General features: G+C 72.6%; 90 protein-coding genes, 2 pseudogenes and 1 riboswitch (1 of these 93 only partly in view). Of the genes and pseudogenes, 38 read left to right on the plus strand and 54 right to left on the minus strand.

From position 1 onward, the window contains the following. Positions 1-1,071, minus strand: the 5' portion of a protein-coding gene (locus DN069_RS09835) for an APC family permease (RefSeq protein ID WP_111500499.1). Its footprint begins 468 nt before the window's first position; only the first 1,071 of its 1,539 coding nucleotides appear in the window; the start codon lies at positions 1,069-1,071; its stop codon lies beyond the left edge, outside the window. Positions 1,072-1,096: 25 nt separating this feature from the next. Then, positions 1,097-2,593: an aldehyde dehydrogenase family protein gene (locus DN069_RS09840; RefSeq protein ID WP_111500500.1), complete on the minus strand. Its 1,497-nt coding sequence runs from the start codon at positions 2,591-2,593 to the stop codon at positions 1,097-1,099. 235 nt (positions 2,594-2,828) lie between these two features. Between DN069_RS09840 and DN069_RS09845 the strand changes: the two genes are divergently transcribed. Genes DN069_RS09845 through DN069_RS09860 form a run of 4 tightly spaced genes read left to right on the plus strand, consistent with a single transcriptional unit; the run spans position 2,829 to position 8,199 of the window. Further along, positions 2,829-5,282 carry a GcvT family protein gene (locus DN069_RS09845; protein WP_111500501.1) on the plus strand — a complete coding sequence of 818 codons (2,454 nt, stop codon included), beginning with the start codon at positions 2,829-2,831 and terminating at the stop codon, positions 5,280-5,282. Positions 5,283-5,294: 12 nt separating this feature from the next. Further along, entirely contained in the window at positions 5,295-6,416 is a 1,122-nt protein-coding gene (locus DN069_RS09850; RefSeq protein ID WP_111500502.1) for an aromatic ring-hydroxylating oxygenase subunit alpha, read from the plus strand. A gap of 59 nt (positions 6,417-6,475) precedes the next feature. Continuing rightward, positions 6,476-7,570 (plus strand): S-(hydroxymethyl)mycothiol dehydrogenase, encoded by a 1,095-nt coding sequence (locus tag DN069_RS09855; RefSeq protein WP_111500503.1) that lies wholly within the window; start codon positions 6,476-6,478, stop codon positions 7,568-7,570. Beyond that, the gene (locus tag DN069_RS09860; protein ID WP_111500504.1) at positions 7,570-8,199 is read left to right on the plus strand and encodes an MBL fold metallo-hydrolase; all 630 of its coding nucleotides are present in this window, start codon (positions 7,570-7,572) and stop codon (positions 8,197-8,199) included. Before DN069_RS09855 ends, DN069_RS09860 begins: the two co-directional genes overlap by 1 nt. 20 nt (positions 8,200-8,219) lie before the next feature. Here DN069_RS09860 and DN069_RS42350 read toward each other — a convergent pair whose 3' ends face one another. The 4 genes from DN069_RS42350 to DN069_RS09880 form a co-directional block, all read right to left on the minus strand. Then, positions 8,220-9,125, minus strand: a complete 906-nt coding sequence (locus DN069_RS42350) for a DUF4189 domain-containing protein (protein ID WP_111500505.1) — start codon at positions 9,123-9,125, stop codon at positions 8,220-8,222. A gap of 197 nt (positions 9,126-9,322) precedes the next feature. Next, positions 9,323-10,471, minus strand: a complete 1,149-nt coding sequence (locus tag DN069_RS39360) for a WXG100 family type VII secretion target (protein WP_207892110.1) — start codon at positions 10,469-10,471, stop codon at positions 9,323-9,325. Then, positions 10,468-10,785: a hypothetical protein gene (locus DN069_RS09875; protein WP_111500507.1), complete on the minus strand. Its 318-nt coding sequence runs from the start codon at positions 10,783-10,785 to the stop codon at positions 10,468-10,470. The genes DN069_RS39360 and DN069_RS09875 overlap by 4 nt, the downstream gene beginning before the upstream one ends. A 156-nt stretch (positions 10,786-10,941) precedes the next feature. Then, positions 10,942-11,178 carry a hypothetical protein gene (locus DN069_RS09880; protein ID WP_111500508.1) on the minus strand — a complete coding sequence of 79 codons (237 nt, stop codon included), beginning with the start codon at positions 11,176-11,178 and terminating at the stop codon, positions 10,942-10,944. A gap of 139 nt (positions 11,179-11,317) precedes the next feature. Here DN069_RS09880 and DN069_RS09885 point away from each other — a divergent pair, with 139 nt between their 5' ends. Continuing rightward, positions 11,318-13,681: a helix-turn-helix domain-containing protein gene (locus DN069_RS09885; RefSeq protein ID WP_341538459.1), complete on the plus strand. Its 2,364-nt coding sequence runs from the start codon at positions 11,318-11,320 to the stop codon at positions 13,679-13,681. A gap of 19 nt (positions 13,682-13,700) precedes the next feature. Here DN069_RS09885 and DN069_RS09890 read toward each other — a convergent pair whose 3' ends face one another. The 3 genes from DN069_RS09890 to DN069_RS09900 form a co-directional block, all read right to left on the minus strand. Beyond that, on the minus strand, positions 13,701-14,627 hold the full coding sequence (locus tag DN069_RS09890; protein ID WP_243639050.1) for a haloalkane dehalogenase: 927 nt from the start codon (positions 14,625-14,627) through the stop codon (positions 13,701-13,703). 62 nt (positions 14,628-14,689) lie between these two features. Further along, positions 14,690-15,103: a hypothetical protein gene (locus tag DN069_RS09895; RefSeq protein WP_133259875.1), complete on the minus strand. Its 414-nt coding sequence runs from the start codon at positions 15,101-15,103 to the stop codon at positions 14,690-14,692. A gap of 158 nt (positions 15,104-15,261) precedes the next feature. Beyond that, the gene (locus tag DN069_RS09900) at positions 15,262-16,092 is read right to left on the minus strand and encodes a barstar family protein (protein ID WP_243639052.1); all 831 of its coding nucleotides are present in this window, start codon (positions 16,090-16,092) and stop codon (positions 15,262-15,264) included. 53 nt (positions 16,093-16,145) lie between these two features. On the opposite strand from DN069_RS09900, the pseudogene DN069_RS42825 reads away from it, so the two are divergent. Together DN069_RS42825 and DN069_RS09915 are read left to right on the plus strand one after the other, a co-directional pair. Then, positions 16,146-16,390: pseudogene (locus tag DN069_RS42825) on the plus strand (SDR family oxidoreductase); the annotation flags it as partial. Positions 16,391-16,512: 122 nt separating this feature from the next. After that, a complete protein-coding gene (locus DN069_RS09915) occupies positions 16,513-17,691 on the plus strand; it encodes an NAD(P)/FAD-dependent oxidoreductase (protein WP_207892117.1) in 1,179 nt (392 codons plus the stop codon). Positions 17,692-17,784: 93 nt separating this feature from the next. Here the strand turns inward: DN069_RS09915 and DN069_RS09920 are convergent, their stop codons facing one another. The 3 genes from DN069_RS09920 to DN069_RS09930 form a co-directional block, all read right to left on the minus strand. After that, a complete protein-coding gene (locus tag DN069_RS09920) occupies positions 17,785-21,384 on the minus strand; it encodes a DUF4132 domain-containing protein (protein WP_111500513.1) in 3,600 nt (1,199 codons plus the stop codon). A 108-nt stretch (positions 21,385-21,492) separates the two neighbouring features. After that, complete coding sequence (locus DN069_RS09925; RefSeq protein WP_111500514.1) at positions 21,493-22,404, minus strand: SDR family oxidoreductase; 912 nt, start codon at positions 22,402-22,404, stop codon at positions 21,493-21,495. Then, positions 22,401-23,195, minus strand: coding sequence for an SDR family oxidoreductase (locus DN069_RS09930; RefSeq protein WP_111500515.1), 795 nt, complete (start codon positions 23,193-23,195; stop codon positions 22,401-22,403). The genes DN069_RS09925 and DN069_RS09930 overlap by 4 nt, the downstream gene beginning before the upstream one ends. A 61-nt stretch (positions 23,196-23,256) precedes the next feature. Here DN069_RS09930 and DN069_RS09935 point away from each other — a divergent pair, with 61 nt between their 5' ends. The 5 genes from DN069_RS09935 (at position 23,257) to DN069_RS09955 (ending at position 27,487) form a co-directional block, all read left to right on the plus strand. Then, positions 23,257-24,030 carry an enoyl-CoA hydratase family protein gene (locus DN069_RS09935; protein ID WP_111500516.1) on the plus strand — a complete coding sequence of 258 codons (774 nt, stop codon included), beginning with the start codon at positions 23,257-23,259 and terminating at the stop codon, positions 24,028-24,030. Then, positions 24,027-24,893, plus strand: coding sequence for a CoA transferase subunit A (locus tag DN069_RS09940; RefSeq protein ID WP_243639056.1), 867 nt, complete (start codon positions 24,027-24,029; stop codon positions 24,891-24,893). The genes DN069_RS09935 and DN069_RS09940 overlap by 4 nt, the downstream gene beginning before the upstream one ends. Then, positions 24,890-25,642, plus strand: coding sequence for a CoA-transferase subunit beta (locus DN069_RS09945; protein ID WP_111500517.1), 753 nt, complete (start codon positions 24,890-24,892; stop codon positions 25,640-25,642). Before DN069_RS09940 ends, DN069_RS09945 begins: the two co-directional genes overlap by 4 nt. After that, on the plus strand, positions 25,639-26,706 hold the full coding sequence (locus DN069_RS09950) for an NAD(P)H-dependent flavin oxidoreductase (RefSeq protein ID WP_111500518.1): 1,068 nt from the start codon (positions 25,639-25,641) through the stop codon (positions 26,704-26,706). The genes DN069_RS09945 and DN069_RS09950 overlap by 4 nt, the downstream gene beginning before the upstream one ends. A gap of 79 nt (positions 26,707-26,785) precedes the next feature. Then, entirely contained in the window at positions 26,786-27,487 is a 702-nt protein-coding gene (locus DN069_RS09955; RefSeq protein ID WP_111500519.1) for a Clp protease N-terminal domain-containing protein, read from the plus strand. 21 nt (positions 27,488-27,508) lie between these two features. Here the strand turns inward: DN069_RS09955 and DN069_RS09960 are convergent, their stop codons facing one another. From DN069_RS09960 to DN069_RS09970, 3 genes are read right to left on the minus strand one after another with little or no spacing between them, the layout of a single operon-like run. Next, complete coding sequence (locus DN069_RS09960) at positions 27,509-28,666, minus strand: acetyl-CoA C-acetyltransferase (protein ID WP_111500520.1); 1,158 nt, start codon at positions 28,664-28,666, stop codon at positions 27,509-27,511. Between the two features lie 31 nt (positions 28,667-28,697). Further along, on the minus strand, positions 28,698-29,291 hold the full coding sequence (locus DN069_RS09965) for a TetR/AcrR family transcriptional regulator (RefSeq protein WP_111500521.1): 594 nt from the start codon (positions 29,289-29,291) through the stop codon (positions 28,698-28,700). A gap of 13 nt (positions 29,292-29,304) precedes the next feature. Beyond that, the gene (locus DN069_RS09970) at positions 29,305-30,084 is read right to left on the minus strand and encodes an SDR family oxidoreductase (protein WP_111500522.1); all 780 of its coding nucleotides are present in this window, start codon (positions 30,082-30,084) and stop codon (positions 29,305-29,307) included. Positions 30,085-30,284: 200 nt separating this feature from the next. Between DN069_RS09970 and DN069_RS09975 the strand changes: the two genes are divergently transcribed. The 5 genes from DN069_RS09975 to DN069_RS09995 all read left to right on the plus strand — a co-directional run bounded on the left by DN069_RS09975 (position 30,285) and on the right by DN069_RS09995 (position 36,720). Continuing rightward, a complete protein-coding gene (locus DN069_RS09975; RefSeq protein ID WP_111500523.1) occupies positions 30,285-31,130 on the plus strand; it encodes an enoyl-CoA hydratase in 846 nt (281 codons plus the stop codon). Further along, on the plus strand, positions 31,130-32,299 hold the full coding sequence (locus DN069_RS09980) for an acyl-CoA dehydrogenase family protein (RefSeq protein ID WP_111500524.1): 1,170 nt from the start codon (positions 31,130-31,132) through the stop codon (positions 32,297-32,299). The genes DN069_RS09975 and DN069_RS09980 overlap by 1 nt, the downstream gene beginning before the upstream one ends. Beyond that, positions 32,299-33,285: an acyl-CoA dehydrogenase family protein gene (locus DN069_RS09985; RefSeq protein WP_111500525.1), complete on the plus strand. Its 987-nt coding sequence runs from the start codon at positions 32,299-32,301 to the stop codon at positions 33,283-33,285. The genes DN069_RS09980 and DN069_RS09985 overlap by 1 nt, the downstream gene beginning before the upstream one ends. Positions 33,286-33,514: 229 nt before the next feature. Further along, positions 33,515-35,698, plus strand: a complete 2,184-nt coding sequence (locus DN069_RS09990) for a hypothetical protein (protein ID WP_133259876.1) — start codon at positions 33,515-33,517, stop codon at positions 35,696-35,698. Then, a complete protein-coding gene (locus tag DN069_RS09995; protein WP_111500527.1) occupies positions 35,692-36,720 on the plus strand; it encodes a hypothetical protein in 1,029 nt (342 codons plus the stop codon). Before DN069_RS09990 ends, DN069_RS09995 begins: the two co-directional genes overlap by 7 nt. Positions 36,721-36,725: 5 nt before the next feature. Here DN069_RS09995 and DN069_RS10000 read toward each other — a convergent pair whose 3' ends face one another. From DN069_RS10000 to DN069_RS10015, 4 genes are all read right to left on the minus strand, one after another. Continuing rightward, positions 36,726-36,920, minus strand: coding sequence for a hypothetical protein (locus DN069_RS10000; protein WP_111500528.1), 195 nt, complete (start codon positions 36,918-36,920; stop codon positions 36,726-36,728). A gap of 140 nt (positions 36,921-37,060) precedes the next feature. Continuing rightward, positions 37,061-38,080 carry an alcohol dehydrogenase gene (locus DN069_RS10005; RefSeq protein WP_111500529.1) on the minus strand — a complete coding sequence of 340 codons (1,020 nt, stop codon included), beginning with the start codon at positions 38,078-38,080 and terminating at the stop codon, positions 37,061-37,063. Between the two features lie 79 nt (positions 38,081-38,159). Further along, positions 38,160-40,733 carry a pullulanase X25 domain-containing protein gene (locus DN069_RS10010; protein WP_111500530.1) on the minus strand — a complete coding sequence of 858 codons (2,574 nt, stop codon included), beginning with the start codon at positions 40,731-40,733 and terminating at the stop codon, positions 38,160-38,162. Positions 40,734-40,877: 144 nt separating this feature from the next. Then, positions 40,878-41,393, minus strand: coding sequence for a putative immunity protein (locus DN069_RS10015; RefSeq protein ID WP_111500531.1), 516 nt, complete (start codon positions 41,391-41,393; stop codon positions 40,878-40,880). Positions 41,394-41,831: 438 nt separating this feature from the next. On the opposite strand from DN069_RS10015, the gene DN069_RS10025 reads away from it, so the two are divergent. Further along, complete coding sequence (locus DN069_RS10025; RefSeq protein WP_111500533.1) at positions 41,832-42,182, plus strand: VOC family protein; 351 nt, start codon at positions 41,832-41,834, stop codon at positions 42,180-42,182. 17 nt (positions 42,183-42,199) lie between these two features. On the opposite strand, the gene DN069_RS10030 is transcribed toward DN069_RS10025, so the two are convergent. The 10 genes from DN069_RS10030 to DN069_RS10075 form a co-directional block, all read right to left on the minus strand. Further along, the gene (locus tag DN069_RS10030) at positions 42,200-43,282 is read right to left on the minus strand and encodes an LLM class flavin-dependent oxidoreductase (RefSeq protein ID WP_111500534.1); all 1,083 of its coding nucleotides are present in this window, start codon (positions 43,280-43,282) and stop codon (positions 42,200-42,202) included. Position 43,283: 1 nt separating this feature from the next. Next, on the minus strand, positions 43,284-44,075 hold the full coding sequence (locus tag DN069_RS10035; protein WP_111500535.1) for an ABC transporter ATP-binding protein: 792 nt from the start codon (positions 44,073-44,075) through the stop codon (positions 43,284-43,286). Then, on the minus strand, positions 44,051-44,896 hold the full coding sequence (locus tag DN069_RS10040; RefSeq protein WP_111500589.1) for an ABC transporter permease: 846 nt from the start codon (positions 44,894-44,896) through the stop codon (positions 44,051-44,053). Before DN069_RS10040 ends, DN069_RS10035 begins: the two co-directional genes overlap by 25 nt. Before the next feature lie 62 nt (positions 44,897-44,958). Then, positions 44,959-46,032 (minus strand): ABC transporter substrate-binding protein, encoded by a 1,074-nt coding sequence (locus tag DN069_RS10045; protein ID WP_111500536.1) that lies wholly within the window; start codon positions 46,030-46,032, stop codon positions 44,959-44,961. A gap of 89 nt (positions 46,033-46,121) precedes the next feature. Beyond that, positions 46,122-47,072: a TauD/TfdA dioxygenase family protein gene (locus tag DN069_RS10050; protein ID WP_111500537.1), complete on the minus strand. Its 951-nt coding sequence runs from the start codon at positions 47,070-47,072 to the stop codon at positions 46,122-46,124. A 431-nt stretch (positions 47,073-47,503) separates the two neighbouring features. Continuing rightward, positions 47,504-48,757, minus strand: coding sequence for an ROK family transcriptional regulator (locus DN069_RS10055; protein WP_111500538.1), 1,254 nt, complete (start codon positions 48,755-48,757; stop codon positions 47,504-47,506). A 13-nt stretch (positions 48,758-48,770) separates the two neighbouring features. After that, positions 48,771-49,511: a GNAT family N-acetyltransferase gene (locus DN069_RS10060; RefSeq protein ID WP_111500539.1), complete on the minus strand. Its 741-nt coding sequence runs from the start codon at positions 49,509-49,511 to the stop codon at positions 48,771-48,773. 64 nt (positions 49,512-49,575) lie between these two features. Continuing rightward, a complete protein-coding gene (locus DN069_RS10065) occupies positions 49,576-50,601 on the minus strand; it encodes an ABC transporter substrate-binding protein (RefSeq protein ID WP_111500540.1) in 1,026 nt (341 codons plus the stop codon). A gap of 68 nt (positions 50,602-50,669) precedes the next feature. Continuing rightward, on the minus strand, positions 50,670-51,494 hold the full coding sequence (locus DN069_RS10070; RefSeq protein ID WP_111500541.1) for an amino acid ABC transporter ATP-binding protein: 825 nt from the start codon (positions 51,492-51,494) through the stop codon (positions 50,670-50,672). Beyond that, positions 51,491-52,507 carry an amino acid ABC transporter permease gene (locus tag DN069_RS10075; RefSeq protein WP_111500542.1) on the minus strand — a complete coding sequence of 339 codons (1,017 nt, stop codon included), beginning with the start codon at positions 52,505-52,507 and terminating at the stop codon, positions 51,491-51,493. The genes DN069_RS10070 and DN069_RS10075 overlap by 4 nt, the downstream gene beginning before the upstream one ends. Before the next feature lie 429 nt (positions 52,508-52,936). On the opposite strand from DN069_RS10075, the gene DN069_RS10080 reads away from it, so the two are divergent. From DN069_RS10080 to DN069_RS10105, 5 genes are all read left to right on the plus strand, one after another. Next, positions 52,937-53,125, plus strand: coding sequence for a hypothetical protein (locus DN069_RS10080; RefSeq protein WP_111500543.1), 189 nt, complete (start codon positions 52,937-52,939; stop codon positions 53,123-53,125). 146 nt (positions 53,126-53,271) lie between these two features. Continuing rightward, a complete protein-coding gene (locus tag DN069_RS10090) occupies positions 53,272-54,537 on the plus strand; it encodes an LLM class flavin-dependent oxidoreductase (RefSeq protein WP_111500544.1) in 1,266 nt (421 codons plus the stop codon). Between the two features lie 21 nt (positions 54,538-54,558). Next, positions 54,559-55,926, plus strand: coding sequence for an NtaA/DmoA family FMN-dependent monooxygenase (locus tag DN069_RS10095; protein ID WP_111500545.1), 1,368 nt, complete (start codon positions 54,559-54,561; stop codon positions 55,924-55,926). A 13-nt stretch (positions 55,927-55,939) separates the two neighbouring features. Then, entirely contained in the window at positions 55,940-57,112 is a 1,173-nt protein-coding gene (locus tag DN069_RS10100) for an LLM class flavin-dependent oxidoreductase (RefSeq protein WP_111500546.1), read from the plus strand. Next, a complete protein-coding gene (locus DN069_RS10105; protein WP_207892111.1) occupies positions 57,109-57,633 on the plus strand; it encodes a flavin reductase family protein in 525 nt (174 codons plus the stop codon). Before DN069_RS10100 ends, DN069_RS10105 begins: the two co-directional genes overlap by 4 nt. Before the next feature lie 49 nt (positions 57,634-57,682). Here DN069_RS10105 and DN069_RS10110 read toward each other — a convergent pair whose 3' ends face one another. The 8 genes from DN069_RS10110 to DN069_RS10140 form a co-directional block, all read right to left on the minus strand. Then, positions 57,683-58,471, minus strand: coding sequence for a DUF1684 domain-containing protein (locus DN069_RS10110; RefSeq protein WP_111500548.1), 789 nt, complete (start codon positions 58,469-58,471; stop codon positions 57,683-57,685). Positions 58,472-58,525: 54 nt separating this feature from the next. Continuing rightward, the gene (locus DN069_RS10115; protein WP_165845458.1) at positions 58,526-59,515 is read right to left on the minus strand and encodes an ABC transporter substrate-binding protein; all 990 of its coding nucleotides are present in this window, start codon (positions 59,513-59,515) and stop codon (positions 58,526-58,528) included. A gap of 53 nt (positions 59,516-59,568) precedes the next feature. Then, positions 59,569-60,357, minus strand: a complete 789-nt coding sequence (locus DN069_RS10120) for an amino acid ABC transporter ATP-binding protein (protein ID WP_111500549.1) — start codon at positions 60,355-60,357, stop codon at positions 59,569-59,571. Next, entirely contained in the window at positions 60,354-61,334 is a 981-nt protein-coding gene (locus tag DN069_RS10125; protein WP_111500550.1) for an amino acid ABC transporter permease, read from the minus strand. The genes DN069_RS10120 and DN069_RS10125 overlap by 4 nt, the downstream gene beginning before the upstream one ends. A gap of 103 nt (positions 61,335-61,437) precedes the next feature. Next, a complete protein-coding gene (locus DN069_RS39990) occupies positions 61,438-61,584 on the minus strand; it encodes a putative leader peptide (protein WP_165845459.1) in 147 nt (48 codons plus the stop codon). Positions 61,585-61,618: 34 nt separating this feature from the next. Continuing rightward, positions 61,619-61,729: riboswitch (SAM riboswitch) on the minus strand. Positions 61,730-61,789: 60 nt separating this feature from the next. Further along, entirely contained in the window at positions 61,790-63,076 is a 1,287-nt protein-coding gene (locus DN069_RS10130; RefSeq protein WP_133259877.1) for an MFS transporter, read from the minus strand. 212 nt (positions 63,077-63,288) lie between these two features. After that, on the minus strand, positions 63,289-64,086 hold the full coding sequence (locus tag DN069_RS10135; protein WP_111500552.1) for an alpha/beta hydrolase family protein: 798 nt from the start codon (positions 64,084-64,086) through the stop codon (positions 63,289-63,291). 140 nt (positions 64,087-64,226) lie between these two features. Next, positions 64,227-65,750 (minus strand): FMN-binding glutamate synthase family protein, encoded by a 1,524-nt coding sequence (locus tag DN069_RS10140; protein ID WP_111500553.1) that lies wholly within the window; start codon positions 65,748-65,750, stop codon positions 64,227-64,229. A gap of 220 nt (positions 65,751-65,970) precedes the next feature. On the opposite strand from DN069_RS10140, the gene DN069_RS10145 reads away from it, so the two are divergent. After that, positions 65,971-66,192 carry a hypothetical protein gene (locus DN069_RS10145; RefSeq protein ID WP_111500554.1) on the plus strand — a complete coding sequence of 74 codons (222 nt, stop codon included), beginning with the start codon at positions 65,971-65,973 and terminating at the stop codon, positions 66,190-66,192. A gap of 70 nt (positions 66,193-66,262) precedes the next feature. Here the strand turns inward: DN069_RS10145 and DN069_RS10150 are convergent, their stop codons facing one another. Beyond that, on the minus strand, positions 66,263-66,946 hold the full coding sequence (locus DN069_RS10150) for a hypothetical protein (protein ID WP_133259878.1): 684 nt from the start codon (positions 66,944-66,946) through the stop codon (positions 66,263-66,265). A 192-nt stretch (positions 66,947-67,138) separates the two neighbouring features. On the opposite strand from DN069_RS10150, the gene DN069_RS10155 reads away from it, so the two are divergent. Together DN069_RS10155 and DN069_RS10160 are read left to right on the plus strand one after the other, a co-directional pair. Next, positions 67,139-67,645 carry a GNAT family N-acetyltransferase gene (locus DN069_RS10155; protein WP_111500556.1) on the plus strand — a complete coding sequence of 169 codons (507 nt, stop codon included), beginning with the start codon at positions 67,139-67,141 and terminating at the stop codon, positions 67,643-67,645. An 80-nt stretch (positions 67,646-67,725) separates the two neighbouring features. Then, positions 67,726-68,064, plus strand: coding sequence for a hypothetical protein (locus DN069_RS10160; RefSeq protein WP_111500557.1), 339 nt, complete (start codon positions 67,726-67,728; stop codon positions 68,062-68,064). Here the strand turns inward: DN069_RS10160 and DN069_RS10165 are convergent. Then, a complete protein-coding gene (locus DN069_RS10165) occupies positions 68,054-68,893 on the minus strand; it encodes an SAM-dependent methyltransferase (RefSeq protein WP_111500558.1) in 840 nt (279 codons plus the stop codon). The genes DN069_RS10160 and DN069_RS10165 overlap by 11 nt on opposite strands. Before the next feature lie 324 nt (positions 68,894-69,217). Between DN069_RS10165 and DN069_RS10170 the strand changes: the two genes are divergently transcribed. After that, entirely contained in the window at positions 69,218-69,646 is a 429-nt protein-coding gene (locus DN069_RS10170) for a VOC family protein (protein ID WP_207892112.1), read from the plus strand. Positions 69,647-69,718: 72 nt separating this feature from the next. Here the strand turns inward: DN069_RS10170 and DN069_RS10175 are convergent, their stop codons facing one another. Further along, on the minus strand, positions 69,719-72,733 hold the full coding sequence (locus DN069_RS10175) for a glycine--tRNA ligase (protein WP_207892113.1): 3,015 nt from the start codon (positions 72,731-72,733) through the stop codon (positions 69,719-69,721). A 167-nt stretch (positions 72,734-72,900) separates the two neighbouring features. Between DN069_RS10175 and DN069_RS10180 the strand changes: the two genes are divergently transcribed. After that, positions 72,901-73,431, plus strand: coding sequence for a hypothetical protein (locus DN069_RS10180; RefSeq protein ID WP_133259879.1), 531 nt, complete (start codon positions 72,901-72,903; stop codon positions 73,429-73,431). A gap of 78 nt (positions 73,432-73,509) precedes the next feature. On the opposite strand, the gene DN069_RS10185 is transcribed toward DN069_RS10180, so the two are convergent. From DN069_RS10185 to DN069_RS10195, 3 genes are all read right to left on the minus strand, one after another. Beyond that, complete coding sequence (locus DN069_RS10185) at positions 73,510-73,944, minus strand: VOC family protein (protein ID WP_111500593.1); 435 nt, start codon at positions 73,942-73,944, stop codon at positions 73,510-73,512. A 56-nt stretch (positions 73,945-74,000) separates the two neighbouring features. Further along, positions 74,001-74,273, minus strand: coding sequence for a hypothetical protein (locus DN069_RS10190; RefSeq protein WP_133259880.1), 273 nt, complete (start codon positions 74,271-74,273; stop codon positions 74,001-74,003). 733 nt (positions 74,274-75,006) lie between these two features. Beyond that, on the minus strand, positions 75,007-75,813 hold the full coding sequence (locus tag DN069_RS10195; protein ID WP_111500561.1) for an SGNH/GDSL hydrolase family protein: 807 nt from the start codon (positions 75,811-75,813) through the stop codon (positions 75,007-75,009). A gap of 236 nt (positions 75,814-76,049) precedes the next feature. Here DN069_RS10195 and DN069_RS10200 point away from each other — a divergent pair, with 236 nt between their 5' ends. From DN069_RS10200 to DN069_RS10215, 4 genes are all read left to right on the plus strand, one after another. Further along, positions 76,050-76,364, plus strand: coding sequence for a hypothetical protein (locus DN069_RS10200; protein WP_111500562.1), 315 nt, complete (start codon positions 76,050-76,052; stop codon positions 76,362-76,364). Positions 76,365-76,493: 129 nt separating this feature from the next. Next, positions 76,494-77,021, plus strand: a complete 528-nt coding sequence (locus tag DN069_RS10205) for a hypothetical protein (RefSeq protein WP_111500563.1) — start codon at positions 76,494-76,496, stop codon at positions 77,019-77,021. 603 nt (positions 77,022-77,624) lie between these two features. Further along, positions 77,625-78,026 (plus strand): SHOCT domain-containing protein, encoded by a 402-nt coding sequence (locus DN069_RS10210; RefSeq protein WP_111500564.1) that lies wholly within the window; start codon positions 77,625-77,627, stop codon positions 78,024-78,026. 61 nt (positions 78,027-78,087) lie between these two features. After that, positions 78,088-78,318 carry a hypothetical protein gene (locus DN069_RS10215; RefSeq protein ID WP_111500565.1) on the plus strand — a complete coding sequence of 77 codons (231 nt, stop codon included), beginning with the start codon at positions 78,088-78,090 and terminating at the stop codon, positions 78,316-78,318. Between the two features lie 47 nt (positions 78,319-78,365). On the opposite strand, the gene DN069_RS10220 is transcribed toward DN069_RS10215, so the two are convergent. From DN069_RS10220 to DN069_RS10235, 4 genes are all read right to left on the minus strand, one after another. After that, on the minus strand, positions 78,366-78,773 hold the full coding sequence (locus tag DN069_RS10220; protein WP_111500566.1) for a hypothetical protein: 408 nt from the start codon (positions 78,771-78,773) through the stop codon (positions 78,366-78,368). 147 nt (positions 78,774-78,920) lie between these two features. After that, positions 78,921-79,748 carry an SAM-dependent methyltransferase gene (locus DN069_RS10225; protein WP_111500567.1) on the minus strand — a complete coding sequence of 276 codons (828 nt, stop codon included), beginning with the start codon at positions 79,746-79,748 and terminating at the stop codon, positions 78,921-78,923. Between the two features lie 69 nt (positions 79,749-79,817). Next, positions 79,818-80,087, minus strand: a complete 270-nt coding sequence (locus DN069_RS10230) for a DUF397 domain-containing protein (RefSeq protein ID WP_111500568.1) — start codon at positions 80,085-80,087, stop codon at positions 79,818-79,820. Beyond that, positions 80,084-80,905, minus strand: a complete 822-nt coding sequence (locus tag DN069_RS10235; protein ID WP_424556270.1) for a helix-turn-helix domain-containing protein — start codon at positions 80,903-80,905, stop codon at positions 80,084-80,086. The genes DN069_RS10230 and DN069_RS10235 overlap by 4 nt, the downstream gene beginning before the upstream one ends. A gap of 192 nt (positions 80,906-81,097) precedes the next feature. On the opposite strand from DN069_RS10235, the gene DN069_RS10240 reads away from it, so the two are divergent. After that, positions 81,098-81,562: an ATP-binding protein gene (locus DN069_RS10240; protein ID WP_243639058.1), complete on the plus strand. Its 465-nt coding sequence runs from the start codon at positions 81,098-81,100 to the stop codon at positions 81,560-81,562. A 39-nt stretch (positions 81,563-81,601) separates the two neighbouring features. Here the strand turns inward: DN069_RS10240 and DN069_RS10245 are convergent, their stop codons facing one another. Next, on the minus strand, positions 81,602-81,919 hold the full coding sequence (locus DN069_RS10245; protein ID WP_111500570.1) for a hypothetical protein: 318 nt from the start codon (positions 81,917-81,919) through the stop codon (positions 81,602-81,604). 215 nt (positions 81,920-82,134) lie between these two features. After that, a complete protein-coding gene (locus DN069_RS10250; protein ID WP_111500571.1) occupies positions 82,135-82,407 on the minus strand; it encodes a hypothetical protein in 273 nt (90 codons plus the stop codon). A gap of 212 nt (positions 82,408-82,619) precedes the next feature. Between DN069_RS10250 and DN069_RS10255 the strand changes: the two genes are divergently transcribed. Together DN069_RS10255 and DN069_RS10260 are read left to right on the plus strand one after the other, a co-directional pair. Continuing rightward, entirely contained in the window at positions 82,620-83,270 is a 651-nt protein-coding gene (locus tag DN069_RS10255) for a Bax inhibitor-1/YccA family protein (RefSeq protein ID WP_111500572.1), read from the plus strand. Between the two features lie 31 nt (positions 83,271-83,301). Next, positions 83,302-83,904: a TetR/AcrR family transcriptional regulator gene (locus DN069_RS10260; protein ID WP_111500573.1), complete on the plus strand. Its 603-nt coding sequence runs from the start codon at positions 83,302-83,304 to the stop codon at positions 83,902-83,904. A 3-nt stretch (positions 83,905-83,907) separates the two neighbouring features. On the opposite strand, the gene DN069_RS10265 is transcribed toward DN069_RS10260, so the two are convergent. Continuing rightward, positions 83,908-84,135 (minus strand): hypothetical protein, encoded by a 228-nt coding sequence (locus DN069_RS10265; protein WP_111500574.1) that lies wholly within the window; start codon positions 84,133-84,135, stop codon positions 83,908-83,910. Between the two features lie 142 nt (positions 84,136-84,277). Here DN069_RS10265 and DN069_RS10270 point away from each other — a divergent pair, with 142 nt between their 5' ends. Both DN069_RS10270 and DN069_RS10275 read left to right on the plus strand, forming a co-directional pair. Beyond that, positions 84,278-84,892: a hypothetical protein gene (locus DN069_RS10270; protein WP_111500575.1), complete on the plus strand. Its 615-nt coding sequence runs from the start codon at positions 84,278-84,280 to the stop codon at positions 84,890-84,892. 128 nt (positions 84,893-85,020) lie between these two features. Further along, positions 85,021-86,133, plus strand: a complete 1,113-nt coding sequence (locus tag DN069_RS10275; RefSeq protein ID WP_243639059.1) for an AI-2E family transporter — start codon at positions 85,021-85,023, stop codon at positions 86,131-86,133. Positions 86,134-86,142: 9 nt separating this feature from the next. On the opposite strand, the gene DN069_RS10280 is transcribed toward DN069_RS10275, so the two are convergent. Then, complete coding sequence (locus tag DN069_RS10280; RefSeq protein ID WP_111500596.1) at positions 86,143-86,757, minus strand: MerR family transcriptional regulator; 615 nt, start codon at positions 86,755-86,757, stop codon at positions 86,143-86,145. Between the two features lie 116 nt (positions 86,758-86,873). On the opposite strand from DN069_RS10280, the gene DN069_RS10285 reads away from it, so the two are divergent. Then, positions 86,874-87,278 carry a DUF3291 domain-containing protein gene (locus DN069_RS10285; RefSeq protein ID WP_111500576.1) on the plus strand — a complete coding sequence of 135 codons (405 nt, stop codon included), beginning with the start codon at positions 86,874-86,876 and terminating at the stop codon, positions 87,276-87,278. Between the two features lie 76 nt (positions 87,279-87,354). Here DN069_RS10285 and DN069_RS10290 read toward each other — a convergent pair whose 3' ends face one another. From DN069_RS10290 to DN069_RS10300, 3 genes and pseudogenes are all read right to left on the minus strand, one after another. Next, complete coding sequence (locus DN069_RS10290) at positions 87,355-90,123, minus strand: bifunctional YncE family protein/alkaline phosphatase family protein (protein WP_111500577.1); 2,769 nt, start codon at positions 90,121-90,123, stop codon at positions 87,355-87,357. 4 nt (positions 90,124-90,127) lie between these two features. Continuing rightward, positions 90,128-91,513, minus strand: a complete 1,386-nt coding sequence (locus DN069_RS10295; RefSeq protein WP_111500578.1) for an ABC transporter permease — start codon at positions 91,511-91,513, stop codon at positions 90,128-90,130. After that, positions 91,510-92,419, minus strand: a pseudogene (locus DN069_RS10300) (ABC transporter ATP-binding protein). Before DN069_RS10300 ends, DN069_RS10295 begins: the two are co-directional and overlap by 4 nt. Between the last annotated feature and the right edge of the window lie 304 nt (positions 92,420-92,723).

Genomic DNA, 92,723 nt, shown 5'->3' on the forward strand with positions numbered 1-92,723 from the left:
GGCCATGGCGAACAGCAGCCGGATCGCGGCCGTCTGGACGGCGAGGCAGCAGACCGTGATGGCGATGGCCGAGCAGACCAGGAAGGCGTCGCCGAGCCCCGTGCCGAGGGTGGACTTGATCAGGTACGGCATCCCGAGCGTGCCCAGCTCCTGGGCGTTGATGTTGCCGACGGCCATCATCCCGATCAGCATCAGCAGTCCGCCGGCGAGGAACGCCGCGCTCAGCGCGCGGATGATGGCGCGGGGGGCGTGCCGGCGCGGTTCCCTGGTCTCCTCGGCGAGGGAGCCTGCCGTGTCGAAGCCGTAGAAGACGTAGGCGCTCATGATGGAGGCGACCAGGAAGGCGCCGAGGTAACCCCAGGAGTGCCCCGCCCCGGTGCCGGCCGTCTTCAGCACGACCTGGGGGCCGCGGTGGATGTGGACGGCGAGCATGACGATCAGCAGGGTGACGCCGATGAGCTCGACCGCCACCCCGAAGTTGTTGATCTTCGCCATCAGCCGGACACCGACCATGTTGACGATCGTGGTGAACACCACCAGACCCAGCGCCAGCAGGATTGCGTTCTTCGCGCCGTTCGGCGTCGCGGTCTGCCCGGCGTCGGCCGATCCGCCCACGATCTCGAAGGCGAGCGACACCTGGGGCAGGATCACCTGGTAGGCGACGGCCACGGCCGCGGCGGTGACGACCGCGCCGATGGCCATGATCCAGCCGGACATCCACGAGGTGACCGGGCGGGCGATCTGCTTGGACCATTGGTAGACGCCGCCGGCCAGCGGGAACTGACCAGCCATCTCGGCGAAGCAGAGGGCGACGGCGAGCTGGCCGAGGAAGACCAGCGGCCAGGACCAGATGAAGGCCGGGCCGCCCGCGCCGAAGCCGAAGCCGAAGAGCTGGAAGACGCCGGTCATGATGGAGATGTAGCTGAAGCCGGCGGCGAAGCTGGAGAAGGACCCGAGGGAGCGCTCCAGTTCCTGCCGGTAGCCGAAGCGGGCCAGGTCGTGGGTGTCCGGGGCCGGTGGTCCGCCGTCGCCCGGTTGTCTGGGGCCGGCGGTCTTTCCTGAGATGCTCATGGGCGCTCCCGGGGCGGCGAGTGGGTCAGTCGGCGAACCAGTGTTGAGGTGCGGGGTCGAGCGTGCGCCAGACGTGCTTGGTCTCCTGGTACTCGCGCAGACCGGAGGGGCCGAGTTCGCGGCCGGTGCCGGACTGCTTGAAACCGCCCCACTCGGCCTGCGGCACATAGGGGTGGTAGTCGTTGATCCAGACGGTGCCCAGCCGCAGTCGCTGCGCGACGCGTTCCGCGCGCGCGGCGTCCTGCGTCCACACGGCGCCGGCCAGGCCGTAGGGAGTGTCGTTGGCGAGGGCGACGGCCTCGTCCTCCTCGTCGAAGAGCTCGACGGTCAGCACGGGGCCGAAGACCTCCTCGCGGACCACGGCCATGCCGGGGTGGCAGCCGGAAAGGACCGTGGGGCGCAGGAAGTACCCGGCCTGGAGCTCGGGTTCAGCCGGACGGGCCCCGCCCGCCCGCACCACGGCGCCCTCCGCGAGCGCGCCCTCGAGGTGGCGCTCCACCTTGGCCCGGTGCTCGGCGGAGACCAGGGGGCCGCACTCGGTGCCCTTCGCCAGGCCGTCGCCGAGGCGGATCCGGTCGGCGCGGCGGGCCAGCTCCGCGACGAACTCCTCGTGACGGCCCCGCTGCAGCAGCAGCCGGGAGCCGGCGGAGCAGACCTGGCCGGAGTGGAGGAAGGCGGCGGTGAGCGCGTAGTCGACGGCCGTGTCGAGGTCCGTGTCCGCGAAGACGATGTTGGGGTTCTTGCCGCCGAGTTCCAGCGCGACCTTCTTGACGGTCTCGGCGGCCGCGCGCATGACGGACCGTCCGGTGGCCAGGCCGCCGGTGAAGGAGACCAGGTCGACAGCCGGGTGCTCGGCCAGCGCCGCGCCGACCGCGCCCCCGCCGAGGACGAGGTTGGCCGTGCCGGCCGGCGCGCCCGCCGCGTCCAACGGCCCCTGCAGCAGTTCGAAGAGGCGGACGGTGGTGAGCGGGGTGACCTCGCTCGGCTTGGCGACGACGGTGTTGCCGGCCGCCAGCGCCGGGGCGAGTTTCCAGGTGATCTGGAGCAGCGGGTAGTTCCACGGGGTGATCAACGCGCAGACCCCGACGGGCTCGTGGACGACGCGGCTGACGGCGTCCGGGCGGCCGGTGTCGACGGTGCGGCCGGCCTCGGTGGCGACCAGGGCGGCGTAGTAGCGCAGCACGGCGGTGGAGTCGTCGATGTCGTAGCGGCTCTCGGCCAGGGTCTTGCCCGTGTCGAGGGTCTCCAGCCGGGCCAGTTCCTCGCGGTGCTGCTGCAGCGCGTCGGCGGTGGCGGTCAGCACGGTGGCGCGGCGGGCGGCCGGTGCCTGAGCCCAGGTGCCGGCGTCGAACGCGGCGCGGGCGGCACGGACCGCGCGGTCCACGTCGTCGGCCGACGCCTCCGCGACGGTGGCCAGATCGCTCGCGTCGTACGGGTTGGTGACGGTCCGTCGGCTCCCGTCCGCCGCCGCGGTCCAGGTGCCGTCGATGAACAGGGAAGTGGGGCGAACCACGGGCTGCATGAACAGCCGCCTCCTCGCATGGTGCGCGATGTTGCGTGATGTGAAACATCAACCTTCATTCGCAACGTGCCGCCGAGTATGGAAGTGGCGCAAAGAGGGTGTCAAGGGGGCTGACCGGGCCCCGGAGTCTTGACAGCCACACCCCGGGAACCGACTCTGTTTCACATCGCGCATCTCATTGCGTCATAGGCAACAGTCAGGGTGGATCTCCCAACTCCCCGAGGGGACGGATCACTTGACCGCTCATCCGAAAGTCGTGATCGTCGGCGCCGGGATCGTGGGCTGCGCCTTGGCGGAGGAACTCACCGCTCGCGGCTGGACCGACGTCACCGTGCTCGACCAGGGACCGCTGTTCGCCACCGGCGGCTCCAGCTCCCACGCGCCCGGTCTCGTCTTCCAGACCAACGCCTCGAAGACGATGACCGAGTTCGCCCACTACACCGTCGACAAGTACACGGCGCTGACCCTCGACGGCCGGTGGTGCTTCCGCCAGGTCGGCGGCCTGGAGGTGGCGACCACCCCGGAGCGCGTCGAGGAGCTGAAGCGCAAGCACGGCTACGCCGCCGCCTGGGGCGTGCGCGCCGAACTCGTCGACGCGGACCGCTGCGTGGAACTGCACCCACTGCTGGAGCGCGGGCAGGTTCTCGCGGGCCTGCACACGCCCGACGACGGGTTGGCCAAGTCGCTGCGCGCGGCCGAGGCCCAGGCCCGTCTGGCGATCGGGCGCGGCGCCCGCTTCCTCGGCCACCACGCGGTGACCGGGATCGAGTCGAGCGGCGGACGGGTCACCGCGGTGAGCACCGAGCACGGTTCCTTCCCCGCCGACATCGTGGTCTCCTGCGCCGGGTTCTGGGGGCCGAAGCTGGGTGCACTGGCCGGGCTGACCGTGCCGCTGGTGCCGATGGCGCACCAGTACGCGCGGACCACGCCCCTCGCGGCCCTGGCCGGGCACAACTCCGAGCTCTCCGAGGCCTCCAAGCCGATCCTGCGGCACCAGGACCGCGACCTCTACTTCCGCGAGCACGTGGACCGGATCGGCATCGGCTCCTACGCGCACCGCCCGCTGCCCGTCGACCTGGCCGAGGTCGCCGCGCCCGGCGGCCCGGCGATGCCGTCGATGCTGCCCTTCACCGAGCAGGACTTCGAGCCGTCCTGGCTCGACGCCCGCACCCTGCTGCCCTCGCTGTCCGCCACCAAGGTCGAGGAGGGCTTCAACGGCGTCTTCTCCTTCACCGCCGACGGGTTCCCGCTGCTGGGCGAGGCGCCCGAGCTGCGCGGCTTCTGGGTCGCGGAGGCGGTCTGGGTGACCCACTCGGCCGGCGTGGCACGGGCGATGGCGCAGTGGCTGGTCGACGGACGCGCCGCGACCGACCTGCACGAGTGCGACCTGAACCGCTTCGAGCAGGTCCAGCTCGCGCCGGACTACGTGCACACGCGCAGCTGCCGGAACTTCGTCGAGGTCTACGACATCGTCCACCCGCTGCAACCGATGGAGGAGCCGCGCCGGCTACGGGTCAGCCCCTTCCACACCCGGCAGCGGGAGTTGGGCGCGGTCTTCCTGGAGGCCACCGGCTGGGAACGGCCGCACTGGTTCGAGGCCAACGCGGCACTGCTCGCGGAGACGGCGGAGATCCCCGGCCGGGGCGCCTGGGCGTCGCGGTACTGGTCCCCGATCGCCGGGGCCGAGGCGCTGGCGACCCGCGCGCGGGTCGCGCTGTACGACATGACGCCGCTCAAGCGGCTGGAGGTCTCCGGCCCGGGTTCCCTGCACTTCCTGCAGTTCCTGACCACCAACCAGCTCGACAAGCCGGTGGGCGCCGTCACCTACACGCTGCTCCTGGACGAGTCGGGCGGGGTGCGCAGCGACCTGACGGTGGCGCGGCTCGGCCCGGACCGCTTCCAGGTCGGCGCCAACGGCAACCTCGACCGGGACTGGCTGATCCGCCATCTGCCGGCCGGCTCCCCCGTCCAGATCCGTGACGTCACCGGCGGCACCTGCTGCGTCGGCGTCTGGGGCCCGCTCGCCCGCGAGCTGGTGCAGCCGCTGACGGACGCCGACTTCTCGCACCGCGGCTTCGGCTACTTCAAGGCCAAGCAGGCGTACGTCGGCAACGTGCCGGTCACCGCGATGCGGCTGTCCTACGTCGGCGAGCTGGGCTGGGAGCTGTACACCACGGCCGACGCCGGGCAGCGCCTGTGGGACACCCTGTGGCAGGCCGGGCAGCGGCTGGGCGTGGTGGCCGCCGGGCGCAGCGCGTTCAACAGCCTGCGGCTGGAGAAGGGCTACCGCTCCTGGGGCACCGACCTGACGGCGGAGCACAACCCGTACGAGGCCGGGCTGGGCTTCGCGGTCCGGATGGACAAGGGCGACTTCCTCGGCCGCGACGCACTCGTCGGCCTGAGCGAGGCGACGGCCGCGCGGCGGCTCGTCCCACTGCTGCTGGACGACCCGCACGCGGTGGTGATGGGCAAGGAACCGGTGCGCGCCGAGGACGGCGCGTCCGTCGGGTACGTCACCAGCGCGGCCTTCGGCTACACGATCGGCCGGTCCATCGCCTACGCCTGGCTCCCGGCGCCACTGACCGCGCCCGGCACGCGGGTGGGCGTCGAGTACTTCGGCGAGCTGCTCCCGGCGGTCGTCGCGCAGGAACCGCTGTTCGATCCGGGCATGGCCCGCATCCGCGCCTAGAAGGGACCCGCGTTGACCGCGACCGAACTGCCCGCCAGTCTGATTCCTACGCTCCCCGGCTCCGCGTACACCGATCCGCAGGTCTTCGCACGGGAGCAGGAGCGGATCTTCGAGACGATGTGGTTCTGCGCCGTGCGCGCCTCCGAGCTGGACGCGCCGGGGAAGTTCCGGACCGTGCAGGTCGGCCGGGAGAGCGTGCTGGTGACGCGCTCCCGGGAGGGCGCGGTGAGGGCCTTCCTCAACATCTGCCGGCACCGCGGCGCCCGGCTGTGCACGCAGGAGGAGGGCGAGGTGAAGCGCGCCTTCCAGTGCTCCTACCACGCCTGGACCTACGGGCTGGACGGCAAGCTCGTGGCCGCGCCCAACCTCACCAGCATGCCCGACGTCGACCGGACCACCTACGGCCTGGTGAACGTCCACGTCCGCGAGTGGCTGGGCTACGTCTGGGTCTGCCTGGCCGAGGAGCCGCCGTCCTTCGAGGAGGACGTCATCGGGGCCGCGACCGAGCGGCTCGGCGACCCGAAGGCGATCGACCACTACCAGGCCGACGAGCTCGCGGTGGGCCGGCGGATCCGCTACGACGTGCGCGCCAACTGGAAGCTCATCGTCGAGAACTTCATGGAGTGCTACCACTGCGCCACCATCCACCCGGAACTGACGGACATGCTGCCGGAGTTCAAGAGCGGCTTCGCGGCGCAGTACTACGTGGGCCACGGGGCCGAGTTCGCCGAGGAGGCGGAGGGGTTCACCGTGGACGGCAGCGCGGGCGTGGCGCGGATCCCGGGCGTGACGCAGGAGCAGGACCGCCGCTACTACGCCATCACCGTCAAGCCGCAGGTGTTCGTCAACCTCGTGCCGGACCAGGTGATCGTGCTGCGGATGATCCCGCTCGCCGCGGACCACACGATCGTCGAGTGCGACTGGCTGTTCCTGCGCGACGTGGTGGACTCCGGCGCCGACCTGGACCGCTCCGTGGAGCTGTTCCACCGGGTGAACACCCAGGACTTCGAGGCCTGCGAGCGCTGCCAGCCCGCGATGGACTCGCGCGCCTACGCGCGCGGTGGTGTGTTGGTGCCCAGTGAGCACCACATCGGGGCGTTCCATGATTGGGTGGCGGCAAGGCTCAGCAACTGACCCATCCGTCGTCGCCACAACGCTGTAGTCCCCCAACGAGGTACGAAAGGTGTCGCGTCATGCCGCAGCAGGTCCGAGGAGTCATCGCCCCCGGCAAGGGAGAGCCGGTGCGCGTCGAGACGATCGTCGTGCCCGACCCCGGGCCCGGCGAGGCCGTGGTCGCCGTGCAGGCCTGCGGGGTGTGCCACACCGACCTGCACTACCGCGAGGGCGGCATCAACGACGACTTCCCCTTCCTGCTCGGCCACGAGGCCGCCGGAATCGTGGAGTCGGTCGGCGCGGGCGTCACCGAGGTCGCGCCGGGCGACTTCGTCATCCTCAACTGGCGTGCGGTCTGCGGGCAGTGCCGCGCATGTCTGCGGGGCCGCCCCTGGTACTGCTTCAACACGCACAACGCGCGGCAGAAGATGACGCTGGCCGAGACCGGGCAGGAGCTCTCCCCCGCGCTCGGGATCGGGGCCTTCGCCGAGAAGACCCTCGTGGCGGCCGGGCAGTGCACCAAGGTCGACCCGGCGGCCTCCCCGGCCGTCGCCGGCCTGCTGGGGTGTGGCGTGATGGCCGGGCTCGGCGCGGCGCTGAACACCGGCAACGTCTCGCGCGGCGACACCGTCGCCGTGATCGGCTGCGGCGGCGTCGGCGGTGCGGCGATCATGGGCTCCCGGCTGGCGGGCGCGTCGAAGATCATCGCCGTGGACGTCGACGAGCGAAAGCTGGCGACCGCGGAGCGGCTCGGTGCCACCCACACCGTCCTGTCCGGCGCGGGCCGGGGCGACGTCGTCGAGGCGATCCAGTCGCTGACCGGCGGCTTCGGCGCGGACGTCGTCGTCGACGCGGTCGGCCGGCCCGAGACGTACCGTCAGGCCTTCTACGCCCGCGACCTCGCCGGGACGGTCGTGCTGGTCGGCGTGCCGACGCCGGAGATGCGGCTGGAGTTGCCGCTGCTGGACGTCTTCGGGCGCGGCGGCGCGCTCAAGTCGTCCTGGTACGGGGACTGCCTGCCCTCGCGCGACTTCCCGATGCTGATCGACCTGTATCTGCAGGGCCGGCTGGACCTGGACGCGTTCGTCACCGAGACCATCGCGCTGGACCGGGTCGAGCAGGCCTTCGCGCGGATGCACGACGGGGACGTGCTGCGCTCGGTGGTGGTCTTCTGATGGCGGCCCGCGTCGACCACCTGGTGACCTCCGGTGTCTTCACCCTGGACGGCGGCAGTTGGGAGGTGGACAACAACGTCTGGCTGGTCGGGGACGACCACTCCGTGGTGGTCGTCGACCCGGCCCACGACGCCGAGGCGATCCTGCGCGCCGTGGGCCGCCGCGAGGTCACCGCGGTGGTGTGCACGCACGCGCACAACGACCACGTCAACGCGGCGCCGGAGCTGGCCGACCGCACCGACGCGCCGATCCTGCTCCACCCGGACGACCTGCCGCTGTGGCGGCAGACCCATCCGGACCGGAAGCCCGATCGCGACCTCGCCGACGGCCAGGTGCTCACCGTCGCGGGCACCGAGCTCCACATCCTGCACACGCCGGGACACGCGCCGGGCGCCGTCTGCCTCTACGCGCCGGGGCTGGCCACCGTGCTGACGGGCGACACCCTCTTCGCGGGCGGCCCGGGCGCCACGGGGCGGTCCTTCTCGGACTTCCCCACCATCGTCCGCTCCATCGCCGACCGTCTGCTGACCCTCCCCCCGGACACCCTGGTCCGCACCGGGCACGGCGCCGACACGACGATCGGCGCGGAGGCGCCGCACCTGCAGGAGTGGATCGCCCGGGGACACTGACCGCAGGAACACGGCGTCCGTCAGTGCGTGGTGCACGCCCAGACGACCCAGTGGCCGCCGCCCGCGTTGGAGACGGCGTCGTCCTTGGCCGCCTGCTCGCTGTCGCCGTTCCCGCCCCAGTACAGATTGGTCGAGGGGTTGTACGCCACCGCTCCACAGCCGTTGACGAAGCGCGTGAGGATCTTGCAGTTGGAGCGCGGGCACTCGTCCAGCGCCTTCTGGTCGGCGGCGTCCTGGGTACTCGCGTCCCAGGATCTGCCGTCGCTGCCGTCCTGCGACACGGCGATCGCCCCGTAGTAGTACGTCGGCGGCGGAGGCGGAGCCACGTAGGTGGGCTCTGCGGTGGTGGGGTCCGGCGTGGGCGTGTCGGTCTGGGTCGGCACGGGGTCCGTCGGCGTGGAGGTGTCCGTGGTGGAGGTGTCCGTGGGCTCCGGGCTGCTGGTGTCGGTGTACGAGGCGACCGGTGCGGGCGCCGCGCTCGCGGCGAGGGAGTGCAGCGGGTACGCGGCGAGCAGGGTGATCACCAGCACGGCCCCGATGATCCCGGCGAGGACACCGGCCAGCCTGCCTCCGGCGGACGTCGACGCCGGTTGCGGCGGGCCGGGCGGCGTCGCCGGTCCCCAAGGACCGCCGGCGCCGGGCCCGCCGGGCGGTTCGGTGGGACCGCCGGGCGGACCCGGCGGTCCGGGCGGCGGCATGGCGGGGCCGAACCCGCCGGGCGGTCCGGCAGGGCCGAATCCGCCGGGCGGCGTGGAGCCGCCTGGGCTGTGCGGAGCACCGGCGGGCTCGGTCGGGGTGTACGGCGCACCGGCGGGCTCCGTCGGCGTGTACGGCGCACCAGCGGGCTCGGTGGGCGTGTACGGCACACCGGCGGGCTCGGGAGGGACGGCGTCCCTCGGGGTTGCGCGCGGGTCGTCGTCCGTCATCGCGTGTCCGCCTCCTCTTTCGTCCGTGCGATGCTGCCTCGTTCTGCCACCGAGCCTGCCGCCGTGCGTCGTGCCGTCACCAGAGCAGCAACCGGCCATTTATGACCTGTCGTCCGACCGGGCACGATGCGCGCGATGGCGGGCAGACCGATCCCCGAGAGCGTAGTGCAACAGCCCGGGCCGGACGGCGGGCCGTGTCAGCCCTCGATCACCGCTGGATTCGCGGGTGGCGCGTCCCAGTCGTCGGTGTTCGCGACGAACGGGTAGCGGGTGCGGGTGCGGCGGTTTCGGGAGGAGCCCCCGCCCGGTGCGCCCGAGGGTCGCAGCCCCTCCCCCGCCGCTGCGCCCGGCTCGGGTTCGGTCTCGGCGGAGCCGGTCCGGCGGGTCTCGGGCGCGGACGCGCGGGCCGTGGGTGAGACCTCGGGCGGCGGGGCGCCCACCCAGCCGGTCGTGGTGGTCGGCGCCGCCGTGGCGCCGGGCCCCAGGCCGGCGCCGGGCAGGCCGGCCCCGACGGCGCCTGTCCCGGCGCGCAGTCGGCCCTCGCCGTCCAGGCCGGCCTGGACGGCCCCGGGCGCCGTCGCGGGCGCGGAAGGCCACGCGCCGTGGGTGTGCGCGGTCGTCGGGGGCTTGGGCGGGTGGTTCAGCCGCGCCGTCGCGTCGTTGTAGGCGACCCCCAGCCGCTCCATCACCACGACGGCCTGCTGCCGGGCCTGCTCGGGCGCGGACAGCTGTGCGCCGTCAGCGGCCAGGGCGTGCGCGAGCCCGTGCCGGGCGGCGTCGGTCTTGAACTGCCAGTCCGTGGTCTGGGAGGTGACGGCGCGCAGGACCGTGCCGAGCAGGCCCGGGTCCGCCGGCATGTCGGCCCGCGCGCGGGTGAGCGCGGTCGCGACGCCTCCGGTCGCGGTCGCGGCGTTCGCGGCGTGGGCGGCTCCGTTGGTCAGGCTCGTGTGCAGGGTCGCGGTCTGGCGGCGGAACGCGTCGGCGGCGGGGCCGTTCCAGTGGTCGAGCAGGTTGCCGGCGTGGATGGTGAGTTGGGCCGCGGTCTCCTGCAGTTCGTCGTGCAGGTGCTGCCAGTGGTCGGCGACGCCCTGGACGGCGGCGGGGTCGGCGGTCTCGATCATGGCGCTCAGCGCCTCGACGGTCGGCACCGCCTCGAAGTCGGTGGTGAAGGTGCCGGCGTGGTGGTTGCCGCCCCGGTTGGCCCGCAGCACCTTGTTCCACAGCGTGTCGGCCAACTGTTGCGCGTCGACGACCTGGAGGACGGCGCCGACCACACCGGACAGCGCGCCCTCGACCGCGCCGACGACCTCGCCGGCCGCGTCGGCCTGGGGGGAGAAGTCGCTCACGCCGTCCTCCCGAAGCCCGCGGTGGTCCCCTGCTCCTGCTCGAGGTAGCGCCGGTGGACCTGCTCGGTCCGGTCGGTGACCTCCTGCAGCATGCCGCCGAGGATCTCCACCATGGCCTTGAGCGAGGTCTGCATCTCGACATGGGCGCCGTGCAGGCTGTCGGCCTCCAGGAAGTCCGGAGAGCCGAGCTGCGCCCGGCTCAGGCCGGTCTGGTAGTCGGCGATCTGGCGCTTGCCCTCCATGGCGTCGGTGATGCCCTGGAGCTTGAGCACCGTCTCCCTCAGGAAGTCGACGTCGACCTGGTACCCGCTCACTCTTCCCCCCCGCTCTCTCTGTCGGTTCGCCCTCGGTCCGGTCCGGTGATCCGCTGCCTCCACCGTGACCGGGCGGGGCCGGACAGGAACAGGTCAGCCGACCGGTCACATACGTCCGGTCACCGATGAACACCGCTGACCTGGGCATTGCCGGGCTCAGTGCCCGCTCAGCCAGGCCAGGACGAGCGCCGCGAGCAGCAGGAGGGCCAGGCAGAGGAGCACCAGGCACCCCTGGCCGACGTCGCTCCACCGGTGCCGTCTCTCCCGGTGACCGCCCGGGACGACGCCGGCGTGCCACCGCGCGTAGTGCCGCAGTTGGGCCAGGCGGCCCGCCGGCTCGTCGGCCCAAGGCGTCTTGTATCCGCACTCCCCGCACCAGTAGCGGTACTTCAAGGCGACCTCCTGCCGCGGCCGAACTGCGCAGATCCTCGTGGGGCGGCTCGTATGACGCCAGGTCAGAGGACCGGCCATGGATGGCCGGTGGGCGCGCTAGGGTTCACGCGAACGATCTACTGGTGCGTAAGGAGCCGTGGTGACGGAGCTGGGCACTGCTCTACGGGGGTTGCGGGCGGCCGCTGGGCTGACGCAGGAGCAGTTGGCGGAGCGCTCGGGGGTGAGCGTGCGCACCATCCGCCGACTGGAGACCGGTGCTCTGCCTGATCCCCGGCTGACGACGCTCAACCAGCTGGCAGCCGCGCTCGGGGTGCCGCCGCAGGCGCTGCAGCCGTCCCCCGGCGACGGCACCGGGGGCGGCAACACCGACGCGGAGAGGCCTGCCGCGCCGAGGCCCGCGCCCGCTTTCCCGTTCCAGGTGCACGGCGCTCTCGAGGAGGCGGCCGGGGAACTGGCGCGGGAGGTGCGGCGCCGCTGGCGCCGCGAGGAGGAGCAGCAGCGCGTCCGGGACCCGTTCGTCCTCCCGGTGCGGTGGCGTCCGGCGACCTCGGACCTGGTGGACCGGTGGGACAACATCCAGCGGCTGGGCCCCGGGGAGGCCGCCGAACCGCTGGACCTGTCGGGCGAGCTGCCGGACGTGGCCCAGGCGTACCGGCGCATCCCCTCGGAACGCCTGCTGATCCTGGGCCGGGCGGGAGCCGGCAAGTCCGTGCTGGCGGTCCGGCTCGTGCTGGACCTCCTGGAGACCGGCCACACGCGGGTGCCGGTGATCTTCAGCCTGGGGGCCTGGGACCCGTCCACGGCGTCCCTGCCGGACTGGCTGGTCGGCCAGCTGCTGCGCGACCACCCGCATCTGGCCCGCCGCACCCCGGGCGGCACGCGCTCCCTGGCCGAGGCGCTGGTCCACAGCGACGTCGTGCTGCCCGTGCTCGACGGCTTCGACGAGATCGCCGAGGGACTACGGCCGGCGGCGCTGCGGGAACTGACCACGACCTCCACGGCGCTCGTGCTGACCAGCAGGCGGGCCGAGTTCGCGGACGCGGTCCGCGTCACCGGGACCCCGCTCGCCTGGGCCGCGGGCATCGAACTGGGTGACATCACGCCCGACGACCTGGCGCACTACCTGCCGCGAACGGCCCTCAACGACGGCCCCGGGGGCTGGGACGCGGTCCTGACGGTGGCTCAGGAACCGGCCGGTGCCGACGGGTCGCGCGTCACCGAGGCGCTCAGCACCCCGCTCATGGTCGCCCTGGCCCGCGTCCTGTACAGCGACACGACCCACCAGGAGTCGGCCGACCTCCTGGACACCACCCGGTTCCCCGACGCCCGCGCCCTCGAGGAGCACCTCGTGGCGGGTTTCGTGCCCACCCTCTACCGCGGTCGCGCCCCCGAGCAGCCCGCCGCGCCTCGCGCTCGGCGGACCCGGTCCTGGACCTCGGAGCAGGCCGGACGCTGGCTCAGCCACCTCGCCCACGGCCTGGCCGTCCCCGAGGCCAACCGGCAGGATCTGGCCTGGTGGCAGATAGGCGACACCCTGCGTCGTTCGTCCCGCATCCTCGCGGTCGTCCTGTCGACCGCCGTCTGCCTGACCGTCGCCACCTGGCTGATGGGGACGTTGACGCCGCTCTCCGCGGTCCAGGACGTCCTCCTCGGCCTCCTGGTGGGGCCGGCGGCCGGCCTGGCCTTCGGCTGCACCTACGCCCTCACGATCAGACCCGGCGGCCGGCCCGGCATCGAACCCTCCCGCACCCGGCTCCGCCTGCGCGGCCACCAGTCGATGGCCCGCCGCTCCCGCCGGACACTGACCACCCAGCTCGGGGCGGTGCTGCTCGGGGGGTTCGTCATGGGGGCCGGCACGGCGGTGGCCATCACCCTGGAGCGCAGCCTGTTCTACGGCTTCTCGCTCACCGCCCCAGGAGTCCGGGAGTTCACCCTCGTCAACATCGTCGTCTTCGGACTCGTCTTCGGGATCGCGGCGACCCTGGTCTTCGGCCTGCTCGCCACCTTCGAGACGCCGCTGGACACCCGTTCCGCCGCGACCCCGTCCGCGTTCCTCGCCGCGAACCGGGCCGAGGCGGGCCGACAACTCCTCATCCTGGGCCCGCTGCTGACCCTGTCGATCTTCGTCGTGGGCCAGGCGGTCATCACCACCTTCCAGGGCACCCTCGGCCCCCTGGTCTGGGGCGCGGGCGGCCTCGAGGTCGGCGCGATCGGCGGGGTGGGCGGCGCCACCGCCTACGTGCTCACCTTCACCGCCTGGGGCCAGTGGCTGGTCCTGGTCCGGTTCTGGCTTCCGCTGACCGGCCGACTCCCCTGGGACACCGCCGCCTTCCTCGACGACGCCTACCGACGCGGCGCGCTGCGCCGCTGCGGCGCGGTCTACCAGTTCCGCCACATCCGCCTCCAGCACCACCTCGCCCGCGCGCACCGCGAGCGCGAGGGCCACTTCACCGACGCCGACCTCGCCGATCCGCCGTCCCTCGTGGGCGAGCGGCAGCCCTGAGCCGGGAGGGTGCGAGCGGTCACGGCGGAAACCGGTTCGCAATCGCCGTGACGATCGCTTCCGGCGCGTGCTCCTGGACGAAGTGCCGCACGTGCGGCAGCTCGACCACCTCGAGATCCGCGAAGGCGGCCCGCATGCGCGGGAGGCAGGCGTGCGGGCGGAACACCATGTCCCGCATGCCCCACACCACCAGCGCGGGCTTGTCGCCGAGCTGGGCGGGCACGTCCCGGGCGAGCCGGGCCAGCAGCGGTCGCGCGGCGCGGATCTCCCTCGGCATGACGGCGAGTCCGCGACGGGCCTCGGGGCTGGGCTGCACCGCGCGGTAGTGGTCGGCCTCGGCCGCGCTGAGCCCGGACCCAAGCTCCGCGAGCAGGACGCGCTCGACCAGGAAGTTCCGTTCGAGGATGCGCCGTTGCATCGGACGGCTGCTCATGACGGAGCTGAACGCCCGGTTCGCCATCGCGTCGATCGGCCAGAACGCGGTGTTGCCCAGCGCGATCCCCCGCACCCGCTCGGCCCGGTCTGTGACCGCGCCCAAACCGATGGGGCCACCCCAGTCCTGCCCCATCAGGACGAAGTCCTCGAGCTGCAGGTGATCGATCAACTCACCCAGGACTGCGGTGTGTTCGGCGACGGTGTAGCCGAAGCCCACAGGACGCTCGGACAGTCCGAAACCCAGGTGGTCGACGGCGACGCACCGGTACCGGCCGCGCAGGCCCTTGATGATGTGCCGGTAGAGGAAGCTCCACGTCGGCGCGCCGTGACAGAACAGGAGCGTGGCCGGTCCGGTCCCCTCGTCGACGTAGTGGACCCGTCCGGCGGACGAGTCGAACCAGCGCGAACCGAACGGGTAGAGAGCCCTGTCGGGAACGAAGTCGATCAGCATGTGCACCCCTCCCTCGCCCACCACACTACAGGCGTAGTGGCCGCGGGGCCGGTCGGGCAAGGAAACGCGAAGTCCCCCGTCGCTGGCGCGACGGGGGACCACGTGGGTGTGCGCGTCTGCGTTCAGCGCACGATGGTGACGGTGACCGGGGCGGACTCCGTCTCCACCCAGGTCTTGCCGCCCCACGAGTGCTGCACGCCCTCCAGGACGCCACGCACCTGCAGTACCCCCTGGTGCCCGGCGCGCACCTTGCCGAACGAGGACGCGTCCTGGCGCGACGCGTCGACGGTGCGGCCGCAGAAGACGTTCTGCCAGGCGCCGCGGGTGCCGTAGCGCTCCTGGACGCAGAAGCGCTGCCAGCCGACGGAGTCGGAGATGCCGCTGCCGCTCACGTTGAACCACTGGCCGACGTGCTGGGTGTGCGGGCTGACGTGGAAGTCGATGCTGCTCTTGGCCGACGCGGTGCCGATCCCGGCGACCGCGACGGTGCCGGCCGTGACGCCGACGGCGAGCATTCGGGCAATGGACTGGAACACTGTGAACCCCCTAGGTGATCCGTTCACCAACAACTGCCCACACGCGACCCACAGGCCGCCGGTTGCCACACCCCGGCGAATCCGGCCGGTCGGCGGGGGTCCCCCGCCAACCGGCCCCCCGCCGCCCGGACTTCAGGGGGGTGAGGGGCCTGCGGGCCTCAGGGGCGGCGTCGGGAACGGAGCCACTCGGCCGGGTTCCACTCGACGCCCGTCGCCCCGACCGGCTCGAAGGTGATCTCCGGGTCGTCGCTCTGGACCAGGCCGAGCACGCGCTGCCGACGCACCGCCGCTGCTCGTCCGTGGTCGGCCAGGATGTCGAGGACGATCTGCGCCTCACGCGGGCAGCCCCGCGCGAAGCGGTCGTAGTGGGTGAACGCGAGGACGAAGCCGACGGAGTCCGCCGGGACCCCGTACTCGCCGGCGACGACGTCGCGCAGGCAGTCGTTCAGCGCGTCGAGGTTGTGGCCGTAGTAGTCGGGGAAGTCCAGGGCCACCGCGAGGTCCTGGTGCATGGCGTCCACGGTGGTCCAGCCGGAGGCATCCACTTCGACGACGGCGAAGTGCTGCTCACGAAGCCGCTCGACCGTCCGGTCGAAGACCTCCTGACGCCAGTACAGCGTCACGAAGGTGTTGCCGGCCAACTCCCGATAGAGACCCTCGGCCAGAGGGATGGCCGAGCCGGTCCAGGACCCCGGTTCGGTGAGCCTGGCCTTCACCTGGTGGTTGTGGTCGGCATGATCGATGACTTCTCCGGACACCCGCTCTCCGAGCTCGGGCAGGATCGCGTCGACGGGCATCGTGGTGATCTCGGCCAGGCCGACCACGTCAGGGTGATGGTCGAAACGGAGGAAAACCCCGAAAGGCCGTCGCCCGACGACCTCGCCCGTGAACGCCGTGCCGACAGGGAACACGTGACGGACAGTCGGCCAGGCAGCGCGGATGCGAGCCGCCTGCTCGGCGTCGCCGGCGGGCCAGGAGAACTCACTCATGGGCCGATCATCGCATTCTCCCCCACTCCCGTGGCCGTGCTGGGAGGTGACCGTTCCTCGGCATCAAGGCGGTCGTCCCGGCGATGCGCGAGGCGGGCGGTGGATCGATCGTCAACATCTCCCCGTCGCTCCGGTGCTCGGCGCGGACGCCGGGGCACGGGAGTGGCCGAACGTGCCGCTGCGCCGAATGGGCCGGCCCGAGGAGGTGGCCTCGATGGTGCTGTATCGGGCGTCTGACGCCTCGTCCTACGTGACCGGCGCGGAATTCGTCGTCGACGGCGGACTGACCACCCGATGAGCGCGCACGATCCGCTCAGGTGTGACGTGGTTCACATCCAAGCCCTGTCACGCGCGACCCGGGTCGTCTGTCCCATGGGCGTCACCGGCAGCGAGGTCGGTGCGCGACCCTGGGAGATCGAGATGGGCAACGGCCACCGCATCGTCATCGTCGGCGCCGGCTACACGGGCCTGTTCACCGCCGTCCGACTGGCGCACCGCACGCGCGGGACGGGCACGGAGATCACCCTGGTGAACCCGTCGAGCCGGTTCGTCGAGCGGCTGCGGATGCACCAGTTGGCCGCCGGGCAGCAGCTGGCGGACCACCGGATCCCCGACCTGCTGGCCGGCACGGGCGTCCGGTTCGTGCCGGGCACGGTCACCGCCATCGACCCGGAGCGCCGGACCGCCACCGTCGACGGAGCCGGGGCACTGCCCTACGACACGCTCGTCTACGCGCTCGGGAGCTCGACCGACACCAGCAACGTCCCCGGCGCCGACACCCACGCGTTCACGCTCAACAGCCCCGAGGTCGCCGGCCGGTTCGCCGCGCGGCTGACCGAGGTGGCGGCGGCCGGCGGCAGCGTGAGCGTCTGCGGCGGCGGCCTGACCGGGATCGAGGCCGCCGCCGAGATCGCCGAGAGCCACCCCGGCCTGCATGTCACGCTGATCAGCGCCGACGAGCCCGGCGCCATGATGGGCGCCACGGCCCGCGCCTACCTGCTCCGCGCGCTGGACCGTCTCGGGGTCACCCTGGAGACCGGCGCCCGGATCGGCAAGGTGCTGCCCGACGCCGTCGAGCTGGCCGACGGCCGGCTCGTCCAGAGCGACGTCTGTCTGTGGACGGCCGGCGTCAGGGTGTCGCCGCTGGCCGCCGAGGCGGGGATCACCACGGACGAGCGCGGCCTGATCCAGGTCGACGCCACGCTGCGGTCGGTCTCCCACCCGGAGATCCTCGCGATCGGCGACGCGGCCGCGGTCCGCCTGGCCTGGGGGCCGCTCCACGGCACCTGCCAGAGCGGACTGCCCACCGCGCAGCACGCCGCCGACACCATCGCCCGGCTGCTGCGCGGCAAGGCCGCGAAGCCCTTCCGCTTCGGCTACTTCCACCAGCCGGTCAGTCTCGGCCGCCGGGACGCGGTGATCCAGTTCACCAAGGCCGACGAGACCCCGCGTCGCCTGCACCTCACCGGCCGCTTCGCCGTGGCGTACAAGGAGACGGTCAGCGGCAGTCCGCTGCTGACCTACCGGCTCAGCAAGCGCGTGAACGTCACCACGGCCGTCTCCAAGGGCGGCCGTGCCACCCGCACGCCCGCGGCGTGAAGCCCCGGCGACGGGAGCGAACGGCTGACGTCCGCTCAGGCCTGTCCGGCCGTCAGCTGGGCGACGGTCGGGTGGTCCGGATCTCGACGGCGGTCACGGGGCCGTCACCGCCTCGAGGTCGGCGAGCAGCTCGGACGCGGCGATCGGGTCGAGGTCGCCGAACAGGTGGGTGTAGTCCCACCGCGGCATGTGGTCCCCGGGTGAGGCGGCCAGCCACACGGTTTCGAAGGTCTGGTCCGGGAACTCGTTGACCATGCCGACGGCGATCCCCATGCTCAGCTCGATGACCAGGTAGCAGCCGTCAGCGAGCTTCTTGGAGAACCAGCGTTCGACGCCCGCGTCCTGCGGCTCCCCGCGCTCCCAGCCGCGCTTGGTCAGGCCGAGCAGCCGCCCGACCGGCACGGTGCAGCCCTCGAACCGCTCAAGGCGGTTGGCGTTCGCCTCCTTCGGCGTCAGGTGCCGGACGGCGCGGCCGAGCTGGTTGAACGGCTGCAGGATCTCGTAGCCGGCGAAGAGCTCCGACCAGGGCGCGAGGGCGTCGCCCAGGTGCAGCGGATGAGCCAGCCGGACGGTCGCGTCCTCGGCGAGCACGAACTCGTCGTCGTTCACGTCGGCGAAGCCGCGGTCCTCGGCCACGCGGAACGCCGTGGGCGCCCCGCCTTCGGCGGCGTCGGCGAGCCAGACCAGGCGCCGCACCAGGTGCCAGACCAGCGGGTGCCGCACGAACAGCTCACGGAACTCGCCGGCCGTCCAGGTCCGCTGCGCCACCATCGCCGCCTCCAGGCGGCGGATCTGGTCGGAGGCGATGGTGCGGACGTCCTTCTTCAGCCCCATGAAGCGCTTGCGCTCCGCCGGGGCGAGCTCCTGGTCGTCCTTGACCCCGGGGGCAGGCAGATCCTTGCGGCGCTTGCCGTCCGCGTCCAGTACGAAGGGACGCAGCTGCTCGTCGAAGCCCACCGTGAACCGGCGCGGGCCGTAGTCGATGACGGTGGTGCCGTCCGACTCCAGGCCGAGATCGGGGACCAGGCGGTCCGACAGCTGGTCGCCGGTCAGCCCGAGGCCCTCGGCCACCTCGGCGATCTTCTCCTGGGCGCGCACCTTGAGCGCCTTGAACTTCACCCGCTGGGCTATGCCGTGCAGGTGCAGCAGGGCCACGTCCGTGCCGATCCCGGCCAGGACGTCCAGACCCTCGACCGCGCGGTGGTGGGCGCCCTGCCCGGGCCAGTCACGCAGGATCGGCGTGAGCCGGCGCACCGTCCCGTCGTCGCCAAGGGTGCCTTGCGCGTGCAGGACCCAGCTCTCCTTGGCCGGCATCGCGGCCTGGCGCCACTCCTCGAACAGTGCCCAGACGAACGCGGCGAGCGAGTCGGCACGACAGCTGTCGGTGACGACCGCGAGGCCGGCGTACGGCTCGCCCGGCTTGGACAGCGCGAGCATCGTCAGCACGTGGAAGACGGCGGCCTCGGGCAGCGCCTCGCCCGAGTGGAGCAGGATCTGCGGCAGCACGGCCGGCTGCACCCAGGCGGGAAGCTCCGGCATCCGCGCCGGCAGCGCGTTCTCCAGCGGGTCGGCGCTGAGCGCCGCGGCAACGATCTGTGCCGCCTCGTCACCGTAGCGGGCGGCCACGGCGGCCAGGACCGTCTCGGCGCCCTGCTCGGCCGCCACGGTGCGCAGCGCCTGCTCCGCCGCCCGGCGCGGGGCTCCCGCCCGGCCGACCGCGTCGGGAACCATCAGCAGCCCGGCGGCGATCCCGTGCCGGGCGAACCAGGAACGGGCTGTGACCTGCATCGACTTGAGCCGGACCAGGGCGCTCGCCATCACCCGAGCCGCCCTGACGTCGAGGACCGGCATCAGCAGCCGCCCGAGGTTCGCCGGCTGACGCTCCGCCACCCAGACCGCCATCGTGACGGCCGCCGACTCGTACTTGGCCACCACGGCGGGAAGCCAGTCGCTGCCACCCCACAGCTCCTCGGGCCGCCACTGCTCCACCCACGGCGCCAGTACGTCGACGGGCCCCTGGTGGAGCAGGATGGCCGCCTGCCAGAGGCTGCCGCTCGGCCCGAGGCGCTGGGCCGCCTCCTGGGCCCAGTCCGTCGACTGCGGGGGGTACCTCCAGCCCGCCGCGTAGTCGAGCACCGACCACCGCTCGCGCTCACCCTCCCGCCAGGTCACGGTCGAGGTGCTGTCGGGTTCGAGCCCGGCCAGCACCCGCGCCTTGGCCGGCGCTCGCTTGCGGGTCCAGGGCGGCGTCACCAGCAGCGGGGGCAGCGCCTCGGGGGCTGCTTCGGCCACCCGCTCACGGGCCCCGTCGAGCGAACGGACCAGCTCCGCCTCGGCCGCGTCGAGCTGCTGCAGCAGCTCCGGCAGGTGCGCGCTGTGGAGCATCACGTGGGTGTTGAGGAGCTGACGTGCCGCCGGCGCGTTCTTCCCGTCCTTGAGCACCGTTTCGGCGAGCAGCCGCGTGGCCCTGCGGGGATAGCGCAGCATGGCCTCCTGGACCGCCGGCCGGACCAGCTTGTCGTCCAGCCGGTCCAGCAGCAGCCGGAACGCCTCGTCCGTGGGGAAGCGGGTGACCGCCGTGATCAGGCTGCGGCGGTGATCGGCGTCCCCGGCGCGGTCGACGGCCACGTCCAGAAGCCCCGCACAGGCCGTGCCCACACCGTCGGCGAGGGTGGCGATCAGTCCGGTGGTCCAGGCGCGCCAGCCGAGTTGGGGAGCGGGCCCGAGCCGATCCAGCTGCGCCGGGTCGTCGAGAGCGGACAGGAGCAGCAGGCGCAGGTCGACTCCGGCCGCGCCGTAACCGGGCTCGTCCGCGAGGCACGCGTCCATCCACCCCGGCGTGCCGGGTGCGAGATAGGCCGCCACCGCGCGCCGCCGGGGCGTGGTGCGGCACTCCTCCAGGGCGAGGACGGCCTCGCGGTAGGCCTCCTCGTCGGCGGTGGCCAGCAGCGCGCGCAGCCGGTCCGCCAGGGGCAGCACGATGTGCGTGGAGAACCTGTCGGTCTCGCCCCGCAGCAGCAGCGGAGGCAGGTGGCGCTGCCCGTACCCTCGCCACCCGCAGTTGACGTCGAAGGCCGCGACGACGGCGCGGGCGGCGAACGGGAGCCCGTGCAGGGCCGTCCAGCCGTCGACGCACTGGACGGCGAGGGCGTCCTCGGCTCCGTGCTGGGTGATGACGCACGGCACGACGGCGGCCCCGAGCGGGTCGGCCTCCCCCGCCAGGAAGGCCCGGCCCGCGCGCACCAGCGTCGGATGGGCCTCGCTGCTGCTGAACACCTGCTCGATCCAGGCCAGTTCGCCGTCGGTCCGCTCCTGGAGCCGGGCCGCCGCGTCGGCCGCCGGGGCGGCGACGGTCCGCAGCGCCCCGCCGCGCCGCGGCAGGACCAGGCGGCGCCACGAACTCGGCATCACGAACGTGTCCTCGTCGGGCAGCCCTGCCTCCGGGCCATCCTGATCGACCGGCTCCGGGCCGGAGGGTGACGCCGCCGCGGCGGCCTCGGTGTAGCCCTTCTGCTCCTTCTCGGCGACCAGCTTGGCGAAGTGCGCCTCCGCCGCCTCGGCGGAGGCGAGTTCCCTCGCCTGGGTGCGCCCCTCCGTGCCGATGCGTCCATAACGCACCGTCACGTTCACGCCCTCGACCGCCGCCTCCCAGAACTTCGACGACCCGCCACCGACCAGCTCCCAGCGCCGCACCGCTCCTCCTCCACGCCATGGCGAACACCGGGTGCAGGACCCAACCGGTGATCAGTCGGCGTCACCCTAACGGCGGGCTCTGACAGACGATCCCCCCGGAGCACCTGATCAGCGCGCGCCGTAGACGGGCTGGGGTGGTTCGGACTTGGCGAGGAGGGTGCGGGCGGCCTCACCGGCCTCGGCGGGGGTCCAGCGGGCGGCCTTGTCGGCGGTGGGGCCGGGGCGCCAGCCCTCCATGACGGTGATCCGGCCGCCCTCGGCCTCGAAGACACGGCCGGTGACCCCGGCCGAGGCGTCCGAGCCGAGCCAGACCACGAGTGGGGAGACGTTCTCGGGCGCCATCGCGTCGAAGGCCCCAGCGGTGGGCGCGGCCATGGCGTCGGCGAAGGCCTGCTCGGTCATGCGGGTGCGCGCGGCCGGGGCGATCGCGTTGACCTGTACCCCGTAGCGGCCCATCTCGGCGGCGGCGACCAGGGTGAGTCCGATGATCCCGGCCTTGGCGGCGGAGTAGTTGCCCTGGCCGACGCTGCCCAGCAGGCCCGCGCCGGAGCTGGTGTTGACGACGCGGGCGGCCGGGGTGCGCCCCTCGCGGGCCTCGGCGCGCCAGTGGGCGGCGGCGTACTTGAGCGGCAGGAAGTGGCCCTTGAGGTGGACCCGCATGACGGCGTCCCAGTCGTCCTCGTCGAGGTTGACGAGCATCCGGTCGCGCAGGAAGCCGGCGTTGTTGACCAGCGTGTCGAGGCGGCCGAAGGCGTCGAGCGCGGTGGCGACCAGTGCCTGGGCGCCGTCGGCGGTGGCGATGTCGGAACCGTCGGCCACCGCCTTGCCGCCCAGCGCGCGGATCTCCTCGACGACGTGCTGCGCGGGCGTCTCCTCCCCGCGGGTGCCGTCCAGGCCGACGCCGAGGTCGTTGACCACGACCTTGGCGCCCTCGGCGGCGAACGCGAGCGCGTGGGCGCGGCCGAGGCCGCGGCCCGCTCCGGTGACGACGACGACGCGGCCGGCGCTGAGCTCGGTCATGTCTGCTCTCCTTCGTGCGGGTTGTTGACGGTGGCGGCGTCCAGGAACGCGGGGCGCTCGCCGCCGCCGTGGACGTGGAGGCTCGCGCCGCTGATGTAGCGGGCGCGGTCGGAGGCGAGGAAGACGCAGGCGTCGCCGACCTCGGCGGGCTCGGCGAGCCGGCCGAGCGGGACGGTGCGGCCGACGGCGGCGATGCCGGCCTCGTCCCCGTAGTGCAGGTGGGACAGTTCGGTGCGGACCATGCCGAGCACGACGGTGTTGACCCGCACCTCCGGCGCCCACTCCACGGCCATCGAGCGGGCGAGGTTGTCCAGGCCCGCCTTGGCGGCGCCGTAGGCGGCGGTGCCGGGGGACGGACGGGTGCCGCTGACGCTCCCGATCATGCTGATGCTGCCGCCGCCCTTCTGCCGGCGCATCACCTGGTACGCGGCGAGCGACGCGCTCAGCGGGGCGACGAGGTTGAGCTCGACGATCCGCGCCTGGCGGACCGGGTCGGCGTCGCCGAGCAGGCCGAAGGGCGTGCCGCCGGCGTTGTTGACCAGCGCGTCGAGGCGTCCGTACTCCTGCGCGACCTGGTCGAAGCCCTCCCGGACGGCCGAAGGGTCGCGCAGGTCGAGCCGGAGGAACCGGGCCGTCCTGCCGTCGACTTCGACCGGTGCGTCCGGTGGCCGCCGGGCGCAGACGACGACCTGTGCGCCCGCCGCGAGGAAGGCGCGGGCGATGCCGGCGCCCACGCCTCGCGTGCCGCCGGTGACGAGCGCGACCTGTTCGGACAGATCCGTTGCGGGCATCCGTCTCCTCCCGTACCTTCACACCTAACAAATGTTTGGTTGAAAGGTAGCTGATCCCGCCATGGCTGTCTCCACCTCGGCGCCCGAAAAGGGCGTGGCCGTTGTCACCGTCGCCTTCCCACCCGTCAACGCCCTTCCGGTGCAGGGCTGGTACGACCTCGCCAGCGCCGTCCGGGCCGCGGGCGCCGACCCGCAGGTGCGCTGCGTCGTCCTGGCCGCCGCCGGGCGCGGTTTCAACGCGGGCGTCGACATCAAGGAGATGCAGCGCTCCGCCGGTCACGACGCGCTGATCGGCGCCAACCGCGGCTGCTACGAGGCGTTCGCCGCCGTCTACGAGTGCGAGGTGCCGGTGGTGGCCGCCGTGCAGGGCTTCTGCCTGGGCGGCGGCATCGGCCTGGTGGGCAACGCGGACGCGATCGTGGCGAGCGAGGACGCCGCCTTCGGCCTGCCGGAGCTGGACCGGGGCGCACTCGGCGCGGCGACCCACCTCGCCCGGCTGGTCCCGCAGCACCTGATGCGCACCCTGTACTACACCTCACGCACCGTCAGCGCCCAGGAGCTGCACCGGCACGGCTCGGTCTGGCAGGTCGTGCCGCGCGAGGAGCTGGCGGACGCCGCACTGGAGCTGGCGCGGGAGATCGCGACCAAGGACGGCTACCTGATCCGGCTCGCCAAGGCCGCGATCAACGGCATCGATCCGGTGGACGTCCGCCGCAGCTACCGCTTCGAGCAGGGGTTCACCTTCGAGGCCAACCTCAGTGGCGTGGCCGACCGCCACCGGGAAGCCTTCGTGACCGGCAGCGCCGCCGGTGCCGGCAAGGAGGAAGAGCGTTGAGCGACAAGATCATGACGCCGGATCAGGTCGTCTCCCGCCTGGAGAGCGGGATGACGCTCGGCATCGGTGGCTGGGGTTCGCGTCGCAAGCCGATGGCCCTGGTCCGCGCCCTGCTCCGGTCCGAGGTCACCGATCTGACGGTGGTCTCCTACGGCGGCCCCGACGTCGGCCTGCTCGCCGCCGCCGGGAAGATCCGCAAGCTGGTGACCGCCTTCGTCACCCTGGACTCGATCCCGCTGGAACCGCACTTCCGCGCGGCCCGCGAGCGCGGCGCCTTCGACCTCGTCGAGCTGGACGAGTCGATGTTCATGTGGGGGCTGACCGCCGCCGCCCACCGCCTGCCCTTCCTGCCCACCCGGGCCGGTCTCGGCTCCGATGTCCTGCGGGTCAACCCACAGCTGCGGACCGTCACTTCGCCGTACGCGGACGGGGAGGAGCTGGTCGCCGTGCCGGCGCTGGAGCTGGACGCGGCCCTGGTCCACGTCAACGCCGCCGACGCCCGCGGCAACGGCCAGTACCTCGGCCCGGACCCGTACTTCGACGACCTGTTCTGCGCGGCCGCGCAGCAGGCCTACCTGTCCTGCGAGCGCATCGTCGACACCGCCGACCTGCTCAAGGCGGGCGCGCCGCAGACGCTGCTGATCAAGCGCGCCGACGTGACGGGGGTCGTGGAGACGCCGAACGGCGCCCACTTCACCTCCTGCGCGCCCGACTACGACCGCGACGAGGCCTTCCAACGCGCCTACGCGCAGGCCGCCGCCGATCCGGAGGCGTGGGCCGCCTTCGAGCGGCGCTTCCTCTCCGGGGACGAGGACGCCTACCAGGCCGCCGTGACGAACTTCCGCCAGGAGGCGCAGCGATGACCACCACCCGCGCCGAGTACTGCGTCGTGGCCTGCGCCGAGGCATGGCGCGGCGACGGCGAGATCCTGGCCACCCCGATGGGCACCGTGCCCACCATCGGCGCCCGGCTCGCCCGGCTGACCTTCTCCCCCGACCTGCTGCTGACCGACGGGGAGGCGATGTTCATCGGCGACGTCCCCGCGGTCGGCGCCAAGGCCGAGGTGGTCGAGGGCTGGCTGCCCTACCGGCAGCACCTGTCCATGGTGGCGGGCGGACGGCGGCACGTCATGATGGGCGCGAGCCAGATCGACCGGCACGGCAACCAGAACATCTCCTGCATCGGCGACTGGCCCCGGCCCACCCGCCAGCTGCTCGGCGTGCGCGGGGCACCGGTCAACACCGTCAACAACCCGACCAGCTACTGGATCCCCAAGCACTCGCCGCGGGTCTTCGTGGCGGCGGTGGACATGGTGTGCGGGGTCGGCTTCGACCGGGCGGCGGCCGCCGGGCCGGCCGCGAGCCGCTTCCACGGGCTGCGCGTCGTCGTCAGCGATCTCGGCGTCTTCGACTTCGAGACCCCGGACCGGACCATGCGGGTCCGCTCGCTGCACCCGGGCGTCGACGTCGAGCAGGTGCAGGCCGCGACCGGCTTCCCGCTGGCCGTGCCGGAGCAGGTGCCGACGACCCGGGAGCCCAGCGAGTCGGAGCTGCGCCTGATCCGTGAGGTGATCGATCCGAAGGGGCTGCGCGAGCGCGAGGTGCGCGCGTGAACTCCGCCGGGGGCTTCGAGACCGCCCTCACCAGGCTCGTCGGCGTCCGCCATCCGCTCGTGCAGACCGGCATGGGCTGGGTCGCCGGCCCGCGCCTGGTCTCGGCCACCGCGAACGCCGGCGCGCTCGGCATCCTCGCCTCGGCCACCATGACGACCGATCACCTGCGCGCGGCGGTGCGCGAGGTCAAGGAACGCACCGACGCGCCGTTCGGCGTCAATCTGCGGGCGGACGCGAGCGACGCCCGGGACCGGGTGCGGATCATCATCGAGGAGGGGGTGCGGGTCGCCTCCTTCGCCCTGGCCCCCTCCCGCGAGCTGATCGCCGAGCTCAAGGACGCCGGGGTCGTCGTCATCCCGTCCATCGGCGCCCGGCGGCACGCCGAGAAGGTCGCCGCGTGGGGCGCGGACGCCGTGGTGGTCCAGGGCGGTGAGGGCGGCGGACACACCGGCGCCGTCGCCACCACCGTGCTGCTGCCGCAGGTCGTCGACGCGGTCGACATCCCGGTGATCGCGGCGGGCGGCTTCCAGGACGGGCGCGGGCTGGTCGCCGCGCTGGCGTACGGCGCGGCCGGGGTCGCCATGGGCACCCGCTTCCTGCTCACCTCGGACTCCACAGTCCCGGACGTCGTCAAGGCCCGCTACCTCGCCGCGACCGTCCAGGACGTCACCGTCACGACCAAGGTGGACGGCCTCCCGCACCGGATGCTGCGCACGGAACTGGTCGACGGCCTGGAACGCTCCGGCCGCGCCGCCGCGCTGCTCCGCGCGGTGCGGCACGCCGCGGCGTTCCGCCGGATCTCCGGCATGACCTGGTCCGGCATGGTCCGCGACGGCCTGGCGATGAAACACGGCAAGGAGCTGACCTGGAGCCAGATCCTGCTGGCCGCCAACACCCCGATGATGCTCAAGGCCGCGATGGTCGACGGCCGCCCGGACCTGGGCGTGATGGCCGCCGGCCAGGTGGCGGGCCTGATCGAGGACCTGCCGTCGTGCAAGGAGCTGGTGGAACGGATCATGACCCAGGCCGCCGACACCCTGGCCGCCCTGCCGGGCCGGGGTTGAGGGTCCACCGGAGTGACCGCTCCACGCCATCGTCAATTTCATCTTGACGGGCGGGCCAGCGTCAACTTACTCTTGACGCATGAGCCCTCTCGACATCAATCTCGCTGACCTGATCACACGTCTCGACGAGGAACTCCGGGACGCCAACGACCTGAGCCGCATCAGTGAGGCGCGGCTTCGCGCCCAGACCCTGTCCGACCTCGGCGACCAGCTCATCGACCACTACGTCAGCAAGGCCAAGCAGAACGGCGCGTCCTGGACCGAGATCGGCGACGCCATCGGCGTGTCCAAGCAGGCCGCGCAGCAGCGCCACACGCCCTCCGCGTTCGAGGGGTTCACCAACCTGAACCGGCACGGCATCGTGCTGGCGCAGGAGGCCGCCCGCACGCACCGGCACGACTTCATCGGCACCGAACACCTGCTGCTCGGCCTGCTCGGCGAACCCCGGGGCCTCGCCTACGAGATGCTGGTGGCCAAGGCCGGCTCGGAGCAGCGCGTGCGCGAGGCGATCGAGGAGGCGATGGCGCCGGCCGGGGAGAAGGCGCTGCGGGGTCACATCCCGTTCCGGCCGGAGAGCAAGGAGGCCATCGACCAGGCGCGCCGCGCCTCGGCCGACCTCGGCCACGACTGGGTCGGCACCGAGCACACCCTGCTGGGCCTGATCCGCGGCGAGGGGAGCCCGGCCGCGCGGATCCTGCGCGGCCTGGGCTTCACCTCGGACGGGCTCCACGAGACGGTCAGGACCGAGGTCGCCGACCGGCGGGCCGCACGCGGCCGTTGACCGCGGCCTGCGCCCCGTGCGTCAGAGCCGCTCGATGACGGTGACGTTGGCCTGGCCGCCGCCCTCGCACATGGTCTGCAGGCCGTAGCGGCCGCCGGTGCGCTCCAGTTCATGGAGCAGCGTGGTCATCAGCTTGGTGCCGGTGGCGCCCAGCGGGTGGCCGAGGGCGATGGCGCCGCCGTTGACGTTGACCTTCTCCGGGTCCGCGCCGGTCTCCTTGAGCCACGCGAGGACGACGGAGGCGAAGGCCTCGTTGATCTCGACCAGGTCGATCTCGTCGAGGGTGAGGCCGGTCTTCTTCAGCGCGTGGGCGGTGGCCGGGATCGGCGCGGAGAGCATCCGGATCGGGTCCTCGCCGCGGACGGAGAGGTGGTGGATCCGGGCGCGCGGGGTCAACCCGTGCTCGCGCACCGCGCGTTCGGAGGCGAGCAGCAGCGCCGACGCGCCGTCGGAGACCTGCGAGGAGACCGCGGCCGTCAGCCGGCCGCCGTCGACGAGCGGCTTCAGGCCGGCCATCTTCTCCAGGGTGGTGTCGCGGCGCGGGCCCTCGTCGTGCCGGACGTCGCCGAAGGGGACGACCTCGCGGTCGAAGCGGCCCTCGTCGATCGCCCGGATCGCCCGCTGGTGGGAGCGGAGCGCGAACTCCTCCATCGCCTCGCGGGTGACACCCCACTTGGCGGCGATCAGCTCGGCGCCGTTGAACTGGTTGACGGGCTGGTCGCCGTAGCGGGCACGCCATCTCTCGCTGCCCGCGAACGGGCCGTCGGTCAGGCCGAGCGGTGTCGCGGCCTGACGGCTGGCGTAGGCGATGGGGATCAGGGACATGTTCTGCACGCCGCCCGCGACCACCAGGTCGCTGGTGCGGGACATGACGGCCTGGGCGGCGAAGTGGACGGCCTGCTGGGAGGAGCCGCACTGGCGGTCGACGGTGACGCCGGGCACCTCCTCGGGCAGACCGGCCGCGAGCCAGGCGGTGCGGGCGATGTCGCCGGCCTGCGGGCCGACGGTGTCCAGGCAGCCGAAGACCACGTCCTCGACGGCGGCCGGGTCGGCCCCGGAGCGCTCCATCAGGGCCTTGAGGATGTGGGCGCCGAGGTCGGCGGGGTGCACGGCGGACAGTCCGCCGCCGCGCCGGCCGACGGGGGTGCGGACGGCTTCGACGATATAGGCCTCGGGCATCGGTGCTGCTCCTTGTCGTGGGCGTCGTACATCAGGAGGGACGCGGGGTGATGCCGTCGAGCACCATGGAAAGGTACTGACGGGCGATCACCTCGGGGCTGTGCTGTCCGTCGGGCCGGTACCAGGAGGCGGCGACCCAGACGGTGTCGCGGATGAACCGGTAGGTGAGGCGCACGTCGAGGTCGGCGCGGAACGAGCCGCCGGCCAGGCCGCGTTCGAGGGTGCCGAGCCAGGCGCGCTCGAACTGCCGCTGCGACTCGGCGAGATAGCCGAAGCGCGGCTGAACGGCCAGGTTCCTGGCCTCGCGCTGGTAGATCGCCACCGCCGACCGGTGCCGGTCGATCTCCCGGAACGAGGCGGTGACGAGCGCCTCGATGGTCTCGCGCGGGCCGAGGCCCGCCGCGAGGACGCCGTCGTAGCCGGCCCAGAGTTCGTCGAGGAACCCGGCGAGGATCTCGTCGAGCATCGACTCCTTGGAGTCGAAGTGGTAGTAGAGGCTGCCCGCCAACATCCCGGCGGCGTCCGCGATCTCGCGGACGGTGGTCGCGTTGTAGCCCTGCTCGGCGAAGACCTCCGCGGCGATCCCGAGCAGTTCGCCGCGGCGGGCGGGAGAAGGGGGGCTCATGGGTGGCGCTGCCTCAGGGGTGCTGGCTGCTGACGGACACGGTCTCCCCCGTCATGTACGACGAGTAGCCGCTGGCCAGGAAGACGATGACGTTGGCGATCTCCCACGGCTCGGCGTAGCGGCCGAAGGCCTCGCGGGCGGTGAGCTCCTCCAGCAGTTCCGGGGTGGTGACCTTGACCAGGTGCGGGTGCATGGCCAGGCTCGGCGACACGGCGTTGACGCGCACCCCGTAGGCGGCCGCCTCCATGGCCGCGCACCGGGTCAGCGCCATGACGCCCGCCTTGGCGGCGGCGTAGTGGGCCTGACCGGCCTGGGCGCGCCAGCCGATCACCGACGCGTTGTTGACGATCACTCCGCCACTGCCGCCAGTCTTCATCCGGCGCAGCGCGGCGCGGGTGCAGCGGAAGGTGCCGTTGAGGGTGACGTCGATGACGCGGTCCCACTGCTCGTCGGTCATGTCGACGAGTTCGGCAGTGCCACCCAGGCCGGCGTTGTTGACCACGATGTCGAGCCGCCCGTGGCGGGCCTCGGCGAGGTCGTAGAGGGCGGCGACCTGCTCCTCGTCCGTGACGTCGCAGGCGCGGCCGGCCACCCGGTCCGCGCCGAACCCCGCGGCGAGCTCGTCGACGGTCTCCTTCGTCCTTCGGGCGTGGGCGTCGCCGATGACGACGCGCGCGCCCTCCTCCAGCAGCCGGCGGGCGGTCGCGCCGCCGATGCCGGCTCCGGCGGCGGCGGTCACCACGGCGGTGCGGCCGACCAGCAGTCCGTGGGCGGGGACGTAAGGCGGGGTCATGGGCGGGGCTCCCTGGGCAGGCCGAGCACCCGCTCGGCAATGAGCTTGCGCTGGATCTCGTTGCTGCCGGCGTAGACGGTGTCCGAGCGGGAGACGCCGTCGCTGGTCATCTCAGCTCCTTACCTCTCGGCCTTGGCTCTCGACGACCGACTGGGCGTACGTTAACCTACCAAACACTTGTTAGGGAAGGGAGCCGCAGGATGGCCCAGGAGCAGGAGACGGTCCAGTACACCCGGCAAGGGCCTGTCGCCGTGGTGACCATGAACCGCCCGGACTACCGCAACGCCCAGAACTCCGCGATGACCTATGCCCTGGACCGGGCCTTCTACCGGGCCGCGGAGGACAACGAGGTCAAAGTCGTCGTCCTCGCGGGCGCGGGCAAGCACTTCAGCGCCGGACACGACATCGGCACGCCCGGACGGGACGCCCATCTGCCCTTCGAGAGGCGGGCCGGCCTGTGGTGGGACCACTCCGACAAGTCCGGCGCGGAGAGCCGCTACGCGCGCGAGTCCGAGGTCTACCTCGGCATGTGCCGGCGCTGGCGTGAGCTGCCCAAGCCGGTGATCGCCTCGGTGCAGGGTGCCTGCGTGGCCGGCGGGCTGATGCTGGCCTGGGTGTGCGACCTGATCGTCGCCTCCGACGACGCCTTCTTCGCCGATCCGGTGGTGCGGATGGGCATCCCCGGCGTGGAGTACTTCGCCCACCCGTGGGTGATGCCGCCGCGCGTCGCCAAGGAGTTCCTGTTCACCGGCGAGCGCATGAGCGCGCAGCGCGCCCACGAGCTGGGCATGGTCAACCGGGTCGTGCCGCGCGAGGAACTGACGGCGCGAACGCTGGAGTTGGCCGAGAAGATCGCCGAGATGCCGCGCCTCGGCCTGGCGTTGACCAAGCGGGCCGTCAACCAGGCCGAGGACCTCCAGGGTCTGCACAGCGGCATGGACTCCGTCTTCGGCCTGCACCACCTCGCCCACGCCCACAACGCCGAGACCGCCACCGACTCGCTCGGCGGCATGGACATCGCGGCGATGAAGAAGGCGGCTCAGTGATGGACCTCGCCTTCACCGCCGAGGAGGACGCCTTTCGGCTCGATGCGCGGGCCTGGCTCGCCGCCCACCTGCCCGCCGCTCCGCTGCCCTCGCTGGAGACCGCCGAGGGCTTCGCGGCCCACCGTGCCTGGGAGCGCGAACTGGCGGCCGACCGCTGGTCGGTGGTCTCCTGGCCCGAGCCCTACGGCGGGCGCGGCGCCTCGGTCGTGCAGTGGCTGGTCTTCGAGGAGGAGTACTTCGCCGCGGGCGCGCCGGGGCGGGTCAACCAGAACGGCATCAACCTCCTCGCCCCCACCCTGTTCGAGCACGGCACCGAGGAGCAGCGGGCCCGGATCCTGCCCGCGATGGCGAGCGGCGAGGTGATCTGGGCCCAGGCCTGGTCCGAGCCCGGCTCCGGCTCCGACCTGGCCTCGCTGCGCTCCACCGCCACCCGGGTGGACGGCGGTTGGCTGCTGAACGGGCAGAAGACCTGGTCCTCGCGGGCCGCCTTCGCCGACCGCGCCTTCGGCCTGTTCCGCAGCGATCCGGGCGCCGACCGGCCGCACCGGGGCCTGACCTACCTGATGTTCCCGCTCGACGCGGCGGGCGTGACCGTCCGGCCGATCGGACGACTGGACGGCAAGCCGGCCTTCGCCGAACTCTTCCTCGACGACGTCTTCGTGCCCGACCAGGACGTGATCGGCGAGCCCGGCCAGGGCTGGGCGGTGGCGATGAGCACGGCGGGCAACGAGCGCGGGTTGACCCTGCGCAGCCCCGGCCGCTTCACCGCGGCCGCCGACCGACTGGTGACGCTCTGGCGCGAGCAGGCCGACCCGGCCGACACCGCGCTGCGCGACCGGGTCGCGGACGCGGTGATCGGCGCCCGCGCCTACCGGCTGTTCACCTACGCCCATGCGTCAAAGCTGGCTCAGGGGGCGGACATCGGCGCCGAGTCCAGCCTCAACAAGGTCTACTGGTCCGAGCTCGACATCGCCCTGCACGAGACCGCGCTCGATCTCCTCGGTCCGCTGGGCGAGCTGTCGGACGCGGCGTCGGACGCCCCCGCTCACGGCGGTTGGGCGGAGGGCTGGACGTTCTCGCTGGCCGGCCCCATCTACGCGGGCACCAACGAGATCCAGCGCGACATCATCGCCGAGCGGCTGCTCGGCCTGCCGAAGGGACGCCGCTGATGCAGTTTCTGCTCGACGCCGAGCAACGGGAGTTCGCCCGGACGCTGGACCGACTGCTCGCGGCGGGCGACACCCCGGCGGTCGTGCGCGCCTGGTCGACCGGTGACCACGGCCCGGGGCGGCTGCTGTGGGGCCGGCTGGCCGAGGCCGGGGTCTTCGCCCTGGCCGTCCCGGAGAAGTACGAAGGACTCGGCCTGCTCCCGGTGGAACTCGCCGCCGCCTTCGTCGAACTGGGCCGGCACGCCGTGCCCGGACCGCTGGTGGAGACCGTGGCCGCCGCCGCACTGCTCGACCGGCTCGGCGTCGCCGCGGCGGCCGAGGAGTGGTTGCCGCACATCGCCGCCGGGGAGGCCCGGCTGTCCCTCTGCCTGCCTGCCGCGGGCCCCTACGCGCTCGACGCGGACGCGGCCGACGCCGTGTTCGTGGTCGACAGCGAGGGCGAGGGCGACCGGCTGCTGCTGACCCGGGAGTCGGGACCGGTCCAACCCTCGGTCGACCCGGCCCGCCGCCTGTCCCGACCGGTCGGCGGCAGCGTCGTGGCGCGCGGCCCGGAGGTGACCGAGGCGGCCGCGCACGCCGCCGGCCTGGCGGCCTTCGCCACCGCCGCGCAGGCCCTGGGGGTGGGCCAGGCCTTGGTGGAGCGCACGACCGCGTACGTGAAGCAACGGGCCCAGTTCGGGGTGCCGATCGGCTCGTTCCAGACGGTGAAACACCAACTCGCGGACGCGCTCCTGCGGTTGGAGTTCGCCCGTCCGCTGCTGTTCGGCGCGGCGCTGACCCTGGAGCCCGCCGACGTCGCCGCCGCCAAGGTGGCCTGCGGCGAGGCCGTCTACGCCGTCGCGCGCACGGCACTGCAGCTGCACGGCGCGATCGGCTACACCGCCGAGTACGACCTCTCGCTGTGGCTCACCAAGGCCCGGGCGCTGCGCTCCGCCTGGGGCACCCCGTCCGCCTGCCGCGCCCGCGTCCTGGCGGACCTGGGCTGATTCCTCGGTCTTCTGCCCCGCGCACAGCTCCAGCACCTGGCCGCGGATCCCCCATGCGCGCCGCTTCGCCGTCGACATCCTCGGCGCGGAGCAGGAACCGCTCTGCCCACGCCGGAAGTCTTCGGGCGTGAGGGCCAGTCACAAATGACCGACGGAAGATCTGGCCTCGTCACGGGCCTTCCCGCATCCTCGTCCCATCAGCTTGGACGCTTACGAGGGGGAGTAGGCAGTGACCGACCATCTGACGCCCGAGGACGAGGGAGCCCAGCGGCCACCGGCGCCGCCCGCCGCACCGCCCGCCGCACCGCCCGGATTCGGCCCGCCGCCACTCATGACTCCCGGACCCGTGCCGCCGCCGCGGCAGCCCGTTCCGCCGTTCGGTCCGGCCATCGGACCCGCACTCGGTCCCGCCGCGGGACCGGCACCCGCGCGCCGGCCGCGCCGGACGTGGGTGGTCGCCGGTCTCACGGCCTTCCTGCTGGTCGTCGGCGGCGTCGGCTGGTGGGTGTGGCCCGGCGGCTCCGACCCGCGCGCGGACGGGCGGGCGGCCGCGCAGACCCTGGCCGCGTTGCCGGCCGTGCAGCTCTCCACCACCTTCGAGGGCACGGACGGGGCGGTGACACGGTCCCAGCTGACGGTCACGGCCGCCGGTCTGGCCACGGGCACCGTCCACGGCCCGCTGGACTCGACGGCCGACCTGGCCTCGACCAGTAGCCGGACGCTGCTGCGCGGCGACGACTCCTACTGGGGCACGCACACCCCGAACGACGTCGGGTCCGCGGTCGGACACTGGGTCACGTCCACCCAGCCCGCCACCGATCTGGGTCTGGACGTCTCCCAGCTGACCCCGGCCGCGCTGGCCCGGCTGGTCACCCGGGTCGTCAACGACCCGACCGCCACCCCGCAGGACGCCGGCACCGTCCACGGGCAGGCGGCCACGAGCTTCACGGCCGGCGGCTGGACCGTGCTGATCAGCACCGGATCGCCGCACCAGGTGCTCGGGCTGGGCGGGAGCGTCGGCAGCGGCGGCTCCGCGGGCGTTCCGACGTCCCCGGGACCCTCGGCGTCGGATTCCACCGGCACGCCCGGGGTCTCGTCCGCCGCGCTGCTGACGGCGGGCAGCGGTCCGGTCGCGGTGCCCGTCGACGACTCCAGCTACTCGCCCTACGTCTTCATCCAGCCACAGCCCGCCGCTCCCGCTCAGGCCGCCGCCGTGCCCTCAGCCGTCGCGACGGCCACCAGCTCGCCGAGCGGCAGCCCCACGGGTGGCGGTGACGGCCGGGTCACGCAGCCGCCGCCCGCCGCGTTCTCCGCGCAGCTGCCGCCCGAGCCCCTGTGCACCAGTCCCACCTGCAGCGCCGATATCCAGGTCACCAACACCGGCGGTCGCGCGGCCCAGGCCACCGCGTTCGTCTCGGTCTCCCCCGGCCTGGCGCAGACGGCCCTCACGCTGGGGACGGTGCAGCCGGGCGCGACGGTCACCCGGCAGTTCAGCTACCCGAACCAGGCCCAGCCGGGAGGTCCGCAGGTCACCGTCTACGTGAAGGCGTGGCTCTTCTCCCCCAGCCAGGACGGTCCCGATCCGGCGGCCGCCGAGCGACTGCAGAAGCGCCAACTCGACCCGTCGAAGGAGTTGCAGGTCACCTCCCTGGATCCGATCTACCAGCCCACGGCCGTGCGGATGCTGGACCTGCTCACCGACCAGGCGGGAGCCACCAACCAGCAGGCCCTGGAGGTGCTCGACATGGCCACCACCCGGGGATTCCTGCCCGAGCTGTCCGTGCTCTCGTCCTCCGACGGCCTGCAGAACCCCAAGGACCTCTACCGGCTCCTGAGCACCGACATCGGCCAGGAGACCCTGCCCTCCGGGCAGACCCCGGCGCCGACGCCCGGCGGCGTCGAGCAGATCGGCAACCGGCGGGTCCTGGAGCAGGTGACGCAGCTGTTCCTGACGGATCCGAAGGCGAAGATCTGGTACGACGGGGTCTACGAGCAGAATGGAGCGAAGGCGAAGACCGACATCATCTTCGAGGGCACTGTGGGCGGCCGGCCGGTGCAGCGCGCCTACCAGATCAAGACCGTCACCTCCGACAGCATGCTGGGAAAGCGGCTGGGTGAGGCCGGCAAGCAGCTGAACGGCCTCGGCGGCGTCGAGGTCGCGACGGGCATCCCCGAGCAGGCCCCGCCCGGCTTCCAGCGAATCATCCAGATCTACCTGGAGCCGACCGTGGACCCGCGCATCTACACCGCCGACCAGGCGGGCCTGGAACGCCAGCTGTCCAAGCGCCTGCAGCAGGCGATGCGGAACCTGTGCGGCGCCGACGGCAAGCCGCTCGCCGACCTGCTCGTCGTCGTCAACGGCACCGGCGTCCACGAGTGGACCGATCTGAAGGCCGTGGGAGTGCCGTGCTGAACCCCTGGTTCACCTACGAGAACGAGTCGCTGTGCTGGGCCCTGGAGTTCCCGGACGGGCACCCGGTGGACGCGCTGCGCGCGTGGCAGCGCCGGGTGCTGGAGTCCGGCGAGCGGCACCGGGTCTACCGGGTGCGCGCCGTCCGGGCGCTCGACTACCGCGCCGAGCGGGACGGCTTCCTCGCCGACTTCCTCGACGACCACCCCGACCGGCTGAAGCGGGCCCTGCCCTACCAGGAGCTGATCCCCGGCGTGGTCTTCAACGAGGGCCTGTGGCTGGACGTCTCCGCCGTCCTCGCGGTCGACCTGGCCGAGGGCCGGGTGGGCGAGGTCGAGGCGGAGACGATGTCGCCGCTCACCGCGCTGCCCTCGGTGTTCACCCACCGCTACGACACCACCGTCGTCCCGCTGGAGCTGCGCGGGCGTCAGCTCCTGGACGACGAGGGGCGGTCCGGCCCGTACCGGTGCGAGGTCGTGCCCGGCGGCAACATCTGGTTCCCGTGGAACCCGGCGCCCTACGACCTGCTGGGCGCCGACGGGGACTTCCTGGACAACCGCCGCCTGGCCTCGCGGAACTCGGCCCGGCTCAACGCGTTCCTGCGGGAGGTCACCGCCGCGACGGCCGAGGCGGGCGGAGCCTGGCTCGGGGCGGTCGACGTCTCTCCTTCGGTGGCGTTCCAGGTCGACGACGACGGCGTGCTGCTGGACGCCGAGCACCGGCTCGACGTCGTCTGGGACGCGCCACCGGCGGCCGACCCGGCCGACGCCGTGGGCGCGGGCCTCGCCTGGTTCGCCGCGCATCCGCCGCCGGCGGGGCGTCAGGCGGTGATCCGGGTGGCGCTCACAGCGGACAGCCGCTGGCACGCCGCCACCACGGAGGCGCTGACGGCGGCCGTGGCCACCGCCGCGGGGCTGGCCGGCTACGCGTGGTCGGCGCCGGACGCCGTGGCGAAGGTGCAGATCACCAATGACCGTGGCGAGCACCTGCTGGGCAGGCGCCGCCTCGCCGCGGCCCGCGGCTGATCCGCTCAGCCGAGGATATCGACACGCCGCGCGGCTGACGCCGGCTGCGCGGGTTCACCCGCCGGGGTCCGGGCCTCGGCTGCCGGGTGCGCCTGCCGCGCGGGCTGCCTGCGCGGCAGGCGCACCCGGCTCTCGAAGGCCAACCCGACCAGCAGCAGGAAGAGCGGGGTGAGCAGGACGGTGAGGACGACGGTCATCATGGGACAACTCCAGGACGGCTCCTGAAAGGTTTCCCCCCGCCCCTTCAGCCTTCCGCACCAGGCGGGCTGACGCACTGTTTCACCACCGACTTCCACCCCGATGGCCCAGTTCTCCCCAGGGCCTTCACATCGAGGGCCTCTCACATCGTCAGCACCATGCGGAAGCGGGCCGCCCCGGCGAGCATCTTCTGGAACGCCTCGCCGGCCTGGGCGAGCGGCACGGTCTCGCTGATGGGACGGATGCCGTGCAGGGCGCTGAAGGCCATGGTGTCCTCGACGTCCTGGGCGGTGCCGGAGGGGTGGCCGCTGACGACCTTGGCGGACCCGATGAGCTGGCCCGGAGTGATCTGCAGGGGTTCCGCGTCGACGCCGACCAGCACCAGTTCGCCGCGGGGCACGAGTCCGTCGACCGTCGCGCTGATCGCCGCGGAGTTGGCGGCGGTGGCGAGCACGACCCGGGCTCCGCCGAGCGCCTGCAGGGCCTGGGCGACGCCGGTCGACGCCGTGCTGTCGACATAGTGGTGGGCGCCCAGCTGCTTGGCGAAGTCGGCCTTCTCGGCGCCGCGGGCGATCGCGACGGTCTCGAACCCCATCGCGACGGCGTAGCGGACGGCGAGGTGGCCGAGTCCGCCCAGCCCGAGGACGGCGACCCGGTCGCCGGGCCGGGCGGCGCTGCGGCGCAGCCCGTTGAACGTGGTCACGCCCGCGCAGCCGAGCGGCGCCGCGTCGGCGGCGGCGAGCCCGTCGGGGATCCGCGCGAGGGCGTCGACGGGCGCGGTCACGGACTCGGCGTAGCCGCCGTCGTAGGCCCAGCCGGGGACCTTCAGGTTCCGGCAGACGATGAAGTCGCCCTGGCGGCACTGGGGGCAGACCCCGCAGCTGCCGCCGAACCAGCCCACCGCCACCCGGTCGCCCACCTGCCACACGTCGGGGACCCCGTCCCCGAGCTCGGCGATGCGGCCGGCGATCTCGTGGCCGGGCACCAGCGGGAAGCGCAGGCCCGGCAGCACGCCGCCGACGAAGTACGCGTCGCTGTGGCAGATGCCGCAGGCCTCCACGGCGATCCGCACCTGGCCCCGGCCGGGCGGGACGAGCTCCCGTTCGACCGCCGCGAACGGCTGGCCCGCCGCCGCCACCTGCTGGACTCGATAGCTGCCCATCCGGATGCCTCCCACGCTGTCGGCCCCCGGGCCAGTAGACGCCCGGTCCCGGCTCGCCGCATGTCGGAGACCCGGCGGGTCAACCCGTGGTGAAGACGGTCACCGCCTGGGGGGCGCAGGAGGTGCCGGTGGCGGAGGTGGCCCCGCCGCCGTCCAGTACCTTGGTCCAGCTCCCGGCCGCCGGCAGGGTGACGTTGTAGGTGCTGGTGGTGGGGTTCACCACGACGACGGTGTCGTACGTGGTCGGCGCCGCCGGGTTCGAGCTGATCTCGGCGATGACGACCGAGCCGTCGACCCGGGTGGCGATCTGGTTCTTGACCGCGGCCCAGGTCGTGAGCCGCAGCGAGGCGGTGGCCTTGCGCAGGGCGATGGCGTCCCGGTAGTAGCCGGCGATGTTCGCGTTGGTGACCAGGTCGCCCCAGTGGATCGCGTTGACCGCGTCGGGGGCGTTGTAGGAGTTCATCGCCGTGGTGTAGTCGCCGTTCACCACCTTGGACCGGAGGAACTCGTCGCCCTCGGCGATGACCGGGACGCCCTGCGAGGTGAGGATCGTGCCGACGGCCAGCTTGTCGATCGCCCCGGCGGTGCCGGTGGCTCCGCCGGTCCCGCCGGAGTAGGTGATCTTGTCGTAGAGGTTCAGGTTGTCGTGGATCGAGACGTAGTTCATGGTCTGTTCGGGGTTGACCGCGAAGGCCGGGGTCCACAGGTTGGAGACCGTCGCCGTGCTGTCCGCGTCGGTCGGCGAGCCGGTCATGCCGAAGGCGATGGCGGAGGGGTTGCCGTTGTCGCCCATGTAGCCGAAGACGTTGTCGTTCGTGCCGCCGCGGATCGCGTCACGGTAGACGCCGTTGAAGGCGCCGAAGTGCACCGGCGACAGCGCGGGCATGGTGCCGTAGCGGACCTTCTGCGGCTCGTTCGGGTCGCTCGCCCCGCCGTTCCACGGTTCGCCGTACATCATCAGGTCGCGGTCGGCGTAGCTGGTCTGGAGGTAGTTCGCCCAGGCGTAGACGTTGTTGTAGTAGTGCACGCCCGCCAGGTCGAAGCGGAAGCCGTCGACGTTGTAGTCGCGGACCCAGTGCTCCAGGGAGTCCTGGATCATCTGGCTGACCATCGGGTTGCCGTCGTCGATCGAGTCGCCCGTGCCGGACAGGTCGGTCGCCGTGTAGTACTTGCCGCTGATGTTGCCGAACACGCTCTTGGTGTAGGTGTGGTTGTAGACCACGTCCATGATCACGCGGATGCCGTTCTTGTGGAACGCGTTGACCATGTCCTTGAACTCGCGGATCCGGTCCTCCGGCGCGGTGAACTGGGAGTACTGCTCCTCGGGCACGTTGTAGTTCACCGGGTCGTAGCCCCAGTTGGGCACGGTGCTGCCGAAGTCGAACGAGGGCATGATCTGGACGGCCGTCACGCCCAGCTGCTTGAGGTGGTCGATGCCGGTGCTGACCCCGTCGTAGGTGGTGCCGTTCTCCACCAGCCCGAGGAACGTGCCGCGCTTGGCCGCGTCCACGCCGGAGCTCGGGTCGACGGTGTAGTCGTGGACGCTCAGCTCGTAGACCACCGCGTCCGTGCGGTCGACCAGGGCCGGGCGCGGGTCCCAGCCGCCGTCGGTGGGGGTGACGGCGGCCGTGTCGACGACGACACCCTCCGTGGTGTTCGGCACCACCATCTGCGCGTACGGGTCCGGCACGGCCACGCCGTTGACGTAGAACTGGTAGTCCTGGTCCAGCAGGTTGCCGCTGACGACCGCCTGGTAGACGTTCGAGTAGCCGCTGAGCGCGGTCGGACTCAGCGGGTGACTGGTGCCGCCGATGCTGACGGTGACGTTGGAGCTGTCCGGGGACCAGAGCCGGAAGGTGGTGGCGGAGGCGGTGTACAGCGCCCCCAGCGTGTTGAGCGGAGCGGTCGGGCCGTTGCTGCTGACGACCGTCTCCAGGTGGGTGGCCTCGTTGTAGGAGAAGGTCGTGGTGGCCCCGTTGTCGGGCACCGTGAACGGGATGTTGGCGCCGTTCGCTACCCCGCCCGCCCCGTAGTTGGTGTTCCAGGACTGGCCGAGAGTGACCTTGGTGTTCCAACTGCCCGCAGGGATGGCGGTGGTTGACCAGGTGGAGACTCCGGTTCCGGACGGGTCCGTCATGGTCGTACCCGCACAGGTGGCGGACCAGGTGGCGCCGCAACCGACCGCGGTCTGCCAGTCGCCGGTGGCGGTGACGACCGGCATCGCGGAGTCGTCGGTGACGACGTGGGTGTCCGGGTCGTAGACGAAGGCCACGGTTTCGCCACCGGCGGGCACGGTGATGTCGATGTTCGCGCCGCCAGGCGCGCCGCCCGCGCCGTAGTTCTCCGTCCACGCGCCGTCGATGGCGACCTTGTAGGAGTAGCTGCCGGCGGGCAGGTTCAGTGACGCCTTCCAGCGCCCGTCGGACGCGAGGGTCATCTGGTCCTGCGCACAGGCCGGCTGCCAGGTGCCGGAGCAGCCGAGGGCGGTGTCGAAGGTCCCCGGCAGCCCGACCGAGGTCGGCGCGTCCGCCCGGGCGGGCACCGGCCGGGAGACGGCGCCGCCACCGAGCAGCGCGACGACCGCGAGGAGCGCCCCGGCTCGCCCGATCCAGCGTCGTCCCGGTCTCGGAGGTCTGACGAGGTGGTGGTTCATGCGTGCACTCCTGAGGGGCCGTCGGGGACGCGTCGGCGAGTCCCCTCGTCGCGCGCTCACGACAGTCGCACCGGCGGAGCCCCAGGACAAGAAGTCTGCAAAGATTTTCTGCAAGTTTCTGGACTGAGGAGCGGCAAGCCGCATTCAGCACTCGAAGACCGACCAGCAGATCTCGTTGCGCAGGCGCTGGTCGTCCAGGACAAGCTCACGAATCGCGTCCGGGAGTTGTTCGCGCTGCCAGCGACACTCGATCCGTCCGGCGGTCTCCGCCTCGCTCGCGGGCACCGCCGCACGGACAGCCTTGATCGCGTAGGCCGCAGCACCCAGCTCGTGTGCGGCGACATGCGCCACCACCGCGGCTTGGCCGGCAGCGAACGCTGCGTGACGAGCCGCGCCGCTCAACACTCGGGCCGCAGCCATGGCATGGCCACCCGCCGCGCGCGATTCAGACATCCTGATCTCGCCGCGAGCCCACGCGCGAATCTGCTCGATCGCCTCACGAGGCCGGAGGTCTGCGGGCTGCGCCGCCTCGAAGTGGTGCAGCACGTGCTCCGCACACGCAGCCGCCCACACAGCCAGGAGCCGATGATCGGCGTCTGTGAGGCTTCCGCCACGGCGGATGGTGATGAACCGAGGGTCGCGCTCCTTGGGCAAGATCACAGTTCAACCCCTCCGGCTCGTTCGCCGGAGCAGGACTGGCGCTCGGCGTAGCGCGACTGCTGATCAGCCGGGAGAACCCGACCCTACGAGGATATCGACGACGAAGTTGGCGCGCGGGCGTCTACCTCTGGCCGCGCCCCACATTGATCCACTCGAAGGTCACACGACCGATCAGAAGCCCAATCGGCGCCTCAGCCCACGGCGCCGGAATACCGACCAACCACAACACCACCGTGAACACCACAGCGACGCCAACGGTCACAACCCACTTCAACCCACGCTTCGATCTCGGCACGACGAGCAGCGTACGGGTCACCGATCAGCCCGCCCCCCTCCGTCCGCCATCGAGCAGGAACGGAGAAGCTGCCAGGTCCGGCCCGCCCTAGCGTGAGAACGCGGCCGGAACTCCCGGCTGCAGGGAACTCAGGAGCGTGTGCCATGGCTGACAACTTCAAGGCGATCATCTACCCCACCAAGGACCTGGAGCAGGCAAAGGCCCTGTTCACGACCCTGCTGGGTGAGCCGCCGGCCCAGGACACGCCGTACTACGTCGGCTGGACCGTCGACGGCCAGAACATCGGGCTGAACCCGCACGGCTTCGAGCAGGGCATGACGGGGCCGGTCCCCTACGTGGACGTCGACGACATCCGGGCGCGGTTCGACGCGCTGGTCGCGGCTGGCGCCGGCGTGCTGCAGGAGCCGACCGACGTAGGCGGCGGCGCGCAGATCGCCACGGTCAAGGACGCCGACGGCAACGTGATCGGTCTGCGCGGCGCGCCGAGCGCCTGAGCAGGCGCGCCCGAAGGTCAAGGGATGGTGCGGGACGGGGTCTGCCGCAGCAGCGGGAGGAGTTGGTCACCGATCCGGGCGATCTCCTCCTTGTAGGGCGTGTCGGACAGCACGAAGTGCGTCACGCCGAGGGCGCGGTAGCGGTGCAGCGCGGCCGCGACGTCGCTCGCCGAGCCGACCAGCCACGTCGTCCCCGCACCCGCGCCCCCGTACCGGCCGGGCGCGGTGTAGAGGCAGCTGTCCAGGACCTCGCCGCGCTCCGTCAGGTCGAGCAGGCGGCGCTGGCCGACGGCCGTCCGGCGCTGGAGCGCCTCGGGATCCTGCCCGCCCTCCCGTGCCATCCGGGCGACCTTCCGCTCGGCGTCGTGCCAGGCCTGCTCGGTGGTGTCGCGGACCACGGTGGTGACGCGGAGCCCGAACTCCAGTGGCGGGTGTGTCCGGCCGACCGCCTCGCTGAGCGTACGCAGCCGGTCGATCCGCCCGGCGACGCCGTCCAGCGGCTCGCCCCAGAACAGCTGGACGTCGGCCTCGCGCGCCGCGACCTGCTCGGCGGCGGCGCTGGCGCCGCCGAAGTAGAGCCGCGGCTGGCGTCCCTCCTCCGCGCCCCACGGGCGGGGCCGCAGCGTGGAGTCGTCCACGCGGTAGTGCTCGCCGTGGAAGGTGACCTGCTCCTCGCGCCACAGGCGCCGCACGAGCCGCAGGAACTCCAGGGTGCGGGCGTAGCGCTGGGCCGGGTCGAACGCGCCGTCGCCGTAGGCGGCGGGGGTGTCCAGGCCGCTGACGATGTTGACCAGCACCCGGCCCCGGCTGAGCTGGTCGAGCGTGGCGGCGGCCGCGGCGAAGTTGGCCGGGTGCCAGTAGCCGGGGCGGACCGCGATCAGCGGCTTGAAGGTCGTGGTGCGGGCGGCCAGGGCGGCGGCCACGGTGAAGGTGTCCGGCCGGCCCCAACCGGTGCCGAGCAGCGCCCCGGCCCAGCCGTGCTCCTCGGCCGCGAGGGCGAGCTCGGTGGAGTGGTCGAGCGTGCCCCAGCCGTCCCGGGTGTCGTCGCCGCGGTGGCCGGGCTCGACGGTGTTGGGGATGTACCAGAGATGCTCCCCCACGTCAGTTCCCTCCGGCCGGTTCGCCGTCGGGGCGGACGCCGAGGGCGGCCAGCAGCCGCTCGCGGTACTCGCCCAGCCGCGGGTCGCGATAGGACCGGGGGTGCGGCAGGTCGACCGTCAGGTCGACGGCGATCCGCCCGTGGTCGAGGACCAGGACCCGGTCGGCGAGCACGGCGGCCTCGTCGACGTCGTGGGTGACCAGCAGCACCGAGGGGTGGTGGCGCTGCCACAGCTCGCGCAGCAGGGTGTGCATGCGGATCCGGGTCAGCGCGTCGAGGGCGCCGAACGGCTCGTCGGCGAGCAGGAGTTCGGGCTCGCGGACCAAGGAGCGGGCCAGCGCGGCGCGCTGCTGCTCACCGCCTGACAGCTGCCCCGGCCAGGCGTTCTCCCGTCCCGCCAGGCCGACCTCGGCGAGCGCCGCCCGGCCGCGCCCGGCCGCGTCGCGCCCCTCGGCGTCCCGCTTGGGCGTGCCGAGCAGGACGTTGTCGAGCACCCGCCGCCAGGGCAGCAGGCGGGAGTCCTGGAAGACCACCGAGACCCGTTCCGGGGTGCTGAGTTCGCCACTGCCCGCGGTGTCGTGGTCGAGGCCCGCGACGGCGCGCAGCAGGGTGCTCTTGCCGGAGCCGGAGTGGCCGAGCAGGGCGACGAACTGCCCGGCCGGGATGTCCAGGTCGACGCCGTCGAGGACGGTCCGGGCACCGAAGGAGCGGGTGAGCCCCGTGAGCCGGACGGCGGGGCGGGACGGGGTCGGGGTCGGCTGCGGGGCCTTCAACTGCTCAGTGAGCGGCGCCATGCCAGCACCCTCCTCTCCAGAAGACGGACGGCTGAGTCGGAGGCGAAGCCGAAGACTCCGTAGATCAGCAGTCCGAGGACGATGACGTCGGTCTGGCCGTAGTTCTGCGCCTGGAACATCAGGTAGCCGAGGCCGTTGGTGGCGTTGATCTGCTCCAGGACGACCAGGGAGAGCCAGGAGCCGGTGACGGCCAGGCGCAGCCCGACGAAGAATCCGGGCAGGGCTCCGGGAATGACGACCTGTCGGACGAACTGCCATCGGCTCAGTCTCAGCACCTCGGCGAGTTCGACATAGCGTGCGTCGATACCGGCGAGGGCGGCGTGCAGGTTGAGGTAGACGGGGATGTACACGACGATCGCGATGATGACGACCTTGAAGGTCTCACCGATGCCGAGCCAGAGGATGAACAGCGGGATCAGGCCCAGGGTGGGCACGGCGCGGTTGACCTGGACGGTGCCGTCGATCAGTGCCTCGCCGGTCCGGCTCAGCCCGGCGGCCAGCGCCAGCACCACCCCGGCCGCCAGGCCGATGGCGAATCCCTGCGCGGCCCGCCACAGCGAGGTGGCCAGATCGGTGCGCAGCGTTCCCCCCGTCCACAGGTGCGCGCCGGTGTGCAGCACGGTCCAGGGGGCCGGCAGCACGCGCGGGTCCAGCAGCCCGGCGCCGCTGGCTCCGGCCCACACGGCGAGCAGCAGCAGCGGGCCGAGCAGCCGGGCGTAGGGCCGGCGCGGCCCGGGCGCGAGCCGGCGGGTGCGGGGACGGCCGGTCGGCCCGCCGCGCGCGACGGACACCGGCGTCGTGGCCGGCGCCGGAGCCGGCATGGACGCGGGATGGACCGGCTGGGGCGCGGTCACGACCGCCGTCGATACGTGTTCGGCCATGGTCAGCTCCGGTACTCGACGGGGACGGCGGCGGCCGCGAGATGCTCGAAGCGGCGATCGAAGAGGGTCTCGGCTCGGAAGGACTTCACATAGCCGCCCTGGGCGAGGAGGTCGATCGTCTGCTGCTCCCAGGCGATGGCCTCGTCCCAACTCGGCGGCAGCAGCGGCTTGTTGCTCAGCGCTGTCACCTGCTGCGCCTGGGCGAGGCTGATGTTCTGGGTCTTGACGTAGTACTCCTGCTCCCACACCGACGGGTTCTCGTAGACCCAGACCAGGCCCTTGGCCCAGATCGGGACGAAGGCCGCGACGGCCGCGGCCTTGTCCGCGTCCGCGAGCACCTCGGCCGGCGCCCACAGCAGGTTCAGCAGGTCGACCACGGCGGTGTCGATGGTGTGGGCGCCGTCCGCGGCGTAGCGGTTGAGGTAGGCCAGGGCCTGCGAGATCGCCAGCGGCGCGATGTCCACCTGGCCCGCCTCCAGCGCGGTGAGGAACTGGTCGCTGGTCAGCGGCACCAGCTGCACGTCCGAGTCCTTGAGCCCGGCGGCGTGCAGGGCCCGCAGCAGCACCACGCCCTGGGCCTGCCCCTGGGAGAACGCCAGCCGCCGGCCCGCGAACTGCGCCACCGTCCGGATGTCGCTGTGCGGCTTGGTGGCGAACAGGTAGGACGGCTTGCGGGTCAGGTCGAGGGCGACGATGCGGGCGTCGTAGCCCTGGTAGTGCGCCTGGATCGGCGGGATGCCGGCGTTGTTCGCCAGGTCGAGCGAGTGGGCGCGGAAGGCGTTGATCACGTCCGGTCCGGCCGCGATGTTCGGCCAGGAGGAGACGGTGAACGGGATCTGCCGGATCAGCCCGGAGAGCTGGAGTTGGAGCTGTTGGGCGCCGAGCGCCGAGGCGACGCTCAGGCTGGTGCCGGTGGGCAGGCTGCTCGGCAGCGGGGCGCTCGACGACAGAGCGGGGCCGCTGGCGGCGGCCGCCGTGCAGGCGCTGAGGCCGAGCGCGGCGCCGGCGCCGAGCAGGGTCTGCAGGAAGACGCGTCGGTTCGGGGCGGGGGCGGAGTGGCCCTGGAGCGCGGACACGGGGGGAACGGTCCTTTCGGGTGGGAGGCGGCCCCCGCTGGAGGGGCCGCCTTCCGGTCGGGGACGGGGGGACGCCGGGTGAGCCGTCGTCAGGAGGCGACGGCGACCCGGTGGTCGGCGGTGAAGGGGCGTCCGGCGAGCAGCTCCGACTCGCGTCCTTCCGGCCCGACAGGCGTCTCGCCGATCAGCGTGACGCGGTGCAGGCGCCGCTCGACGTCCAGGTGCTCCAGGTCGCGCGGGGCCAGGTGGGCGGTGGCGCGGTTGTCCCAGAAGGCGACGTGCCCGGCCTCCCAGCGCAGTCGCACCGTGTACTCGGGCCGGGTGATCTCCGCGTAGAGCAGGTCGAGGATCCGCTTGCTCTCGGCCGGGGTGACGTCGACGATGTGGCTGGTGAACACCGGGTTCACGAACAGCGCGCGCTCCCCCGTCTCCGGGTGCACGCGCACCACGGGGTGGACGGCCACGAGCAGGTTGTCGTTGATCCGGCGGGCGTACTCGCTGTCGCTCTCCACCGGTCGGCTGCCGCCGTAGCGGTGCTCGGCGCGCAGGGTGTCCACGAAGGCGCGGACCGGCGCGGACAGTCCCTCGTAGGCTGCCACGAGGCTCGTCCACTGCGTGTCGCCGCCGAACTCCGGGACGGTCTCGGCGCGCAGGATGGAGCCGGCCGGCGGGTTCACCGCGGCGGTGACGTCGGTGTGCCAGCCCTCGACGTAGCTGTACTGGCGCTTGCGGTACTCGTCGCGGAAGTCCTTGCCGTAGCGCTCCTCGAAGCGGCGCGGGTCGACGGTGAAGATCTCCGGGTGGTCCTGCGGCGGGGCGTCGTCGTGCGGGTGGGCGTAGGTCAGCTCGCCGAACTGGCGGGCGAAGGCGATCTGGGCCGCGTGGTCCAGGGTCTGGCCCCGGAAGAAGACGACCTTGTGGCGGTGCAGGGCCTGCCGGACGGCGTCGACGTCCTCGGCGGACAACGGCCGGGCGAGGTCGACGCCGTCGATGTCGGCGCCGATGTGACCGGCGACGGGACGGACGGAGAGCGTGCTCATGGGGAGTTTCCCTTCGGAAATGGGATGGCTGACGGTGTGTCGGTGATCGTGCGTCGGTGACGGTGGCTCGCTCGGGGCGCCTCGGGGCATGAGGCGCCGGGGCATGACGGCATCGCGTGCCGACGAGAACACGCAGGGCGGCGAAGCCGCCGGCCCGCGCGTCAGCGCGGGGCGAGCGGGGAGGTGGCGCGGACGGCGGCGCTCGGCGCCGCGGGCCGGACGCGGCGGAGCGCGTCGGCGAGGGGCCGGTCAGCCGGCGTGACAGCCCAGCCCGGCGAAGTGGTGCGCGCGGAAGGCGTTCACGGGGATCCGCTGTGCGGCTCCCCGGATCGTGGCCTTGCGCTGCGCGTCCATGGCCTCAGTCTGGCGCCCGGCCCCGGAGCCGGACAACGGTTTGTGGCGGCGCGGAAGAAACTCCGCGCGGGAGCGCGTCATCGGGCGCCGCCGACCGTGCGCAGGCCCAGCGGGTCCTGGTAGACGGCGGCGAGCACCGGCGCGGCCGCCGCCACCGCGAGCGTGTCCGCTCCGAAGGAACCGGCCCGCACGAGGCCGCGGGCGCCGCCGAGCGCATGGCTCACCTCCGGGAGCAGGTACGGGAGATGGAGCACGGCCGCCTCGGTCAGGACGACGGAGTCCGGGCTGATCACGTCCAGCATCGGCCGGACGGCCTCGGCGACCAGCCGGATTCTGGCCCGCAGCAGTTCCACCGCACGCGCGTCGCCCGCGTGCGCCGCCCGCAGCAGCAGGGGCAGCTCGGGCCGTGCGGTGACGCCGTCGGCCGCGGCGCGGGCGGCGAGGACGCGGTCGGAGACGGTGACGCGCAGGCAGCCGGTGCGGCCGCACGGGCACGTCTGGTTCGACCCGGGCACGGGCAGGTGGGCGATGCCGCCCGCGCCGTGCCGGCGGCCCCGCAGCAGGGTGCCGCCGGTCGCGATCGCCGCGTCGACGGTGTTGCCCACGAAGAGGTGCATCAGCACGCCGTCGCCGGCCTCCGCGCCGAACAGCATCTCGGCGCGGGCGAGCGCGCGGGCGTGGCCGTCCACGTGGACGGGTAGCCGCACCGCCCGCCGCAGGGCCTGCCGCAGCGGGACGTCGCGCCAGCCGAGCGCGGCGTTCTCGACCAGCACGCCCGCGTCCGGGTCCACCCAGCCGCCGGTGACCACGCCGAGCCCGAGGACGGAGCGCGCGCCCGCGTGCCGGCGGAGGAAGCCCGGCAGCCGTTCGGCGATCCCGTCGAGTACCGCCTCGGGCCGCGGCCCGCGCGGCGTGCGTTCGGTGGCGACGACGCGCCCGCGCAGGTCGGTGAGCGAGAAGGTGAGCTGCGGGACGGCGATGTGCACGCCCGCCGCGAGGTGGTGGGAGGTGTCGATGTCGAGGGGGATGCGGGGTCGGCCGGGTCGGGGCTGCTGCGCCGGTTCGGGTGGCTGCCAGACCAGGCCCATCGCGAGCAGGTCGGCGGTGTGCCGCGAGACGGCGGCCGCACTCAGTCCAATCCCGGCGGCGATCGCCGTGCGGGCCAGGGGTCCGGCGTCCAGGACGGCGCGCAGCACGGCGGCGGCCCCGTCCGGCCGGTCGGCGCCGGACTGTGGCGGGCCCGGCGGGGCGACCAGGGTCGGCACCCGCGCCGAGGTGCGGTCCGGGCCGGCCCACGGGGCGTCGGGGCGGCCCGTGGCGGTGAGGGTCATGGCTGCCGCGCCGTCAGTCGGGGCGGCCGGGGGCGCGGACCAGCAGGAAGGAGGTGCGGCGGCGCAGGGTGAAGCCGAGGTTCTCGTAGAGCCGGATGGCACCGGTGTTCGTGGCGGCCGCGTGGAGGAACGGGATCTCGCCGCGGTCCCTGATCCCCGCGGCGACGGCGCGGACCAGACGGGTCGCCAGGCCCTCGCCGCGGTGGGCGGGATCCGTGCAGACCGCGCTGATCTCGGTCCAGCCGGGCGGGTGCAGCCGCTCGCCCGCCATGGCGACGAGCCGGCCGCCGCGGCGGATGCCGAGGTAAGTGCCGAGTTCGACGGTGCGCGGCAGGAAAGGCCCCGGGCGGGTGCGGGCGACGAAGTCGAGCATCTCGGGGACGTCGTCGGGGCCGAGGCGCACCGCCTCCGGGGCGGGTTCGGCCCGCAGGGCGACGTCGACGAGCTGGACGCCCTGGCCGGACTCGACGATCTGCCAGCCCTGCGCGGCCTCCGCCGCCGCGCCCGCACCGGCGCCGGTCACGGCGGTGAGCCGCCCCGGGCCGACGAGCAGGGCGAGGTCGTCCCAGGCGCGGGGATCGGCGGGGTCCTCCAGCGCGGTGAACGGCGAGACGTCGCCGGGATAGCGGGCGGCGCGGCCGACGTGCTCGGCGAACCGGGCCTGCGGGCCGGTGAGCGCGGCCCAGGCGGGGTTGTCGAGGGGGTGCGTCGCGGCCGGGCTCGCGGACTGCGGTGGGCGAAGGGTGGTGGACACCGTGGTGCGCTCCCGTGGGTCGTTCGGTGGGGCGGGCCCGTCACGGGCCCGCCCTGTCGGGTCGTCAGGAGTTGCTGAGGGGCAGGCCCGGAGGGTTGATCTGGGCGGTGCGGACGGCCTCGTTGGACAGGTTCCAGGCCGCCAGCCACGCGGCGTACTGGCCGCCCGCGATCAGGTGGTTGATCGCGTCCGCGACCGGCTTGGCCAACCCGTCGCCCTTCTTGGTCGTCGCGGCGATCAGCCCCTGGAGCGTCGCGCCCGCGCCGGAGTAGGTGCCCGCGTTGCGGGTGGGGTTGGGCGTCCGCGCATCCTGGGCGATCTGGTAGGCGATGCCGGGGTTGGGGCCGAAGTAAGCGTCGATCTTGCCGCCGACCAGCGCCAGGTGGGTGGCGTTGTTGTCGGGGAAGTACTTGACGGTGAGCTGCTTGCCGGCCGCCTTCAGCCTGGCCTGCCACTCCAGCAGGAGCTTCTCCTGGTTGGTGCCGGCGCCGACGGCGACGGTCTTGCCCGCCAGGGTCGTGTAGTCGCCGTCGAAGTTCCAGTTGCTGCCCTTGACCACCTCGAAGGCCAGGTTGTCCTCGCGGTAGGAGGCGAAGTCGTACTTCTTCTGGCGTTCCTCGGTGTCGGTGATGTTGGAGAAGCCCACATCGGTCCGGCCGCTGTCGATGCCGACGAAGAGGTTCTCCCAGGTGGAGTTCACCACGACCGGCTTGAGGCCGAGGACGGCGGCCACGAGCCGGCCGAGATCCGGCTCGGAGCCGGTCAGGGTCTGCTGGTCGCTGCCGACGTAGGCGAGCGGCGGGAAGCCGGCGGGCAGTGCCCCGACGCCGATGACCAGCTGTCCGCCGCTGGCGACGGACGCGGGCAACTCCGCGTGCAGGGAGGCGACTTCGGCGACCTTGACGGCGGTCTGCGTGCCGGCGCCGTTGGCGAGCGCGGCCACGGTGACGGCGCCGGTCGCGGCGTTGGCGGCGGAGTTGGCGGCTGCGCCGCTGTCGGAGGCGGCGCCGCTCCCGCAGGCGGTGAGGCCCACGGTGAGCACGGCTGCGACGGTGCCTGCGGAGAGGCCCTGGATGACTCTGCTGGGCATGGCTGTTCCTTGTGTGCGGGAGACGTCGGTGGTGTGTACGGACGAGGGGCTGCGGCGGACGAGGGGCTTCAGAGGACCCGGCTCAGGAAGGCGCGGGTGCGCGGGTGTTGCGGGTGGTCCAGCACCTCGCCCGGGGTGCCGTGTTCGAGGATCCGGCCGCCGTCCATGAAGACGACGCGGTCGGCGACCTCGCGGGCGAAGGCGATCTCGTGGGTGACGACGATCAGGGTGGTGCCCTCGGCGGCGAGGTCCTTGATGACGGCGAGCACCTCTCCGACCAGTTCCGGATCGAGAGCGGAGGTGGGTTCGTCGAAGAGGATCACGCCGGGCCGCAGCGCGAGGGCGCGGGCGATGGCCACGCGCTGCTGCTGTCCGCCGGACAGCTGCCGCGGATAGGCGTCGGCCTTCTCTCCCAGCCCCACCCGGCCTAGCAGGGTGTGCGCCAGCCGCTGCGCCTCCGGCTTGCGCAGTAGGCCGGTCGCCACCGGCGCGGCGGCCACGTTGTCGAGCACGGTCAGGTGTGGGAAGAGGTTGAAGTCCTGGAAGACGAAGCCGATCCGGCGGCGCTGGGCGAGGATTTGATGCTCACTCAACTCTCGGAGCCGGCCTCGCTGCCAGCGCACGCCGACGAGCTCGCCGTCCAGGCTGACGTGCCCGAGCTGCGGTTGCTCCAGGTGGTTGATCACCCGCAGCAGGGTCGACTTGCCCGAGCCGGACGGGCCGATGACGACCGTCACCTCGCCCGCACGGACCGTCAGGTCGACTCCGTCGAGGACCCGGTGGGCCCCGTACCACTTGTGGACGTCGCGGACCTCGACCGCGATCGGTGCCGCCGCGCCCTCCTCGGCCGTCGCCGGTTCGGGGCTGTGCACGTCGGATCGGGGGATGCTCATGCCGCGGTCTCCCTCCGGACGCGGGCCGCCAGGGTGGCCACCGCGACGCGCAGGCGCCGCACCGGCGTCGGGGGCAGGGCCCGCAGCGCACCGCGGGCGTAGTGACGTTCGACGTAGAACTGGACGACCGAGACGACGCTGGTGAGGATCACGTACCAGACGGTCGCGACCAGCAGCAGCGGCACGATGTCGCCGGGGTAGGTGCTGCCCATGCTCTGCACGGAGCCGAACAGGTCGAGCAGCGAGACGTAGAAGACCAGCGAGGTGCCCTTGACCAGGCCGATCAGCTGGTTGACGTAGGCCGGCACGATGGCGCGCAGCGCCTGGGGGAAGACGATCCGGGCGAACTGGTAGCGCCGGGGCAGTCCGAGGGCGGCGGCCGCCTCGTGCTGGCCCTGGTCGACGGAGAGGATGCCCGCGCGCACCACCTCGGCGGCGTAGGCGGCCTCGTTGAGGCTCAGGCCGACGACGGCGATCACCAGGTCGGTGGCCAGGTGCGCCTCGTCGAAGTGCCAGAACGCCGGCCCGAAGGGCACGCCCAGGCTCAACGTGCGGTACAGGGCGCTGAAGTTGTAGAGGAAGAGCAGCACCACGATCAGCGGGATTGAGCGGAACAACCAGACGTAGACCCAGCTGATCGCGCGCAGCACCGGGCTGCGGGAGAGGCGGGCCAGCGCGAGCGCGATGCCGCCGGCCAGCCCGAGAACGGCGCTGTACGCCGTGACCTCCAGGGTGACGACCAGCCCGTTCACGATCACCGGTCGGGCGAACCAGTACTGGAAGCGGTCCCACTGGTAGAAGGGGTTGGTCGCCAGCCCGTGGACGAGCTGGGCGACGAGGACCAGGGCCACCGCGCTGAGGATCCAGCGGCCCGGGCGGCGCAGCGGGAGCACCCGCTGCGCGGAGGTGACCGGTTCGGAGGGGGGCTGAGGCGGCGTGGACGGCGGGGGCCGGCCCGCGTCCGGCGGGCGGGTCGTGCCCGAAGGCACGGCAGGGGCGAGTGCGTCGCTCATGGATGGACTCCGGCGAAGGCCGGTGTCGGGCGTGCCCGTGCCGACGGGCCGCCGCACCGGCGGAGGGGGGAAGCCGCCCCGGGGCGCGCCGGGGCACGCCGCACCGAAGGCGGGAGTCGAGGAGGTGCACGCCGCGAAAGGGCGTGCGTCAGCGGGCGGTCAGCGCCGACAGAGGGCGCGGCCCGAGCCCGGACACAGGGCGCTGCTGACCCGCTGCAGGTCGACGGCCCGGTCCAGGAAGGCGGCAGCGCGGCCGCGGTGGCGGCCTTGGGCCGTCCCCGGAGCTGCGTGCGTCGCCGTCACCATGGTCGGCAAAGCTAGGCGGGTTCCGCGCGGAATGTCAACGACCGCCCGGAGCCTGAGACATCGTTGGACTTGCCACGGGATTGTGCCCGCCGCCGTTCACGGGTTACGGTGCGAACTGATCGGATGACGGAGGTGACGACAGTGCGGCACGCCGAGCAGCGCCCTGCGCTCGTCACCGTGATGGCCCGCTTCAGCGTCACCACGACCTGTGCGCGGCTGCACATCGATCTCCAGCGCGTGACCACCGCGCTGTGTCCGGCGTCCCCGCACGCCGACGTGCAGCGCGCCGCCGCGCTCCACGCCGCCGCCTGACCCGCGGCGCCGCACCCGCTCCCGCGTTCTGACCGACGGCCCCGTGCCGTCGGCGGCACCAGGCGTGCCGCGCGCCGCGCTCCGCACCCTCTCCGCGCCGGCCCCTGAACGTCGGCCGAACCACTTCGTACAGGAAGCGGTCTCCCATGCCTGATTCCCGGCCCGATTCTCGGCCCGAGTCCCCTGCCCCGCTGCACCTGGCCGTCGCCCTGGAGGGCGCCGGCTGGCATCCCGCGGCCTGGCGCGAGCACGACGCGCGTCCCGCCGAGCTGTTCACCGCCCGCTACTGGGCCGACCTGGTCGCCGAGGCCGAGCGCGGCCTGCTCGACCTGGTCACCCTCGAGGACGCACTGAGCCTGCAGTCGGCCCACCCGTTCGAGCCGGACGAGCGCACCGACCAGGTGCGCGGCCGGCTCGACGCGGTCCTGGTCGCCGCCCGGATCGCGCCGCTGACCCGGCACATCGGTCTGGTGCCGACCGCGACCGTGACGCACACCGAGCCGTTCCATCTCTCCAAGGCCGTCGCCACCCTCGACTACGTGAGCAACGGCCGGGCAGGGCTCCGCGTCAAGGTCTCCGGGCGCGCCGACGAGGCCGCGCACTTCGGCCGCCGCCCGGCGCCGCGGCTGAGCGTCGAGGACTTCGACACGCCGTCAGGGCGGGCGGTGCTGGAGGAGCTCTTCGGCGAGGCCGAGGACTACGTCGAGGTGCTGCGACGGCTCTGGGACAGCTGGGAGGACGACGCGGAGATCCGCGACGTCGCCACCGGCCGGTTCATCGACCGCGACAAGCTGCACTACATCGACTTCGAGGGCAGCCGGTTCCGGGTGCGCGGGCCCTCGATCACGCCGCGCCCGCCGCAGGGCCAGCCGCTGGTCGCCGCGCTCGCGCACCGCAGCGAGCCCTACCGCCTGGTCGGGCGCGCGGCCGACCTCGGGTTCGTCACCCCGCGCGACGCGGACGACGCGCGGCGGATCGTGGCCGAGATCCGCGAGGCCCAGGCGGCCGCGGGCCGCGCGGAGGAGACCGTGCACGTCTTCGGCGACCTGGTGGTCTTCCTCGACGAGGACCCGGGCGCCGCCGCCGACCGCAAGGCCCGCCTGGACACTCAGGGCGGCGCCGTCTGGGCCGGTGACGCGGCCGTCTTCACCGGGACGCCCGCCGAACTCGCCGACCTGCTGCAGGAATGGCAGCAGGCGGGGCTGACGGGCTTCCGGCTGCGGCCGGGCGCCCTGCCCTACGACCTGGAGCAGATCACCCGCGGCCTGGTGCCCGAACTGCAGCGCCGCGGGGCGTTCCGCACCGCCTACGAGGCCTCCACCCTGCGCGGACTGCTCGGCCTGCCGCGACCCGCCAGCCGCTATGCCCCCGCCGTCCGTGACGCCAACCGCGCCGCCGGCGCCCTCGTCTGAGCCCGAAGGACCGACCGAGCGATGAGCAAGCCCGTCAAGCAGATCCATCTCGCCGCGCACTTCCCCGGCGTCAACAACACCACCGTCTGGAGCGATCCGGCCGCCGGCAGCCAGATCGACTTCCGCTCCTTCGTCCACCTCGCACAGACCGCCGAGCGCGCCAAGTTCGACTTCCTCTTCCTCGCCGAGGGGCTGCGGCTGCGCGAGCAGAACGGCCGGATCTACGACCTCGACGTGGTGGGGCGGCCGGACACCTTCACCGTGCTCGCCGCCCTGGCCGCCGTCACCGACCGGCTGGGCCTGGCCGGGACCATCAACTCCACCTTCAACGAACCCTACGAGGTGGCACGGCAGTTCGCCTCGCTCGACCACCTCTCCGCCGGTCGCGCCGCGTGGAACGTGGTCACCTCCTGGGACGCGTTCACCGGCGAGAACTTCCGCCGCGGCGGCTTCCTCGCCCAGGAGGACCGCTACGAGCGCGCCCGGCAGTTCCTGACCGCGGCGTCGGAGCTGTTCGACTCCTGGCGTGGCGACGAGATCGTCGCGGACAAGGAGAGCGGCGTCTTCCTGCGGGAGCCCAACCCGGGCCGGTTCGAGCACCACGTCAGCGAGTTCGACATCTCCGGGCGGTTCGACGTGCCGCGCGGCCCGCAGGGACGGCCGGTGATCTTCCAGGCCGGGGACTCCGAGGCGGGCCGCGAGTTCGCCGCCTCGGCCGCCGACGCCATCTTCACCCGGCACGGCACCCTGGAGGCGGGCCGCGCCTTCTACACCGACGTCAAGGACCGCCTGGCCCGCTACGGCCGCACCCACGACGAGTTGAAGATCCTGCCCGGGGTCACCTTCGTCCTCGGCGACACCGACGCCGAGGCCCAGGAGAAGGCCGACCTGATCCGCCACCAGCAGGTCAGCGGCCAGACCGCGATCAAGCTGCTGGAGCAGCTGTGGAACCGCGACCTCGGCGACCACGACCCCGACGGGCCGCTGCCGCGGCTCGACCCGCTCGTCGGCGAGCACACCGTCGCGCAGGGCCGGGCATCGGTGCGGATGCACCGGGACCCGCTGGCCGTCGCCGCGCAGTGGCGCGCCCTGGCCGAGGCCAAGAACCTGTCGACCCGCGAGCTGATCATCGAGGTGACCGGGCGTCAGTCCTTCATCGGCACCCCGGCCCGGGTCGCCGAGACGATGAACGAGTTCGTGCAGACCGACGCGAGCGACGGGTTCATCCTCGCCCCGCACCTGACGCCGGGCGGTCTGGACGAGTTCGCCGACTCCGTCATCCCGCTGCTCCAGGAACGCGGCGTCTTCCGCACCGAGTACCAGGGCACGACGCTCCGCGACCACCTGGGCCTCGGCGCTCCCCGCCCGCTGCGCGCCGCCGCGCACTGACGAAGGACCTGTGATGGCCAACACCCCGCTCACCGTTCTCGACCTCGTCCCGGTCTCCTCCGGCTCCAACGCCGCGCAGGCGCTGCGCAACAGCATCGACCTGGCCCAGCACGCCGAGGACCTCGGCTACGCGCGCTACTGGTTCGCCGAGCACCACCTCAACCCCGGTGTCGCGGGGACCTCCCCCGCCGTCGTCCTCGCGCTGACCGCCGCCGCGACCTCGACCATCCGGCTCGGGGCGGGCGCCGTCCAGATGGGCCACCGCACCGCGCTCGCCACGGTCGAGGAGTTCGGGCTGCTCGACGCGCTGCACCCGGGCCGCTTCGACCTCGGGCTCGGCCGCTCCGGCGGCCGGTCGGCGCCCGACGCCGTCCGCGAGCCGGCCCTGGTCGGCGCGACGACCGTCCCGGCACCCGTCGTCGACGGGCTCACCCCGGGCGGTCAGGGGGTACCCCCGGCCGAAGGCTGGGGGAGGATACCCGCCCGCTTCTCCGTCGAGCACCTGCTGCGCCACCCGCGCTTCGCCCTGCACCGGCGGCTGCTGCAGCTGCCGGGCGCCGAGTCCCAGCCCTACGACGAGCAGGTCGCCGACGTCCTGGCCCTGCTCGACGGCAGCTACACCACCGCGGACGGCGTGGAGGCCCACGTGGTGCCCGGCGAGGGCGCGGACCTGCAGGTGTGGATCCTCGGCAGCAGCGCCGGGATCAGCGCCCAGGTGGCGGGCGCGCACGGCCTGCGGTTCGCGGCGAACTACCACGTCAGCCCGGCGACCGTGCTGGAGGCCGTGGCGGGCTACCGGGCCGCCTTCACGCCCTCCGCCGAGCTGGACCGGCCCCATGTCAGCGTCTCCGCCGACGTGGTGGTCGCCGAGGACGAGGCCACCGCCCGCGAGCTGGCCACCGGCTACGGCCTGTGGGTGCGCAGCATCCGCAGTGGGGACGGCGCGATCGCGTTCCCCACCCCGGAGGAGGCCCGCGCGTACCGCTGGACCGACGCGGACCGGGCGCTGGTCGAGGACCGGACGCAGACGCAGTTCGTCGGCTCGCCGGCGCAGGTCGCCGACCAGTTGGAGACGCTCCGGGACGCCACCGGCGCGGACGAGCTGATCATCACCACGATCACGCACCGGCACGAGGACCGGGTCGAGTCCCACGAGCTGCTGGCCGAGGAATGGGGACGGCGATGACCGCGACGCACTCGGAGGCCCGCCCGCTCGGCGCGCAGGAGCTGCGGCACGCGTTCGGGGCGTTCCCGAGCGGGGTGACCGCCGTGGCGGCGCTGGCCGACGACGGCACCCCGATCGGCCTGGCGGCCAGCTCGTTCACCTCCGTCTCGCTGGACCCGCCGCTGCTGTCGGTCTGCGTCGCCCACAGCTCGACGACGTGGCCGCTGCTGCGCGACCGCGCCCGACTCGGCGTCAGCGTGCTCGGCGCACACCAGGAGCTCGCCTGCCGCCGGCTGGCCGCCCGCGACGGCGACCGCTTCGCGGGCCTCGACTGGCACGCCACCTGCGAGGGTGCGGTCCTCGTCGAGAGCGCGGCCGCCCGCTTCGACTGCTCGGTCGAACGCGTCGTCCCGGCGGGCGACCACGACATCGTGCTGCTGCGCATCCACGCCCTCGAGGCCGACCACGCGGTCACGCCGCTGGTCTTCCACGCGAGCGGCTTCCACCGCATCGCCGTGCCCCAGCCGCCGGCGCAGACCTGACGGCCGGCCGACGGCTGGGGCGTGTGGGCCGTTCCCGGGCCGCGGTGGGTCAGTGGTGTGCGAGGAGGCGCCGCTCGCCCGCCCGGACCGGGAACGGCAGTTTGTTGCCCGCGGGCGGGAGCGGGCACAGGTAGTGGCCCGCGAAGGCCGAGGGCGGCAGCTGCGCGCGGTTGAAGTCGACGACCGTCCACCCCGCGCGGTCGGGCGCGAGAACCTCCACAACGCGGAAGTCGTTCCGTTCCGCCGAGCGCGTGGCGTCGGACAGGCTCAGGCTCAGCACGCCGTCGGCCGCGCGCTGGACCGTCACGGTGGCGGCCGCGCCGCCGCGACGGAACGTCAGCGTCCCCGCGAAGACGGCCGGTCGGGTCCGGCCGTCGCTGTGTGCGAGCGGGACCGTGTGGTCCGAGGGGAAGGCCACGAAGCGCGCCGGCACGACCCAGCCGGGGTCGTAGGGGAACGCGTCGATACCGGCGAAGAGCGTGCGGGCGGGCGCCGCCGGGTCGAAGACCCGGACGGCGTACCCGTCCGTGCGCGTGATCAGCTCCAGCCGGCGACCGCCGTGGGTGACGCGTGGCGCGGCCGTCCCGCCGTCGGGACAGAGCCGGACGGTGCCGTCCAGTGGGGTGTCGTCCACCGAGACCCCGTCGTGCCGCGCGGCGGTCAGCCGGACGTTCCCGGCCGGCCGGTCGACCAGCCAGTGCCCCGGCAGTTCTCGGCCCGCGCGCCGCGGCGCGTCGAGCCAGTGCGTGCCGGTCAGCGACAGCGGCCCGTAGGGCGCGCGGGCGCTGACGACCCGCTCGTCCCGCCAGGACTTCCATGCCTCGACTGCGGACTCCATAGCTCCTCCTCGGGGTGATCACTCGACACGTCGTCGCCTCAGAACCTCGCCGCCTCAGAACGTCGCCGTCGGGTTGACGACCGAGCGGCTGACCCGGGTCTCCGGAACGCTCCACTTGGCGAAGATCCGCGCGTAGTCGCCGGTGGCGACGAGCTTGTTGACGGCGTCGCTGAGCGCCTTGGCCAGCCGCGAGCCCTTGGCGGTGACGAAACCGACGGGGGTGCTGCTGATCTGGCCCAGGTAGGTGGTGCCGGGCAGGTGCAGCGCGTCGTACTTCAGGGCCAGGGTCGGGCCGAAGTAGATGTCGATCTTCCCGTTGGCGAGTCCGAGGAAGATCGGCGCGGTGTCGGCGAAGTACTGGACGCGGTACGGGCTCTTGCCGACCGCCGCGCACCGGGCGGCACCCGCGGTGAGGATCTGCTGGAAGGTCGAGCCGGGGGTGGTGGCGACCGTGTGACCGCAGAGGTCGGTCAGCGAGGTCACCTTGTCCAGTCCGATCCCCTGCGCGCCCAGGAAGGACTGCCCGTCGTTGAGGTAGGTGGCGAAGTCGACCACCTGCTCGCGGGCCTTGGTCACGCCGAAGTTGTCCTGCCCGACGTCGAACCTGCCGTTCTGCACGCCGGGAATGACGGTGGGAAAGGTGCCGTACTGGACGTCCCACCGGACGCCGAGCACCTTCGCGACCGCGTTGCGCAGGTCGACGTCGAGGCCGACCGTGGTGCCGTCCGGCGCCTGACCGGCGTGCGGCAGGGCGGACGTGCCGATCGCGGGGCTGGTGCCGAGCAGCAGGGTGCCGCGGGTGCGGACGGCCTGCGGCAGCTCGGCCCGCACGGCCGGGTCGACCGTGACCTGGGAAACGACGTCCTGGGTCGGGATCTTCGCGGTGGCGGCACCGGCGGCGACCGCCTCCCCGGGGTGGGTGCCGGTCGTGGACGTGTCGGAGCCGCAGGCGCTGAGCAGGGCGAGGGCGAGCGCGGCGACGGACGCGACGGCGGTGGTGCGGGAGCGGCGCGAGGAGTGCGCGGGGTGCGCGTGGGTCGTCACGGGAGAGCCTTTCGTGCGTGTGGAGCGGCGACGTTGAGAGGAAGTCGTGGGTGTCACAGGACCGCGGCGAGGAAGGCGCGGGAGCGCTCGTGGCGGGGATCCGTCAGCACCCGCTCGGGTGCGCCGGATTCGACGATCCGGCCGCCGTCGAGGAAGACCACGGTGTCGGCGACCTCGCGGGCGAAGGCGATCTCGTGGGTGACCACCAGCATGGTCATCCCGCTGCGGGCCAGGTCCTTCATCACGGCCAGCACCTCGCCGACCAGTTCGGGGTCGAGCGCGCTGGTGGGCTCGTCGAAGAGGAGCAGCTGCGGCTCCATGGCCAGGGCCCGCGCGATGGCGACGCGCTGCTGCTGTCCGCCGGACAGCTGCCGCGGGAACGCGTCCTCGCGCCCGGCCAGTCCGACGCGCTCCAGCAGGTCCCTGGCCCGCGCCGCCGCCTGCCGGCGCGGGACGCCGCGCACCGCGACGGGTGCCTCGACGAGGTTGTCGAGCACGCTGAGATGCGGGAAGAGGTTGAACTGCTGGAACACCATGCCGATCCCGGCCCGCTGCCGGGCGATCGTGCGCGGGCCCGACTCGTGCAGCCGGCCGCCGTGGTAGCGGTGGCCGACCAGCTCGCCGCCCACCTCGACGACTCCGGCATCGGGCCGTTCCAGGTGGTTGACGGTCCGCAGCAGCGTCGACTTGCCCGACCCGGACGGCCCGAGCAGCACCGCGACCTCGCCCTGGTGCACGTCGAGGTCGACGCCGTCCAGGACCACTTGCCCGCCGAAGCTCTTGCGCAGGCCTCTGATCCGCACCAGCGGCCGCGACGTCACCTGCGCCGGCGCGCCCGTCATGACAGCCCCGCCAGCAGGGGCGCGTTGCCGCGCAGGATGCGTCGGAAGCTCGTCGCCGTCCGCTGGTCCCGCCCGCGGGCGAAGCGGCGTTCGACGAGGAACTGACCCGCCGACAGCAGCGTGGTGAGCACGACGTACCAGAGCGTCGCGACCAGGAGCAGCGGGATGACCAGGAAGTTCTGGTTGTAGATCAGCTGTGCGGAGTAGAGCAGGTCCTGCACCGCGATCACACTCACGATGGAGGTGGCCTTGAGCATGCCGATCAGCAGGTTGCCCGAGGCGGGCACGATCGCCGGCATCGCCTGCGGGAGCACGATCCTGCGGAAGATCCGGGTCCGCCCGAGGCCCAGCGCCTGGGCGGCCTCGGTCTGCCCGCGCTCCACGGAGAGCAGGCCGCCGCGGACGATCTCGGAGGAGAAGGCGGCGACGTCCAGGCTCAGCCCCACGTAGGCGGCGAGCACCCCGCTGAACAGGTGCGCCGTGCGTACGGTGACGAACTCGTGGCCGAACGGGATGCCGAGCGACAACCGCGGGTAGAGCGAGGCGAGTTCGTACCAGAAGAGCAGCTGCACCAGCGGCGGGACCGAACGCAGCAGCCAGACGAACCCGAAGCCGAGCGGCGCGAGGACCGGGTTGCCCGACAGCCGCATCGCGGCGACGCCGATCCCGAGCAGGTAGCCGGTGGCCATCACCGCGGCCGTGAGCCAGAGGGTCAGCTCCAGCCCGCGCAGGATCGAGCCGTCGAGGAGGTAGGCGCCCACGGTGCCCCACTGGAAGCGGGGGTTGGTCACGACGGTGTGGACCAGCATCGCGGCGAGCACGAGCAGGACCAGGGCCGAGATCCACCGCCCGGGCCGGCGCGGCGCGACGCGGGGCGCGGCGAGCAGATCCTCCAGGCGGTGCAGGGGCGGTGGTGGTTCAGGCGCGGGCGCGAGCGCGGCGGCGCGTGGGCGTGCGGACGTGTCGGAGCTGCTCATGGGTGTCCGTCCCGGGAGGGCACGCCGACCGACACCGCCGGGCCGCCGGCGGCGGCTGCTCAGCGGTGCGGAGGGAACGTGCGGGCGACTGCGGGCGAGTTCGTCAGACGAGTGCCGAGTCGCCGGGACACAGCGCGCTGCTGACACGCAGCAGGTCGACGTGACGACGGGTCACGCTGTCCAGGGAGACGAAGGAGGCCAGGTGGGTCCGCGGCGCGCTCCCGTGGTCGTTGCACTGCGCTCGCACCATGCGGATCACCTCGCAGTCCTCAGGGGCCACGTGGGCCTCGCGCTTACAGAACGGCTCCGTCCTGTCCGGTCGTCACCTGGAGCACCCCACCGCGACGGAGGGTTGCCGGCCAGCAAGCCAGGGCTTGTCGCTGACACTCTTGACCAAGACCAAAGTTAACCTGCCGACACCGCTCGGCGCTAGACCGCGCCCCACTGGAGGTCGGTCACTCGGCCGACGGGCTGAGCTCGTCGATCGGCCGGCTGAGCACGTACAGACCGCTCGCGCGGAGCGTACCGATCGCGACGACGGCCAGGACGCCCGCGAAGCAGAGCGTGGCGGTCGTCGCGCCGAAGGCCGAGGCGAGGGCGCCGGCGGCGATGGCGCCGAGCCAGCGGATCGAGGCCGCACCGAAGTTGATCGCGCTGGTCACCCGACCCAGCAGGGCGTCGGGGATCATCTTCGCCTCGTAGGTGGAGAAGACGACGTTGAGCGGCGCGGCGAGGAAGAGCATCGCCGCCAGCAGGGCGCCGATCATCCAGGGAGTCGGCACGAAAGCGATGCCGACGACCACGGCGGCCGAGATCCAGCTGATCACGATGACCATCGCCCGTCCGGGGACCCGTTCCGCGATCCGACGCGACAGCAGCGCGCCGGCCAGTCCTCCGACGGCGCCCAGCGAGCCGACGGCGCCGACCAGCAGCGGGCTGCCGTGGCGGTGCTGGATCAGGACGATGACCAGGAGCAGGAGTCCCGCGTTGCAGGCGTTCGCCACGGCCGCCCACACCGTCAGGAACCGCAGGTAGGCACTGCCGGCGATGTAGCGCATGCCTGCCCCGATGCTCGCGAGGACCGACTCGTCGGTGCCGCGTTCCTCGGGATCCGGGCCGAGCGGGCGCCGGATGAGGAACGCTCCCGTCGCGCCGACCAGGAATGACACCGCGTCACCGAGAAAGGGCACCCACCGCGCCAGGCCGAACAGGAACCCGCCCGCAGAGGGCCCGGCCAGCCGGATCGCCATGCGGCGGCCCTGCATCTGCGCGAACGCGGTCGGCCGCTGCTCCTCGGGCACCACCCGGCACAGCGTGGCGAACCACGCCCCTCCCGCCACGCCGTCGGCCAGGCCCTGGACGAACCCGGCGACGCCCAGGTGCACCATGCTGACGTGTCCGGCCGCCACCGCCGTCGCGACCGAGCCCACGGCGGCCGCCTGCACCAGCGGCGAGGCCACCAGGATCGCCCGCCGCGAGAAGCGGTCGGCCAGCGCGCCGCCGAGCAGCATGGTCACCAGACCGCCGATGCCGGCCGCCGCCTCGACCGTGCCCGCCCCGGCGGCGGATCCCGTCTGCACCAGGACGAGCAGCGGGAACGCGACGAGCGACAGCGCACTGCCGAAGTCGGAGATCGTCTCCCCGACCCACCAGCCGGTGTAGTCACGGTTGCGGAACAGCAGCCGCGCCCACCGCGGCGCGGCGTCCTGCGCCTCGTCGGTCATGCCTGACGTCGTCGTCACGTGCCGCGTCCCATCGCCCGGGGTCTCCCGATCAAGACGTCACGGCCGCCCCACCGGTTTCACTCAGCGAAACGGCCGGTTCGAGCAGCGACGACTTCCGCTGCTGCGCGCCGCGCCTCAGGGCACGGAGCCGGAGCAGCCGGGGCGGAGCGGAACCTGTCATGGCGTCAGTGTGGCGGGCGCTTCGGCGGGGGTCACCCGGTCTTCTGCGCTCAGGCGGGTTGAGCCGCCCGGGCCTGGACGGGCTCGGCGGAGGCCTCGATGTACTGGTCGGCCCAGGCGCTGATGATGTGGGCGGCGCGGCGGGCCTGGCCGCGGGCGGTGAGGAGGTGGTCGGCGCCTTCGAGGGAGATGAAGCTGCGGGGGTGCTGGGCCTCGCGGAAGATCTCGCCGGCGTTGGCGATGTCGACGGTGTCGTCCGTGGGCGAGTGCATGACCAGCAGCGGGCGGTTCAGCTCGCGGATCCGGTCGCGCAGGCGGGCGGCGCGGACGTCGTTGACGAAGGCGCGCTTGAGGACCAGGGTCCGGCCGCCGACGAACCACTCGTGCTCGCCCTCGCTGAGCACGCGGTCCACGACCGCGTCGTACTGGTGCTCCACCGTGCTGGGGTTGGACGGCGCGCCGATCGTGGCGACGGCGCGGACGCCGATCGCCTCGGACGCGGCGGCGATGGCCGCGGCCCCGCCCCAGGAGTGGCCGACGATCAGGTCGGCCGGGGTGCCGCGCTCGGCCATCAGGGCCGCGGCGCGGATGGTGTCCTGCACCTTGACGGTGAAGGAGCCGTCGCCCCAGTCGCCGTCGGAGTCGCCGATGCCGAGGTTGTCGTAGCGGAGCATGCCGATGCCCTCGCGGGCGAGCTGCTTGCTGACGCGCGAGGCGGCCGGCGAGTTCTTGCCGAGGGTGAAGCCGTGGACGAAGATGCCCCAGCCGCGGACCTCGCCCTCGGGCAGGTCGATCGATCCGGCCAGCTCGGGACCGACGACGCTCTTGAATCTGACTTCTTCGGGCATGGGGGGCTCGCCTCGGTTCGAACTGTGCGTGGGGTCAGGGCAGATGGGGGCCGAGGGCGGCACCGGCCGGTGCCGCCCTGCGACGGGTGATGTGCGGCGCGCGTCAGAGCGCGGGCGTCTGAGTCACTCGGACGTCCGGGTCACTCGGACGTCTGGGTCATCAGCGCGGTGATCTCCTTGGCGTGCTGCGGGCTGAGCGCGCCCCAGCCGTCCTTGTAGCCGTAGACACCGGCCAGGGTACGGGCCTCGTAGTCGCCGTTCATGATCTCGATGTCGTCCGGGGTGATCAGCCCGGGGTGGGCGACGCCGACGGCGCCGGAAACCTTGATCAGCTCCCGGCGCAGCGTGCGCAGGTAGACCGCGGCGCGGGTGGACTTCGACGTCGGGTCGAGGCCCCGGGCCAGCCACGCGTTCTGGGTGGCGATGCCGGTCGGGCACTTGTCCGTGTGGCACTTCTGCGACTGGATGCAGCCGATCGACAGCATCGCCTCACGGGCCACGTTGATCATGTCGGCGCCGAGCGCGAAGGCGACCGCGGCGTTCTCGGGCAGGCCGAGCTTGCCCGAGCCGATGAAGGTCAGCTCGTCGGTCAGCCCCAGCTCCGCGAAGGTGCCGTAGACGCGGGAGAAGCCCATCCGGAACGGCAGTGCGACGGAGTCGGCGAAGATGCGCGGCGCCGCGCCGGTGCCGCCCTCGCTGCCGTCGATCGTCACGAAGTCGACGCCGCGGTCGCCGCGCGCCATCAGCGTGGCCAGCTCCTGCCAGAAGCCCATCTCGCCCACGGCGCTCTTGACGCCGACCGGCACGCCGGTCTCCGCGGCGATCAGCTCGACGAAGTCCAGCATCGAGTCGACGTCGCTGAAGGCGGTGTGCCGCGACGGGGAGGCGCAGTCCTTGCCGACCGGTATGCCGCGGATCTCGGCGATCTCCGGGGTGACCTTGGCGCCCGGCAGCATGCCGCCCAGGCCCGGCTTGGCGCCCTGGGAGAGCTTGATCTCGATCGCCTTGACCGGGGCGCTCGCGACGACGTCCTTGAGCTTGTCGAGGTTGAACGAGCCGTCCTCGTTGCGGCAGCCGAAGTAGGCGGTGCCGATCTGCAGCACGAGGTCGCCGCCGTTGCGGTGGTACGGCGACAGGCCGCCCTCGCCGGTGTTGTGCATGGTGCCGGCCTGCGCCGCACCCTTGTTCAACGCGCTGATGGCCGCCCCGGACAGCGAGCCGAAGCTCATCGCGGAGACGTTCACCACACTCGCCGGCCGGAACGCCTTCGCGCGCCCGCGCGGCCCGCCGAGCACCTTGGCCGACGGCAGCGGGGCCAGCGGGTCGTGCGCGTCGGGCAGCGCCCCGGCGAAGGTGCGCTGCTTGAGGTAGGCGTGACCCTGGACGTGCTCGACGTCGACCTCGGTGCCGAAGCCGAAGTAGTTGTTCTCCTCCTTGGCCGACGCGTAGATCCAGCTGCGCTGGTCGCGGCTGAAGGGACGCTCCTCCTCGTTGGAGGTGACGATGTACTGCCGCAGCTCGGGGCCGATCGTCTCCAACAGGTACCGGGCGTGCCCGAGCACCGGGAAGTTCCGAAGCAGTGCGTGCCTCTTCTGGACGAGATCGCGGGCAGCCAGGAGCGCCACTGCGGTTGCGGCGGCCGCGCCGATCTTCCGGGCCTGCATGAACGTTCCTCCTCGATGCGCGACGCCATCGCCTGCGGTGTCATCGCCTTGCGGTGCCGTCGTGGTGTCGTGTTGGCGGCGTGGGGCGGCACGCACGGTGGTGCGCGCCGCCCGAGACCGTCGAAGAATGCCAGATGATATTAGGAGGTGGCCCGAGGTCACCGGTCCCCCGGGGTGCCCCACCGGACCGTCGTTTCGGCGTCCACCGAAATCATTGCCGGTGGCCGGGGCGGCGCTCGCCCTGTCGCTGGGCCTGGCCACGTCCGCGTCCGCGTCGGGGAAGTACATCGACCTCAGCGGCAACGTGGTGTTCTACGAGAACCAGCCGCACAGCTGGCCGTCCGCGACCGCGCACCTGGACTGGCAGACCGACGGCAACCTCGTCCTGTACTGCAACAACGGACGCCCGATCTGGGCCAGCAACACCTACCACGCGTGCTGAGACCGGCCTGATCGCCCGGCCTTGAACAGGCGTGCCCCGCGGACACCGCGGGTGTCCGCGGGGCACGGCTTCAGGACTCCGCGCTGAGCCTGCGGAGGGTGCCGCGGGCCGCCGACAGCACCAGCAGGGCCCAGAGCACGGCGGCGACGCCGACCAGGTAGCCGCCGGTGTCGAGGCCGGAGTAGTCGACGTCCGTCGAGACCGGCGGCGCCCAGCCGTCCGGGTCGACCAGGACCGTCTCGGTGGTGCCGACCTGCGAGGTCCCCCAGCAGTCGGAGTCACCCAAGGTGGCGTGCGGCAGCGGCTTGCCGTCGACGCGACGGATGTCGCAGGTCCAGCTCAGGGTGCCGTTCTTACCCTTCGAACTGTGCGCCGCCGTGACCACGACGTCCGTGCGCACGCCCCGGTGGAGCATGATCTCGGACGGGAAGACCGCCGCGGGCACCGACAGCAGGGCGATCACCAGCAGCACGCCGGGCAGCACCAGCCATCCTCTGGACGCCACCGCCAGCAGCCCGTACAGGCCGGCGATCATCACCGCCACGCCGCCGACGAGCGCGGCCCCGTAGTCCGGGTTGCTGGCCAGCACACCGAAACCCGCGAGCAGGAGCGGCGTGAGGATCGCCACGAACACCGACGTCCGGCGCACCTGGCGCTGCGTCAGCCTCGGTATCCCCCGCCGCGCGCCGCCCGTCCGCCGCTCGTTCGCGGGCCAGTGCTCCCGCTGCCCCTGCCCTGCCTTCACTCCCGCCACGCGCCGGCTCTTCCGCTCCCGCGCGCTTCCGTCTCCCCCGGCCACAGCCGTCCCCCGTTCACTCCTCCACGCCGGCTCCGGCGCCCGCGACAGTCTGGCGGCCACGCCACCCACCTGCAAAGCCCGGGACCGTGGCGGCCGCGGCCAAACAATTTTCGGCGGCTGGTCGCGCAGCTGAGTAGGGTCGTCGGGATGCCCGAACTTCAGCGGCTGCGAGCCGACCATGCTGCCGCCGTCCTCGCCTTCGAGGTGGCGAACCGCGCGTACTTCGCCGCGTCGGTCTCCGACCGGGGTGACGCGTTCTTCGAGCGGTTCGGCGCCGGGTACGAGGCGCTGCTGGCCGAGCAGGAGGCCGGGGTCTGCGCGTTCTACGTGCTGGTCGACGAAACCGGCTCGGTGCTGGGCCGGTTCAACCTGTACGACCTCAAGGACGGCGTCGCGGTGCTCGGCTACCGGGTCGCGCAGCAGGCAGCCGGGCGCGGCGCGGCCACGAACGCCGTGCGGGAGCTCTGCTCGCTGGCCGCCGCGCAGCACGGCCTGCGGACGCTGCGCGCGGCCACGTCGCGGCGGAACGTCGCGTCGCAGCGGGTGCTGCTCAAGGCCGGGTTCGTCCCTGACGGTCCGGCGGACCCGGCCGAACTCGGCGGCAAGCCGGGTTCCTGGTACCGGCGCGAGCTGACCCGCCCGGAGCGGGCCTGAGCCCGGCGAGGCGGGATGACGGGGACGGCTGCGCGGGGCAAGCTGGAGTCGCGCACCCGGGGGAGTTGAGGAGAGCACCGATGACGGCGACGCTGACGGTGACGCACAAGGCCATCGGGGCGGAGGTCCGCCGCGGCACGTACGACGTCCTGCTCGACGGCGGGCGCGTCGGGTCGGTCGCGATGAACGCCACCTACGCGAGGCCGGTCGAGCCCGGCACGCACACCCTCCAGGTCCGGGAGGGCCGCAAGTCCAGCCGTACGGTGACGTTCGACGCCGCCGACGGCGAGACCGTGGCTTTCCGCTGCACCGGCAAGCGGTTCCTGCCGATCTTCCTCGCGTCCTTCTTCGTGCCCCGCCTCGCGCTCGCGCTCCGACGGACGGGGGCCGGGACGGACGAGAGGACGGCTACGGCTTGACGCCCACCGCGGCGTAGAACGACACCTGGGCGTCGGTCGCGTCCGCGGGACAGGAGCGGTCGCTGAGGTCCGGACGCCAGCGGTGGGCGGTGACGATGCCCGGTTCGAGAAGGTCGAGGCCCTCGAAGAAGGTGGCGAACTCGACGCTGGTGCGCAGCTGGAGCGTGGTGCCGACCTGGTTGTAGATCTCCTGGACCTTCGGCGCGCCTTCCGGATCGAGCTCGGCCGTGGCGTGGGAGAGGACGAGGGCGGAGCCCGAGGGCAGCGGCTTCAGGAGCCGGTCCACGATGGCGTGGGCCTCGGCGATGTCCGGGACGAAGTGCAGCAGGGCGACCATGGAGAGCACGACGGGCCGGTCCAGCTCCAGGGTCTTCGCCAGCTGCGGGGCGGCCAGGATCGCGTCGGGGTCGTGGACGTCACCGTGGATGTAGGCCGTGCGGCCCTCCGGCGTGCTGGTCATCAGGGCACGCGAGTGCGCGAGGACGACGGGGTCGTTGTCCACGTACACGACGCGGGCGTCGGGGGCGACCGACTGCGCGACCTCGTGCAGGTTCGGCGAGGTCGGGATGCCGGTGCCGACGTCCAGCCACTGCCGCAGGCCGCGCTCGGCGAGGGCGCGGGTCGAGCGCCGCATGAACGCGCGGTTGGCCTGGACGGCGGTGCGCATGTTCGGGAAGACGGTGAGCACGCGCTCGGCGGCCTCGCGGTCCACGGCGTAGTGGTCCTTGCCGCCGAGGAAGTAGTCGTACATCCGGGCGCTGTGCGGCACGTCCTGCCGGATGAGGGTACTGAGCGGCACGTCCTGCCCAAGGTTCGCTGCGTCGCTCATCGTCTGGCTCCCCTGCCTGTCTCGCGTGCGGGACACCCCCGCCGGGGTGAAGTCTAGTCAAGTCGATGATCTTTCAAGCAAATCCCTGCTCGCGTTCACCGTCAACGCGCCGGCTGCCGCGGGGTTGCCGCCCGGCATCGGTGATCACTAAGGTCGGTCGGGTGACTGCCGGGTCGGCCATGGGCCATGCACGAGTGAGGTTCCCGGCCTCGGCGTGAGCCCGAGGCGGGTGCGAGGCCCGCCCTTCTCTCCACGTCTTCGCCAGCGGCGCCCGCACTACGCGCCTCGTCCACCAGCGGATCACAAGACCGGAAAGTCACCACTTTGTCGCATGACCAGCATTCCCCGCCCGCGTCCGAGCAAGCCGCGGCCGGCATCCGGCTCAACCACACCGCCGTCCACGCGAGCGACCGCTACCTCTCCGCCGAGTTCCTCGCCGTCCTCCTGGGCCTGGAGGTCGGCAAGCCGTTCGGGCCGTTCCTGCCGGTCGACCTGGGCAACGGCGTCACGCTCGACTACTGCGAGAAGCGCGACGAGCCGATCCAGCCGCAGCACTACGCGTTTCTCGTGCCGGAGGACGCGTTCGACGCCGTGATCGCCCGCCTCGACGCCGTCGGCGTCACCTACTTCGCCGACTCCGGCCACACCGACCCGGGCCGCGTCAACCACATGTTCGGCGGCCGGGGCGCCTACTTCGACGACCCGGACGGCCACAACATGGAGATCATTACCCGCCCTTACGCCCGCCCGTAGGGCGCGGCGCGCACCGCGGCCGGGGGCGGGCGACAAGCCTGCCCGCCCCCCGGCAGCGGATCCTCCAGGCCGCTACTTCAGCTCGGCCCAGTCCAGCAGCGGCGTGGTGAGTCGCAGCACGGAAGCGAGGAGCGCCAGGCGGTTGGCGCGGACCGTCGGGTCCTCGTCCATCACCATGACGCCTTCGAAGAAGGCGTCGATCGCCTGCACCAGCGGTCCGCTCTCCTTGAGGAACGAGGCCAGGTCGGGCTGGCTGCCCAACGCGGCACGCGTCGCCTCGATCGCCTGGTGCAGGTTGGTCTCGGCAGGTACGGAGAACAGCTGCGGGTCGGGCGTCGCCGCGGTGCCGTCGGGGACGATGCGCAGGACGCGCTGGATCGCCGCGGTCGCCACCGCCAACTCCTGCGTGCCGTGGGCCGCTTCGAGCTCAGTCAGCCGGCCCGCCGCCGGGACGGGGCGGTCCGCCTGCGCGAGGACCGCGCGCACGTCGTGGACGGAGTGGCCGGCTTCGAGCAACTGCTGCTCGAAGCGGCGCACGACGAACTGCTGAGCCTCCTCCAGGCTCGCGTCGGTGACGTCGAGCGGCTGCCGTTCCGCGGCGATGCGCAGCATGGTGGAGACGGTCAACGGCGCGAGCGCCGGGTGGGCGCGCAGGATGTTGACCATCCCGAGCGCGGCGCGGCGCAGTCCGAACGGGTCGGAGCCGCCGGTCGGGGCGCCACCGAGCGGCAGCAGGCCGGCGAGCAGGTCGGCCCGGTCGGCCAGCGCCAGCAGCGCGCCGGGCGTCGACTCCGGGAGCTTGTCGGCCGAGTGGCGCGGCAGCTCGCCCTCGAAGAGGGCCTGGGCCACCTCTTCGGGCCGGCCCGCCTGCTTGGCGTAGACCTCGGCCATGACCCCGGCCAGGCTGGAGAGTTCGGTGACCATCTGCGAGCCGAGGTCGAACTTGACCAGCCCGGCCGCCTTCTCCAGCGTGATCAGGTCGCGGGCGCCCATCGGCAGCAGCGAGGCGAACTCGGTGGCCGTGTCGGCGATCCGCTGCGCGCGGTCCGCCATCGAGCCCAGCTTGTCCTCGAAGGTGAGCAGTTCGAGCCGCTCCTGCATGGACTCCAGCGGGGTCTCCAGGTCGGCCCGCCAGAAGAACGCGGCGTCCTCGTAACGGGCCCGCAGCACGGCCTCGTTGCCGCGCCGCACCACATCCTGGTCGCAGGCGCCGTTGGCGACGGTGAGGAAGTACGGCAGCAGCGCGCCGCTCTGGTCGAGCACCGGCAGGTAGCGCTGGTGCTTGCGCATGACCGTGGTGAGGATCTGGTCGGGCAGCTCCAGGTACTTCTGGTCGAAGGTGCCCAGGATCGCGGTCGGGTACTCGACGAGGTTCGCGATCTCGTCGACCAGGGCCCGGTTGGCCTCGAGGTCGACCAGGCCGCCCACCTGGGCGGCGAGGCGCACCGCGGCGGACTCGATGGCGGAGCGGCGGGCGCCGGTGTCCGCGATGATGCCGTGCCGGGCGAGCAGCTCGACGTAGCCGTCGGCCATGGCGACGTCGATGACGGGCTGCGGGGCGGTGCGGTGCACGCGAGTGGAGCGGCCGGCGTCGAGGCCGGAGACGGAGAACGGCACCACCTCGTCGCCGAGCAGCGCGAGGATCCACCGGATCGGGCGGCTGTAGGAGAGCCCGGACGCGTTCCAGCGCATGTTCTTCTCGGCCCGCAGGCCGGAGACGACGGTCGGCAGCAGCTGCGCGAGCACCTCCTCGGCGGGGCGGCCGCTGACGCGGCGGGTGAGCACGACGTGCTCGCGGCCGCCGAACTCGCCGCGGCCCAGCTCGGCCGGGTCGGCGTCCTGGCTGCGGGCGAAGCCGAGCAGTGCCTGGGTGGGCTTGCCGTCGGCGTCGTAGGCCGCCGAGACGCGCGGCCCGCGCACGGTCTGCTCGTGGTCGGGCTCGTGCGCCTCGACGCCCTCCAGCGTCGCGACGACGCGGCGCGGCGTGGCGAGGACGTTCAGCGCGCCGTGGCCGAGCCGGCTCGCGCCGAGCCCGCTCTCCAGCGCCTCGCGCACCGCCTCGACGACGCGGGTGGCCTCGGCGGGCGGCAGCTCCTCGAAGCCGATCTCGAACGCGAGCGTCCGGGGCCGGGGCCGGGCGGCGGCCGCGCCGGCGCCCGGCTCGCCGGCGACGCCCGGCGCTCCGGTGAGACCCCCCGCCGCGCCGTCGGGACCGGCCGGGTCGGTGGCGGTGCCGAGCGGGTGCTTCAGCTCGGCGCGCCGCTCGGCCCAGAGCGCGGCCACGTCGTGCGCGAGGCCGCGCATCCGCGCGAAGGAGCGGGCGCGCTCGGTGGTCGAGATGGCGCCGCGGGCGTCGAGCACGTTGAAGGTGTGCGAGCACTTGAGCACGTAGGAGTACGCGGGCACCGGCAGCCGCAGGTCGAGCAGGCGCCGCGCCTCCTTGGCGTAGGCCTCGAACAGCTCGCGGTTGGTGTCCACGTCGGCGTCGTCGAGGTAGTACCGGCTCATCTCGTACTCGGCCTGGCCGAACACCTCGCCGTAGGTGACGCCCGGCGCGTACGCGATGTCCTTGAAGTGGCTGACGCCCTGAAGCGCCATCAGGATGCGTTCCAGCCCGTAGGTGATCTCCACCGAGACCGGGTCGAGTGTGATGCCTCCGGCCTGCTGGAAGTAGGTGAACTGGGTGATCTCCAGCCCGTCCAGCCACACCTCCCAGCCGAGCCCCCAGGCGCCGAGGGCCGGCGAGGCCCAGTTGTCCTCGACGAAGCGCACGTCGTGCGCGTCGATGTCGATGCCGAGCGCCTTGAGGCTGCCGAGGTAGAGCTCCTGCGCGTTGCCCGGCTCCGGCTTCAGGATCACCTGGAACTGGGTGTGCGTCTGCAGGCGGTTGGGGTTCTCCCCGTAGCGCGAGTCGTCGGGACGGACGCTGGGCTCGACATAGGCCACCCGCCACGGCTCGGGCCCCTGCACCCGCAGGAAGGTGGCGGGGTTCAGCGTCCCGGCGCCCACTTCGCTGTTCATCGGCTGGGCCACTAGGCAGCCCTGCTGCGACCAGTACGCGTTGAGGGCGAGCAGAGCGTCCTGCATCGTGAGCATGGTGCAACCCCACAAGTCGGTGAACTGGCCCCGCAACCGCCCCACCTGCGCCGGGACGACCACGAGGCCGACGGTCCGGCGATTCTATGCACTCCGGCGCCCTCCCCACCGGGTCGGGCCACCCCGCGGTCCTCCCCGGCCGGACATACCATCGGCACATGCCGTCCGAGCCGCCGAGCGCCACGGAACACTGGGATGCGACGTTCACCGCCCTGCCTGCGGCGGTTCTGCGGGATTACCTCCGGATTTTGCTCGCGACGGCGGAGCACTACGCCGGCAGCCGGATCAACGCCCGTGGGGTTCCCCGGATTTGGCGGTTCATCGATGACTCGGGGCGGATGCACGACGACTTCGACGCGTCCCGGGTCACCTTCTGGCCGGACAGCGGCGAACCCCGCTGGCGCCGCGAGATGGCCAACGCGGTCCTGTCGGCCTGCCCCGAGTTCCGCTGCGTCGCCTACATCGTCGGCGACGTGGACCTCGGCTGGTTCCCCCTCCTCCCCTGGCCGGGCCGCCCCGTCCGCGACCGGCACGTCGTGCTCTTCATGAGCCACCGGCAGGAACGGGCGAGCCTCCTCACGTACCACCTGCCCTTCGTCACCGAGGGCCGCTACTTCCGCCGCATGAGCATCGACCCCGCCCACGTGGCCTTCCTCCGCCGCTGGTCGGACTCCCTGCGGGACGGCTGATCGGGCCGTCCAGGCCGGATCCGCATCCCGCCCCCAAGCCCATGGAACCAAGCTGACGGTCCCTCAGCGGATACGGGCTCAGTCGAGGCAGAACTCGTTGCCCTCGACGTCCTGCATCGCCAGGCACGACTCGTTCTCCTCGTCCGCGAGCAGGAGCTGCACCCGTACCGCGCCGAGCGCGACGAGCCGCGCGCACTCGGCCTCGAGCGCGGCGACGCGCTCGTCGCCGACGAGGCCGGTGCCGACGCGGATGTCGAGGTGGACGCGGTTTTTGACGACCTTGCCCTCGGGGACGCGCTGGAAGTAGAAGCGCGGGCCGACGCCGTCGGGGTCGCTGCACGCGAACCAGGCGTCGCGCCGCTCCGGCGGCAGCGAGCCGTTGTAGGCGTCCCAGGTGTCGAATCCCTTGGGCGGGGGCGGCGGAACGTAGCCCAGCGCCTCGCACCAGAAGCGCGCGACGCGCTCGGGTCGGGCGCAGTCGAAGGTGACCTGGAACTTCTTGACCGATGCCATTCGGTCACCGTAGCGGGGGCCCGCGACCGTGATCAACGAGATTTCCGCGCCCGGCGTCAGACCGCGCCGGGGCGTGGCGCGCGGGAGAGGGCGGGCTCCCAACCGGTGGGGCGGAGCTCCTCCTCCAGCTGGGCGTCGGACATGACGCTGACGGTCAGTTCGCGCCCGAGCAGCTGCCGTGGCGGAAGGCCGGTGGCGGTGACGAGGGTCCGGGTGTCCACGGGCACGAGCACGGCGCCCGCGCACCACGCCTGGACCGTGCACCAGCTGCGTGCGTCCTGCACCCGGGCGACGCGCGCGACCGTGCGTATTCGACGAGCCCTCAGCACCGATCTCCCCGCTCCTGGCGTGTTCGCGTATTCGCGTCTTCCGGCTTGCGCGGGTGAGCCTAGCGAACGGGCCTCGGGCGAAGGCAGCTCGGGGGTGAACGACGGGTTCGGGCGGGAGGTGGGTTCGAAGGAGACGGGGTGCGGTGCTGACCCCCGTGCAACACCGCACCCCCGCGCCTGCGTCAGGGCACGACGACAGGCACGCCGCGGCCGTGCTCGCACCGGGACGTAGAGCGACCAGGCCGGCGGAGAGCACCGCCACAGCGGATGAGGACACCAGCCTCACACATCCCGGTCACGTGTTCCGCCGCAGTTCGGGGGCGCACACCCAACCCACCCAACACTCGCACCGGTCCTCCCGCGGGCTCACACGCGTTCGACCGGTATTCGCCCCACCTGCGCGGATCCACCGCCGGGCCCCATCCGGCGGAGCCGGAAGGGGGCGGCGCTCCGCTCCGTGCAGCGCCGCCCCCTCCGAGGCCCGCGGCCGGGGGGATAACCGCGGGCGTCTCCGGTCGACCCCGCCGAGGTGAGGAACCGGCGGGGTCCCGGGGTCCGTGAGCACGGACCCGGCTCCAGCCTGCCGCAACCGGCAGGCCGCACGCGTCAGCGCGCCGCGCGCGCACGGAACCGGCACAACTCCCGCACGTCTCCGGTCGCCGTCTGCCGCCGTCTCCCGCCGACCGCGGACCGCGGACCGCGGACCGGCGGGAGACGGCGGATCAGACCGTGGTCACGCGTCGGCGCTGAGCACCGGGAGGTAGCCGCCGGACTGTCCGGCGGAGGTGGGGTGGTAGGACTCGTAGACCGGCAGCGTGGTGCTGTGCAGCCACTGGTCGTCGGTGCAGATCTCGTGGCCGGAGAAGGCGCCGCGCACGTCACCGAAGCTGAAGTTCGGGTACTTGGCGACCTCGCCCGCGATGACGTTGTCGAGGTCGTCCGCGGCGCCGTTGATCGCGGTGCGGCTGGTGTCGCTGATCCCGAAGACGCAGTCGCCGGGGACCGCGTAGAGGTGCGGGTAGCCCAGCACCACCACGTGGGCGTTGGGCGCGTCCTGGCTGACGGCGTCGTAGACCGCGTCGAGGCGGGCGGCGAGTTGGGTGTTGACGAAGTTCTCCGCGGTGTTCACCGCGGAGACGCAGGCGCTGGTGCCGTCCAGGACGCAGGTCTCCATGGTCGAGGTGAAGCCGGCGTCGTCGCCGCCGACGGTGATGCTGACCTCGGTGGTGGCACTGTTCAGTCCGGAGAGCTGGTTGTTGATCACGTCCGTGGTGGTGGCGCCGGAACAGGCCTCGAAGTCGAAGCTGGACGGGGAGTTGGCCTGCTGCCACAGGTACGGGTAGGCCAGCGTGCTCTGGTAGCAGGAGCCGCTGGAGGAGAGGTAGCTGCCGCTGCCGACGCCGGAGGCGTAGGAGTCGCCGAGGGCCGAGTAACCGCCGCTCGTCGCCTGCGCGCTGGGGGCCAGGGCCAGGGAGCCGACGAGGAGCGATCCGACGGCGAGGATGCCCGCCACGAGTCGTCCGGACGCGGGGGTGCGCATGAAGCCTCCACTTGTGGTGGTGGTGCACGACTGGTCGAAGGGGACAGGTCGACGCGCGTCGACACCTGTTTACCAGTCGGTAACACACTCTTGGAAGTGTTCACGACAGCCTTGTGACACCTATGCCCGCCTGGCGCCGAAGTCCTGACACATCGTCGGGCGATCACCGTTCCGTCGCGCCGGGAACGGGTAGCAACACCCCGACCACGCCGTCACGGAAGGGGATCGACGCGGCCATGAGCAGCAACTGGCGTACCGGCTTCACCCGATGGATCGAGCAGCAGGCCCGCGACAACGGCGTCACCGACCACGACATCCCCGAGGCCCTGCTCTGGTGCTGGAGCACCGCCGCACGCACCACCGGCCTGGACCCGGACGACATCGCGGAGATCGCCCACGCGACGCGCGCCGCGGAGAGCGACGTGGTCGCGGCCTGCGAGCGCGACAACAGCCAGTGGGAGGCCGACCAGACCCGCTTCGAACAGCCCGACCTGGTCGCGCTCGACGCCCACCTGGACGCCGTCGCCGGCGACCGCTGGCCGTCGACGTGAGGACGACGTGACACGGAGCGGGTAACGGATCGACACCGAATCAGGGGCCGCTCTGGACGGCCGCAGCAGCGCGCGGTCAGTATGCGATCTCTTGCTGTCCACCGAGTGATCATCCCTGAGGAAGCCCGCATGCCCCGACGTTCATCCGTCCGCCGCGCCGCGGTGGCGGTCCTGCTGATCGCTCCGGCGCTGGCCGCGTGCTCCAGCGGCCACAGCGGCGCCTCCGCGCCCGTCGGGGCGACGACCTCGGTCGGCGCCTCGGCGAGCGCCGCGGCCTCCTCCGCGCCGACGCCGAGCGCGTCGCCGTCCGTGGACTACCCGACGACCCTCGCCGCGCCCGGCACGGCGCCGATGCAGGTCCGCGACGCCTTCGCGGTGCTTCAGGCGACCTACAACGACGGCTGCACCACCCCGGGCAACTGCGCATACTTCCTCAACCGGGTGCTGTCGAACCTCGACGACCTCGACAACGCCATGAAGGCCAGCCCCGAGGGCACCGGCCACTTCCGCCAACCCCTCACCTGGATCGACCGGCTGCACACGGCGCTCGCCGCCGACTTCTCCTTCACCAACCTGCAGAAGCACCAGAAGCAGCTCGTCGCCACCCGCGACGAGATCAACACCTGGATGCAGTCCCACCCGGAGGACTACCGCTAGCATCCCGACTCTCCCCGGCGGCCCAGCCCGCCGGCCTCTCGAAGTCGGCGCCCCGAAGCCCGGCCCCGGGGTCCTGCGCGGCGCTCCCCCCGTAGGAGCCGCGCAAGACCCCAGGAGTCTCGTGGGACAGGGCGCCGGGCCGGGAGAGCGGCGTCCTGGGTGGGGCGGTCACCGATGCGGATCGGCGGCTGCCGGGGCGGTGGCGGGTTTTAAGCGTGTGCGACCGTGCCGAAGCGCGACCACAGTTCCCCCCGTTCCGGACCACGGATGTGTCCCGCGCCGCTGTGGCTGCGTGCGCATCACCATCCTCACGGCGCCGGGGAGTCCGGTCCACGACGTTGTCCCGACGTTCACCCGACGCTTCGGGTAGGCCGGACGGGCGATCTCCCGCCCGTGCCGTCGCCCGTTCGCCCGGATGCGGCCCGGGGGCCGGCTTGGTACAGATGGGACAACCGGGGCTGGCAGGTCGTGCTGGCGCTGGCGTTTCTGCTGCTCGCGGGGCCGGTCTGCGCGGTGGTGGCCACGGGCGGGCACTGAGCCGTCGGCATGCGAGGGGACAGATGTCCTGATATGTCTGTTCCTGATGTCTCCCTAGGAGGGACCGTGTCCAACTACCCCATGCTCAATGTGTTCTGGACGATGCTGGAGTTCTTCCTCTGGATCCTCTGGTTCTTCCTGCTCTTCAAGATCCTCACCGACCTCTTCCGCAACCACGAGATGAAGGGCTGGCACAAGGCCCTGTGGATCATCTTCGTGATCGTGCTGCCCTTCCTCGGCGTGCTGGTCTACGTCATCGTCCACGGCCGCGACATGAGCCAGCGTGACGTGCAACAGGCCCAGCAGGCCGACGCCGCCTTCAAGAGCTACATCCGCGACGCGGCGGGCACCTCCGGTTCGGGCGGCGGCAGTCACGTCGACGAACTGTCGAGACTGGCCCAGCTGCACAGCAGCGGCGCCCTCACCACCGAGGAGTACCAGAAGGCCAAGGACAAGCTGCTCGCCTGATCGCACGTAGGTGCGCAAAATCGGTGCATATCCGCACCACATGCGTGCAAGACTGGTGCACATGAGCCAGTCGCCGGAACACCCCTACAGTGAGCGCTACTCCGTCACCCTCTGCCCGCCCGCCGTCACGGCGGTGGCCGAACTGTCCACGAGCGGACGGGTGAGCAAGTCCGACGTGATCAACCGGGCCGTGCTGCTGCTCGACTTCGTCGAGAAGGAGCGCGCGAAGGGGCGGGATCTGGTGATCCGGGACAACGAGAGCGGAGCGCTGGAGCGCATCCACATCATTTGAACCGGAGCGGCATCCGAATCCGAGCAGCGTCTCAGCCCGAGCAGGGGTCAGAAACAGTCGGTCAGCAGGACGTCGGCCGTCGCGCACAGCAGGTGACCGCTGTGCGCGGCGGCCCAGAACTCTGCCGGGTGGCCGAACGGGCCCGTGATCAGCAGCAGTTCGGTGCGGGTACGCGCCGAGCGGCGCCAGGTGCGGGTGGAGAGCAGTGGGCCGCGGTACCAGGCGCGGCCGTCGGGGCCGGCCACGTGCAGACGGTCGCGCTCCAGCGTGGCGAGCCAACGCGGGGCCTCGTCCAGCAGCACCGCCGCGTCAGCCGGGAGCCAGCCGGCGGCGGTGGGGTGGTCCGGGCGCGCGGGGAAGACCAGGGTGGGCAGGCCGCGCCAGAGCTCGGGCCAGACGGCCGCCCCGGCCAGGGGATCCGGCCACCCGTCGTGGGTGGGGATCGGGGTCACCATGGCAGCCCGGCGGGGCGGCTCGGGGCCGCCCGCCACGCCACTCGGGGCGCAGGGCGGCGGGACGCGGCGGACGGGTTGAGGTGCTGTGGTTCCGGCATGTCGTTCCCCGTGCGGGAGGGGGTCAACGGGTGGGTCCGTGAGGGGCGGTCAGGGCTTGATGCCGACGCCGACCCAGAGGCTGACCTCGGCGTCGGTGAGGGGCTCGGCCGGCGCGGCGCCCGCGCTGCGGGCGTCGGGACGCCAGTGGTGACCGACGGTGATGCCGGGGTCCAGCAGCTCGAGGCCGTCGAAGAAGCGGGCGACCTCCTTGTGCGTACGGAACTGGACCGGCGTGCCCGAGCCGTTGTAGATGTCCTGGATCTTCTCCCAGCTGTCCGGGTCGAACTCCGGCGTGCAGTGGCTGATCGCCAGCGCGCTCCCCGAGGGCAGCGCCCCCAGCAGGACGCGCACGATGCGGTGCGGGTCCTGGGCGTCCGGGACGAAGTGCAGCAGGGCGTTGAGCGAGAGGACGACGGGCCGGTCCAGATCGAGCACCTCGGACAGCTCGGGGCTGTCCAGAAGCACCTCCGGGTCGTTGACGTCCGCCTCGATGTAGGTGGTGCGCCCCTCGGGGGTGCTGCGCATCAGGCGCTCGGCGTACTTGAGCACCAGCGGGTCGTTGTCGGCGTAGACGACCCGCGCCTCGGGGGCCACGGACTGCGCGACCTGGTGCAGGTTCGGCTCGGTGGGGATGCCGGTTCCGACGTCCAGCCACTGGCGGATGCCGTGCTCACGGGCCAGGACCCGGGTGGCGCGGTGCATGAACGCGCGGTTCTCGCGGGCGCAGGTGAAGATGCTGGGATACGCGGCGGCGACCCGCTCCGCGGCCTGGGCGTCGACCTCGAAGTGGTCCTTGCCGCCCAGGTAGTAGTCGTACATGCGGGCGGAGTGGGGCCTGTTGGTGTCCAGGCCCCTCGCCGGACGGGTGTCGCTCATCGGTTCCTTTCCTCTCCTACGTCCCTGCATCACGCGGCCCACCGCCGCCGGTCCGGGTGAGCGGCCGCCCTAGCCCGCCACGAGGTGGTCCGCGAGGCCCGCCTTCGCTCCGGTGATGAACGCGCTGATCTCCTCGGTGGTGTAGATCAGCGCGGGCCCGGCGGGGTCGGTGGACTGGCGCATCGCGATCCGGCCGTCGGCCAGCCGCTTGACCTCCACGCACTGCCCGCCGTTGGGGCCGCTCCAGGGCTTCTCCCAGCCCTGCTCGCCGAGTTCGCCGGCCGGCATGCCGTTGTAGACGCGTCTGTCGGCGCCTGCGTTGTCGCTCGTGCTGCTCATGAGTACTCCTTGCGAATGCGGTTGAGCAGGGACTTGCTCTGTGCGGACGAGGTCAGCAGCGCCATCCGGTTGTGCGCCTCCAGGTGGGCGACCACGTCGGGGCGCTGGTCCAGGTAGACGGACGCGGACAGGATCTCGCTGTAGACGACGTCGGGCAGTTCCGGTTCCTGGAAGCGGAAGTAGGTGAACGGGGCGCACACGCCCACGTGCGCCCCCGCGACGAACGGGACGACGTCGATGCTGATGTGGTCGCGTTCCATGGCCTCGAGCAGCGCGTCGATCTGGTCGCGCATCACCTCGGGACTGTCGACCACGCGGTGGAGCACGGCCTCCTCCATCACCACCCACAGGGTGGGCGCGTCCGGCGCGTCCAGCAGGCCCTGGCGGCGCAGCCGCAGGTCGACGCGCCGGTCGAGCTCGTCCTCGGTGTCGTTGGGGAAGCCGCCGCGCAGCACGCCGCGCGCGTAGGCGTGGGTCTGCAGCAGGCCGGTGACGTAGTGCGGTTCGTAGGTGCGCAGCATCCTGGCGCCGGACTCCAGGCTCACGTAGGCGGAGAACCAGCTGGGCACCACGTCGCGGTAGGCGTACCACCAGCCGGGCTCGTTGGCCTGTTCGGCCAGCGCGACGAACTCCTCGATCTCCTGGGCGTCGGCGCCGTACTTCTCCAGCAGCCGTTCCACGTACAGGGGTTTGAGGGCGACCTCGGCCTTCTCCAGGCGGCGCACGGTGAGCGGGGTGACCCGTAGCGCCTTGGCGGCCGCCTCCAGCGAGGCGCCCGCGTTCTGGCGGCGTTCCTGCAGCCGCCGGCCGAGGATCATGCGCAGCACGGTGGGTGCGCCTGCGCCGGCCGTCGAGCGGCTGTCGTTCACGGGCTTCACCTCCCCGATGGACTGTCAGCGATCCGATATTGGCAGAGACTTGGCGGTGATGACACCAGACGGATGACATCGAGCTGAAATTATCAGGGAGATGGTTGCGCGCTGAGAGCGGCGGCGAGCATAGTCGGACCCGTGACCGTGCAACGGCAGCAGACGACCCAGCTTCTGGATCACCACTTAGACCAGGCGGGCCCGCGGAGATCCCACTGGCTGGACCTCCCGGCCCGACGCTCGAGCGTCGGGATCGCCCGCCATCGCCTGACCGAACAGCTGAACGCCTGGTCACTGCCGGAGCCGACGGTGGACGACGCGGTCCTGTTGGTCTCCGAACTCGCCACCAACGCCGTGGTGCACACGGCCGGCACCCGGATGCTGTGCGGCGTCGCCCTCTCCCCCGACGGCCGGCTGCGGATCGAGGTCCACGACGACCACGACGCCCCCTGCGCGGCTCCGGGCAGCCCCGATCCGGACGACGAGAGCGGACGCGGCCTTCTCATCGTCCGCGCACTGGCCGACGCGTGGGGCGTGCAGCCCTCCCCCACGACCGGCGGCAAGGTCGTCTGGGCCACCCTCGGAACGGCGGCCGACGACCACTGAGCCGGGCCACTTCCCGCTTCCGGCTTCCCCCGACTCCGGTCAGCCCACCCGCCTGCGCGCGGCGACCTTCCGCGCCTGCGCGGTCTCCCTGGCACAGCCGACCGCATGGGAGAGAACGGTGACCGGGTGCTGCCGCACCGCTATACGCAGCTCCTGCACGGTTTCCCGCAGCCGCCCGAACTCGGCGATGTCCTCCTCCGCCCACCGGGCGCGCTGCAGCGCCTGCCCCGGCTCGGGGAACCGCGCCCGGTACTCCGCGGTCTTGCTCTGGGCGAAGTCGGCAAGCGCGTTGTCCGCCTCGTCCAACTCACGCTGGAGTTGGACGAGATCGTCCGGGGCGGGAAGAGCGTCGGGCATATGACAGAGCTTACGAATTCGACCCGGCGGCGTCACTAGGCGACCACCGGGTGACACTTCGTCACATCCACTAGTAATACTGGGAGTTGGCGGGCCGAACCGCCATCGGCCACCCACCCGATCACGGAACGCTTCCATCCTATCGCCTTGCGTCACCCGCCGTGGCCACTTCCCGCAGCCGCTCCACCACAGCCCCGTCGCGGCGCGGTCGCCGCTCAGCCGCCGCTCAGCGCCGCGTCGCAGTCGAGGCAGCGGCGGCTGTGGTACTCCGGCGGGTACCAGGGCGCGCCCGTGTCGGCCGGGGTGTAGGGCTCGGGTTCCAGCTCGTCCACGGGCTGGCCGCAGAGGGTGTGCGCCGAGGGGTCGGTGGCCGTGACCGGCGCGGCGTGCACCGCGCGGACCCGCGCGCCGATGTCGGCCTCGCCCACGTCGGCGTCCACCACCTCCGTGGCGGGTTCCAGCTCCAGCAGCACCGCGATCGCACCCACCCCTCGATCCTGCGCCGCCCCGCCGCCGCGCGCATCCGCAGGCGTCCGCGCGGCGCCGGGTGAGCCGTCCCGGGCGTCGGACCCGGCGGGTGCGGCGCCGGACGACTACCGTGATCACGCGGGCTCTCGCGGGACCCGCGGGACGCGGACCGGGATTACAGTCCGCGGGACGCGGACCGGGATTCCGGTCCGAAGCTGGGTACAGGAGGACCATGTACGACACGACAACGGCCCGCCGGGGCTACGGCATCTCCGCGAACACGCTGTTCGCGCGCACCATGACCTTCGTCGCGGGCACGGCCGGCCTCTTCGCCCTCGGCGCCTACGTCGGCCGCAACCTCGCCCACGCCGCGGGTCTGATCGCCTTCGTCGGGGCCTTCGTCTGCCTGATGGCGATGCGCTTCGCCGCCGCGCGCTCCCGCGAGGCGACCGTGGCCCTGCTGGGCGCCTTCGGCCTGCTCATGAGCGTGGCGGTCTCCCCCACCCTGGTCTACTACGCCACCGCCGACCCGCAGGCGCTGTGGCAGGCCGGCGGCGCGACCGCGCTGTTCATCGCGGCCCTGGGCTCCATCGGCTACGCCACCAACCGGGACCTGTCGGGGCTGGCCCGGATGAGCTTCTGGGCGCTGCTGGCCCTGCTGCTCTTCGGCATCGTGGCGATCTTCGTGCGGATCCCGCACAGCTCGCTCATCTACAGCGTGGTGGGCCTGGTGATCTTCGCCGGGTTCACCCTCTTCGACTTCCAGCGGCTGCGCCGCTCCCAGGACGTCGAGTCCGCGCCGCTGCTGGCCGCGTCCATCTTCCTGGACATCCTCAACGTGTTCCTGTTCTTCCTGAGCATCTTCGGCGGCCGACGCGACTGATCACGCGGCACCGCGCAGGGATAATCGACGGGTGAGCCCCGAGACGACCGAGATCCCCCGAGCCGACGCGACGCGCGCCCGGCTGCTGGACGCGGCCATCGCCGCCTTCGCCGAGAAGGGCTTCCGCGGCACCACGACGCGCGACATCGCCGCGGCGGCGGGCATGAGCCCGGCCGCGCTCTACGTGCACCACAAGTCCAAGGAGGAACTGCTCTTCCTCATCTCCAAGGCCGGGCACGAGGCCACCCTGCAGCTGGTCCTGGACGCGATCGGCCCCGCCGGGGACGCGCCGGACGCCGCGCTGCGGCGGGTGATCCACGACTTCGCCGTGAGCCACGCCCGTGGCCAGACCACCGCGCGGATCGTCAACTACGAGCTGGCCTCGCTCACCCCCGAGCACCTGGCGGAGATCCGCGGCATCCGCCACCGGATCGAGGACGAGATCCGCGAGCTCGTCGAACGCGGCGTCACGGCGAACGTGTTCGACACGCCCGACCCCCGCATGGCCTCGGTCGCGCTGCTCTCCCTCGGCATCGACATCGCCCGCTGGTACCGCGACGGGGGCCGCTGGACACCCGAGGACGTCGCGGCCCAGTACGCCGACATGGCCCTGCGCATCGTCGGCGCGCACTGACCCTCAGTAGGGCTCGCGCACGGAGAAGAGCTCCAGGTGCCCGCAGCGCGTGCACCGGTAGGCGTCGATCTGCAGACGCTTGCGGCCCATCCTCTTGGCACCGCCGAAGGGCCCGCGCTCGATCGCCCCGGCGACCCAGCGGGTGTCGCCGGATCCGCGGGGATCGTCGATGAAGCCCGGTTCGAGCTCCTGGGCGCCGCAGTGGGTGCACCGCTTCTCGTCGTCGGTCATGGCCGGGCAGTGTAGCGAGCGCCGGGTGAAGGGGGACGCCGGACGGAGCACCTGCTGTCGCGGGCCGGTCGGAGTGAGCGTGTAATCAAAAAGGCGCGCTCCGATTCCGGGTCAGGCCCGGGCGAGCTGGAGAGGACCCCTGATGCCCCGCACCGAGCGACACCCTTCCCCGCGTACCGTGGCCGCGGCCGCCGCGCTCGTCCTGGTCGCCGGAGCGGTGGGCGGGCTGAGCGCCTGTTCGAGCTCGGCCACGGGCAATTTCTCCGGCAGTGTGACCACCACGCAGCCGCCGACCGCCGGGAACTTCTCGGGCAGCGGGCCCTCGGCCCTGGAGTCGCTGGCGTCGGCCGGGCAGGGTGCCGCCTCGTCCGCGGCGGCGTCCGTTCAGGCGCAGGCGTCCGCGTTCGCGTCCTCCGTCGCGGCCGAGTCCGCGCGGACGAAGGCCGCGTACCAGGCCGCTCTCCAGCCCGTCTCCGGACGCGGCAACGCCGTTGGAGAGGTGTTCCTCACCGGCCTGCCGAAGGCGCAGACCGGCGGGCTGCACGCGGCCGTCGTCAACATCACCAACCACAGCGGCGCGACGTCCTCCTACGCCGTACAGGTCGACTGGACCGACACTTCCGGCCACGTGGTCGACAGCGACGTCGTCGGGACCGAGCACCTCGCCCCGGGGGCGAAGGCCACGCCGGTGGCGTTCACCACGAAGGACGCGGACCTGACCCTTGTCCCCGTCGTGGCCAAGGCACAACGCTTCTGACCGCGCTTCTGACCGGCGCGCCCGGCCGGCGCGCCTGATCCCGCCGTCACCCGCACGACGGAGGGCCGAGGGGAGGAACGCGAGTGGCGCAGCGGTCGGTCCGACGGGTGCCCCAGCGGAGCCGCCCGGTGCGGCCCGCCCGGGACAGGGCCGTCGCACCGACGCCGGCCGCCACCCCGGGCAACGGGCTCGTGCCGCACGGGCTGCAGGTGATCGCGGGCTGGTGCTGGCGCCTGCTGGTGCTGGGGGCGACGATCTATGTGCTGTTCAAACTGCTGGCGCGGTTCCAGCCGGTCGCGGTCGCGGTCTTCCTCGGGCTGGTGATCGCGGCGCTGCTGCGTCCGCTGGCGGACCGTCTGAGCCGGGTGATGAAGCGGCCCCTGGCCGTCGTCTGCGCCTATGTCCTGTGCATCGTGCTGATCGCGGGCGGCTTCGCCCTGACGGGCTATCTGGTCGCGGGCGAGTCCGGCCACGTCACGCACCAGTTCGACACCGGGATCGCCCGGCTGGAGACCTGGTTGGAAGGCTCGCCCTTCCACATGCGGCCGGGCGCGCTGACGGGTCTGCAGCACAAGGTCACCTCGTTCATCTCCTCGCACCGCTCCACGCTGATCCAGAGCGCGCTGAGCGGCGCCACGCAGCTGGTCGAGGCGCTGACCGTGATCGCGCTGGGCCTGTTCTGCTCGGTGTTCTTCGTCCACTCCGGGGAGCGGATGTGGGGCTGGAGCCGGGACCAGATCCCGGTGGACGCGCGCGGCCGGTGGGACCGGGCGGGCCGGGCGGCGTGGCGGGCGTTCGCCGGGTACATCCGCGGCATCATCCTGGTGGCCGGGACCAACGCGATCCTGGTCGGGATTGCGCTGTTCGTGCTGCGGGTGCCCTTCGCCGTCCCGCTGGCCGTGCTGGAGTTCCTGGCGGCGTTCGTGCCGCTGATCGGCTCCCCCTTCGCGCTCGCGGTGGCGAGCGTGGTGGCCCTGGCGGCGCGCGGGCCGGTGACGGCCTTGATCGTGCTGGCCCTCATCGTGGTGATCGGCCAGCTCGAGGGCCATCTGCTGCACCCGCTCATCATGAGCTGGGCGGTCCGGCTCCACCCGGTGGTCGTGGCCATCTCCGTCATCGCGGGAACGATCGCCCTGGGCTTCGTGGGCGCTGTCGTGGCCGTCCCCTTCGTCTCCGTCGCCTGGGCGGTGATCCAGGCGGTACGCGCCCCGGAACCGGCGGCGGAATCCCGCAGCCCGTGACCCCAGCGGTCAGGTGTTGCGGCGGGCGGACTCGTTCTCCTGGGCCAGCCGCCGCAGCGCCAGCAGCGCCGGTTCCAGCAGGACGGTCAGCAGCAGGGCGCGTTCGGCCTGCTCCAGCGGGTCCGCGCGCGGGTCGAGCTGGTCGAGGTCGAGGACGGCGGTCCGCTCGGCCAGCTCGGCGTAGCCGAGCAGCGAGGCGTGGTCGAGTTCCGCGCCGAGTGACCGCAGGGTCTCCAGGGTCTCGCCGAGCACGGCCCGGGCGGGGGCGTGCTCGGAGACGTTCCACCCGAGTTCGCCGATCAGGGCTTCCACCTCCCCTTCGGGCGGGTCCTCCGGCGCTGCCTCGTCGCCGACGGGTCGGGCTCCGAGCACCAGCCCGAGGACCTGGTGCAGCTCCCCCGCGCGGGCGGCCACCGCGCCGAGAACGTCCCGGGTGGCGCTCACGCTCAGGCCGCGCACGCCGATCAGCGCGCGCACCAGACGGAGTCGGCGCAGGTGGCCCTCGTCGTACTCGGCCTGGGTGGCGGCGGTGGCCCGGCCGGGCGGCAGCAGTCCCTCGCGCAGGTAGTACTTGATGGTCGGGGTCGGGATCCCGCTGCGGCGGCTCAGTTCGGAGATGCGCACGGCCACCTTCCTTTCCTCTGCTCCTCGGTTCCACTGGCAATTGGATACCATCACTGTCTAATATAGATAGTGCCACTATCCAGTATCGTGCGTTGCCGCCACGAGGAGCGCCAGCCATGCCCACGTTGCCCTGGATCACCCCGAACCCCGCCACTCCCGGCACCCCGGCGGTCGTCATGGCCTCCCGGTTCGAAGTCCGCTCCCTGACCGACGTCCCGCGCTTCTTCGCGAGATCCCTCGCGATCTGGCGCCAACTGCGCACCGCGCCCGGCGCGTTGGGCGCCTCGCTGATCGCCCGGCCGCTTCGGCGCACCTTCTACACCCTCTCCGCCTGGGAGAGCCGCGAGGCGCTGAACGCCTTCGCCGCCGCCGAACCCCACCGCAGCACCATGACCGGCCTGCGCGCCACCATGCGGGAGTCCACCTTCACCTTCTGGGACGTCCCCACCGAGCAGCTCCCGATCACCTGGCCCGACGCCCACGCCCACATCGACGCCGAGCGCGCCCGGCAGCCCGCCTGACCTGCTCCTGAACGCAGCCGGCCCCGGCCCGGCGGGAGGCCGGGGCGGGGCCGCTGACGGAGCGTGGGCGACGGGGTCAGCCGTCGGTCTCCGAGGAGGGGAGGTAGGCGCCGGGGACCTGGTTGGGGGCGTAGATCTTGGTCTCGCCCGGGTACGGGGTGGTCCAGTTGTGGGTCTGGTACCAGACGAGGTGGTTCATCTGCGCCGGGTTGGCGTAGTCCGGGACCGCGTTCGGGCCGGTCAGGTGCTGCTGGGACTTCCAGGTGTCCCACTGGGCCGCCAGCGCGGACTCCGCCGGGGGCACCGCGACGGCCGAGGGAACCAGGGACGCCTTCGGGTCCTGCGGGGCCGGGTTGTCGACGCCGCACGGGGGCGGGGTGGACAGGCCGCCGGTGAGCGAGGTGCGGTTCGGGACCGCGTTGAACGGCGTGTAGTCCGGCTTGCTGGTGAAGGCCGTGGTCATCGGCGTGGCCGCGGTGTCCTTCTGGTTCATCGGGTGGATCCCGAGGATCTGCTCGATGGTGCGGACCATCGTGATCTGGGTGTAGTAACGGTCGTCGACCGTGCCGTGCTGCGCCCAGGGACTGATGATCTGGATCGGGGCACGGTGGCCGTCGACGTGGTCGAGGCCGGCCTGGGAGTCGTCCTCGACGACGAATATCGCCGAGTCCTTCCAGTACTTGCTGTGCGAAATCTCGTCGATGACCTTGCCGGTGGCCAGGTCGTTGTCGGCGACCATGGAGGCCGGGGCGGCCGGGCCGCCGGTGTGGTCGCTGGAGAGCCACAGCATGTTGAGGTTGGCCGGGCCGTTCTTCTCGAAGTCCTGCTTCCAGATCTCGTACCGGTACTGGTCCGGCACGCTCAGGTCGAACTTCGGGTAGCCGGTGACCGAGACGTTGTTGAGCGACGGGATCGGCGAGGTCGAGTCCAGGGTGTAGGCGCTGCCCTGGCCGCTCGCGTCCATCGTCTTGGCGTCGCAGTACAGGTTCTGCCAGCTCGCGCCCGCGGGCTTGGTCAGGAACTGCTGGAACTCCCCGAAGTCGCGCACCGACTTGCCGGCCGCCTGGGCGCCGGTCCACAGGAAGCCGGACTTCTGGTGGCCGAGGGCGTCGTCCTCGGTGTCGTAGCTGCGGGTGTACTCGCCGGCGGAGGACTCGGTGTACTCCGGGTCGTCGGCCTGCATCAGCCAGTTGTGGCCCTCGGCGGAGTTGGTGCCGATGTCGTAGGTGTTGTCGTAGAGGCCGAACTGCGAGGCCAGTGCGTGCTGGTTCGGCGTCACGTTCTCGCCGAACTGGGCCAGCGCCGGGTCGCCGTTGCCCTGCGGCATGTCCCCGAAGAGCTGGTCGTAGGTGCGGTTCTCCTTGACGATCAGGAAGACGTGCTTGATCGTCGACGGGTCGCCGATGCGGGCCGGGACCGCCACGGGCTTGGCGCGGTGCTGGTCGGCCAGGGCGAGCGCGTGGCCGGTCCAGCCGTTCTGCTGGAAGACCTTGGGCGTCTCGTCGTTGCGGATGACGCGGTCGCTGGGGAGCTGGAACTGCGTCAGGCTGGACGTCGTGTCGTGGGTGTTGTGCGCGCCGCTGGCGTCGGGGCGCAGCGCGTCGATGCCGCGGGTGTTGGAGACGACGACGTTGTTGCCGACGGTGGCGATGTCCGTCGGGAAGTAGTCGGTGGGCAGCAGGCCCACGTAGCTGACCGGCTCCTGCGGGCTGGTGTAGCGGTAGACGGCGACGGCGTTGGCCCGGCCGAGGGTCACCAGCAGGTGGCCGTCGTCGGTGAGGGTCACCGCGTCGGGCTCGTAGCCGACCTTGGCCTCCGGCCAGGGCTGGGTGGCGATGGTCTGCACGACCTTGTCGCGCTTGGTGTCGATGACCGACACATCGTTGGAGTTGGTGTCGGTGACGAAGACCGCGCCGTTCTTGGCGTAGACGGTCGTCGGGTGCAGGCCCACCTTGATGGACTTGACGGCGGCGGAGGCGTCGGCGAGGTCGATGACGCTGACCGAGCCGGTGGTGGTGGCGCCGGTGACCGGGCTGGCCGGGACCTGCGTGCCGTAGGAGTTGAGGGTGGACTCGCCGGGCTTGGCGGCGCGCCCGCCCTCGTTGCTGACGTAGAGCTTGCCGCCGACCAGGGCCATGCCGCGCGGCGCGTTGCCGACGGTCCAGCTCTGCTGGATCGCGCCGGTGGCGGCATCGATGGCGACGACCCGGTTCTGGCCGTTGACGGCGCCGTAAACGGTCTTGCCGTCGGCAGAGAAGACGGCCGCGGCGACGAGGGCCTGCTCGCCGTTCTGGGCCGCGATCGGGACGGCGACGGGGTTGCTGAGCGAACCGTCGGGGTTGACGGTGAACTTGGTGTAGCCGTCGGACTGGCCGAGCCACAGCTGGCTGCCGTCGGGCGAGTAGACCGGGGCCTCCTGGCCGACGGCGCCACTGGCGATGTGCAGGTCGTCGACGGAGGCGCTGCCGACGCGCTGCTGCACCTTGCCGGTCTGGAGGTTGACCACGACCAGGGCCGCGTCGCCGTCGGCGACCGTGGCGGCGAGGTGGCCGCCGTCGGGGCTGACCCGGGAGCCCATGATCTTGCCGTCGTTGATGACGAGCCGGGTGCCGTAGGGGTTGATGTACTGGTCGGCGGAGACGACCTCGCCCTTGGCGTAGGTCTGGCCGACCTGCTCGGTGCCGAACTGGCGGGTCTCGGCGACGGCGGTGCCGGTGGCCACCGCGACGGCCGTGATGCATGCCGTCACCAGCGTCGCCTTGCGGCCGACGCGCCGGCCGAGAAGGACGAGGCCCTCACTGTCGGAGCGAGTCTCCTGGACACGCCGGCGGCGCGTTACCTGCATGGAGTCATCCCTTCGGGGAGGTGGGGAGCAACTCGACACTGCCGTCGAACTGCCACAGCGGGTTCGGTGCGTCCCCGGCCGGGGTGTGCACCAGGAAGTAGCCGTTCACTTCTTTCGGACCGTCGCCGTCGGCCTCGATCCGGCCGTTGGAGGCGACGTTGAGCTGGTACACCGCGTTGCCGGTGGCGGAGGTGCCGGGCAGGTGCCAGGTGACGACGCAGCGCCAGTCGTTGCCCGGACCCACCGGGTCGACCTGGCCGTCGCCGCGGTCGCAGGCCGCGCTCGTCCGCAGCTGCGCCTCGGTGACGGCGGGTCGGTTCAGCTGGTCGGTCTGCATCCGGTAGAGGTGGGCGAAGGCGGTGGCGACCGACTGCTGCACCTTGGCCTGGGTGATGCCGGAACCGGTGGACGGCGTGGCGAGGGCGACGGCGCCGAAGGTGAGCGCGAGCAGGGCGGCGAGCGGCAGCACCGCGCCGGTGGCGGCGCGGCGCCCGGGGCCGTCGTCGGTGGCGTTGGTGAAGTCCCGTCGCGCGAACAGGCGGTAGGCCAGCGCGGTGGCGGCGAGCACCCAGGCGAGGCTGACGGCGACGCCGATGAGCAGCTCGTCGAGCTGGGCCGGGCCGGTGAACAGGCCGTTCCAGGAGATGAAGGCGTAGCCGGGCAGCGCGAGCCGCAGCGCGACCGGGAGCGGCAGCATCTGGGCGAGCTGCATGGCGACGGCGGCGAGGGCGGGCAGCAGCAGGCCCATCGGGGAGCGGCCGAGGATGACGGAGCCGAGCAGACCGATGGCGGCGAGCGCGAGGGTGGGGGCGAGCGCGCAGAGCCAGGCGAGCAGCACGCTGCCGGCGGCGTCGGACGGCGTGAGCAGGTGGCCGTCGAGGCCGACCAGCGGCCGGTTCCCGGCCGTCGCGAGCCCGCCGACGACGGCGGCTGCCGCCAGCCCGGCCACCATCGCGACGATGACGGTCAGTCCGGCCAGCGCCTTGGCCCAGAAGATCCGGCGCGGTGAGCGGACGGCGACCAGCAGGTGCCGCCAGGTGCCGAGGCGGTCCTCGGCGGCGAAGACGTCGCCGGCGACCACGGAGACCAGCAGAGGGAGCGCCCAGGAGCCGGCGAAGCCGAGGACCACCAGCGGTCCGGCCCAGCCGGTCGCGTGCATCCAGCGGCCGAAGAGGGTGTCGCTGGGGAGCGTGGCCTGCTGGTTCACGGCGGCGACGAAGAGGCCGGGCGCGGTCCAGCAGACCAGCATCAGCAGTCGGATCCGCCACTGCGAGACGAGCTTGACCAGCTCGAAGCGGTAGGCGCGGGTGACCGGGACGCGCGGCTCCTCGGCGGCGGCGTCGCCGGCGGGCTCGCCGACGGTGGGGTCCGAGACGGCGGGCGCGGTCATCGTGCGGCCTCCTGCTCTTCCTGCTCTTCCTGCTCCTCGGTGAGGGCCAGGAACGCCGCCTCGAGCGGCGAGACGACGGGGGCGACCTCGCGCACCGCGAGGCCCGCCGCGGTCAGCGCGCCCACGAGCCGTTCGAGCGCGGGCACGGCCGCGCGCACCACGAGCGCCTCGGCGCCGCGCCAGGCGGTCGTGTCCGGCAGGGGCTGCACGCCCTCCGTCGCGGCGGCGACGCGGCGGGCGTCGGCGGGGTCCGAGGTCAGCAACCGGTAGTCGAGTGCGCGGGTCTCGGCGGCCAGCTTGCCGATCGGGCCGGAGAAGCGGACACGTCCGGTGGCGAGGATGGTGACCTCGGCGCAGAGCGCCTCCAGGTCGTCCATGCGGTGGCTGGAGAGCACCACGGTGGCGCCGGTGTCGGCGAGCCGGGTCAGCACGCCGTGGACGTGCTTCTTGCCCGCCGGGTCGAGGCCGTTGGCGGGCTCGTCGAGGATCAGCAGCCGCGGCTTGGTCAGCAGCGCCGCGGCCAGCCCGAGGCGCTGCCGCATGCCGAGCGAGAAGCCGCGCGTCCGGTCGTCGGCGACCTCGCTCAGCCCGACCTCGGCGAGCGCCGCGTCGATCCGCGCCGTCTGCTTGTCCTGGCCGCGCAACGAGGCGAGCGCGGACAGGTTCTGACGTGCGGTCAGCGAAGGGTAGAGACCGGGGCCGTCCACGAAGCCGGCCACTCCCGCCGGTGCGGCGAGCGCGCGGCCGACCGGCCGCCCGAGCACCTCCAGGCTGCCGCCGTCCGCGACGGCCAGTCCGAGCAGCATCCCGAGCAGTGTCGTCTTGCCGGCGCCGTTCGGCCCGNNCGACGACGTCGCCGAAGCATTTGGTGATCCCACGAGCCCGTATCGCAGCTTGAGTTTCCATAGCCCCTTCTCACCAACCCATCCGGAAAGGTAGGGGCCGCGGGCCACCACGGTCAGGGGCAGCGGGTTGAACGTCGGCGGAACGTCAGACGACCGATGGCCCGACGTCTACGGGGGGCGCTGACGGCGAGTCAGCGCCGTCGACGGTCGCGAGGGTGCTCGGACGCTCCGTGCACGCATCCTCGCCGGTGGGCGGATCCGTGTCTGCTCAGTGGACACGTGTCTAGTCAATGGCCTCCGGGCTGGCTACGCTGACGCCCACCCCGCCGCTCCGGACCGTCCGCGGCACCCACTCGCTTGGGGCC

It is taken from the genome of Streptacidiphilus pinicola (assembly GCF_003258295.1).
GTDB classification, from domain to species: Bacteria; Actinomycetota; Actinomycetes; order Streptomycetales; family Streptomycetaceae; genus Streptacidiphilus; species Streptacidiphilus pinicola.

Excerpts from the sequence above, each read along its gene's own strand:
- DN069_RS09840 (WP_111500500.1), bottom strand. The coding sequence starts at position 2,593 with ATGCAGCCCGTGGTTCGCCCCACTTCCCTGTTCATCGACGGCACCTGG.
- DN069_RS09855 (WP_111500503.1), top strand. The coding sequence starts at position 6,476 with ATGCCGCAGCAGGTCCGAGGAGTCATCGCCCCCGGCAAGGGAGAGCCG.
- DN069_RS09860 (WP_111500504.1), top strand. The coding sequence starts at position 7,570 with ATGGCGGCCCGCGTCGACCACCTGGTGACCTCCGGTGTCTTCACCCTG.
- DN069_RS42350 (WP_111500505.1), bottom strand. The coding sequence starts at position 9,125 with ATGACGGACGACGACCCGCGCGCAACCCCGAGGGACGCCGTCCCTCCC.
- DN069_RS09900 (WP_243639052.1), bottom strand. The coding sequence starts at position 16,092 with ATGAGTGAGTTCTCCTGGCCCGCCGGCGACGCCGAGCAGGCGGCTCGC.
- DN069_RS09915 (WP_207892117.1), top strand. The coding sequence starts at position 16,513 with ATGGGCAACGGCCACCGCATCGTCATCGTCGGCGCCGGCTACACGGGC.
- DN069_RS09925 (WP_111500514.1), bottom strand. The coding sequence starts at position 22,404 with ATGACCGAGCTCAGCGCCGGCCGCGTCGTCGTCGTCACCGGAGCGGGC.
- DN069_RS09930 (WP_111500515.1), bottom strand. The coding sequence starts at position 23,195 with ATGCCCGCAACGGATCTGTCCGAACAGGTCGCGCTCGTCACCGGCGGC.
- DN069_RS09935 (WP_111500516.1), top strand. The coding sequence starts at position 23,257 with ATGGCTGTCTCCACCTCGGCGCCCGAAAAGGGCGTGGCCGTTGTCACC.
- DN069_RS09945 (WP_111500517.1), top strand. The coding sequence starts at position 24,890 with ATGACCACCACCCGCGCCGAGTACTGCGTCGTGGCCTGCGCCGAGGCA.
- DN069_RS09955 (WP_111500519.1), top strand. The coding sequence starts at position 26,786 with ATGAGCCCTCTCGACATCAATCTCGCTGACCTGATCACACGTCTCGAC.
- DN069_RS09960 (WP_111500520.1), bottom strand. The coding sequence starts at position 28,666 with ATGCCCGAGGCCTATATCGTCGAAGCCGTCCGCACCCCCGTCGGCCGG.
- DN069_RS09965 (WP_111500521.1), bottom strand. The coding sequence starts at position 29,291 with ATGAGCCCCCCTTCTCCCGCCCGCCGCGGCGAACTGCTCGGGATCGCC.
- DN069_RS09970 (WP_111500522.1), bottom strand. The coding sequence starts at position 30,084 with ATGACCCCGCCTTACGTCCCCGCCCACGGACTGCTGGTCGGCCGCACC.
- DN069_RS09975 (WP_111500523.1), top strand. The coding sequence starts at position 30,285 with ATGGCCCAGGAGCAGGAGACGGTCCAGTACACCCGGCAAGGGCCTGTC.
- DN069_RS09980 (WP_111500524.1), top strand. The coding sequence starts at position 31,130 with ATGGACCTCGCCTTCACCGCCGAGGAGGACGCCTTTCGGCTCGATGCG.
- DN069_RS09985 (WP_111500525.1), top strand. The coding sequence starts at position 32,299 with ATGCAGTTTCTGCTCGACGCCGAGCAACGGGAGTTCGCCCGGACGCTG.
- DN069_RS10000 (WP_111500528.1), bottom strand. The coding sequence starts at position 36,920 with ATGATGACCGTCGTCCTCACCGTCCTGCTCACCCCGCTCTTCCTGCTG.
- DN069_RS10005 (WP_111500529.1), bottom strand. The coding sequence starts at position 38,080 with ATGGGCAGCTATCGAGTCCAGCAGGTGGCGGCGGCGGGCCAGCCGTTC.
- DN069_RS10010 (WP_111500530.1), bottom strand. The coding sequence starts at position 40,733 with ATGAACCACCACCTCGTCAGACCTCCGAGACCGGGACGACGCTGGATC.
- DN069_RS10025 (WP_111500533.1), top strand. The coding sequence starts at position 41,832 with ATGGCTGACAACTTCAAGGCGATCATCTACCCCACCAAGGACCTGGAG.
- DN069_RS10035 (WP_111500535.1), bottom strand. The coding sequence starts at position 44,075 with ATGGCGCCGCTCACTGAGCAGTTGAAGGCCCCGCAGCCGACCCCGACC.
- DN069_RS10040 (WP_111500589.1), bottom strand. The coding sequence starts at position 44,896 with ATGCCGGCTCCGGCGCCGGCCACGACGCCGGTGTCCGTCGCGCGCGGC.
- DN069_RS10050 (WP_111500537.1), bottom strand. The coding sequence starts at position 47,072 with ATGAGCACGCTCTCCGTCCGTCCCGTCGCCGGTCACATCGGCGCCGAC.
- DN069_RS10055 (WP_111500538.1), bottom strand. The coding sequence starts at position 48,757 with ATGACCCTCACCGCCACGGGCCGCCCCGACGCCCCGTGGGCCGGCCCG.
- DN069_RS10065 (WP_111500540.1), bottom strand. The coding sequence starts at position 50,601 with ATGCCCAGCAGAGTCATCCAGGGCCTCTCCGCAGGCACCGTCGCAGCC.
- DN069_RS10070 (WP_111500541.1), bottom strand. The coding sequence starts at position 51,494 with ATGAGCATCCCCCGATCCGACGTGCACAGCCCCGAACCGGCGACGGCC.
- DN069_RS10075 (WP_111500542.1), bottom strand. The coding sequence starts at position 52,507 with ATGAGCGACGCACTCGCCCCTGCCGTGCCTTCGGGCACGACCCGCCCG.
- DN069_RS10080 (WP_111500543.1), top strand. The coding sequence starts at position 52,937 with ATGACGGAGGTGACGACAGTGCGGCACGCCGAGCAGCGCCCTGCGCTC.
- DN069_RS10090 (WP_111500544.1), top strand. The coding sequence starts at position 53,272 with ATGCCTGATTCCCGGCCCGATTCTCGGCCCGAGTCCCCTGCCCCGCTG.
- DN069_RS10095 (WP_111500545.1), top strand. The coding sequence starts at position 54,559 with ATGAGCAAGCCCGTCAAGCAGATCCATCTCGCCGCGCACTTCCCCGGC.
- DN069_RS10100 (WP_111500546.1), top strand. The coding sequence starts at position 55,940 with ATGGCCAACACCCCGCTCACCGTTCTCGACCTCGTCCCGGTCTCCTCC.
- DN069_RS10105 (WP_207892111.1), top strand. The coding sequence starts at position 57,109 with ATGACCGCGACGCACTCGGAGGCCCGCCCGCTCGGCGCGCAGGAGCTG.
- DN069_RS10110 (WP_111500548.1), bottom strand. The coding sequence starts at position 58,471 with ATGGAGTCCGCAGTCGAGGCATGGAAGTCCTGGCGGGACGAGCGGGTC.
- DN069_RS10120 (WP_111500549.1), bottom strand. The coding sequence starts at position 60,357 with ATGACGGGCGCGCCGGCGCAGGTGACGTCGCGGCCGCTGGTGCGGATC.
- DN069_RS10125 (WP_111500550.1), bottom strand. The coding sequence starts at position 61,334 with ATGAGCAGCTCCGACACGTCCGCACGCCCACGCGCCGCCGCGCTCGCG.
- DN069_RS39990 (WP_165845459.1), bottom strand. The coding sequence starts at position 61,584 with ATGGTGCGAGCGCAGTGCAACGACCACGGGAGCGCGCCGCGGACCCAC.
- DN069_RS10135 (WP_111500552.1), bottom strand. The coding sequence starts at position 64,086 with ATGCCCGAAGAAGTCAGATTCAAGAGCGTCGTCGGTCCCGAGCTGGCC.
- DN069_RS10140 (WP_111500553.1), bottom strand. The coding sequence starts at position 65,750 with ATGCAGGCCCGGAAGATCGGCGCGGCCGCCGCAACCGCAGTGGCGCTC.
- DN069_RS10155 (WP_111500556.1), top strand. The coding sequence starts at position 67,139 with ATGCCCGAACTTCAGCGGCTGCGAGCCGACCATGCTGCCGCCGTCCTC.
- DN069_RS10160 (WP_111500557.1), top strand. The coding sequence starts at position 67,726 with ATGACGGCGACGCTGACGGTGACGCACAAGGCCATCGGGGCGGAGGTC.
- DN069_RS10165 (WP_111500558.1), bottom strand. The coding sequence starts at position 68,893 with ATGAGCGACGCAGCGAACCTTGGGCAGGACGTGCCGCTCAGTACCCTC.
- DN069_RS10175 (WP_207892113.1), bottom strand. The coding sequence starts at position 72,733 with ATGCAGGACGCTCTGCTCGCCCTCAACGCGTACTGGTCGCAGCAGGGC.
- DN069_RS10180 (WP_133259879.1), top strand. The coding sequence starts at position 72,901 with ATGCCGTCCGAGCCGCCGAGCGCCACGGAACACTGGGATGCGACGTTC.
- DN069_RS10185 (WP_111500593.1), bottom strand. The coding sequence starts at position 73,944 with ATGGCATCGGTCAAGAAGTTCCAGGTCACCTTCGACTGCGCCCGACCC.
- DN069_RS10195 (WP_111500561.1), bottom strand. The coding sequence starts at position 75,813 with ATGCGCACCCCCGCGTCCGGACGACTCGTGGCGGGCATCCTCGCCGTC.
- DN069_RS10200 (WP_111500562.1), top strand. The coding sequence starts at position 76,050 with ATGAGCAGCAACTGGCGTACCGGCTTCACCCGATGGATCGAGCAGCAG.
- DN069_RS10205 (WP_111500563.1), top strand. The coding sequence starts at position 76,494 with ATGCCCCGACGTTCATCCGTCCGCCGCGCCGCGGTGGCGGTCCTGCTG.
- DN069_RS10215 (WP_111500565.1), top strand. The coding sequence starts at position 78,088 with ATGAGCCAGTCGCCGGAACACCCCTACAGTGAGCGCTACTCCGTCACC.
- DN069_RS10220 (WP_111500566.1), bottom strand. The coding sequence starts at position 78,773 with ATGGTGACCCCGATCCCCACCCACGACGGGTGGCCGGATCCCCTGGCC.
- DN069_RS10225 (WP_111500567.1), bottom strand. The coding sequence starts at position 79,748 with ATGAGCGACACCCGTCCGGCGAGGGGCCTGGACACCAACAGGCCCCAC.
- DN069_RS10230 (WP_111500568.1), bottom strand. The coding sequence starts at position 80,087 with ATGAGCAGCACGAGCGACAACGCAGGCGCCGACAGACGCGTCTACAAC.
- DN069_RS10235 (WP_424556270.1), bottom strand. The coding sequence starts at position 80,905 with ATGATCCTCGGCCGGCGGCTGCAGGAACGCCGCCAGAACGCGGGCGCC.
- DN069_RS10245 (WP_111500570.1), bottom strand. The coding sequence starts at position 81,919 with ATGCCCGACGCTCTTCCCGCCCCGGACGATCTCGTCCAACTCCAGCGT.
- DN069_RS10255 (WP_111500572.1), top strand. The coding sequence starts at position 82,620 with ATGTACGACACGACAACGGCCCGCCGGGGCTACGGCATCTCCGCGAAC.
- DN069_RS10265 (WP_111500574.1), bottom strand. The coding sequence starts at position 84,135 with ATGACCGACGACGAGAAGCGGTGCACCCACTGCGGCGCCCAGGAGCTC.
- DN069_RS10270 (WP_111500575.1), top strand. The coding sequence starts at position 84,278 with ATGCCCCGCACCGAGCGACACCCTTCCCCGCGTACCGTGGCCGCGGCC.
- DN069_RS10285 (WP_111500576.1), top strand. The coding sequence starts at position 86,874 with ATGCCCACGTTGCCCTGGATCACCCCGAACCCCGCCACTCCCGGCACC.
- DN069_RS10290 (WP_111500577.1), bottom strand. The coding sequence starts at position 90,123 with ATGCAGGTAACGCGCCGCCGGCGTGTCCAGGAGACTCGCTCCGACAGT.
- DN069_RS10295 (WP_111500578.1), bottom strand. The coding sequence starts at position 91,513 with ATGACCGCGCCCGCCGTCTCGGACCCCACCGTCGGCGAGCCCGCCGGC.